This is a genomic window from Longimycelium tulufanense, assembly GCF_014645795.1.
GTDB classification, from domain to species: domain Bacteria; phylum Actinomycetota; class Actinomycetes; order Mycobacteriales; family Pseudonocardiaceae; genus Longimycelium; species Longimycelium tulufanense.
The window spans coordinates 1-115,343 of the sequence record NZ_BMMK01000013.1 but is presented as its reverse complement, the minus strand read 5'-3'; the positions used below and the strand labels follow the sequence as shown (position 1 = coordinate 115,343).

Below are 115,343 nucleotides of genomic sequence, written 5' to 3'. Positions count from 1 at the left end.
CTCCGACTCGTCGCCCGTGGGCTGTCCAACGCCGAGATCGCCGAGACCCTGGTGATCGCCGAGCAGACGGTGAAGACCCACGTGGGTCGCATCCTCGGCAAGCTCAACCTGCGCGACCGTACCCAGGCCGTGGTCCTCGCGTACGAGAGCGGCCTGGTCGTGCCCGGCGAGTGATACCTGGGACCGACGTCCCGTCGCCGCATACCCCCACGGGGGTAGCGAGAAGCGCCGCAGAGTGACGAATTCCACCCAATTGAATACCTAGCGTCACCGCTGCCCGGATGGGACCGGGTTTGAGCAGGGAGGCGCCGGGAATGGGTGGGATCACCAAGCCGGTACGGATGCTTGCCGCCATGGGCGCCGCGATGGCGCTCATGCTGGTGGCCCCGCCGCAGGAGGCGGCGGTCGCGCACGAGCCGGCAGGCATCGCGGCGTGGCGGGCCGACTCGGTGCACGGGCGTCCCCTGCCGGATCCAGCCACTACCTCGCCGTCCCAGGTGGCGACGTTCTTCGCCGGCCTCTCGCCGGACGAGCGCGCCGGGCTCGTCGACCGGCACCCGCGGGTGGTGGGGAACCTTGACGGCGCGCCCCTCGATCTGCGATACGCCGCCAATCTGGGGGTGGCGACGAGCGCGATGAGTGTGGGGCGGCAGGTGCTCGCGTTCGATCCGCGAGGGGACGGCGAGGTGGTGGAGGTCCTCGGCGACCTGGCGACGGCGCGGCGGGTCGCCGTGATCGTGCCGGGCGTGGACAACACGCTGGCTCGTTTCGACAGGGGCCTCGGCGGGGTTCGGGACCGGGCGCCGGCGGTGCAGGCAAGGCACCTGTACCGGGAGATGATCGACGGGGAGAGGGGCTCGCGGGCGGGCGGGCAGCCGGTCGCGGTCATCGCCTGGCTCGGATATGACACGCCCGAAGGGTTCAGCCCGAGCATGGTGCGGAGTGAGCGCGCACTGGACGGTGCGAACCGGTTCGTCCGGTTCATGCGGGGGATCGAGGTCGTGAACCCCGAGGCCCGGGTGACCGTAATCGGTCATAGCTACGGGTCCGTTGTTGCCGGTTACGCGGCGTCGCGCCTGCCGTCGGACGTCACCGACATCGTGGCGATCGGCAGCCCCGGCATGGGTGTCGCCAACCGGGACGGTTTGCACACCTCGGCGCGGGTGTGGGCGGCGCGGGCCGACGGGGACTGGATGCGTTGGGTGCCGGGAGTCCAGGTGCTCGGGGTGGGGTTCGGGATGAAGCCCGACGACCCGTCGTTCGGGGCTCGTTCGTTCAGCACTGTCGGCGCCGACGGACACGACCGATACTTCGCGGAGGGCACCGAGGCCCTGCGGAACCTGGCCCGGGTCGGGCTGGGGGAGCCCGAGCTGGTGAGCGGGGAGTTGGTCTGATGGTTTCCCTCCGGACGCAATGGCGGACCGCCGCGGAGCGGGTGGACGCGGCCACCCCCGCCGACCGGGAACGGGTGGTGGACGGGCTCCGTGCCCTGGCCATCCTGGGCATCGTTGTCGGCCACTGGCTGGTCACGGCGGTGGCCATGGACGGCGGGATCTCCACCCCGCTGGCCGCGCTGCCGGAGGGAGCGCCGATCAGCTGGGTGCTTCAGACGCTCGGCGTGTTCTTCTTCGTCGGGGGCTGGGTCAACTCGCGCGGCGTGCTCTCGGCCGAGGAGCGCGGGACCTGGTACGGCGAGTGGTTGGCGGCACGACTACGGCGGCTGGCCCGGCCGGTGCTGGTGCTGGCCGTGGTGTGGGTGCCGGTGCTGCTCGTGCTCTCGGTGTTGGGAAGTGCGTGGCTGGGCGTCTTGAGCCCGTGGGTCGGCACGATCGTCTGGGTACTGGGCACGCCGCTGTGGTTCCTGGTCGTGTACGCGGTGCTGACGATGCTGACGCCGCTGGCGGTGGGCCTGGACCGGCGGTTTGGCGCCTGGTCGGCGCTGGGGCCGTTGGGCGTGGTGTTGTTTGCCGACCTCGTCCGGTTCGGCGTGGGTTGGGAGGGGCCCCAGCTGTTCGTGTTGAGCGTGCTGGGTGGGTGGTTCGTCGGGTACCAGCTTGGTGTCGCGCGTGGGCGAGGCGGGCTGGCGGGAACGCGGATCGCGCTGTGGCTGATCGGTGCCGGTGTCGTGGGGATGGCGGTGCTGATCCTGCTGTTCAACTACCCGGCGAGTGCGGTCGGCGTGACGGGGCTGGGGCGGTCGAACCTGAACCCGCCGTCGCTGATCGTGCCGGCACTGACGGCCGTGCAGGTGGGCTTGGTGGTGTTGCTGTGGAACCACCTCGCGCGGCTGTTGCGGAGGCCCGGCGCCTGGCTGGCGACTGTGGTGCTCAACCGGAACATCATGACGGTGTTCTTGTGGCACCAGGCGGCGATGATCGTGGTGACCGCGTTGCTGTTGCCGTTCGGACCTGTGCCCGGGCTGCACACCTCGCCCGACGACTGGGGGTGGGTGCTGGCCCGCCTGCCGTGGCTGGTGGTGTTCGCGGTGGTGCTTGCTGCGATGACAGTGGCGGTGGGGCGGTTTGAGCGTCCAGCCGAACAGCCTTCGCAGCGGTGAGGAGAATGGGCCAGCTCGAAGGGTCAACCGGGTGAGCGTCACTCGGGTGTCGTCCACATCGAGCACGAAACCCGAGATTTCCTCGAAGATCGGCCGGTAGCCCGACGCGTGCCCGTCACCCGGTACAGACCACTCGGTCGGTGCGTTGTCTGATCACCACCCCAGCCTTAGCGTCGGGTGATCCAGGTCACCTGGAGGCACCAATGACACTCAACAGGCTGGGCAGGGCGTTGGTCACCACGCTCCTCCTCACCTCGGCCCTGGCCGGCTGCGGGGGCGGCAGCGGCGACGACACCGACCGCATCCGGGTCGTCTACCAGCGCTACGGCACCGGCATCCAGCTCGACCAGCACCTCCAGCAGGTCAAGAAAACCTTCGAGCAGGACAACCCGGGCACCGAGATCGAGCTAGTCCCGGTCGTCGCGCCGGAGAACGAGTACCTCTCCAAAGTCCAGCTCATGCTGCGCTCGCCCCGTACCGCCCCCGACGTCCTCTACGAGGACAGCTACAACGTCAACGCCGACGTCGCCGCCGGGTACCTGCACCCCCTCGACGACCAACTCCACGGCTGGCCAGAGTGGAACCAGTTCGTCGAGACCACCAAGCAGGCCGGCCGGGCCGTCGACGGCCGCATCTATGGCGTCCCCATGGGCACCGACACCCGCGGCCTGTGGTTCAACAAGCGTCTGTTCACCGAGGCCGGCCTGCCCACCGACTGGCAACCGAAGACCTGGGCCGAGGTGCTCGACACCGCCCGCACCATCAAGGAGAAGCATCCCGACGTCATCGCGCTCGACGTGCCAGCCGGCAAGCCGGTAGGCGAGGCCGCGGCCATGCAAACCATGGAAATGCTGCTCTACGGCACGCCGACGGCAGATCTCTACAACGAGCAGTCCGAGCGATGGGTGGCACCCAGCGCCGGGTTCACCGACGCCCTGCGGTTCGTCCGCGAGGTCTTCCGGGAGGGGCTTGGCCCCACGCCGGCCCAGGTCGCGGACCCGCAATACAGCAAGTCCACCAAAGAAGAACTCACCCGCGACGGAAAGATCGCCATCCGCCTGGACGGCAGCTGGCTGCCCGGAAACTGGATCCCGGGTGGCATGGTGGAGTGGCCGGACTGGGTCGAGGTGATGGGCATGGCGCCCATGCCCACCCAGCACGGCCAGCCCCCCGGCAAGGTCAGCCTCTCCGGCGGCTGGGTGCTCTCCATCAGCGCCCACAGCCAGAACAAGCACGGCGCCTTCGCCTTCCTCACCAAGGCTCTCGACCGCGAAGGTTCACTGGCCTACGCCATCGCGGCCAGCCAGCTCCCGGTCCGCAGGGACGTGGCCGGCGACCCGAAACTCGCCGAGCGCAACCCGTCGACGGCCTTCTGGGCCGGGCTCCTCGACATCACCCGCTACCGGCCGACGCTGGTGGAGTACCCCAAGGTCTCCGAGGAGATCCAGGTGGCGATGGACCGGGTGGTCAACGGCGCGGACCCGGAGCAGGCGGGCCGCGAGTGGGCGGTCCGGGTCCGTCAGGTGGTCGGGCCGGACCGGGTCGAGGAGGGCTGAGGCAGAACGACCTGACACATCGACGACCTGGGACATCGAGAGCTGACGCACCGAGCGGGAGCCACGACATTGAGGAGGGCTGGGACAGGTACCGCGGAGAGAAGAAGGAGGTCCTGGGATGCGTCGCCGGCGGCCTGGTGTGTTCGCGTGGTTGCCCCCCATGGTGCCGACGTTCCTGCTCCTCGGCCTGTTCTTCATCGGTCCGATCCTTTGGGCCGCCTACACCGCCTTCACCAACGCCGCATTATCCGGTCCAGCGGCACGTGACCCGGAGTTCGTGGGGTGGGAGAACTTCCGGCGCGCGTTGCACGACCCGAACCTGGCGAACGCGGTCTGGCTCACCGTCCTCTTCACGTTCGGTTCCGCGGTTATCGGCCAGAACTGCCTCGGAATGCTGCTCGCGGTGCTGATGCAGCGCCGCAACCAGGTCATCCGTGCCATCGTGGGCATGCTCGTCGTGGCGGCGTGGGTGCTGCCGGAGATCGTTGCCGCGTTCGCGTTGTACGCGTTCCTCAGCGGCGACGGCACCCTGAACGCAGTCCTCACCACGCTCGGGATGGAGGGCCAGAACTGGCTCTTCACGGCACCGATGCTCGCCATCATCCTGGGCAATGTCTGGCGCGGCACGGCGTTCTCCATGCTCATCTACCAAGCCGCGTTGTCCGATGTGGACGTCGAGTTGCTCGAGGCGGCGCAGGTGGACGGCGCGGGCCCCCTCCGCCGTTTCTGGCACGTGGTCCTGCCGATCGTACGGCGGACCGTCATGACCAACCTGATGCTGATCACCCTGCAGACCATCGGTGTCTTCACCCTGATCTACGTGCTCACGTCCGGCGGCCCGGGCACGGCGAGCCAAACGCTACCGCTGTTGATGTACGACCGTGCCTTCGAGTTCGGCGAGATCGCCTACGGCACGGCGATCGCGTTCGTCCTCCTCGGCGTCGGCGCGTTGTTCTCCGCGATCTACGCCCGAGCACTCCGCGCGGAGGTGTAAGTGATGACCCGCCGTCGAGTCGCAGCGGCCCTGGCGAACCTCGTCCTGGCAGGTATCGCGTTGGTCTTCGCGGCTCCCCTGCTGTGGTTGCTCACGACGTCCGTCGATGCCGCGGCGGGCCTGCGGGTCCAGGTCCCGGACCTGACCGGCCAGCACTTCGCGTCGGTGCTGGCCTGGGAGTCGGGTGGGCGCGCACTGTGGAACGGCGTCCTGCTGTCCGGTGGCGCCGCGCTTGTGACCATGGTTGCCGCCACCTTCTGCGCGTACCCGCTCTCCCGCTACCAGCTCCGGTTCCGTCGCCCGTTCCTCTACACGGTCCTGTTCGCGACCGGGCTTCCGCTCACCGCCGTGATGGTTCCGGTCTACAGCCTGTTCGTGCGGTTCAACCTGATCGACTCGCGGCTGGCGGTGCTCGTCTTCCTGGCGGCCGCCTCGTTGCCCTTCGCCATCTGGATGACGAAGAACTTCATGGACGGCGTGCCGATCGAGCTGGAGGAGGCGGCCTGGGTGGACGGCGCCTCGCCGATGCGTGCCCTGGGCACGGTCGTGCTGCCGCTGATGCTGCCCGGTATGGCCGTGGTCGCGATCTTCACCTTCATCCTGGCCTGGGGCAACTTCTTCGTACCGTTCATCCTGCTGCTGGACCCCGCCAAGCAACCGGCCGCGGTGAACGTCCTGACCTACTTCGGCCAGGCCGGTCTGGTCACCTACGGCCAGCTGGCGGCGTACTCGATCGTCTACACGGTCCCGGTCGTGGGGCTGTACCTGGTGGTCTCGCGCGCCCTCGGCGGCGCGTTCTCGCTGACCGGCGCGGTGAAGGCGTAACCAGCGGCGTTATCACCAGGCGAGACGACACGAGATCGGTTTCGCACCGTCGCGGTCAGGTCCAGCCATGACTCACCGTTCCCGGCTCGGGCGACCCGATGGCGCCCCGACCGGCGAGGGCGTGCGACGGGAACACCGGACGAATAGCCAGGTTATGTAACTATATGTATCCATTCCCCGGCTGTTATGCCTCATTGAAATGACCTGATTACTCGAATATCGGTCATCTCCGGGGAAAACTCCGCCGGACATCACCCATCGTGTCGACGCCCTGCCCCCAGAAGGGGCAATTCTCCTTGCGCTGGGCGTCGACCCCTGCACACCAGGAGGATGCATGTCCGCGCCCAGCAGGCCGAGGGCACGGCGTCTCGGCGCCGCCGCGACCCTGACCGCGGTGTCCACCGCCACCCTGGTCGTGGCCGGTGCACCGGCGATCGCCGACCAGAGCGCGACACCACTGACCGGGGCCCAGCTCGCCGCGGTCGACCAGCTGACCGCAACTGGGTTGGACCGGGTCGAGGCAACGCGCCGCGTCCTGGCACAGGACGACCAGACCGAGGTCGCCGACCGCCTCACCGCCCGGCTCAGCAGCCGTGCGGTGGGCGCCTACATCGACCAGGGCTCCGGCGGCCTCGTCGTGAACTTGACCGACAGGGCCGCCGAATCCGAGGTGCGGCGAGCCGGGGCCAAGGCCCGCACCGTGCAACGCGGCATGGACGAGCTACGGCGGGCCAAGGCCGCGCTGGACCGGGCCGGGGAGCGGGCCACCGCGGCCGCGAGCTGGTACATCGACATCCCGAGCAACCAGGTCGTCCTGCAGGTGCCGGAGAGCCACGGCGGCGTCACCGACCTGCTCCGGACCGCCGAGCGACTGGGCGACGCCGTGCGTGTGGAGAGCAGCGCGGGCACGCCCACCACGCAGTCCGGCGACCTGTACGGCGGCCAGCAGATCGAGTTCACCAGCAACGGGCACTCCTACGTCTGCTCGGTCGGGTTCAACGCCACCGACAGCGCGGGCAACGAGGTCATGGTCACCGCCGGGCACTGCGCGGAGGGCGTCAGCAGGTTCACGCGCAACGGCACCCACCTGGGAGACGTGAAGGACTACAGCTTCCCGGGGAACGACTACGCGTACTCAACGCTCGACACCGACAACTGGAACCCCAAGGCCGCGGTGTGGAGGTACAACGGCACCGCTGTGTCGGTGTCCGGTCACTCGAAGGCCAGCGTCGGCTCCACCGTCTGCAAGTCGGGCCGCACCACGAACTGGACCTGCGGTGAGATCAAGGCACACGACGTCACTGTCAGGTACAAGATGCCCGACAACAGTTTCGTGACGGTCAGCGGGCTGACCCAGCACGACGCCTGTAGCGAGGGTGGTGACAGCGGCGGGTCGGCGATCGCCGGCACCTCCGCTCAGGGCGTCAACAGCGGCGGCCAAGGGTACGAGGTCGACACCAACGGTGACGGCAAGCCGGACAAGGCCGTCTGTGGGGAGAAGGTCGGCGAGCCCAACGTGTCCTACTACCAGCCGATCGGGGAGGTGCTCAGCGCGTACAACCTCACCCTGACAACCTCCTGAGCAACCCAGCACGGGGAGTCTGTCCCGGGGACCGTGACAGGCGGTGCCCGGGACGTTGCTTACCGCCTCGCGGGCGGTTCGCCTTGTATTTGGGGTCACGGAGAGTCATCGTCGATATATGCCGTCGTGTTTTCGTGAGACGTAGCCGGGTCGGCCGTGGAAGTCACCGTCGAGCCGACCGAGCTCTTCACCGGGCCCGAGGACGCGCCGCTCCAGGTGGTGCGGGTGACGGTTGCGGAGGTTGCCGGCCCGGTTCGGGTGCACGTCGAGGGCCGGGGGCTGGACACCCCGGTGCCCGTCGTGGCAACGGTGCACGGGCGGACCACCTTCGAACTGGGAGTGTCCACATCGGCCCACCGGCCGGGTTCGGTGGTGCCCGGGCGGGTCGTGGCGGTCTCCGGCGACGAGGAGGCGACCGTCGACGTCGACCTCGTCGTGGCCGAGCCCGGTTGGACGATGTTCATGGTCAGCCATTTCCACTACGACCCGGTGTGGTGGAACACGCAGGCCGCCTACACCGCCGACTGGGATCGGCTGAACTTCCCCGACTCGCCGCGAGCCGCCTTCCAGCAGGCCGGTTTCGACCTGGTGCGGGCCCACCTGGAACTGGCGTTGCGGGAACCGGAGTACAAGTTCGTGCTCGCCGAGGTCGACTACCTCAAGCCGTACTGGGACACCCATCCCGAGCATCGCGCGGTGTTGCGCCGGCTGATGGCCGACGGCCGGATGGAGATCATGGGGGGCACCTACAACGAGCCGAACACGAACCTGACCGGGCCGGAGACCGCGATCCGCAACTTCGTGCTCGGCCTGGGGTTCCAGCGGCACGTGCTGGGTGCGGACCCGCGGACCGCGTGGCAGCTCGACGTGTTCGGGCACGATCCGGCGTTTCCCGGCATGGCGGCGGACGCCGGGCTGTCGTCCAGTTCGTGGGCACGTGGGCCGTTCCACCAGTGGGGGCCGGTCGAGGGCCGGCCGGGTGGCAGGGGCGATCCGACGCGGATGCAGTTCCCCAGCGAGTTCGAGTGGCTCGCGCCGTCCGGTCGTGGCCTGCTGACCAGCTACATGGCGCAGCACTACTCGGCGGGGTACTGGATGGACTCCGCGCCGTCGCTGGCCGAGGCGGAAGCCGCCACCTACGAGCTGTTCCTGACCCTGAAAAAGGTCGCCACCACGCGGAACGTCCTGCTACCGGTGGGCACCGACTACAGCCCGCCGAACAAGTGGGTGACGAGCATCCAGCGGGACTGGAACGCTTACTACACCTGGCCGCGGTTCGTCTGTGCGTTGCCGCGCGAGTTCTTTGCGGCGGTGCGGGCGGAGTTGGCCGAGCGTGCGGTGGAGCCGGTGCCGGTGACCCGGGACATGAACCCGATCTACACCGGCAAGGACGTCTCCTACATCGACACCAAGCAGGCCCAGCGGGAAGCCGAGATCGCGCTGCTGCAAGCCGAGCGCTTCGCGGTCTTCGCGTCCCTGCTGACGGGGGCGCGCTATCCCGATGCCGCGTTCACGAAGGCTTGGGTGCAGCTCGCGTACAACGCGCATCACGACGGAATAACCGGATCCGAAGGAGATCAGGTCTACCTGGATCTGCTGACGGGATGGCGGGATGCACGGGACATCGCGGTGGGGGTACGGGACACCGTGCTGCGGACGTTGACGTCCATTGTGGATGCGCCGACGGGTGGCGGCCTTCCGGCGACCGTATGGAACTCGTTGCCGCGCAACCGAACGGACCTGGTGACGATCCGTCTTCCGGACCCGATCGGTGTGGGTATCGATGTTGTGGACGATGAGGGACGTTCGTTGCCCACCCTGGTGGAGCACGACGGGACGAGTGTGACGTTCCTTGCCCGCGATGTTCCTTCGCTGGGATGGCGCAGCTTCCTGTTGCATCCCTCTGCCACGCCTTCCGGCTGGACGCCGGCCGAGGGCACCGAGATCGCCAACGAGTACTACCGGGTCACGGTGGATCCCGGGCGGGGTGGCGGGGTGTCGAGCCTGCGGGAGCTGGCCTTGGACCGCGAGCTGATCGCCGCCGGGCGGGTGGGCAACGAGCTGGCCCTCTATCCCGAGCACCCGAGCCATCCCAGCTTCGGCGAGGGCCCCTGGCATCTCCTGCCGCGTGGGCCGGCGACGGTCTCCGGTGACACCGAAGCGGAGTCGGTGCGGGTACTGCGCTGCGCGTTGGGGCAACGCCTCGAGGTGCGGGGGCGCGTGGGTTCGGTCCGCTACCAGCAGGCGATCACGTTGTGGCGTGGGACGCGACGGGTGGAGTGTTCGACCCGGGTCGAGGAGTTCACCGGCTCCGACGAGTTGCTGCGGGTGCGCTGGCCGTGCCCGGTGGCCGGCGGACTGCCGGTGAGCGAGGTCGGGAACCCGGTCATCGGGCGTGGTTTCGGGCTGGTCGACGTGGATGCGGCCGATCATCCATGGACGCTGGACAACCCGGCCCACACCTGGTTCGGGCTGGGTTCGACGGCCCGGGTCCGGGTCAACGACGTGGTGCGTGCGGTCGGGGTGGCCGAGGTGGTCGTACCGACACGCGACGAGGCCGCACCGTTGGCACGCCGGTTGGTCACCGCGCTGGGCCGGGCCGGGGTCACGGCGACCACCGGGGAGGCCCAGGGCGCGCGGTACGGCGATCTCGACGTCGACTCGAACCTGCCGGACTTCCGGATCGCGCTGGGCGGGCCGGCGGAGAACGGATTCACCGCCGAGGTGCTGGGGCGTGCCGGCCTCGCCTGGCACGAGGAGCTGGAGCGGCAGCTCGCGGCGAGCGGGAGGGCCGTGCTGTGGGTGCCCGCCGAACGCGCGTTGGCGGAGGTGTGGGTGCCCGGTGCCGACCTGCGGGACGCGCGGGCGTTGCCGGTGCTGGTGGTGGCCGGACGCGGCCGGGAGGACCTGCATGCCGCCATCGACGCCGTCGTCGCGGACCTCGACGACCAGGAGATCGTCGTCTCGCAGCAGCCTGGAGTACCGGAGAACTCGGCCGAGGAGCGGACCGTCGCGCTGCTCAACCGCGGGATGCCCGGGTTCGCCGTCGGTCCGGACGGCACGCTGCACGTCTCGCTGATGCGCTCGTGCACCGGTTGGCCCTCGGGTGTGTGGATCGACCCACCGAAGCGCACCACCCCGGACGGCTCCGGCTTCCAGCTCCAGCACTGGACGCACGTGTTCGAGTACGCGCTGGTCAGCGGGGCGGGTGACTGGCGGGAGGCGGGCATCCCCGCCCTCGGCGAGACCTACTCCCAGCCGCTGTTCGGCCTGCCCGTGGAGCTGGCGCCGGGAACGCGTCGCCAGCTTCCGGCCCGGGGCTCGCTGCTGCGGGTGGAGCCGGCCGAGCGGGTCGCGCTCGCAACGCTGAAGGCGGCCGGGAACCCGCTCAGCCGCGGCTCGGGCGAGCCGGTGAACCCGGCGGGCGCACTCACGATCCGGCTCGCCGAGCGGCACGGGGAGAACACGTCGGTGGCGGTCAGCTCGCCGATGCTGCGGTTCATCGACGCCGCGCGGGCGGATCTGTTGGAGCAGCGGGAGGACAGCGTCCCGACCGACGGAGACCTGGTGACGGAGCTGGGTGGCTTCGAGACCGCGACCTTCGTGGCGAAGCCGGAACTGGCCGCAACGTCCATAGTGGACAACGGAATGGTGGTGCCGCTCGGTCCGGAGTCCGAGGTGGCCCAACCCCTCTACGCCCGGTACTGGGCGCACAACAGCGGGCCCGCGCCGCTCGGTGGTCTGCCCGCCGCGATCCACGTCGACCCGGTGCAGCCGGTTGTTGAGGCCGGGAAGGGCGTCGTTCTGCGGGTCACGGTCGCCTCCGACCGCACCGACGGGGATCTGCACGGCGTGGTGCGGCTGGTCGCGCCGGAGAACTGGACCGTGGAGCCGGCCGAGTTCGAGGTCTCGCTTCGGCCCGGTGGGCATCACCACTGGGATGTGCGGATCAAGGAGCCGTCGGTGGGGCAGCTCGCCGCACTGCCGACGCCCGGGCGCTACCCGGTGCGGGCCCAGCTGCGGCTGATGGGCGATGACCTGCCGCCGAGCTGGCGCCAGGTGGTCGAGGACGTGGCGCTGCTGGGCGTGCCCGAGGACTCGACCGGGGTGTTCGGCATGGTCGGGCTCGCGGCGGACGGTGGCCTGGACGAGGCCGGGGCGGTGCCCGGTGAGGTGCTGAAGCTGGTGCAGGAGCCGGAGGCGGTCCGGGTGCGCCGGGGTGGACAGGGCCAGCTCCGGGTGGTCGTCGGCACCGATGCGCATGCGCCGCTGGCGCTGACGGCCCAGCTCATCAGCCCGTGGGGGACGTGGGAGGCGCTGCCGGTCGCGGTGCGCGGGGTCGAGCTGCCCGCGCGCGGCCACGCGGAGGTGACCTTCCCGGTGTGGCCGCCGCCGTGGGCGGAACCGGGCCGGTGGTGGGCGCTGGTGAAGCTGTCCGCGGCCGGTGCGCTCCGCTATTCGCCTGCGGTGCCGGTGGAGGTCGTCCCGTGATCGCCGCGTGGGTGGACGGCACACCGCTTCGGGTGTCCGAGGTGGATCGGGTGGAGCACGAGCTGCGCGCTCGGCCGGGCTCGTCGGTGCTGCCCGCGCACGACAGCAGCGAAGGGCGGCAGCTCCGGCGGTGGCTGGTTCAGCTGCTCACGGCCGCGGAGCTGGTGCGCGCGGAGGCGGCACGGCGCCACCTGGCCGAGCACGATGCTCCACCGTTGCGCGCCATCGCGCGGGAGCGGCACCACCTGTTGGAGTTGGGGAGCGTGGTGGCTGCGCTGTTGCGTCGTCATGCCTTGGCGCGGGCTGTGTTCGACGATGTCACGCGTGACGTCGAGGTGGGAGACGAGGAGGTTGCCGCCTACTACGCACGCAATGCGGACGTGGTGGGGGCCGTGCCGTTCACCGAGGCGCGGGGCGGCATCCTGGACCAGCTGCGGGGCGCGGCCCGGCGCCGTGCGTTCGTGTTGTGGCTGGATGGGCAGCGCGCCCACCGGGTGCGGCTCGCGGCCGGGTACGAGCATCCCGGTGACCCGCGCCAGCCGGACAACACGCACCGGCATTAGTGCGGGCAGCTGGCGAAAACCGGCCATGAACTCGCTTGTCGCCGCCGTGCGGCTGGCGACCGGGTATCGGGGTTGCTTGCGGGCGCGGGGGCTGGCCGGGGTCGGAGCCGTCTGTGGTGGCTCGCGGCCGGTGGTCGCGTTCCGGGGTAAGGCGTCGAGACTGGAGTGGGCGTGAGCGATCTGGTGCTTGCGATCGACATCGGTGGTACCAAGATCGCTGCCGGGGTGGTCGACCGTGACGGCCACGTGCTGCGGTCCGCGCTCCGTTCCACGCCGGTCGACGACGCCGAAGCCGCGTGGGAGCAGGTGCGGTCCGCCGTCGAGGAGGTACTGGCCGGGGCGCCGGCGATCGACGGCGTCGGAATCGGCTGCGCCGGGCCGGTCGACACCACGGCGGGCACCGTGAGCCCCATCAACATCGCCGGGTGGCAGAATTTTCCGCTGCGCACGCGGATGGTCGAGCTGGTGCCCGGTGTACCGGTACGGCTGGGTGGCGACGGGGTGTGCATGGCACTCGGCGAGCACTGGCGGGGTGCCGGCCGGTCGAGCCGGTACCTGCTGGGGATGGTGGTCTCGACCGGGGTCGGCGGCGGGCTCGTGCTGGACGGGCGACCGTATGGCGGTCGCACCGGCAATGCCGGGCACATCGGGCACGTGGTGGTCGAGCCGGATGGGTTGCCGTGCACGTGTGGCGGCCGGGGCTGCGTCGAGACGGTGGCCGGCGGGCCGCGGATGGTCGAGTGGGCCCGGGTGCAGGGATGGCGCGCGCCGGCCGGGGCGGACGCCGCCGCGCTCGCCGAGGCGGCGCGGGCCGGGGACGAGATCGCACGGGCCGCGTTCGAGCGGGGTGGGACCGCGGTCGGGATGATGATCGCCGCGGTGGCGGCCGTGTGCGACCTCGACCTGGTGGTGGTCGGGGGCGGGGTGGCCAAGGCCGGGCCGCTGCTGTTCGACCCGATCCGGCGGGCGCTCGACGTGCACGCGGGGTTGTCGTACCTGTCCGCGCTACGGGTCGTTCCCGCGCGGCTCGGGGCCGAGGCCGGCCTGGTCGGCGCCGCCGCCCTCGTCGTCCCGCCGTTCGGCGGCTGACCTCACCCCCTCCTGACCAGGGCGTCCCTGACCGGCCCACCGGCGCCGGCGAGGGAATACTCGGACACATGGATCGCCGGGAGGAGTTGCGAGAGTTCCTCAAGTCGCGGCGGGCGCGGGTCCGACCCGATGATGTCGGCCTCGCCCAGCACGGTGGCCGTCGCCGCGTGCCCGGGCTGCGGCGCGAGGAGGTGGCGCGGCTGGCCGGTGTCAGCGTCGACTACTACGTGCGCCTGGAACAGGGCCGTGGCCAGAACCCCTCGGCCGAGGTCCTGGACTCGATCGCGCGGACGCTGCGGCTCGATGCGTCGGAGCGCACCTATCTTTTCGAGCTCGTGCGGCCGGTACCCGGTATCGAAGGTCCGGCAGCCCCGCAGACCGTACGGCCCGGAGTACGTCGGCTGCTCGACTCGCTGGCGCACTCGCCGGCCTACGTTCTCGGACGGCGCCTGGAGGTGCTGGCGTGGAACACCATGGCACGGGTCCTCATCGCCGACTTCCCGGCGCTGCCCGCGGGCGGCAGGAACCTGGCCCGGCTCGTTTTCCTCGACTCCTCCGCCCGTCAACGTTATGTGAACTGGCAGCGAAAGGCGGACGACACCGTGGCCATCCTTCGGATGGACTTCGGGCGGCACCCGCGGGATCCACGGCTCAACGCGCTCGTGGCGGAGCTGTCGGCCGAAAGCGCCGACTTTCGTCGAATGTGGTCGGACCGGCACGTGCAGGAGAAGACCCACGGTGACAAGTCGCTCTACCACCCGCTCGTGGGCACGCTCCCGCTGTCCTTCGAAACCCTGCGGCTACCCGATGACCCGGACCAGGCTTTGGTCGTCTACGTGGCGGATCCCGGTTCGCGTGCCGAACAGGAGCTCCGCCTACTCGCCAGCAAGGCTGAGTCGGGAAAGCTGTGGGCCGCGCCATAAAGGTGGTTCCGGCGGTCCCAGTCACGGTGAGCCCTCGGTCCGGTGGAACATAGGAAAAGCCGGTCCTGGTTGCTTTGCTCGAACGAACGCAGCATGGGTGTCGCACGGATACGGCCATCTGGAGGAAACCCGTGACGTACCACTTGCTCGTGCAGTTCGACGTCCCTCCGGCCAAGCGGGAGGAGTTCGTCAAGGCCGCCTTGTTCGACGCGAACGACTCCCTCGCCAAGGAGCCGGGAACGCTTCGATTCGAGGTCCTGCGGGACGAGGACAACCGAAACCGGTTCTACCTCGACGAGGTCTACACCGACCGGGAGGCGTTCGAGGCGCACTGCCAGAACGAGACCATCAAGCAGTTCTACGAGATGATCGACAGCTTCGCCTATGGCCCGAACTTCCTCTTCAAGGGGTATCGCGTCGAAGGGTGAGCGATCGCTTACCGAACATGGGCGGGGCGGGGCCGCGAGCCAGTGATGCTCTGATGAGATATCGCAATGGCGGCGGCCAAGGTTGCGGCACTGGCGCGACGGGGTTCACACGAATCCCGTCCCCGCCACCCACGAGCCGGGAGTGGGGCCGGCCGGCGTGTCGACCGGCCCCACTTCCGGTGCCACGCAGGCCGTCACCGTCCATGGTGGTGTGAGGGAGGAACGAGATCGTGATTTTCATCGTCGTGAAGTTCACCGTCCGTCCCGAGCGGAGCGAGGACTGGCTCTCGCTCGTCGAGGACTTCACCAAGGCTACCCGGCAGGAACCGGGGAACGTCTTCTTCGAGTGGAGCAGGAGCGTCGACAACCCCCACCAGTTCGTGCTTCTCGAGGCTTTCGCCTCGCCGGAGGCCGGCCGGGAGCACGTGAACTCCGACCACTTCAAGGAAGCGATGGCGTGGATGCCGCGGGTGATCGCGGGTAAGCCCGACATCATCAACGTCGAGGTTCCCGGAGACGGCTGGTCGGAGATGGCGGAGCTGGCCCCGTCGCAGGACTGACACCGGTCCTGGGTCGTCGTACCCGTACCGGCACCGCCATACACCGGGTATCGGAGAAACCCCTTGCCGACACGGGGCGGGGTCGGCGAGGGGCGGTGCCGATGTCGGTTTGCGTAACAGGGTTCGCCTGATAGGGTCGGGCCATGTCCGTTGGCAGTCTGTTTCTCTGACGCTCCCCACGGGGAGGCACGTAGCTGGGGTGAGTTCTTCCCCGGCTGTCGCATGTGAACGCAAGCCCGCTGTCGTGTAGCGGTGTGTTGCGTGCTTCTGTGCTCCCCGCTCGGTGCCCGCGTGTCCACTACACCGAGAAATGAGCAATCATGACTGCCTACACCTCTTCTGGTTCTGCCGCGCTTGCCGACTACTTCCGCAAACGAGCCGACGTCTTGCGCACTCTCGACCCCGACGCGCCGCTGGACGACCTGGAGCCGCTGCGGGAGATCGTCGGCGATGCCCGCGTTGTGGCCGTGGGTGAGGGAGCCCACTTCGTCCACGAGTTCGGCCTCGCCCACGCGCGAGTGCTGCGTTTCCTGGCGGAGCGCTGCGGATTCACCGTCCTGGCCATGGAGTTCGGTTTCAGCGAAGGCTTCGCGCTCGACTCGTGGCTCAGCGGTGGCGGTGCGGAGAGCGACCTCGCTGAGCTGAGCGGCGCCCTCAGCCTGGGGCTGGCCGGTGAGCTGCTGCGCTGGCTTCGCCGGTACAACCGGACCGGTTCGCGTCCCGTGCGGTTCGTCGGCGTGGACATCCCCACCAGCGTCGCGATCCATCATGACCTGGTGCCGGTCAGCGACTACCTCAGTGTGGTCGATCCCGATGCGTTGCCCACGCTGGAAACCGCGCGCGGGATTGCCGACCGGATCGCGTCCGGTTCGGCCGTCGTGGGCGCCCTGAGTTGGTTCGAACACGAGCCGGCCGAGCAGGACGCGTTGACCGCCTCGCTGGCACGTCTGCTGCTGCGGATGCGCGCCCTGGAACCACTCTACGTCTCGCGTAGCGACCAGAACAGCTACGACCTTGCCCTACGCCAGATGGAGGCGGCCTGTCACACCGACTACATGTACAAGGCCATGCACGGCATCTTCTCCGGGAATCACGTTCCGGGTGACACCTCGGTCCGTGACCGCTACATGGCTGATTCACTGAGCTGGCACCTCGACCGCCTCGAGCCGGGGACCCGTGTCGTGCTGGTCGCGCACACCAACCACATCCAGAAGACCCCGGTCAGTTTCGGTGATATTACTGCCTTGCCGATGGGCCACCACCTGGACCGGATGCTTGGTGAGGACTATTGCGCGCTGGCCCTGACCCACACTTCCGACACGGTCCCGGAGATGCACTTCCCCGACGAAACCTCGGAAGTTGGTTTCACCGTCGCGCCGGTCAACGTGGCGACGCCCGAACCCGGCAGTGTCGAGGCCGGTCTCATCGACGCCGGACTCGGTGGTGACATCACCCTGACCAACCTGCGCGACGCACCGCGCGACGCGACGGCTTCGGTGGCTCTCAACAGCATCCGGACGCAGAGCGCCGCCATGGTCACGCCCGTTCCGGAAGCGTTCGACGCTGTCCTGTCCAGCCCCGTCGCCAACATGGACGAGACCGTCAAGTTCTAGCGAACAACGGCGATCCTTGCTGTGGGGCCAGCCGGTGCGCGCTGGCCCCACAGCACGCGCCTGTTAGGACGCCGTGACCGCCTACACCGAACCGGCGGCGGAAGCACTGTCCACCAACGACACCATCCGCCCCAGAGACGGATACCCGCTGGTCACAGCCCCCTCCCATCCCGGGGTGGCGCCCCGCGACCAGCCTACTGATCGTCAAAACCGCGTCGCAAGACACGGAGTTGCATCTGTGGACAACTTGACGGGCTGTGGATGAGTGCAATCCACAGAGCGCTTTGTCGACACCGACGCGTGTCGACAAAGCCGCTGATTCCGATCGGATTCCGCTTACCCGGCGTCGCGCGGGACCCGGCCGAGAAGGTGGAACTCCGGGTTGGGCCGCAGCGCCATCAGGTGTGCCAGCCGGTTCGACATGGCGAAGAACGCGGTGATCGCGCCAACCTGCCAGATCTCCTCGTCGGTGAGGCCGGCGGCGCGTGCCGCGTCGAGATCGGCCTCGGTGAGCCGCGCCGAGTCCCTGGCCAGCAGCAAGGCCAGGTCGATGATCGCCCGCTGCCGCTGCGGAAGCTCCGTTCCCCACGGGCTCGCCGCCACGTCGTCCGCGAGATACGGGTCCTTGCTCCGGATGCGATGAATCGCACCGTGCGCGACCACGCAGTAGGCGCAGTGGTTCGCGCCGGAGGTGGCGACCACGACCAGCTCCCGCTCGTCCGGCTCAGGCCGCCCTCGGTCTCCATCAGCGCGTCGTGGTGGTCCATGAACGCGCGCAGCTCGTCGGGTCGGTGCCCCAGCGCCCGGAAGATGTTGGGCACGAACCCGGCCTTCTCCGCGATCGCGTTGATGCGTCCCCGCAGGTCGTCCGGTAGACCATCCGGTTCGACGACCCCGAACCTGCTCACCCGCTCCGCTGCCATGTCACCACGCTAGCGGGCCCACCCGGACGCCGTGGGGGACTCCTCGGGGCGGACCGGCACCCAAGCCGCAGACAACGGAGCCCGATCTCCTATCACAGATCGATAACCGTAAGTCGAACCATTCCATTCCACCTGGTGGCAGATCAGCACAATACTTCCTGGCCAGTAACGCACAGTTCATAGTTAACTAATCTCGGATTTACTTACGAACTGTTCTGTCGCGCCGGGTGGGGGTTCGCCACGTCGTCACTGGAGGTTTCATGCTGCCCGCGTTCGCGGCGGACCGTGTCGCCCGGTGGAAGGTCGCCTACAGCGTCCGCCGAGTCGACCTGAACCGTCCGCTCGCCCTGGCGACCCACGTCCCCCCGCGGCACGGCGACCTGGTCCTGGCCCGGGTCACCGCCGTCGGCCAGCACGTCAGGCTGGAGCTGACGGCCGGCCGGCGCGCCGAGCTCTACCCCGGCGACGAGATCGTCGTGGGCTACGGCACGCGGTACTCCCCCGACCAGTTCGAGGCGGAGCTCCCCACCGACCTGTCCCCCTGCCACCTGGTGGCCGCCGGGGGCATTGCGGCCCTCGTCAACGCCAAGCACAGCCGGATGGCCACCCCCACCGCGCTCGAGCCGGTCGGGCTGTTGGCAACCCCGGACGGCAGCGTGCTGAACGTGGCCGAGGGCGCGCTCCCCGACCCACCGCGGCCGCACCACCGGGTGCCCACCGTGCTCGTCGCCGGCACCGCCATGAACGCGGGCAAGAGCACCACGGTGTCCTCGCTCGCCCGCGGGCTGACCCGCGCCGGACTCCGCGTCGGCGCCTGCAAGATCACCGGTACCGGTGCCGGTGGCGACCGCTACAGCTACGTCGATGCGGGCGCGGCCGAGGTGCTCGACTTCACCGACCTCGGTCTGGTCTCCACCTACCGGGTCCCCGTCCCGCGGCTGGCCGACATCGCGGTCGCCATGCACGGCCATCTCGTCGCCGGCCGGGTACAGGTCGCACTCATCGAGATCGCCGACGGGCTGTTGTGCACGGAGACCGCGGAGCTGCTGGGCCACCCGGCGCTCCACGACCTGGTCGATGGCGTGATCCTCGCGGCCGGTGACGCGGCCGGAACGGTCACCGGCGTGCGGCTGCTGCGGCAGTCGGGGCACCGGGTGCTCGGTGCGTCCGGGTTGTTCACCTCCTCACCGTTGGCCACCCGGGAGGCCCGCGCCGCGCTGGACGTGCCGGTCCACCTCACCCATGAGCTGTCCTCTCCCGCGGTGGCCGGCGAGGTGTTGGCGAGCGTGGCTCCGGGCATCGAGACGTCCTCCGGTGGCGATCTCACCGAGGTCGCCGCGCTCGCGTCCTGATGAGTGCCGCAGTCGTTCCGAAGCCGTTGCACGGGCGCCGTGCCCTGCTCTTCGCCGGGCTGGTCGCGCTCGGCCTCGGGCACGCACTGGCCGCGATCGCCTGGTCGCTGCTCGTCCGCGCGATGATTCACCGGCTCGGCGCGCCGCAGCAGGCGACGGGCTGGCTGCCGGGTGCGGGCAGCACCGCACTCGGCCTCGCCCTGGCCACCGCGGCCATGTTGGGCCTGGAGCGGGTGTTGGCCGAGCGCCTGGGCCAGAGCTGGGTCAATGACCTCCGGGTCACGGTGTTCGAGCACATCGCGCGCACCCCGGTGCGCGAGTACCGCAGGTCCACCGGGGCCACCTCGCTGCGGTTCGTCGGCGACATGACCGCGCTGCGCCGGTGGGCCGCGCTCGGTCTGGCCAAGCTGGCCGTCGCGGTGCCGATGCTGGCGGGCTGTCTCGTCGCGCTCACGCTGGCCAGCCCGCTGGTGGCGGCGACGGTCGGCGTGGTCGTGCTCGGTGGGTTCCTCGGCATCCAAGCCCTCACCCCGCGGCTCTACGAGACGAGTGTCGAGGCCAGGCGCCGCCGCGCCCGGGTCGCCGCACACGTGACCGAGCGCGTGCGCAGCCGCCTGGTGATGCAGGCGTACGGCCAGGAGGACAAGGAACGCCGGCTTCTGCACCGGCGAAGCAGCCGGCTGGCCGGGGCGATGGTGCGGCGTGCCCGGATGGTGGGGGCGGTGCGGGCGACCGGCGAGGCAACCATCATGATCGCGACGGGTACCGCCCTCGTTGCCGCGTTCATCGCCGGGGTGGACGCGGCCGCCGCGGCCGGTGCGCTGGCGGTCATCGGCATCCTGACCACACCGCTGCGTGACCTCACCAGGGTCGCCGAGTACCGGGTGGGCGCGACGGTGTCGATGGAACGGCTCGCGGCGACGCTGCGCCGCCCCATCCGGCCGCGACTGGACAGCGGCGAGGTGGTCGAGCCGCCGGAGGGAGCGGGCACGCTGTCGGTGCGGAATGTCTCCGTTACGGGCGTTCTCAGCCGGGTCAGCGTGGAGTTGCCGGGCGGAAGCACGGTGGCACTGGTGGGCCCCAACGGCTCGGGAAAGTCCAGCCTCCTCACGGTCCTGGCGGGGCTGCTGCTGCCGGACTCCGGCCAGGTGCTGCTCGACGGGGTCGACCTCCGGGCCGTCGACGAGCAGGAGCTGCGCCGGATGATCCGGCTCGTCGGGCCGGACCTGCCGTTGCTGCGGGGGACCGTGGCCGACAACATCCGTTACGCCGCGCCGGATGCCGACGAGGAGGCCGTGGCAGAGGCGATCCGGCTCAGCGGGCTGGACGAGGTGCTCGCCGAGCTGCCGGACGGACCCCGCACCCGCGTCGGCGAGGGTGGCACCGGGCTGTCGGCGGGCCAACGGCAACGCGTCGCTCTGGCCCGCGCCGTGCTCGGTCGGCCCCGGGTGCTCCTGCTCGACGAGGCCGACGCGCACCTGGACCCCACCGCAGCCACGGCCGTGGACCGGCTGATTGCCGGCTTCCCCGGAACCGTCGTGGTGGTCACTCACCGGCCCGAGCGGATCAACAGTGTGCAGATGGTCTGGCGGCTTCGTGGCGGGCAGGTCGAGGTTGGCACCGACGGGTGGCGGGAGCAGCTGACGGCGTGGGCCTAGCGACGCGCCCGGGCCTGCGGCTGGTCGGTCCGGGCTAGCGGAAGATCAGGGTGAACGGGCCGGACGAGCCGGTCAGGCCCTTCTTCGTACCACAGGCTTGTTCGTCCTCGTCCTTGCTCAGTGCGAACCCGCCTTCCAAACTCTTGCCCTGGTGCTCGCCGCCGGTCACCTGGCCGCGGAAGACGAGGGCGGTCACCCCGGACTGCTTGTGGGTCTCCGTCTTGCCGGCCTCGAAGGTGCTCTTCGTGCCGTCGGCCCAGTCGATCTGCCCGGTGAAGCTGGTGTTCCCGCCGGAGCAGGACAGCTGGCCAGGGGCGGCCCGGTTGGAGAAGGTGATCGAGCCGGAGCTCATCTCGCCGCCCTTCTCCATACAGGTCAGCGAGCCCTTACCGTCCACCACCACGGGTTTCTTCACCTTGTTCAGGCCGCCCTCGTAGGTAGTCTCGGCGTTGCCGACACACGCGTGGTCCTCCGCGGCGGCGGTTGCGGACGGGAGCGGGAGGACGAGGGAGGATGCGGCGGCGGCTCCGCCGATGGCCAGCCACCAACGGACGGTCTTGAGTGGTCGAGCGGTCACGGGTTTCCTATCGGCGGCTGACCCACTGGACCTTTGTGGGGGCCACCCGATAGTGCTCCGCCGAATCGCCGGACCCGTTGGCGAGCCGGTGGATCGTTGCCGTGCGGACCGACGGGATGTGTCATCCCTTCGGCTCCGTGGTGGTGCCGTTCGCCCTCGACGCCCAGTCCAATGCCCGCGGCGGACGCGAGGAGGAGGGCGCGCCCCGCGCGTCGCACGCCCTCCTCCGTTCGGGCGGACTAGTGCACCCCGACCGGCTTGAGGCGGGCGTCGCCCTCGTCCGCGTGGTAGTCCGACGGGGACGTCCTGTCCAGGCCGTTGGCGGTCCCGGTACGCCGCAGCACGAGCGTGACGAGCACCGCGACGACGAGGTTGGCCAGCAGGGCGACGAACCCGACGTAGATCTGGGTCCGCACGCCCTCGAAGGGCGTCCACCCGAGGAGGGAGAGCTGTTCCAGCTTGATGGCCGAGCCGCCGAAGTGCTCCTTACCCGCGGCCGGGTTCGGGATCTCGTACAGCATCACGAATCCCCACGCCATGCCGGCAACCCAGCCCGCGATCAGGCCCCAGAGGTGGAACCAGCGGGTGTAGAGGGAGATCGCCACCGCCGGCAGCGTCTGCAGGATCATCACACCGCCGATGAGCTGCAGGTCGATGGAGAACTGCGGGTCGACGAACACGATGAACGCGACCGCGCCGAACTTCACCACCAGGGAGGCGAGCTTGGCCTGCTTGGCCTCCTGCGCCGGGGTCGCATCCTTGCGCAGGTATTCCTTGTAGATGTTGCGCGTCCACAGGTTCGCCGCGGCGATCGACATGATCGCGGCCGGGACGAGTGCCCCGATTCCGATGGCCGCGAACGCAAAGCCGGTGAACCAGTCGGGGAACTGCTGCTCGAACAGCACCGTAACCGTGGTGTTCGAGTCAGGCCGTCCGGTTGCCTGGTTGACGATCGGCTTGACCCCGGTGCTGATCGCCATGTACCCGAGCAGGGCCAGCATGCCCAGCAGCAGTGAATATGCGGGCAGCGCAACCATGTTGCGCTTGATGACGTTGCGGCCCTTCGAGGCGAGGATGCCGGTCAGGGCATGCGGGTAGAGGAAGAGCGCCAGCGCGGAGCCGAGGGCGAGGGTCGCGTACTGCAGCTGGTTGTGTTCGCCGAGCAGCATGCCGTCGGCTGGCGACGGGGTTGCGTCGAACTTCGCTCGCGCACCATCGAAAATCGCACCCCAGCCGCCGAGTTTGGCGGGGAGGTAGAAGACCGCGGCCAGGATCACGATGTAGATGAGCGTGTCCTTGACGAACGCGATCAACGCCGGCGCACGCAAACCCGACTGGTAGGTGTAGAGCGCGAGGATCACGAACGCCAGGAAGAGCGGCGCGTGGCCGAGGAGGCCGGAGCCGTTGAACCCCATCGTGCGCAGGACGGCCTCCAGGCCGACGAGCTGCAGCGCGATGTAGGGCATCGTGGCGACGATTCCGGTGATCGCGACCAGGAAGGCGAGCGCGGAGGATCCGTAACGGCCGCGCACGTAGTCCGCCGGCGTGACGTAGCCGTGGACACGGGAGACCGACCACATGCGCAGCAGTGGCAGGAAAACGATCGGGTAGAGGATCACCGTGTAGGGCAGGGCGAAGAAGCCCATGGCGCCCGCGCCGAACATGAGCGCGGGGACGGCAACGAAGGTGTAGGCGGTGTAGAGGTCACCGCCGACCAGGAACCAGGTGATCCAGGAGCCGAACTTCCGGCCGCCCAGGCCCCACTCATCGAGATGGTCGAGGGTTGCGCCGGCCTTCCACCGCGCCGCGGCGAAGCCCATCACCGTGACGAGCAGGAACAGCAGGCTGAAAACGACGATCTCGGTCCACTGCAGGTTCGTCACCGGCCGGGTCCCCCATCCTGCTCACCGGCATCCAGGTCATCGAGGGCAAGGCGGTCCGGCTTGTCCGTGCGCACCGGCTCGGCCCTGGTCTTGAGGTACACCAGCCCGACGCAGATGACGCCGAGCGGCACGAACAGGAACTGGAACCAGTAGAAGAAGGGCACGCCGAACAGCCGGGGCTCGTCCCGGTTGAACAGCGGGGTGACGAGCATCAGCAACGGCACCAGGAGCAGCAGGTTCCACGCGTTCCAGCGCAGGCCGTTGGGACGGTTGGTCGGCGGTGGGCCAGCGGACATCGCTCCCCCTAGGGCGGCCACCAACCGGCGCGGGCCGTCCGCGCCGGCGCGCCCCGGTTCGGGGCGCGCCGGGCATGTTAAGCGTGGGTGTCGCCTTCGTCACCCGTTCAGGCGCACCTCATGACCAAATCGTGACTACTACTTCCCAGTAGGCGAGAAGGAGGCCGGACCAGGTTACGCGCCCCAAGACCACCACAGCGAGTCACCGTCACCGCTGGTCATTTACTGCGAAGGGGGTGCGGAACGCGGCCCGGGCCGGGGGATGGGGTGGCCGGCGATCCCACCATATGACTCATTCGTGGTTGCCCGACCCGACGGTACGGTGCGCGCAGGCCAAACCGGGTGAGGGAATGCGAATGCTGGTGACGCGGCGCGAACCACGCACGAGTGTTCTGGTCCTGCTCGCGGCCATGCTGGTGGTGCTACCCGCCTGCACGACGGCGGTGGCCGGGCAGCCGACGGCGGCGGTGCGGTTCCCGCACTCCCCTCCGGTGGAGCGGGCCAAGGCGCCGCCCGGGGTGGGGACGTGCCTGCGGTCGGAGACGTTCGACGAGGTTCCGTGCGAGAGCCCGCACGAGGGCGAGGTGTCGCTCAACGGGGTGTTGCCCGACGGCCTGCCGTCCGAGCCCGATGACGGCACCATGTTGCGCGCAGTGCTGCCGACCTGCCGGAAGGCCGCTGTGGAGTACCTGTCCAGCACGGACGCCGATGCGACGCGGTTGCAGGCGTGGGCGTTCTGGCCGTCGGCCCGGGGTCTGGCGGATGGCCAGAGCTGGCTGGTGTGCGCGGTGTTCGAGACCGGGCCCGACGAGAAACCGGCGACGCGCACCGGTTCGCTGCGTGGGGCCCTGGCCGGGGAGGGTTTCGACGAGTACCAGCAGTGCACGGCCGGGTCGCCCGGCCGGGACGAGCGCCTGGTGACGGTACCCTGCGACCAGCCGCACCTGGCGGAGGCGGTGCCCGGGGTGCTGAGCCTGGGGGCGCCGCACGACCCGGCACCGGGTGCGGAGGAGATGACGCGGCGGGCGCAGGAGCACTGCACGGCGGCGGTGGAGGGATATCTGGGGGCGTCGCGGGACGATGTGGTGGTCTCCTGGCGCATGCCCAGCCCGGAGAACTGGGCCGAGGGGTACAACAACGTTGTCTGCTACGTGGAGACGACGACGCCGCTGAAGCAGCGACTGCGGGGTATCGGAACGAACCCGCTACCGACGTAGTCGGGCTTCAGACCCATCGCGGAATGTATCCGACGAAGTCGTCGCCGAGCGCGGCGGCGACATGCTGATGGGCCCGGCCGACGATGTAGGGAAGGGCGAGAACCTCCACGGGCGCGCCCAGGATTTCGAGTTCGTGGAGTTGGCCCGCGAGGGTTGCGGCGCGGTGCTGGTAGGAGCCGACGACGGTGGTGATGCCCTCGGCGGCGATGAGTTCGGCTGCGCTGATGTAGACCTCGGCGCGGAGGTGAGCGAGGTTGGCGAGGGCGGGTTCGCCCTGTGCCGTGAGGTTTCGGGCGTCTCGCATGGCGTTGTCGGCCCAGCGCGCGAGCATCGCGGTGGGTGATCCGCCCGGCCGGCGTCCGGGATAGGGCAGACGGTCGAGGGGCGACGAGAAGGGACAGGAGGTCACGCCCGGCTCCGTCGGGCGGCGCGGTCGAGACGTCGGAGGTACCACCACGCGGACAGCCGGATTATGGGTCGGAGGTGACTGATCTCAGGCCAGAACGCCCCGATCCATGCGCCGAGACACATGGCGACCAGGACCCAGAACACGAACATGACTCACCTTCTCTGTCTGGATACGGGTGGGCTGCGGGCTTTTCCCACAGGGCCGGGGCCCTCCGCAGCCCATCCACAGCTCTGAGCCTGGACTTGGGCCAACGCGCCGAGTGACAACTCGGTGACAACACGTAGGCTCGGCGGCATGGGCGCGGCGACGATGGGTGAGCGAGTGGCGCTCGAGCGGAAGCTGGCTGGCCTAACGCAGCAGCAGCTCGCCGCCCGGACGCACTACAGCACCTCGATGGTGCGGGCTGTGGAGCAAGGCCGGACCGAGGCGTCCACGGCCTTCCTGGCGGCTGTCGCCCGGGCGCTGCGGATCGAGCTCGAGCAGCTCACTGGGCAGCCCTACCGCGAGGAGATGGGGGCCGGCACCCTGCCGGACATCGCGGACATCCGAGCCCTGCTCGCGGAAGGCTCCCGGGTGCGGGCCGTCGATCCGGGAGATCCGGCAGAGCTGGCCGCCGACCTGGCAGAGGTCCGGCGACTGCGACGCGAGGACAAGGGCCGCCAAGCTCTGTCAAAGCTTCCTGTGCTGCTCCGCCGCCTGCACGGCGCCGCACACGCCGGCGGCGAGGTGGAGCGGGGGCGGGCCTACGACATGCTTGCCCTCGCGTACACCAGCACCGCGATGCTCACCTATCGCTTCGGGTTCCTCCCGCTGGCTGCCCTTGCCATCGACCGGGCCGAGACAGCCGCCGAGCGTGCCGCCGATCCCCGGATGATCCCTCATGCCTTGGTGCATCGCGGCCTGCTGCTGATGTCCTACGCCTCCTATGACTCCGCGCGCGACATGATCCGCGAGGCTATGCGCACCCTCGAGGATGTCCCGCGCGACGAAGGTGCCCTAGCAGTGCTCGGTTCGGCACACCTGCGCGGAGCAATCATCAATGCGCGCTCCTTCAACCTCGACTCCGCTCGCGAGCACATCGCCGAGGCGGCGCGGATCGGGCGACATGTCGGGCGCGAGACCACCGCGTATGACACGAACTTCGGGCCCGGAAATGTCGAGCTCCATCGGATCGGGGTCGAACTCGATGGGGGTGATCCGGGGAGGGCTGCGCAGGAAGGCGGCACACTGCGCCTCCCAGCGGACATGAAGCCCACGCGTCTCGGGCACCACCACATGGACATGGCTCGGGCATGGATGCTCGCGGGCAAGCCTGACAAGGCGCTCCGCTCCCTCAACACCATGCGGAGGATCGCGCCCCAGCAGTGCCGGCTCCATCCCAATGTCCGGGAGACAGTCCGGCTGATCGCCGTAACCGAGCGCCGCAAGACAGACAGCCTCACCGCCTTCGTAGGTTGGCTCGGCATGAAGCTCTAGGGAGTGGCTTCCGTCACATCTCCTGTCGGGCTTCCGTTCCCGGTGTCCGGCATTGCACGCTATCCGGACCTCGCCCCGGACATCGCCGTTCACCTCGCGCCTGTAGCGTGCGCGGTCACTCGGCATGGGAGGACGCTGTGCACGGGCCCGACACCTCTACCGCCCTAATCGGCGGTCGCTACCGCCTGGACTCCACCCTCGGCCGGGGCGGCATGGGCACAGTCTGGCGCGCCTTCGACGAGCACCTCCGCCGTCCGGTCGCCATCAAGCTCCTCGACGACAGCCCTGACGACCCCTCGGTCCGCACCCGCTTCCTTCGCGAGGCCCAGGCCGCGGCCAGGCTCTCCCACCGCAACGTCGTCTCCGTCCACGACAGCGGCGAGGACAACGGCCGGCCCTTCCTCGTCATGGAGCTCCTCGAGGGCGACAGCCTCTCCAACGAACTCGCCCGGCGCGGCCCGCTTCCCATCGACGAAGTGCGAGATGTCGCTGTTCAAGCCACCGCGGGCCTGTCCGCCGCCTGGGCTCTGGGCATCGTGCATCGCGACGTCAAACCCGGCAATCTTTTCCGCACCGTGGACGGCACCGTCAAAGTGCTCGACTTCGGCATCGCCAGGATCGCCGACGACGCCGCAACCCGCCTCACCCAGGACGGCACCGTGCTGGGCACCGTCAACTACCTGGCGCCCGAGCAGGCCCGCGGCCGCGCCACCGACGCCCGCACCGACCTCTACTCCCTGGGTTGCGTGCTCTACGAACTCCTCTGCGGTCGCCCGCCCTTCACCGGCGGCATCGCCGAAGTGATGTACGCGCACGTCAACACCCCTCCGGACGCACCGTCAACCCTGCGCCCGGATGTGCCGGAAGACCTCGCGCAGCTCGTCCTCGCCCTCCTCGCCAAGAGCCCGGACCAGCGGCCGGACCCCGACGCGTTCCAGGCCGCTCTCAGTGCCGGCGCCGGTGACGGCACGCTGCCCCTCTCCGCACTCCCACAACCACCCGCGGCCACGGTCAGCTACGCGACGACCCCGCCGACCCTCACTGCCCCCGCGCACCCACCCACCGCGGTACTCACGGCCGCAGAGCCCCCACCGCGCTCCCGCAGGGCACTCCTCATCGCGGGTCCCGCCGTGGTGCTCGTCGGTGCCCTCCTCCTGGCTTTCGTTCTCACGAGGGGTGACAACCAGAGCACCGGCCAGCCAAACGCCGTGTCCGGGCCCAGCGCGAGCCAACAAGCACCCATCAACCCGGTCAACACACCTCCGACGACCACACCAGACGCACCTGAGCCAGCGCCTCCCACCGTCGCGGACATCGGCACCTTCGCCTGGATCAGCCAGCTGGAGGCGGCACTGTCCAGCCAGGAGCAGCAGGGTGGGATCAGTGCGAAGGCCGCACAGGAGATCCGGAAGAAGCTCAACGAGGCACGCAAGAAGCTCGGCAAGAACGAGCGGAGCGACGCTGTGGAGGAGTTCCACGAGATCGCCGAGGACATCGCCGAGTCCCGCCAGGAAGGCAAGCTACGGCCCGGTCCACTGATCGACTTCATCGCCCGGTCCGGCCTCGGCGGGTGACCGCGAAGCGCACTCCCCACGCGTCATTGGTTACCTGTTTCGCTTGAGCAGGCGGGTGAGGCCGGCGGCGACCGTGGTCGCGAGGATCCAGCCGAGCGAGATCATCGCGGCCGTGATCCACTTCGAGAGCCCGTCAGCCCGCCAACGGGACTTGTTTCCCAGATCCACGATGGGGATCAGCTGGTCCACCGTGTACAGGAACGGATCCCATACCGGATGGTCCTCCTCGTTCACCGGCACCAACGGCTCGTGCAAGGCAAACCACACCGTTCCGAGCACCGCGCAGACCACCAGCCACGCGAGCGCGCGGGTCGGCCGGTAGCCGTAGCCGACCATCCACCGCTGCAGCCAGCTCACCAGCCGCACCACCGGACCGAGCCGGCTTCCGCGCGCGAGCGCCGCATAACGAAGCCGCTGCTTCTCGATCAGCACGGTTGTCGCGCCGTCCTCGTGGCCGCCAGCCCGAAATGTTGCCGCTAGCTGGTCGTAGGGCCCCGGCGAGTAATCGGGCATGGCCCGTCCCAGCCATCGCAACCGCACGGCCGCCGACAGCTCGGCGCGCGGATGCAACGTGTCGTAGGTGAAGTCCTCCAGTTCGATCGTGTTGGCCCACAATGCCTCGTTGTCCTGGAACGAGGCGCAGCTCGCGTAACTCAGCACCACCGGACCGCCCGGCGGCGCGGCGAGTGGCACACTCAGTTCCTGGCAGCGCAGGCCGTAGCAGTGCAGCGCGGTCGCTCCGGAGACCGCTCCCAGCGTCGCCCCGTGTAGTCGGACGTCCCGCCCGACCTGGGCGTTCGCCAACCGCACTCCCCCGCTCGCGGTGAAGCCTGAGCTACACACGACATCCCGACCCAGATATCCCGCGCGGAAGTCGAGGGACGGCTTGGGCCACCCGCTGTGCTCGTGGCGTCCCGGGCAGTGCAGCACGGCGCCACGGAGGTTGAGGCTGACCCCGATCCGGGCGCCGGCGAAGAGCAACGTGCCGCAAACGCGGAGCTCGCGTCCGTCCAGCTCGCCTCCGACCGCCACCCGGGGCGCCCACACCGCGTCCTCCCAGGGGTGGCAGAGGTAGGCGGCGGTGAGAAGCAGGCTGCCCTGCACCGCGGTGTTGAGCAGCCGGAGCTGGCCGTGCAGCTCCACACGGGTGGCGTCCAAATCGCCGCGTACCTGGGTGGCATCCAGGCGGACGGCGTGCGCCGCGGCGGGCAGGACCCATGCCTCGGCGACGTCTCCCGGCGCCCGTTGGGTCGTCACGCGGGGCCGGGGTTCGGCAGGGTGGTGGCAGTGGCCCGGCTCGTTGCCACAGGAGTCGTGGTCAACGGCGCGAACCACGGCTTCGGCCAGGCGAAGCGTTCCCTCGATGCGCGCACTGGTCACGCGCAGGGTTCCGGTGCACCGGAATCCCTTGTCCAGTTCGAGGTTTCCCGCGACGTGGATGCGGTCGGCAACGAGTGCCGCGTGCCGGTCGGACAGCTCGCTCTCCACCCGCTCGGCGCCGTCGCTGATCAGCGGACCGGCGCTGAGCTGGGCTCCGGAGAAACCCATGTCACCGGTGATTTCCGCGCTGGGCAGGAAGATCCGTCCCACGGCACGGAACGGCTCGCCGGTGGCGGGTCCCCAGGTGGCGTGGTTGGCGACCAGGTGCCCGCCGACGTGGATTCCGTTGCCGTTCAGGGCATCGCGTCCGGGGTTGTGCAGCCGTGCGCCGTTTAGGGTGAGGTATCCCCCGAGGCGCATCCCAGCCAGACGCAGCTCACCGTCGACCCGGATGCCCGTGCCGACCAGGCCACCGCGTGCGCGCATCCGGTCGGCGAGCAGGGCACGGTGGCCGGGATGGCGCAGGTTGCTGTATTCCAGTCGCAGCGAGCCGTTGATGTCGGAGTCGGTGAGGTCGACAGCGTCGTGGACGCCGGTTTCCAACGACGATCCATCCACCGTGGATCTTGTCAGGACGAGGTCGTTCTCGCTGCGGAGATTCTTCGCCCGTAAGCCGGGAAGCCAGCAGTCAACCAGCTCCAAGCCGCCGATATTCGCCTGCCGCAGGTCGATCGGGCGTTCGAACCGGCATTCCACGAACTCCAGCAGGTGCGGGAGTTCAATGGCACGCAGGCTGAGCTGGCCGACGACGTACGCCCGTTCCAGCCGAATGATCGGGGAACGGAACCCGCGCCGCGAGAACGGGGTCCAGCCGTCGGCCAGGCTCTGCGCGATCACGCGGGCCAGGTACTCGGCCCGGACCCGGTGTTCCGGATCGGGGGTGGGGTCGTGCACCGAGAAGTCGGCGGGCGGCGGCGCGGTGACCCCGTCCAGGCGGCGCTCGGCGAGGCTCAGCGGGGCAATGCCCCGGTCGCGGGGGACTCCGGACATCGGGCCACCCCCTTCGGGCACGTCGTCGTGGCCGCCNCCGCCCCGCGACCCCATTGTGGGTTAGCCCGGTCAGGTGGCGGGGACGTTGGGCCCCTGGTGCGTCGGATCGAGAACGCGGGACAGGAAGGCCCTGGTCCGCTCGTGTTGCGGGGCAGCGATCACCCGCTCCGGCGGGCCCTGCTCGACCACGACACCGCCGTCCATGAACAGCACGCGGTCGGCGACCTCGCGGGCGAACTGCATCTCGTGGGTGACCACGAGCATCGTCATCCCGGCCTCGGCGAGCGTGCGCATCACGCCGAGCACGTCCCCGACCAGCTCCGGGTCCAACGCCGAGGTGGGCTCGTCGAAGAGCATCAACTCGGGGTCCATGGCCAGTGAGCGGGCGATCGCCACGCGTTGTTGCTGGCCGCCGGAGAGCTGGGCGGGCATGGCGTCCGCCTTCTCGGCGAGCCCCACCCGGGCCAGGTTCCTCCTGGCGACCTCCTCGGCCTCGGCCTTGCCGCGCCGGAGCACCTTGCGCTGCGCGATGGTGAGATTGTCCAGCACCGTCAGGTGGCTGAACAGGTTGAACTGCTGGAAGACCATGCCGATGCGGCGCCGGGCAGCGTCGATGTCGACGTCCGGGTCGGTCAGCTCCACCCCGCCCACGGCGACCCTGCCGCCGGTCGGCTGCTCCAGCAGGTTCACGCAACGCAGCAGCGTGGACTTGCCGGAGCCGGACGGACCGATCACGCAGACCACCTCACCGCGCCGAACCTCCAGGTCGATTCCGCGCAACACGTGCAACGGTCCGAAAGCCTTCTGCAGCCCGATGATCTCGACGACCGTCTCGCTCATGCTTTGACCTCCAAGCCGGTGGCCTCCGGTGCACTGACCTTCTTCCCACCTGCCGTGCGCCGCTCCAGCCACCGGGAGAGGAACGACAGCGGGATCGTGATGATCAGGTAACACAGGCCGGCGATGAGGATCGGTGTCATCGACTGGTGCTCGTTCAGCGCGGCCCGGCCGAACTTCGCCAGTTCGTACTCGCTCGTGGCCAGCCCCAGCAGGTAGATCAGCGAGGAGTCCTTGGTTAGCAGGATCAGCTCGTTGGTCAGCGGGGGCAGGATGATGCGGAACGCCTGCGGGATCACGACGGTGACCATCGCCCTGGCCTGGGACATGCCCAACGACCGCGCCGCCTCGACCTGGCCCTTCGGCACCGCCTGGATACCGGCCCGAATCGTCTCGGCCATGTAGGCGGCGCCGACCAGGCCGAGTGCCAGCATCACCGTCGAGTAGATGTCGAACCGGACCTGGAACGCGATGGGGACACCGAAGCCGAAGGCGATGAAGACGAGCAGGGCGGGAACGCCGCGGAAGAACTCGATGTAGATGCTGGCCAGCCACCGGTACGGCGGCACCGAAGACATCCGCATCAGCGCCAGGATCAGTCCCAGCACGAGACCGAAGCCGAAGCCGAGAACGGTGTAGGTGACCGTGTTGACCAGTGCGGTCGAGATGATTTCGGGGAATTGGGCGCGGGCGACGTCGAGGTTGAAGAACGCGCGGCCGATGTTCTGCCAGTCCGCTACGACCGCGAGCACGACCGCCACGACGACCAGCAGCGCGTACTGGCCGCCGCGGACCGCCTGCGCCCGCTTGCGCTTCGACATTGCCATGGGTGGGTGGCTCCTGGTTGAAGGGGCTCGGGCGTGGGGCGGGGCCGGCGCACGGTGGCGCCGGCCCCGCACGTCAGCCGCTCACTTCTTGTCCGGCTTCTTGCCGAACCACTTCTCATAGATCCGGTCGTACTCGCCGCTTTCCTTGGCCTTCTTCAGGACATCGTTGATCTTTCCGCGGAGGGCGTCGTTACCGGTCCGCACGGCGATGCCGTACTGCTCCCCGGTGTCGAACTCCACGGAAACCTCGGTCTCCGGATTGTCCTTGACGAAGTCGTAGAGCACGCCGTTGTCGTTGATCGCGGCGTCGACCTGGCCCGTCAGCACGGCGGTCGTCAGCAGGCCGAGGTCCTCGAACTGGATGATCTCGTATCCGTTCGCATCCTGGTTCTGCTTGGCGTACTCCTCACCGGTGGTGCCGAGCTGGGTGCCGAGCTTCTTGCCGCGAAGGTCCGCGAGGCTGCGGTACGGAGACCCCTTCTTCACGAGCAACGCCTGGGTCGCCTCGAAGTAGGGGTCCGAGAAGTCCATGTTCTGCTCGCGGACCGGGAGGATGGTCATACCGGCCGCGGCCACGTCGCACTTGCCGCTGTTGAGCAGTTCACCGGACTGGATGCCCTCGAACGGGGTGTCGGTGATCTCCTGCTTGACACCCAGCTCGTCGGCCACGAGGTCGACCAGGTCGACGTCGAAGCCCACGACCTTGCCGCCCTCGCTCATCTGGAACGGCTTGTACGGCAGGTGCGTGCAGGTGGTCAGCTTTCCCTCGTTGATCAGGGAAATCTCGCCGGTGGCCGAGCCGCCCGTGTTGATGCTCTCCGCACAGGCGGTCGCGCCGAGCGCGAGGGCGAGCGCGGGGAGCAGGACGAGCACCCGGTGCCTGGTTCGACGAGCCACGGTGTCACTCCTCGTAGCTGGGGTCCGGTCGAGTGGAGGGGATACTGCCACCCAGGTGACGTGATGCACAGCACGTCGCGGTCACGAAGGCCGCAAGAAGCATGGTTCTTGCGTGGTTTGCCCGGTTCTACCGCAAGATGTTGACATGGATGGGCTAGTTCACAACGTGATGTTCACTATTCGTGCACGAGCACGCACGGTGCGCCGCCGACCCGAGCTTCATTACCCAAAGTAACTACGCCGCCAGACCCGCAGCCCTCGCCAGACCGATCAGGACGGATCCACCACCGACCGACCACCCCGCGCACGGGATGCACGAATGGACCAAAGGGACGCCACCATTACATCGGACAGGCCAAGAACTGTGGTGCCAACTCAGCAAACGTTACGAGCTACGGTCTCGAATTGATAGCATTGCGGTCACGGGTGATTCGAAGAAATCGAACTGTTGCGCATTAATCGCACACGTCCCATCGTTCGTTACCGCATCGAACAGTGTCCTTACTCACGCGAAACGAAGTACGCATGTGCGGAACAAATGCGGCATGATCAGCACCCGCATGCCCCGACCGGGGGACGATTCGAGCTGGCGTCGCCCATTCCATGCGACGCCCCGACGATGTCTTGGGGATCTACTGTGAGAAAGCCTCTGGGCCTGGCTGCTGGCGTGCTTGCCGCCGGTACACTGCTTGCCGCTGTCGTCGTGCCGAGTGCGGCGGCCGAGGAGACCAACCCGTCCGCTCCGGCCGCCGAGAGCTCGACGAATGCACCGGCCAAGCAGAAGCCGGGGACCGACAAGGACAAGCCGGCCGACCAGGCTGAGCAGAGCAAGCCGGCCGAGCAGAACGACGCTGACAAGTCGAAGGACCCGAAGCCGGCCGACCCAACCGATTCGGACAAGCCCAAGGAACCGAAGCCGAGCAACCCGGGCGGGACTGACAGCTCCTCCGGTCCGTCGCGCCCGGGCGACGAGGGACCCGGTATGGACGGCGTGTTCCTCGTTGCCTCGCCGGACGGTTCGTTCGTATTCGTCGGCGCGACCTGCGCGGCCGGGAAGCCCGAGGTCTCGTCGCCGGTCCTGGACATCCAGCCGCTGCGCCAGAACGACGAGAACAGGCGCATGTGGGAGGCCGTGGCCAAGCCGAGCGGCAACGGTGACATCACTGTCACCGCGAAGTGTGGTGGCAAGAACTACACCACCACGCTGGCCCGCGCGGACATTGCCAAGGCGAAGAAGGCCGGCACGAGCGTCAAGTCCGGCCAGCCGCAGGCCAAGAACCAGGTGAAGTTCGTGCCGAAGGGTGGCGTCGAGACCGGCTTCGGCGGCACCGCCCAGATCTGACATGCGCATGTTCGGAAGGCGGAGTGGCCGCGGCCTCGTGGCCACGCTGCTCCTCGCGGGTGTGATGGCGCTTGCCGGTTGCGGCTCCTCCGATGCGCCGGCCGCCAGCAACGAAAAGGGCAGTACGGCACCAGCAGCCGCCGCGGAGTCCGATGGCAAGCCCAGGCCGGTGCAGGTTCGAGTACCGAAGATCGGTGCGGAGTCCTCACTCATCCGGGTTTCGATGAACGAGGACGGAACCATGCAGGTGCCCAGCGCCAAGAAGCCGATGCAGGCGGCGTGGTACCGGTTCAGCCCGGTGCCCGGGGAGAAGGGGCCGGCGATCGTCCTGGGCCACGTCGACGGTGAGGGGCAGCCCGGCATCTTCTTCAAGCTGCACGAGTTGAAGGCCGGGGACGAGGTCTTCGTCAAGCGCAGCGACGACAAGGATCTCAAGTTCGTGGTCAAGCGAGTGGAGCAGGTGCCGAAGGACAAGTTCCCGGAGGACGCCGTGTACGGCGACACCGACAAGGCCGAGCTCCGCCTGATCACCTGCGGTGGCGCCTTCGACAAGGCGGCACACAGCTACAAGGACAACGTGATCGTCTACGCCGACTTGGCGGCGTGAGCGCTGTCCGTCCAACGGAACCATCCGCCCCAGTAAGGCGGAAAGCCGCTGGTCACAGCCCCCGCCCATCCCGGGGGCTCACGCCCCGCGTCGAGCTTACTGATCGTCAAGATTTCGTCGCAAGACACGGGACCGCGCCTGTGGACAACTTGACGGGCTGTGGACAAGTGCGGCCCACGACCAGCCTCGTCGGTTGGCCGAAGTGACCAGCGGTCGGCACGGAAGGGGCTGCCGGGATCCCGGCAGCCCCTTCCGTCCTCCTTGCTTCCTTTCGTTCGCTTACCATGGTCAGGTTTTCCGGGGTCGGGTCATCGCCATCAATACCCCTGCCATGATCACGGCGCCGCCCAGCAACTCGATCGCGCCCGGGCGCTCGCCGAGCCAGACGTAGGCGACCGCAATTGCAATGGCCGGCACCAGATAGAGCGCCATCGAGGCTAGCGACGCATCCAGCTTGGCCACCGCGTAGCCCCAGGTCATGTACGCGATGGCGGAGGCGCCGACGCCGAGAAGTAGCACGGCTGTGGTTGCTGACCAGGAGGCATCGCGCATGGCCGTAAATGCGTTGGGCGACAACGGAATCAGCATCAACGTGGCACCCCAGATCGTGTAGCAGGCAACCTCTGGTCCGCGGTACCGCGCGGTGAGCGGCTTGGACACCGCCATGTACGCGCCTTGTGCGATCGCCGCGCCGAGCAACACGAGCGCCGTGAGGTCGATGGTGGCACCACCCTGGGCCCACGCGATCACAGCGGTACCAAGGAAAGCAATCGCCATGCCGGCAGCGCGACGCCGAGTTACCCGCTCTCGCAAGAGGAACGCGGCGAGGATCGCGGTGTAGATTGGCGCGGTGGCGACCATCAGGCTGGCGGTTCCCGATGACGCGTGCACCTCACCCCAGTTGAGGAGGAACTGGTATCCGGCGGTGGCCACGGCTCCGGCACCGATCAGCGGGAGGTCACGCACCCCTGGCCTGCGAATCCCCAGAACTGGGGCCGCCAACAGCAACGCGATTGACGCAACCACCAGCCGAGCGACCGCCAGGTTGGACGGACCGTATTCTGGCAAGGCCACACGAATCGCGGGGAAGGCGCTCGCCCAGAGTGTTGCGGTCGACAGCAACGCGAAATAGGCCCAGCCTCGGCTCTCGCCCACACGCATGCCAGACCCGCTGACGGCTTGCTGTTGATCCAGCACGACGTTTCTCGTTTCATCTGCCGTGGTTATTGTCACTGTCACAGCACATCCCGATCCGTGCCAACAAGATCCTTTTCGGGAGAGCTGGCTGATAGGCCCTGGCCTCGCCCCACAAGAACACTAGTTTCAAAGGCGTGACATGTGTGACCTTCTTCTGCCACGTCAGTGCGCTCAATTAGCATCTTGTGTCGTGGATGCGATTGATCGCGCAATCATCACCCAGCTCCAGTCCGACGGGCGCCTGACCAACGTGGAACTGGCGGCCCGCGTGGGACTCAGCCCGTCGCCCTGCCTGCGCCGGATCCGCCAGCTCGAGGCGTCCGGGGTGATCACCGGTTACCACGCCACGATCGACCCGGACACGATCGGCCGCGGGTTCCAGGTCCTGGTGCACATCACCATGGCGCACCAGGAGCAGGCCACGATCAGCGCGTTCGAGGAGCAGGTGTCCGCGCTGGAGGAGGTCGTCGAGTGTCGCCGCATGTTCGGCAACCCCGACTTCCTGGTGTGGGTCGCCGTGCCCGACCTCGCCGCGTACGAGTCGCTCTACATCAACAAGCTGGTCAGCCTGCCCGGCGTCGCCCGCGTCACCTCGCAGTTCACCATGAAGGTCGTGAAGGAACACCAGGCGCCACCACTGGCCAAGAACACCCGCACGGACAAGTAGCTCTCGCGTACCGAAACCCTACGAAAGTAGGGTGATCGCCCGACGAAAGTCGTAGGCCGAACGAGTTGCGCCCGATATCCGGCTAGGTTGCGCCGAACGGATAGTACCTCGTCCGCTTTCAAGCGGTTGGTCCACATGTGAAGTCTGCGTTAGGGTTCGGCCCCGGGGCCCGCCGGAACCGGACGGCGTGCACTTTCATGTCGTTGTTCCGGAGGGGGAGGAACAGTTGCGCACCCGTGCGTCTGTCAGAGCACTTCTTTTGATCATCTCGACGAGTTGCGCTCTCATCGGGCCAGCCACTGGTGCTGCACTCGCCGTCGAGTCCACGTCGGCCTTCGACAGTCGCCACGCGGCTGCTGAGGAGTCGGCGAACCGAAGGCTCGTCTGGTGGATCGCTCGCCGAGACCCACGCTCAACGGTTCGTGCTGCCGCAATGCGTGCTCTGATCTCCCCGAATGGGGAAGCCGCGCTGGTGAGGTTTCTCAACACCGAGTTCCCCTACGCGAAGAAGCTTGCGGAGCAGCAGAAAGCACGCAACGCGGACTTCGCCCGCAGGGTGTCGGAGACGCATACCGCCGAGTTCGCCCCAGAGGTGCACGCGGCAGCGCAACGTGCTGTCAACGGCACGGACGCGGACCGCGAACGGTTCGCACGCACCGGCTATGCGGAGGCCAAGGAGCGCGACAGGTGGGCCCGAGAAGCATCCGGGGAGCAGACGCGAGCGCTCACCGAGGACGACCGGAACTACGTGCGCAAGCTCGCCGAGCACGCCCCCGGCGTGCAGGTCCGTGCCGCGGCCACATGGGCGGTTCGGCCAGCGGCCGTAGAAAACGATCTGGTCGAGTTCTTCGCCTACGACTGGGCTAGCGCCGCACGGCTTGACCTCGAGGGTCACCGCATGCGGATGGCTGACAACGAAGTTGGCTGGCGCGCAACGGTTGAGAGGCTGATCGGCGAGGCCAAGGCGGCGGAGAAGGCCGCATCAGAGACGGCCGGCGAGGCTGCCGAGTAGGCTCGCGCTGCTGCTGTCCGCGCGTGGCGCAAGGTTGCTGACCACACCAAGGCACCGCGGAGCGCATGGGCCGACGCGGAAAGGGTTGCGCGGGAGCAGGCTGCGAACTGGCGGGCGGTTGCGGCCGCGGCGCAGGACGCCACCGGACCAAACTGGGCGGCGGTCGTCGGTTTCTCGGCAGAGACCGAGAAGCAGTGGACCGCTGAGCGAGAGACCATCACCGAGCAGTCCCGATTCTGGAATTCGCTGTTGGAGCAGGCGCTCGCGGGTGAACAGCGCATGCTCCGGTCGAAGAGCTGACCGGACACCAGTCCGGTCGTATCAGAGAAGGCACCTCGCGTTACCGCGTGGTGGTGTTGTTTTCCCTTGATATGAATGGGGGTTGTTGGTGCGCACTGTCCGATGCGCCCGAAGATTCCTGGTATCACTGCTCGCATTACTGTTGTTGGCCGGGCTGATCGACCCGGCGGTTCGGCCGTCCAGCCCGTTCGTTGCTACGGCTGCCGCCGAGGAGTCCGAGCCTTCCACCGGCTCGGCACGGCCGATGCCGAAGTCGGAGTACCAGGAGTGGAACGGTAAGAGCGGCCTGCCGGACTCCGACCCGCGGCTGCGCCAACTCGTTGCCGACATCGCCGAGCTCGACGAGGACGTCGAGGTCCGGGTCGCGGCCCAGGCCGCATTGGATGCCCAGACCGACGAAGCGGTCATGGAGTTCCTCACCACCGGTGAGCCGGAGGCGAGGGCCCGCGCCAAGGCACGTAAGCAGGAGACGGCCCGGCACAACCGGGCGGCCATCGAGAAGATGGCGGGCACCGGTGGGCCGATCTTCAACGCCGAGGTGGATCGGGTTCTCGCCGGGTCCGATTACGACCGGGCCGCTTTCCTCGACTACGGCGCCGATATCGCCAAGTCGCGCGACGAGGCCAACGCCAAGGCCGAGCGCGAGCGGATGGACCTGCTTTGCTCGCGGGTCCAGATGCTCGCCGGCTCCGGCGGGCCCGAGGTGAAGAAGGCCGCACAGGCCGCGCTCGACGCCGGTACCGATGAAGCCATCGTCGACTTCCTCAAGAACGGCTACCTGCCGGCCGCCGAACGGGACGCCAAGGCGTTCGAGGGAACTCTCAAGCAGCAACGCGAACGCGACAAGGCGGCCGAGGAACTGAGTGAGCTGGCCAAGAAGGCCGCTCGTGCTTCCGAGGCACGCAAGAACCTGCTTTCCGCGCACGGCAAGGGCGTGCGTGCGTTGCAGCGTGCGGCGAATGCGATGGTCTCGGCGGCCAACGAGGCGCGCAAGGCCGCCCAGATCCTCGCGGCGAACTCCGCTGGTGGCCACCACAACGGGTCATTCTCCGAGGTCAAGCGCGAGGTCGCGCGTCAGCTGGAGTACGTCCGCCAGGCGGCCGATGACGCGCACAAGGCCGCCGTCACTGCGGATGGCGAGGCAAAGGTCCTGGTCGAGACCGGTCTGACCTACGGGGCGGACTGGGCCCGGATCGCCAGGGGGATGGCGGATGCGGCCAAGGCGGCCGTTGGCGCGGCCGAGACCGCGCAGCACGCCATCGAAGCCACTGAGGCCACGGACAAGGCCCAGGAAGGGCAGCAGAAGGCCGAGGCCCACGCGGAGCAGGCGCGGCGTTGGCGGGAGCAGGCCGAGCAGCACGCCCGCTCGGCCGAGGCGATCGCCAAGGCCGCTCAGGAGCAGGCGACTGCCGCCCGGAACGCGGCCAACCACGCCAAGCAGGCGCGGCAGGAGGCCGAGGCCGCCGAACGCCGGGCATGGGACGCGGCCGAGCGCACCCGCCAAGCCCGGCTGACCGCCGAGGCCGAACAACGCAAGGCCGCCGAGGCTCGCCAGCGGGCCGAGCGGGAGCGCGCGAACGCCGCTGCGGCAAGGCAACGCGCCCAGCAGCAGGCAGCCATCGCCGCACGCGCCCGCGCGAACGCCGAATACCAGGGCCGCATCGCCGCGAATGCTCGGACCGGCGCCGAGGAACGCGAACGGATCGCCAAGGACGCCCTCGGTAAGGCCCGCGACGAGGAATCCAACGCTGCAACCGCACGGCAACGCGCCTGGGATGCCGAACAGCGCCGGCAGGCGGCTGTGGCGCGAGCGGAAGCGATGGCGGCCACGGCGGCACAAGCGCGGGGCACCGCGCACGAAGCGCAAGCTTGGGACGCTGCCCGGCAGGCACGCGCTGACGCCAATACCGCCACCAACGCGGCGCAGCAGGCCGGGCATGCCGCGCAGGTAGCAAGTGGTGCCGCTGCAAATGCTCGGGCCGCGGCCACCGAGGCGACCCGAGCCGCGGCGCGGGCACGCGCTGCGGCCCGTGAAGCAGAGGCAGCGGCGGCGCGGGCCAACGCCGCCGCCAACAAGGCCGAGGCAGAAGCGGCAACAACCCACGCCGAGGCGGTGCAGGCAAACGCCAAGGCGGCGGAAGCCACCGCTGCCGAGGCCAAGGCAGCCGAGCACGCACGTAACGCCGCAAATCTCGCACGGCAGGCAGCCGACGAGGCGATGCGCGCGCTGTGGTCGGCTCGGCGGACCAAGGCGGAAGCAGAGGCTGCCGCGAACGAGGCAGTATCCGCGGCGACCCAAGCCGGGATCGCGGTTCGTGCATCGCTAGCCGCACGTACCTCATCGCACGGCATTGCCGAACCGGCAAACACCGCAATCAACGTGGTGGCCCCATTCGAGGGCAAGGACCTCGACGCGGACTTCGCCGCTGAAGTCGCGGAGCAGGCCAAGTCGGTAGGGGACGAGCAGGCCAAGGCCGCCCAGCAACGGGCGGATGAGGCGATCGAGGCCGCGCAGAAGGCGCAGGAGGCCGCGGATAGGGCGGCTGCCGAGGTCAAGCCAGCATTTGATGCGGCTGCGAAGGCATCGCAGTCGGCCGCGGCCGCAGCAAAGGCGGCGGCCGAGGCTCAGCGGGCCGCCGCGGACGCGGCGATCGAAGGGGCAAAGGCACGCGAGGCGGCGGCTCGGGCGAATCAAGCTGATGCTCAGGCCCAGGAGGACGCGCGAAAGGCACGGGAAGCCGCAAACGCTGCCGCACGGGATGCGGCCATCGCGGGCAAGTCGGCGGATGCTGCGGAACGGGAAGCGGCTACTGCGCGGTCTGCTGCTAGCGCTGCCGAGCGCGACGCCGCTGCGGCTCGTGCTGCAGCAGCCAAGGCGGAGCAGGACGCAGCCGCAGCACGGGCCGCTGCGGACAAGGCGCAGAAGCACGCCGAGGAAGCGTCCCAGGCTGCCGAGAATGCCCGCCAGCACGCTGCGGAAGCAATCAAGTCCGCCGAACGAGCCGAGGCTGCCGCTCGTGAAGAGGAGCGCAAGCGCCGCGAGGAGGCCGCGAAGCAGATATCTACTGGAGGTACCCCAGGACTCACGCCTGACGAGGAAAGGGTTCTACTCGCCGCAGGTGGGCAGGAGCTCCTGGACCGTTATCGACAGGGACTCGGCGCAGCAAACAAGTCGGTTGTCGACTTTTTGAAGGACGTCGGCGCAGAAATATTTCTGGAAATCACCGGCATTAATGATCTGGGCCGCTGCTTCGGTGAAGGTAACGTCGAAAGCTGCCTGTGGACCATCGTTAATGCCGCATCCCTCGTAGCCATCATCGCCAAGGCTCCCGCCATCGCAGGCGCGATAGGCAAGGTGGCTGGCAACATTGGAAAATTCCTGGAAGGGACCACCGCCGGCAGGAAGACTCTGGAGGCGATTCACGGACTCAAGGGGTGCAAATGCTTCCCGGCAGGTACCGCCGTGGAGACCGCGGACGGAACCAAGCCAATCGAACAAATCAAGGTCGGAGATACTGTTTGGGCACGCGATATCACGAGTGGTGTGTCGCGGCTCCGCCATGTCACCGCCCTGTTCAGCAGAGAGGCGACAAAACTCGTAACCATCACCGTTGGGGACCTGACTGTTGACACCACCCCGGAGCATCCATTCTGGGTTGTAGGATATGGTTGGGTCGAAGCCGGCGAGCTGAAGGTGGGCGACAGACTCCAGTCTCGGGACGGCGCACAGCCGGTAATTTCCAGCTTGTCGACGCGAGACGAGCGGACCAGCGTTTACAACTTCGAGGTCGAAGGAGACCACAACTACTACGTATCCGACTTCGAGCTACTGGTTCACAACTGCGACGCCATCATTGTCGCACTCAGGAAAGCCGTTGACTCTGTCAAGCCCCTCGGTGAAGCATATCGCGGCACAATCATCCCAAAAACTTTCGAGCTGACCACAAAGAACGGCAAGAAGATATACTTTCCGGAGAGCGGGACCAAGCACATGGAGGAGTGGGTAACCGCGATCAAGCCCAGGAACAGGAAAGACTTCCACGACATGATCGACCGGATCCCATTGCACACCGCGCGCGAGGTGGTATCAGAAGCAGTCGAGAAAGGAATCGAGTACGAGAAGAAGGTATTTGTTCAGAACTGTGAGATAATGTTCGGCAAGCCCAGCAATTCCGCACACTCTCCTTACGTTTACCATTTCCTCTGCAAGTGGTGATGCTGGATGGGACTACATGCAACTACTATCGGGAGGCCACTACCCTCCTTGGACAAAAGTGACGAGTACGTCCCGACCTCGATCGAATGGAACACGGGAGAAACCCTAATCGAACCCGCGTACTATTTCATCGAGGACCGACAGGGTGGATCCGAAGCGGGTTATGTTGAAATCGCTGTCGACCTGTCGTCGGGGCTGCTACGTCGAGTTGTGGTCCTGAAGAAACCGACGCCCGGCAAATTCCTACGGGTGGCCGAGCTGCGACAGGTCCCCGTCCTTCGCGGCTCACTCCATGTGCATACGTCGCCATGGACGGAAGACGGACGCTACACCAAGGCCCGAAACTCCCTAAAATTTACAATGATGACCTACGAAGACCAGGGTGATCTTTCGGTATATGACATCGAGACCGGCAGGTATATATCATTTTTCAACCAGCTACCCGAAAAATTCGTCATGTCCGGATCCGCAGGATTCGGGATAAGTTCGGATCAGAAGATCGTGGGTATTCGGATCGAAAAGGTGGAAGAACGTAGACCATGAGTCATACCGCTACGAGATCGAGGCTCAGTCGAACGTTCCTTTTGGCAACGCTGACCCTCGCTACCGCAGGGACGACCGTGCCGACGCTTGGGCCGGCAGCGTCAGCTGTTGCTGGTCCGGCGGTGAGGGCGGTGGCGGGGCAGGCTGAGGCCGTGGTGCCGGAGGCGTCGTTGGAGGACAAGGTCAGGGCTGCGTCCCGGTTGGGGATCGTGGCCGGCGATGATCTCTTGGTCCTCGACGACCGCGACTTCGTGTTCGCGTTGTGGCGGCAGGCCACGGGCGAGGAGGTGCGGGCATCCGCGGAGCTGGCGTTGGCCGGCTCGCCCGCGGACTGCACCATGTGGATCAAGGTGGGGATCCACGAGGCGGTCAAGCGCGATCAGGCCACGGAGCAGCGCGACGCCGAAACCGCACGCCTGGCACGCGAACTCAAGCGCAATGCGGCCATGGTCATCGGCATCGAGCCCACGCCGGAGATGCTCGTCCTCAGCTATAAGGACTTCGTCTACCAGCTGTGGAAGCAGGCCACCGGCCCGAAGGTCAAGGCCGCCGCGCTGGAGGCGTTCGGCCAGGACGAGACCGCCCAGAAGAAGTTCCTGGCCGAGGGGATCCGCAAGGCCCATGAGCAGGACCAGCTCGACGCCATCGAGCAGGACAAGCAGGCCTCCGAGGCCGAGAAGGAACACCAGAAGGCCCGCGCCGCCAAGCAGCGCGCCATGCGCCAGGTACTCGGTGTCGAGCCCACCGAGGGCATGCTCGAACTCTCGGACGACAACTTCATCCGCGAGGTCTGGAACCGCGCCACACCCGACACCGAGGTGCACGCCGCGGCCGTCACTGCCTTGCGTAGCTCCGACCCGGCGGTGTGGAAGCACTTCATCGAGGCCGGCATCTACCAGGCCAGCGACCGCGACCGCGCCAACGCCCTCAAGACGCAGGAAGAAGCCGACCGACGCCGGGTTCTGGAGATCAAGGCAAGGGCAGAAAAGAGCCTGGTACACCCTGCCCTCGTAGAGGCAGCGGAGGCTGCGCTGGCAGCGGGTCCGGATGCCGTGTCCCGCTTCCTGCGCGCCGGGCAGTACGAGGCCCTGCTGCAGTCCGTGGAGGTCACCACGCCCGGCATTCGAGGCTGGTACGTACGGAATGGAGCCGACGGTCCCGCACACGTCAGTCGTGGAAAGGATGTGCCGGAAGACGGTGCCGGTGCGGACGCAACGTGGCGTATCGTGCCGGGTCTGGCGGACTCGAACTGCCACTCACTTGAGGTCGCGGACCGGCCGAACGTCTACCTCCGGCAGGAGAACCTGCGCGTCGTGGTTGCGCCGAGCGACGGCTCGGACCAGTTCCGGCGCGACGCCACCTGGTGCTCCCGCCCTGGCCTGAATGGCGAGGGCGTCTCCCTGGAGTCCCTCAGCACCAACGGTCGGTTCCTGCGCCACATCAATGCCCAGCTCTGGGCAGCCAATGACAGCGGCCAGAACTGGTTCGACAACCCACACCTGTTCAAGGAAGACGCGACCTGGCAGATTCGGGGCGCCAATCCGGTGGTGACCGCCATCGAGTACCGGTGGAGAAACGAGGAAGCCATCCGTGTCCGCTTGGGTAACCCCACCGGAGCCGAACAGGTCGACGGTGATGTGCGCTGGCGGGACTTTGAACGTGGCCGGATGTACTGGACTCGCGAGACCGGTGCGCACCAGATGGGTGGCACGGTCTTCGAGAAGTATTCCAAGTTCGGTGGGCACAAGTCATTTCTCGGTCTTCCCACTACCGACGAGATGACGACGCCGGACGGCATCGGCCGCTACAACCACTTCAGCCGCAAGGATGGCGCGTCCATCTACTGGTCGCCGAGCACGGGGGCGCATGCGGTCTGGGGTGGCATCCGCGCGAAGTGGGCCGAACTTGGATCGGAGAAGGGCCTCGGCTACCCCACCACCGACGAGACAGGCACCGCCGATGGAGTCGGCCGCTACAACCACTTCAACGGTCGCGGTGGCGCTTCGATCTACTATTCACCGAGCACCGGCATACATGCGGTCTGGGGCGATATTCGGGCCAAGTGGGCCGAACTTGGATCGGAGAAGGGCCTCGGCTACCCCACCACCGACGAGACAGGCACCGCCGATGGAGTCGGCCGCTACAACGACTTCAGCAAAGACGCATCCATCTACTGGTCGCCGAGCACGGGAGCACACGTGATTCGCGGGGCTATTCGTTCCGAGTGGGAGAAGAACGCTGGGGAGATAAGGCTGGGCTATCCCACGACGGACGAAACTGCTACGCCTGATGGGATCGGGCGCTACAATCACTTCAGCAAGAATGCCTCAGTCTACTGGTCGCCGAGCACGGGAGCACACGCGGTTTCTGGAGGAATCCGCGACAAGTGGGCGTCCATGGGGTGGGAGCGCTCCAGCCTCGGCTACCCTGTGTCCAGAGTCACGGTAAAGGGGATTCTCCCCGGCAAGGGGACTATTACCTACCAGGAGTTTCAGAACGGATCGATCGAACATAACTCTGCTACGGGTGAAACGATCGTGAAACTGAAGTAGATCCTACTTTGTGAAACAAGGGGGTGGGCCAAGTACGGGCTTGGTCCACCCCCTCCGCAATACGTCCTGATCAAGGCGCTGCCAGACGCCTGGTGCGAGTGAACGTCATCTCAGCTCCGTGAGTGGGCGTCGAGGATCAGGGCGACGCCGGCGGTCACCTTCTTGACGTAGTCCAGGTGCAGCGACTCGTTCGGAACGTGGGCGTTCGAGCCCGGGCCGAGCGCGCCGGTGACCACGAACTGGGCATCGGGGTACGCCTCCGACAGCAGGCCCATGAAGGGGATCGATCCGCCTTCCCCAAGGGTCCGCCACGGCTCACCAAACACGTCCTCACTCGCCGCGTCGAGCGCATCCCGAAGCCAGGGCGCCAAAGTAGGCGCGTTCCAGCCGTTGGCCGCCTCCCTCCGGGAAAGCTCGATCCGCGCGTTGTAGGGCGCATCCGACGTCAGCGTCCGCTCGATCGCGGCCAGCGCCTTCTGCGAGTCAGCGGTGGGCGGCAACCGGAAACTCAAACACAGCCCCGTCGAAGGACGAAGCACGTTGCCCGCGTCTGCCGGCGCTGGTAGTCCCTCCGCGCCCGTCACCGACAATGTGGCACGCCAGGTGCGGTTGAGGGTCAGCTCGAGCTCATCGTCGCTGACCATGCGTACCCCGTCGGTCATCGGGAAAGCTGCGTCGAGCGTGCCTCGCATCACCTCAACCGTGGCCTCGATCTCCGCCATGCGATCCGCGGGAACCTCGACCGCCAGCTCGGGCAGCGTGATCTCGCCGGTGGCCGCGTCCTCGATCCGGTCCAGCAAGATTCGCAGCACCCGGAAGGAGCTGGGCACCACGCCGCTGGCCGAACCCGAGTGCTGGCCAACATCAAGCACCCGCGCGGTGACCTGGATCTGCACCAGACCCCGTAGCGAAGTGGTGAGCCACATCCGCTCGTAGTCACCGGCACCGGAGTCCAGGCACACCACCAGTGACACGCGACCGAGCCGCTCGCTGAGGAGCTCCAGGTACGCGGGCAGGTCCGGGCTACCGGACTCCTCACCGGTCTCCAGTAGCAACACGCAGCGGGAGTACGCGCCTCCATTCACGCGCAACGCCTCCAATGCGGCGACCGCGGCGAACCCGGCGTACCCGTCGTCGACCGACCCGCGGCCGTACAGCCGGTCGTCCCGGATCACCGGCGTCCAGGGGCCCAGGCCCTCGTCCCAGCCGTCCATCGGCGGCTGCTTGTCGAGGTGCCCGTACAGGAGCACGGTGCCGGCGTCCGCACCGTCCGTCCCTGGGATGTCCACCATCAGGAGCGGGCTCCGGTCGGCCAGCTGGATCACCTCGAGGGTGGCCCCCGGCAGGCCACGCGAGGCGATCCAGCGCCGCATCAGGTCGACGGCGGCGTCGAGCTGGCCGTTCTCCCGCCACTGCGGGTCGAAACCGGGCGACACCGCCGGCACGGCGACCAGCTCGGACAGGCTCGGCAGGACGGCGTCGTCCCACAGCCCCTCAACGGTTCGGGTCAGCGCTGCTCGGTCCACGACCCCGATCCTTCCATCCGGTGAACGCCGGCGACGGAACCTGTCCGCCGGTTGCTCCGTCTGATCAAGCGAGTGCCGGACGTGGCGGGCCTGGTGCTGGGGGTCCGGGCCCGCCACGCCGTCGGGGCGGTGCCGGTTCCGCGAGGCCGCCAGCGGGTTGTTCCCCGGCGACACCGCGGAGCGGCCCCGACCGATCTGCTCCGGCGTACCTGCGGTGCCTGACCCGCGGATTACCTCCGTTCGGCCGGAGACAGCGGATCAACCTGTCGCTTAGCGTCCCCGATCGATCACCAGCTGTCACTCTTCTCGGGGGTGCTCATGCGCCGATCCAGTCGCTTCATCGCCTCCCTCACCGCCCTGGCCACGGTCCTCCTCACCCCGCCCGCGCACGCCGAAGGCCCACCCGGTACCGGCCAGCCCGGCGAATACCGCCCCGTCAAAGGCCCCTCCGCCCCGGCGGAGCACAGATACCTGCAGAAGGCTGTCCGCGGCGAAACCCTGCCTCGCCACGCCTACGCCGACGCGGCCAGACAGGCACGCCAACTCCCCCGTCTCGGCGGGCAGTGGCAGTCGATCGGCCCGACCAACATCGGTGGCCGCATCGTCGACCTCGCGCTGGACCCGCATCGTGAGGACGTTCTCTACGCTGCCGCGGCCAGCGGCGGGCTCTGGCGCTCCACCGACGCCGGCCGGACCTTCCATTCGGTGTGGCCGGACGATGCGACGCAGGCGATGGGCGCCGTGGCCACCGGCAGCGACGGCACGTTATGGGTGGGCACCGGCGAACCCAATCCGGGTGGTGGCAGCGTGACCTACGAGGGCACCGGCGTGTACCGGTCGCGGGACGGTGGCGCGACCTGGCAGCCCGTCGGCCTCCGGGACTCGGGCGCGATCGGCGCCGTTCGGGTCGACCCACGGGACCCACAGCGCGTGCTCGTGGCGGCCACCGGTTCCCTCTACAACGGCGGCGGCGACCGCGGCGTCTACCTGACAACCGACGCGGGTGAGACCTGGCGGCGGGTTCTCGCGGTGCCGAACGAGTTCACCGGCGCCGCGGACGTGCAACTCGACCCGACGGACCCCGACCGGATCTACGCCGTGCTCTGGGATCACCGGCGCACCCCGACCGCCCGCACCTACGGTGGTGTCGGTTCCAGCGTGCACCGCTCCACCGACGGCGGTCAGACCTGGCAGCGGCTGTCAGGGGGTCTGCCGTCGGGTGCCAACGTCGGTCGCATCGGCCTGGGCATTGCCGCCTCCGAGCCGGGTCGACTCTATGCGATCGTCGTCGACGCCACCGGCTACTTCGACCGCTTCCTGACCTCAACCGATGCCGGAATCACGTGGACCGCGCTGCCGGCCAGTGCCCGGCTGAAGGACTCCCAATCCAGCTATGGCTGGTGGTTCGGCAAGGTGTGGGTGAACCCGGACAACGCCAGGCACGTGCACGTCGCCGGCGTTCCCCTTGTCACGAGCAAGGATGGCGGCAGGAGCTGGCGGTCCGACGGCTCCGGTATCCACGTCGACCACCACGCGATGGTCTGGGACCCACGGTATCCGTCGCGCGTCTACCTCGGCAACGACGGCGGGGTGTACCGCTCCGATCGCGATGGTGATGGTGGCTGGGTGAAGGCGGTGCACGAGCCCTATACGCAGCTTTACAGCGCCGCGATCACCCCGCAGGACGCGTCCCGGGTCTCTGGCGGCTCACAGGACAACGGCTCACTGCGGTCCTGGGGCGGCGCACGGTTCAACGAGTACCTCGGCGGTGACGGCGAGGAAAACCTGATCAACCCGAAGGACAGGAACAACGTCTTCGCCTGTTACCAGTACGGCAACTGCTTCCGCTCGACCAACGGCGGGAACTCGCTCACTTTCTTCACCCCGCAGACGATCTCCGACCGCCGGAACTGGTTCACGCCGATGGCCTTCGACCCGGTGAACCCGCGGATCCTCTACTACGCCGGCAATAGGCTCAACCGCTCGACCAACGGCGGCGTCAGCTGGACCGCGATCAGCCCGGATCTCACCGGAGGCCCCGGCCAGGACGACTACCCCTACGGCACGATCACCACGATCGCTCCGGCCAGCGACGGCCGGACGATCTGGGTCGGCACCGACGACGGCCGGGTCTGGGTGACCCGCGACCTCGGCCGGACGTGGTCGAAGGTGTTGGAGAACCAGCCATGGGTGACCCGTGTAGTCGTCGACGAGCGTTCGCCGGAGCGTGCATGGGTGACGCTGTCCGGCTACCGGTCCGGCTCCAAGCAGCCGCACCTGCTCGCCACCGCGGACGGTGGCCGAACGTGGCGCGACATCTCGGGCAACCTCCCCAACGCCCCGGTCAACGATGTCGTGGTCGGCAAGAACAACACCCTGTACGTCGCGACCGACCAGGGTGTCTTCACCACCCCGGTGGGCTTCGGTCTCTGGCTCCAGCTCGGTTCGGGCCTGCCCGCGTCCCCGGTGGACGACATCGAGTACGACCCGACCAACCACCGCCTGGTTGCCGCCACCTTCGGCCGCGGCTTCTACGAGCTCCGGGTCAGTTGACCAGGACCGGTTGGGGCGGGCGGATCCTGATCTGTCCGCCCCACCGCGGGCATGGCCGGGTCCCGGCCGGCGGTGGGTTTTTCCGTTCTGCCGAAGTTGACCAGATGTGGGTGCTTTTCCCGAAGCGCGCCATCGGGCAGCATTCGTCGCGCCAGCGGACGGGTGCAGTGCAGGAAGGACCCGCACTATGCACAGGCTCGGACGCCCAGCCGTCGTTCTGGCGCTGGCGGCGTTGTTCGCCACCGTCACGGCGACGGGCGCCTCGGCAACGGACGATCGTTCCTTCGACGTGACCTGTTCGTTCAGTCACGAAGGCCCCGACGACCCCATCGTCTACCACGGCCAACCGGGCGCCTCGCACCACCACATGTTCTTCGGGAACACGTCCACCAACGCCTACTCCACGGGCGAGAGCCTCTACGTCAACGGCGACACCACCTGCGACACGCCCTACGACCTTTCCGGCTACTGGACGCCCGACCTGCGCGTGGACGGGCGGTCCGTCAGGCCGAGCTACATGGTCGCCACCTACGAGGCGCGGGGGAAGAACGACATCGAGCCCTTCCCCTTCGGGCTCAAGATGATCGCCGGCGACGCACACGCGCACCAGCCCTCCGACCCCGCGATCGTCAAGTGGAACTGCGACGGTAACGAAACCGGCGGTTCTTCGTACCAGGTCCCCAGCTGCGGCTGGTGGCAGTACACCACGCTTCGCTACAACTTCCCCGACTGCTGGGACGGCAAGAACCTGGACAGTCCGGACCACCAGTCGCACATGGCCCACAGCCGGAACGGGCGGTGCCCGTCCAGCCACCCGCGAGAGGTTCCCGGAGTGCGGATGGAGTACGGCTACAGCGGAATCAGTAACCCCGGCGGGGTCACGCTGTCCAGCGGCGACCCCAAGACCGCGCACGCGGACATCTTCAACGCCTGGGATCCGCTCGCGTTTGCCGGCTACGTCGGCCTTTTCCTCAGCTAGGCCGCGCGATCAGGAGACGCACTTCGGGTTGCGGCGCTGGGTGTTCTCACCCAGCCCCGCTTCCTTGATGATCAGGCACGCGGAGCCTCTCGGTGTTGCCCCAGTGGTCCCATGGTCGATGTCCATGGGACCACTGAAGGAGTCGCCGCGGCGAAGCCGTACCGGTCAGAGGCCGAAGCGCGACCAGGTGGCCCGGTGGTTGAGGGCCTCCAGGGTCGCCAGGGTGGCGTCCGCGGGTGTACTGGCCAGCCGGGCCGCGGCGCCGCCCAGGCCCAACCGGGCCAACAGCGGCCTGCGTGGCTCGACCACGGTGACGGCGGCGTCCGGCCACCGCTCCTCCACGACCTGCCGGAACGTGCCGATCCCGTCCACCAGGCCCAGCTCGGCGGCCTTCCCGCCGGTCCACACCTCGCCGGAGAACAGCTCCTCGTCACTGCCGCGCAGCCGGTCGCCCCGACGCTGCCGCACCCAGTCGGCGAACTGCTTGTGCAGGTCCTCCTGCAGGCCCGAGAGCCAGGCCACGTCCTCGGGCTTCTCCGGGCGGAACGGGTCGAGCCGCACCTTGTGCTCCCCGGCGGCGTACACGCGTCGCTCCACGCCGAACCGCTCCAGCAGGCCGGCCAGCCCGAAGCTGGCGGTCACGACGCCGATCGAGCCGACCAGCGAGGTGCGGTGGGCGTAGATCTCGTCCGCGGCGCAGGCCAGCCAGTAGCCGCCCGAGGCCGCGACGTCCTCGCAGAAGGCGAGCACCCGCACCTTCTTCTTGTCCGCCAGGCGGCGCACCCGGTCGGCGATCAGCGCGGACTGGGTGGGTGCGCCACCGGGAGAGTTGATCTCCAGCGCGACGGCGGCCAGCCGGTCGTGCCCGAAGGCTCGGGTAAGTGCGGTCTCGGCGGCGTGCAGGTTCACGGTGGCCCTGGCCACCGGCGTCGGCGTAGGAGTGATCACGCCGTGCAGCCGCACGACCGCGACAACGGGGCGCTCCACCCGCTCGCCAAGGCGACCGGGGAGCCGGGAAGCAAGACGCTCCGCGACGCTCATACCCCCACCTTAGAGTGAGCTCAGGAGTCGTCGCGCGGGACGCCGTTCACCGCCCGCAGCACGTTCCCGCTGATCCGCTCGCCGGTCGGCACGCTGCGCAGGACGGGCTGCCGTGCCGGGACAGTGACCCGCTCCCCGATCGGCCGCACCGGCCGCTGCTCGGCAATGTCTTCGAACATCGTCGGCCAGGCGGGTGGCGGGGCGTGCACGCCGGCCCGGAACTTGGGGACCCGCAGGCTGACCTTGGTGCCCGCGCCCAGGTTGGTTTCCACGACCAGGCCGTAGTCGTCGCCGAACGCCGACCGCAGTCGGGCGTCGATGTTGCCCAGGCCGACGTGGGCGCCGGTGAGGTGGGCGTTCACCAGGTCCTCGCGCAACCGCTCGGGGTCCATACCCACGCCGTCGTCCTCGACGCTGATCAACGCCTCGGCGCCGGCGTCCGCGGCGACCACGGTGATCGTGCCGCCCTCCTTCTGGTTCGCCAGGCCGTGCCGCACCGCGTTCTCGACCAGCGGCTGCAGCGCGAGGAACGGCACCGAGACCGGGAGTACCTCGGGCGAGACCTGCAGCTTGACCTTGAGCCGGTCCTCGCCGAACCGAGCCTGCTCGAGCGTCAGGTAGCGCTCGATGTTGTGCAGCTCGTCGGCCAGGGTCGTGAACTCACCGGCGGTACGGAAGGAGTAGCGGGTGAAGTCGGCGAAGTCGAGCAACAGGTCACGTGCCTGCTGCGGGTCCGTTCGCACCAGCGAGGAGATCGTGGTGAGTGCGTTGTAGAGGAAGTGCGGTGAGATCTGCGCCCGCAGCGCCTTGACCTCGGCCATCGCCAGCTGTGCCCGGGACTCCTGCAGCTCGGCCAGCTCGAGCTGGATCGACACGTAGCGGCCGGCTTCGTCCGCGGCGCGCCACAACCGCTTGCCGGTCGTGGCCGCCACGATGGTGAGCGTGCCGGCAACGGAGCCGTCGACGTGCAGCGGGACGACCACGGCGTGCCGCATTGGGCACTTGGGGAAGTCGCACTCCAGGTCCGAGTGGTCGATCATCTCCCGCTTGCGGTTGGTGAGCACCTTGCAAACCGCGTCGGCAAGGTCCGCGTAGTGGTGGTTGGCCTCGCCGTCCCAGGCCAGGAGCTGGCCGTCGCGGTCGGACAACGCGATCGCCACGCAGGCCAGCAGCTCGCGCAGGTGCGGTGCGGCGGCCTCGGCCGTCCGCACGGAGAGCCCGTCCTGCAACGCCGGTGCGGCCTGGGAGACCCGGTGCAACGCGTCCAGCGTGGCGTTCTCCACCGAGGTGCTCACCCGGCGGGCCCGGCACAGCATGAGGAACATGCCGAGCACCGCGACGGCCGCGAGCATCGTGAGCGTCGTCCGCTCGGTCAGCAGCTCGCGCACGCGACCATGCTGCGGTGCGGGCGGTATCCGGGGCAACCGCTGGGAGCACGAGGGACTCGCCCGTTCGAGTGGTGGTGTTGGTCGGATCTCAAGCTGGCCCGCGGGAACACCGAATCCTCGTGGTGGTGGATGATCCCTGTGGCCGCAGTGGGAGCAGGGACAACACGATCGCGTTGTGCGCATCGCGTTCGGGCGGCGTTTCGCGCCCACCGCAACTGTGGTGATCGAGGAGTGACCCACTGTTCGGCTGGTAGCGGACACTTTCTCGGTGACGCTGGCCGGTTGCGGCCAGGAATGGTTGCCCACCATGGCGTCCGATGTGCTGCTTCGAATGCCCGGGCACGCTGCGACAGAAGAGGACGACCGCGGCCGTCCAAAGGGGGAACCGGGAAGTTCGCCTGCCCAGCGGTGTCGTTCCCGTGGCCGGCAACCACAGTCGCTCGGCAACCGCGGGTCTCGCGGGCTCCGATGCTCGCCAGGTTCACCCGACCTCGATGATCCGGTGAGTCAGCGCCGGGTCGTTGACCCAGGAGATGAGGACGTACCGGCCCGGTTCGAGGTCGAGGCCGGCCACGACCCGCCGGCCACCCGCGACGGGAACGACACCTTCCGGCTCGCCGACGAACGGCAGGTACTCCTCGTCCCGGATGGCCTTCGCCAGCTCTTCCGGGCTCGTGTCGGGCCGAATCCGGTTGAGGATCGCCTCCTCGTGCTTCCCTGTCATGTTGTTGACGAGCAACCTGGTGCGAGCCGCAAGGCGGCTTGGCGCCGAGATACGGGTCCCGCCGTCGGGACCGGTGTAGTAGGTGATGGTCTGGTCGCTCCGAGGCACCGTGACGTCCCAGTCGCCCCGGACCGCGATCTCCTGGGACGCACCGGACCGGTCGGGCCCGCCCAGCGTCCGAAGATCCACCAGGTAGTAAGTGCCCGGCTTCAGGAACTGCGTGAACGACTGCGAGCGGCGGTTGAAGACCGAGACGCCACCGAGCATGTCCGCTTCCCGATTCCACTCCGCAACGGCGCGTGTTCTCTCTTCTCCTCTCGTGGTGAGCACGGTCGTCATGTCATCGAGAAACTTCTGGAGTGAGGTGCCCGGATGCAGACGAACCAGTGACACCCAGCGGGCGGTGCTGTCCGGTGTGGTCACCCGGAATGTTGTCGTGCCCGGGTGCAGCGTCCGTGTACTGGCGGTGATCTGGCGCCCGGCGGCAGCGACGACGGACACCGTTTCCGAAGCCGGTGAGTTGTCCGCGCGTGCTTCGGCGGGAACCCATCCGACCAAGGTCGTGACCATACCGGTAACCAACAGCAAGGACGTGCGCCGGCCGCGCGCTCGAAGCGCTGTGCTGATCATGGCGTAAGCCTCGAACCTCGATCATGGTCGAGGTCAAGAATTTTCGTGCACGTCACACTTCGGCTGGCGACGGAAGACCTTCTGTGCCAGGCGTCGTGCCCGCACGTCACATCGTCCGAACAGGACGGCGGCGACACCGGTGAGCACGAGAACACCCGCAGCGATCAACGGAACGACACCGAACTTCTCGATCAACCGCATCGCGAGTCGGCGGCTTTGCGACTCGGGATTGGCGAGAACGGTCACGACGAACACGGCGGCAAGTACCGTAGCCCCACCGAGCACCCAGCGTCCCCAGCGAGCGCCGAGCCCGGCCTTGCGGCGAATGATGTGGCCCGCGCGCAAGATCCGCCTCGCCTGCAGCACGCGCAGCGTGCCCAGAGCCAGCATGAGTCGCAGCACCTGCACCGGGCCAACGGCGAACAGCACGGCCGGCACCGTGGCCCCGGCGACGAGCAACTTCCAACGGTGCTTCCGCACCCAGGCCGCGAGATCACCGCTGAGCAGGAGCAGCAGGAGCGACTCCCCGATCAGGACGGCCAGGGAGGCCCAGTTGAGCACGGTGCCGATCAACGCGGCAATGCCTTCGAGGGCGGTGAGGAAGACCGCGGGTACCGAGGCCGCCGCCGCAACGAGGACCGGGCTGGCCAGCCGCTCCTCCACCTGCTGGGCACGGGCGTTTCGCGCCGCCGCGTCGGGTGCGCTCATCTTGGCCGATACTACGGTGCGTCAACGGCTGGCCGTGGTCACTTCAGCAGTCGCGACATGCGGCGATCGGCGAGGGGTTTGCCGCCGGTCTGGCAGGTCGGGCAGTACTGGAAGGAGCGATCCGCGAAGGAGACCTCGCGGACCGTGTCGCCACACACCGGGCAGGGCAGCCCAGTCCGGCCGTGTACCCGGAGCCCGGACCGCTTCTCCCCCTTCAGCCGCGCGGCATCCTGACCCACGGAGCGCTGTACCGCGTCGGTGAGGATTTCCAGCAGGGCGGCATGGAGGCGGTCCAGGGCGTCGTCATCGAGGCGACCGGCGATTGCGTAGGGCGAGAGGCGCGCCGCGTGCAGCACCTCGTCCGAGTAGGCGTTGCCGACACCAGCCAGCACGCTCTGGTCGGTGAGCGCGGTTTTCAGCCGCTCGGTACGGCCGGCCAGCAACTCGGCGAGCTCGTCGCGCGAGACGGCCAGCGCGTCCGGCCCGAGCCGGGCGATCCCCGGCACCTCGGCGGGATCGCGGACCACCCACACCGCCAGCCGCTTCTGCGTTCCGGCCTCGGTCAGGTCGAAGCCCGGGCCCTCGCCGGGTGGACCCAGGTGCACGCGCAGGGCCAGTGGGCCCTTGCCGGGGCGCGGCGGTGGGGCGGAGGTCGTGTCCAGCCAGCGCAGCCAGCCGGCGCGGGCGAGGTGGGTGACCAGGTGTGGCCCGTCGCAGTCCAGGTCGAGGTACTTGCCGTGCCGGGTGGCGGCCGTGACCGGCCGGCCCACCAGCTCCGACAGCGGCGGGTCGAAGGTCTTCAGCACGGTCACCGAGGCCACGTCCACCCGCGCGACGGTGCGGCCGACCGCGTTCTCGCGCAGGTGGTGCGCCAGTGCCTCCACCTCAGGGAGTTCGGGCACCTGTTCAGTGTGGCAACCGGGTGCCGTGCCCGCCCATCATCGGCTGGGCGGTCCGGCTCACTCCACGGGCTGCAGCGGGCCCACGCCGTCCCGGTCGGGGATGGCGTAGACCTCGATGTTGCGGGCGATGCGGGCCGCCTCCTGCCGGACCCGCCACACCCCACGGACCTGCCCGACCCACCGCTCCGGCGGGTGTTCGTCGAGGTCACCCGGGGTCTCGGCGACCACGGTCCAGGGCCGGCGCAGCGCCCAGCGCACGGGGAAGAACATCACCACGATGAACAACGCCAGCACGAGCCAGGCCGGGACCACGACCACCGAGGGAGTCCACCAGATCAGCGCGACCAGCAACAGGCCGCAGATGCCGGCCATCACCACGCCGGGGGCACTGCCGCCGAGGACGTCGTGTTCGAAATCGTCGGCGGTCGCCGGGTTGGTCCACTCCATCCGGGCGCGGACGGTCCACTGCCGGCCGTCGCCGCCACGCACCAGCCGAGTCATCCCCGCCTCCCCGACCACGAGCGACCTGACCTGTGGTTACGCATGCGTCATGACCGCTCACCTAGCGTGAATCCACGGTACCTCGCCGCCCCCGGGGCCGCGCGGGTGAATCTCGGCTCCGCCGAACCGCCGTCATGACAGCAGACGGTGATCCGGATTGTGCCGGTTCGCGATCCTCAACCGACGAGCGGGTGATTCACAAGTCCTATCCCGGAGCCCTGGCGGATCAAAACTACTTACGAGTAGCTTCACGCCATGGGCTCCCCGCTGAACCTCATCCCGCCGCGCGTGCAGGCGCTGGCCATGCGTGCCCTGATCGGACTGCCCGAACCCGTGCTCCGGGTACTCGCCGGCCGGCCCATCGTGGTCGACGGGCAACGCCTCGCACCCGGTGCCCAACTGATCCTTCGCGTGCAACGCTTGGTCGAGACCGGTTTCTCGGCCGGGCGGGCGCCGGGGCGGGCTCGGGCGGCGTTCGAGCAGCTCAACCGGATACTCAACGCGGCTTGGCAGGGCCGGGTCGACACCAGGGAGTTCTCTCTGCCCGGCCCCGCCGGGCCGCTGCGGGCCCGGCTGTACGAGCCGCCCGGCCGAGCCGCGCAGACGCCGCTGCTGGTGTTCTTCCACGGCGGGGGCTGGGCGATCGGCAGCCTGGACAGCCACGACATGCTCGGCCACTTCTTCGCCGAGTACGCCGGGGTGCGCGTGCTGTCGGTCGAATACCGGCTGGCGCCCGAGCACCCGTTCCCTGCCGCGGTCGAGGACGCCCAGGCCGCCTATCGGTACGCCGTCGCGCACGCGGAGGAGTTGGGGGCGGATCCGGGGGCGATCGCCGTTGGCGGGGACAGCGCCGGTGGGAACCTGGCCGGGGTGGTCGCGGCCACCGTCGAGCCGCGGCCGGCGTTCGCGCTGATGCTCTACCCGGCAACGGACGCAACGACCGTGCGCCCCTCCCGACGCCTCTTCGCCAAGGGGTTCTTCCTCGGCGAAGAGCAGATCATCTGGTTCCGCGGACAGTACGTACCGGACGCGAGCACCTACGCCGATCCACGTTTCTCGGTGTTGAGGACCGAGGACCTGAGCGGGTTCCCGCCCACCTACATCGCCACGGCGGGCTTCGACCCGCTTCGGGACGAGGGTGAGGCGTTCGCGGAGCGGTTGCGGGAGGTCGGTGCTCCGGTGGCGCTGCAGAGGCAGCGGGAGCTTTTCCACGGATTCGCGAATCTTGTGGGTATCGACCGGCGATGCCGATGCGCCATGATGCAGGCGGCGGGCGCTCTACGTGCGGGTTTGGCCTTCGGGAGGGGGCAGTTCGAGACCGTCCCTCAACGTCCGCTAGAGTAGTTGCCGCTCCGGCCGGTGAAGCCGAGCCGGGCGCAAGCGGACGTAGCGCAGTTGGTAGCGCATCACCTTGCCAAGGTGAGGGTCGCGGGTTCGAGTCCCGTCGTCCGCTCCACCCGAGGGCCTGCCGCTCGATCGAGCGGCAGGCCCTTTGTTCGTCCACCCCGTGTTGCCGGCCGAGCCAGGATGGTGGGGTGGATCTGGATGAGGCCAAGGCTGTCGTACGTGAACATCATCGGGCCGTGCTGACGACGATGCGGCAGGACGGCACGCCGCAGATGTCGCCGGTGCTGGTTGCCGTCGACGACGAGGGGCGGCTGCTGGTGAGCACCAGGGAGACGGCTTACAAGACACGGAACGTCCGCCGCGACCCGCGGGTGTGGTTCTGCGTGCTGCCGGACCAGTTCTTCGGGCGGTGGCTGCAGGTGGAGGGCACCGCCGAGGTCCTCTCCCTGCCGGAGGCCATGCCCGGGTTGGAGGACTACTACCGGCGCGTCTCCGGTGAGCACCCGGACTGGGACGATTACCGGGCGGCGATGCGGACGGAGCGGCGGGTGTTGTTGCGGGTGGAGCTGACCAGGGCGGGTCCGGACCGCAGCGGTTGATCAGCCGCAGCAGAACGGGTTCCGGCAGGGGCGCCCGAGCTCACTGCCGTAGGCAACGAAGGACCGCACCGGGGCCAGCGCCTCGGCCGAGACCTCGGTAGACAGCTTCTTGTGGTCGCGGCCGGCGGGGTTGGCCCAGTTCGGGGGCGCGTCGTTGAGATCGAAGCGGCGGCGCCCGTCGACGAACAACGTCCACAGCGGGTGGTCGGGGAAGCTGTTGATGCGCAGCACCCACCACACGCCCTCGACTCTGGCGGCGACCGGGAAGTAGACGTTCCCGGTCTGCCCCCACTCCGGGCGGACTGTCAGTTCGGGCCATTCCACGGCGGAACATCGTGCCTGGCCACCGAAGTGCGACGTGCACCGACCCCACCCCGGCGTCGGAACCGTCACATGCGTTACGCACGCCAGTGCCGGCTGTGCCCCGCCCGGTCGCTTCCGGGCGGCGGGGCAGGTTGGGCTCACCTGCCGTCGCGGCGGAGGACGGTGCCCAAGATTTCGACGGTGTATCGCTCGAACGCATCCACCAGCGGCTCGCCGAACACGCACAGGGTCTTCTCCCAGGGGTGGCCGAGCGCGCCGCATTCGAAGCTTTGCGTCAGGAAGACGCAGTACTCGCCGTCCGGGAACACCGGCAGTGCCCAGAGGTCCCCGGAACTCATCCGATGCGGCCAGAAACGGTACGACTGGGACGGCCAGCTGAGGGCGTAAACCCATTCGTCGGGCTCCACGCACTCGCGCAGGGCGACGAGGCCGAGGAGATTGACATCGAGATCGCGTGCAGCGCCGCCGCTGGGCTGGGGCTCTGCGAGGTCCCAGGTCACCGAGGGTTTCGGCTCCGCGAACCCGGGCCAGTCACGTTCGTCCATGCTGGGCCGGAAAGCGAGCTGCGCGTCGACCCAGTCCCAGGCCACGTCGTGCGCGTCCTGGGGCAGCAGTGCCCACCCGTCGCCGAACAGCAGGCCGCTGCCCGCTGTCGGCTGGGTCACGCTTCGCCGCTGGTCAGTCCGACTGGACAGGAGACTCCCGTTCCGCCGATGCCGCAGTAGCCGTGGGGGTTCTTGGCGTCCGAGAGGTACTGCTGGTGGTAGTCCTCGGCGTAGTAGAAGTCGCGCAGCGGCGCGATCTCCGTCGTGATCGTTCCGTGGCCGGCGGCGGTCAGGGCCTGCTGGTAGCTGGCCCGGCTGGCTTCGGCGGCCGCGCGCTGCTCGTCGTCCGCGGAGTAGATCGCCGAGCGGTACTGGGTGCCGACGTCGTTGCCCTGCCGCATGCCCTGCGTCGGATCATGGCCCTCCCAGAAGATCTTCAGCAGCTCGCCGTATGACGCCTGGGCCGGGTCGAAGACGACCAAGACCACTTCGGCGTGCCCGGTCTGGCCGGAGCACACCTCCTCATAGGTGGGGTTCGGGGTGTATCCGCCGGCGTAGCCGACCGCCGTCGACCACACCCCCGGCGTCTGCCAGAAGCGCCGCTCGGCGCCCCAGAAGCAGCCCATGCCGAACACCGCGGTCCGCAGCCCCTCCGGGAACGGTGGCGTGATCCGCCGGTCGGGGAACACGGCGTGCCGCTCCCCCACCTTCATCGGTTCCGCGCGCCCGGCCAGGGCCGTGTCCGCGGTCGCCATCGCCGTCTTCGCACGACCGAACCAGACCATGCCGCCACGATACGACCGAATCCCAGCAGCATCGGTTCTGTCAGTTCGAATTCATCGGGACGCCCCCACCTGGTCGATCGCGTCTGCACAATGTTGTGGTTCCCGCCTCCCTAGCCGTGGGGACGCGAGCGACGAGGGAAAGGGGTCCGGGTGACCTGGCACGACGAGCTACGGCGTCTGGACGAGGAGCTGGCCGCCGGCCGGCTCTCCGCCGAGGACTACCGCCAGCGCCGCGACCAGCTCATGAAGTCCGCGGACGCCGACACCCCCGGAACTCCACCCGGGGGCCAGCCCGCCGCAGGGGCTGGACAGCCGTCGCAGGGATCTGGGCCCTTCCCACCCCCGTTCCGCTGGGAGAGCAGCAACCCCGACACCACCCAGGTCGTGGGCCAGGGCTCGAGCGAGCCACCGGCGGACGACTCAACTCAGGTGGTCCGGTCGGCGCACGCCAGTGGCGCCGACATCGAACACACCCAGGTCGTACCCAACGCCGGCACCGGCGTTCCCGTCGCACCACCCGCTGGCAGCCCTGGGCGAACGGGCCTTTCCCCGCAGGTCGGTGGGCAACAACCCGCCCAGATGAACCCGCCCGGTGCCTGGCAGTCGCAGCAGCCGTCGTCAGCTCCGCCATGGGCTGGTGCGGACCTTCCGCCGTCCGGCCAGGACTGGTACCGGCAGGGACCCGAGGTGTTCGAGGACAACGGGGGCTCGGGGACGAGGAAGAAAATCGGCATTGTCGCCGGTGTCGTCCTATTCATCGCCGCCGTCTCCTTCGGCGCCTACTGGGTGTGGGGCCGCGACACTGGTGGCGGCACAAGTCGGCCGACCGCGACCGGTTCCACTGGCATCACCCAGGAGCCGAAGGAGCCCCTCGCCATCGCCCCGCTAGACGGCAAGGTGGATCCGCACAGCCGGGTCCAGCAGTTCACCGATGTGAAGAAGATCGACTATCTGACGCCGGAAGAGATCAAGGTCTATGAGGCGGCCGAACCGGACGAGGCGCGGATGGCCGTGGCCCGGTTCGACGACGACCGGCAGATTGTGGTGCTCAACGTCGCGGTCGGCGGCCAGCAGAAGGCGGACGAAGCCGTCAACGAACTCACCAGCCTCCAGCGGCGGTACAACCTGGAGCCGGTGCCGGACATGCCGGTACCGGTCAAGGTGACCCAGGTCGCTCCTCGGGGCAACGCACCGGCCACTATCCGGGGCCACTACGCGGCAAAAGACGTGGTGGTACGGATCCAGGTGAGCGGCAAGGACATGAGCTCGGCGATGGAGGCCTTCCGTCAGACCCTGGACCGGCAGCTGAAGGTTGTTCCCGCCGAACGTTGAGTTCACCACCGGTTCCGGCCGTCTGGCTTCGGCTGCCGGACTCGGATAGGTTCACCGGGCACTGTCACGGCTCGGCCACTTCTTGGTGAAGTGTTCGCGTCCAGCCCGGCCGCTCCTGCGCTGTCAGTAGCGACCTTGGTGCAGGTCACGAGCCGGGTGGTGGATGAGTGACACTTTCGGTGGGCGTACACAATGGGCCGCGTAACCGCGCAGGAGGGAAGGGGGAGCCGGGGTTGGCTTGGCAGGACGAGCTCCGGCAGCTCGACCAGGCGTTCGGTAGCGGCCAGATCACGGCCGACGAGTACAACCGGCGCCGGGACGACATCCTGAGCACGGCGGCACGGTCCGAGACCTCGACACCACCGACGGCCGACAGCCGGCCCGGTGGTGAGGGAGCGAACGAGACCACCGCTGTGATCTCACCGGTACCCGCAGCGACACCTACAAGTCCGCCGCAGGCCGAGGGCTCTGCCGACGCCACCCAGGTGGTTCCTGGTGCGTCGTCAGAGCGGACACAGGTCGTCAGCGGACAGTGGATGACCCAGCAGCCCACCCCCACACCGCCGCCAGGCTTCACCACGCCAACACCACCGCCACCTGCCCCGGGCCAGGCGAATCCCGGCTGGCAACGGGCCCAGGACGTGTCCCCGCCGTGGGCCGAGCAGGAATGGCCACCGCAACAGGGTGCCGGTTGGGTTCGCCAGGGGCCGGAGGTGTTCGAGGTGAGCGGGAGCGGCGGTAAAGGCAAGAAGATCGGCGCTGTCGTCGGCATCGTAGCCGTGCTCGCCGGGTTGAGCGCCGGTGCCTGGTGGCTCTGGGGAAGCGGTCGCGAGGCGAGTTCCACCCCGGCTGCCCAACAGACGACCGCGGCGCAGAACAAGCCGAGTCAGGACCGGAAGCCCGGTGACATCCTGCGAATTGCCGACCTGGGTGGAGAGCAGGAAAACCACGACAGAATCAAGACGTTCGACGACGTCAAGGCTGCCAAGTTCCTCACGCAGGAAGAGGTGAAGCTGTATAACGAGGGTGGTGCGGGTCGGTCCCGTGTCGGTGTCACCACGATGGATGGCACACGCATCACGATCTTCGTTGCACAGCTGGACGGCAGTGACAGTGCCGACCTTGCAGTGACCGAGTTAGGCAAGCTACAGCTCAAGTACGCGTTCAGCGAGTACAAGGCGGTGCCCGCGGGTGTCGTCGCCGACGAGCTCGCGCCGAAGGACAAGACGCGCGCCGCGATTCGCGCCCACTACCGGCACGACAACGTGGTGGTTCGCGTGGAGGTGCGCAGCCAGTCCGCGAATACCGACCCCAACGCGGTTCGGAACTCGTTCGACAAGGTCATCAAGAAGCAACTGGAAGTTCTCTCGGCCAATGCCTGACCCGTTCCGCGAGGCCGTGCTGGGCCCGAACGTCGCGTGCACCGTCGTCGCCAAGAATTACCTGCCGGCGGCCCATGTTCTTGCCTGTTCCTATCTGGAACAGCACCCCAACCACCGTTTCGTGATCGCAGTTGTCGACGGTGACGAGGGCATCGCCGAGGACGGCGGCTACCTCGTGGTCGGTCCGGACTGGTTCGGTATCGAGCGCGACGAATATCTGCGGATGGCGACCTCCTACACGGTGACTGAACTGGCGACCGCGGTGAAGCCGTTCCTGTTGCGCCGTCTGCGACAAGATGCGCACACGGTGACGTATCTGGATCCCGACATCCAGGTTTTCGCACCGTTTCCCGAGATCGCCGAGTTGGCCAGCGAGCACTCGATCGTCCTCACCCCGCACCTCCTCGAACCTCTTCCGCGCGACGGAAAGGATCCGGACGAGGCCGCGATCATGGCTTCGGGCATCTTCAACCTCGGCTTCGTTGCGGTGGGGCCGGGCTCCGAGGGCTTCCTGGACTTCTGGGCCGAACGGCTGCGTCATGACGCGATCGTGGCACCCGAGCAGCAGCTCTTCACCGACCAGCGCTGGGTGGACAATGTCCCGGCGCTTTTCCCGCACTACGTGATGCGGGACCCCGGTCTCAACGTTGCCTACTGGAACGTGTATCAGCGACCGATCAGCATCGACGCCGATGGCGTGGTGCGTGCCGGCTCGGCAATACTGAAGTTCTTCCACTTCAGTGGATACCGACCGGAGAAGCCGTGGTTGCTCACTCATCACTGGGCACGAAGGCCTCGAACGGTGCTGTCGGAAAACCCGGACCTGCGTCGGTTGTGTGATGAGTACCGAGCTGCGCTACTGACTGCCGGCTACGGCGAGTCCCTGGAGTCTGTACCGTACCGGTTCAACAAGCTCCCGGACGGCACCCGGCTCACACAGATGATGCGCCGCGTGTTCCGATCCGGTTGGATCAGTGCGGAGCGCCGGCTGGCCGCGGGCAAACCGGCCGAGATCCCGGCTCACCCGTTCGGTGCGGATGGTGGCCGCGCGTTCTGCGAATGGCTCACCTCACCAGCGGACGAGCAGCAGGCCGCAGTGGGAACGCACCGGTGGGCAATGGCGGTGTGGGCCAGCCGCTCTGACCTTCAGGGAGCCTTCCCCCGCCCGTTGGGCCCGGAGGCCAAGGGATTCCGTGCCTGGTGCCGTAGTTCTGGAGTGGCCGAAGGGGCTATGGCCCGATGGGCTCTTCCGAAGGAACCGGAACCACCCCGCGCGCCGACGGGCGAGTTCGGTGTCAACGTTCTCGGTTATCTCACCGCAGAGTTGGGGGTCGGTGAGATGGGACGGATAGTGCACGATGCGGTCGCGCTGGCAGGAGTACCGGTGACCTCGGTGGTCGAGGAAAGATCGGTGCCCAACCGTACCGCGTTGCCGACGCCGGAGACGATCGGTCGTCCGAAATATCCAATCAGCCTGCTGTGCGTGAACGCGGACCAAACCGTCCACATGGTGAGCACGCACCCGGAGGTCGCGCACGACCGGTACCGGATCGGCCTGTGGGCTTGGGAACTGGAAGACTTTCCGTCCTGGCAACAGGAGGCGTTTGATTTCCTGGACGAGATCTGGACCATCAGCGACTTCTGTCGGGATGCGTTCGCTCGGCACACCGACAAGCCGGTGAAGACGATTCCTGTCCCGGTAAGGGATCCGGGAGGACGCGCCTGCTCTTTGTGGGAACAGGACCGACCGTTCCAGTTCCTGTTCGCGTTCGACTTCAACAGCGTTGCCGAGCGTAAGAACCCTTGGGGTGTGGTGGAGGCGTTCCGGCAGGCGTTTCCGGATCGGGAGGATGTCCGTCTCGTTATCAAGGCCATCAACGGGGACCGGAACCCGGAGAATCGGGAACGGCTACGGGTGACGGTGGCGGAAGACAGTCGGATCGAGCTGATTGAACGCTACCTGTCCGTGGCTGAGTTGAACGAGTTGTACTCGAACAGCCACTGCTATGTGTCACTGCATCGGAGTGAGGGCTTCGGACTGACGGTGGCCGAGGCGATGGCCCGCGGACTCGCGGTCATTGCCACCGATTACTCCAGTACGACCGAGTTCCTTGACTTCAATACCGGTTGGCCGGTTCCCTACCGGCTCGTGCCGGTTGGTGACGGCTGCCACCCCTACCCCCCGACTGCCGTGTGGGCGGAACCCGATCTTGTGCTTGCGGCGCAGGCCATGCGCGAGGTTGCGGATAACCCGGCGGAGGCGGAACGGCGAGGGCGTGCAGCCCGAGAGCACATCCTTCGGGCACGGAGTATGGACGTCGCAGCCAAGTGGGTGCGACGTGAACTCGAACAGGCCCATCGGACATGGCAGGCACGCCGACGCCCGGCAGCGGTTCCCCCACCTCCGCCCGACCCGTTGAGCCCGTTGCGATCGGCGCGGGAGGCACTGCGTTGGCGCGCTGATACGAGCAGTCCGTCACGCGTTCCGCTGGCGCCGGCTCTGCGCAAGGCCGTCCTTCGGGTGCTGGACCACTATGACGTACACCAGCGCAAGGTGCTCGGTCGACTGACGGACGGCGTGGAGAGCACCGTGCGACAGCTCGTCGACCGGTTCGCCGTGGCGGATGCGGAGCGAATCGCGGCAACCGAGGCTGAGCGAACCGTACGTGAGTCCCTCGAGCAACGTTTGGCCAACCTGGAACGTCTCGTGACGCACCTGCGGCGCCAAGCCCCTGACTACGAGCGCACGCTGCGGCGGTTGGAGAGGGACACCTCGGAAGTGCGCCGGGAACTTTCCGTCCGCGATGACGTGCTCAGGCGGGTCGCGGCGTTGCAGGACCAAGTCGACGCCGAGGCGAAGCGGACGTTCGAGATGTTCGTCGACCGGGATCAGCGCGCCGATCAGGAGAAGCTGGAGTTGGCCCGGTTGGGACAGGACCTCGCCGTGCTGCACCAGAACGCGGCGTTGCGCCACACGCCGATGCCCAGCGGCTCAGCGGTAGTCGTCACCGATGCAGGCGCCTTGCTGCTGCCGGCCGATGACGAGGTCATCTTGCCCTGGCTGGAGTACCACCGTTCGTGGGAGACCGACGAGGCAGAACTGATGGCTGGGCTAATCGAGGACGGTGGAACGTTCCTCGACGTCGGCGCGCACGTCGGGTACCACACGCTACGGCTGTTCCGTGACCGCGATCTGTCCCGGGTAGTCACGGTGGAGGCCAACCCGGATACCGCGGAGCTACTACGCCGCAACCTCGACGTGAACCTGCCGTCGCATTTGCGGGACAGGGTGACGCTTGTTCGGGCGGCCGCCTGGGACAGTGAGGGGGTGGTTCGTCTCACCCATCCGGAAGAGCAGAACAGTGGAGATTTCCGGGTGGTTCCAAACGGAGATGGTGTCGAGGTACCAGCGATCCGACTCGATGACGTACCTGAACTGCAGGACACGAGGGTCAGCCTGGTGAAGGTCGATCTACAAGGACGAGACCATCGGGCCTTGACGGGCCTGGCAACAGTGTTGCGCCGTGACCGTCCCCACATCGTCTGCGAGTTCTGCCCGGGTGCCATCGAGGAACTGGGGGACGATCCAGTGGATGTCCTGACCGATTACCGGCATCTTGGCTATGTGGTCCGTGGCGTGGACGGCAGTGAGCTTGCCGAGGTCGAGGCGACCATCGCTGCTGCCCGCGCCGCTACAAGCGGCTTCCTCACGCTTTGGTTGTCCCCTAAGACAACATGAGGCGCACGATGTCCTCGCGGGCTACGCTGCCGCTTGACGCGGCACGCGGGGTCGGCGTTCTCCTCGTGCTCTACAGCTATGTCGTCGCGCTACGACCGGATGAACTCGACGAAGAGTTTCGGCTCGTGTCGTTCGTCCGGAAGTGGGTCAACCAGCCTCTGGGTATCGGCGAGGACTTCGGCTTTCTCGGCCTGGCACTGTTGTTGGTCACCAGTGGCTACCAAGTCTCGGAAGCGGCCATACACGGCACCCGGCTTGTGATCGGTCGATTATTCGTCGTATATCCGCCATTCCTTCTTGCGGTAACGGTTGCTGCGGTGTTGACGCAGGTTGAATCCTCACTTCTGTCTCAGCCGCGGGATATCGACGTCGGGGTTTCCGACTGGCTGGCCAACATAGGTTTTCTGGCACATCTCCATATTTCTCCCGTGCTCTTGCTCGAGCTGACCTGGATCGCATTGGTCGAGATGCTGTTCGTGCTTTGCACGGCAGCGATCTCTCATCTCCTACGGAGCCTCACCTGGCTAGCCATTCTGGTTCAGCTTGCGCTAGTTGCGGCGGTAGTCGCCACTGCAAGGGAAGCGAGTGGGCTGTACCGGGAGGTGGGCCTACTGGTCGTTTTCCTGGTGATACCACTCATCGGGCAGCTCATCTGGTCAGTGCACTACACACGTGTCCCCAGATGGGCAGGGGCGCTGTTGTGCGGCGCGTCTTGGGCAACCCTGGCGTGGGCCGAACGTGAGTATCAGGAACTGAATGGCTGGTGGTATGCGCTGGCCACGCTCTATGCGGTTGTCGGTTTCGCGTTAGCGATCCGCTGGTCGGCCGGACGGATCTCGCCCCGCCCAATGATCTGGCTTGCCGATCGCGCATATGGGTTGGTGTTCCTGCAGGGAGCGGTCGGTTGGCTCGCGTTCGATTTTCTGCACCCGCATCTCCCGTTAAGCGTCGTGGCCGTGCTTGCGCTGGCGGCAACGTTCTCCGCAGCCGAGATCAGCTATCGCTTTGTCGAGCGTCCCGCACCTTTCCTCGCACGTCGACTCGCCAAGCAGTATCGAGGTACCCAGAACGCCCGGGGTGACAACCCGCTGAACGAGGGCATGGTGCGGTCATGATGGCAGGGGCTACGGGCCGGGAGAGGTCGTATGTGCCTGGTGTCCCGCTGCTGCGGATGATCGGCGCCGTGGCGGTCGTGTACACGCATCTGGCCTACTGGTATCAGGCACGTGGGTACGAGTGGTCACTCGCGATGGTCCTGAATACCTCAATCGTCGAGTCATTGCATCTGATCGATCACTTCGAGGCTTTCGGGCTCTCCCTTTTCCTCGTCATCAGTGGCCTGGTCATCACACAGGCCGCCAGCAAGGAGGCACCGGGACAGTTCGGGACACGACGCGCCGTGCGTCTGCTACCGGCGTTGTGGGTCGCGCTCCTGCTCGCCTTGCTGCTGGTCAACACCGGACTGCTCAACCCGGGATCGGGGCGCGGACCGGCCAGCTTCGGCGACCTGCTCGGAAACATGACGTTGATCGAGTTCTTCCTGTCGCCGCACGTGATCCTGATCGGGCCCACCTGGACGCTGGTTGTCCAGATCAGCTTCTACACTTTCGTTGCGCTGATGATCCCCGTCCTTCGAAGGTGGCCCTGGATCGTGCCCGCAGTCGGCGCAACGTTGTCCTCGGTTGTGCTGTCCCTGGTCTGGGACCTCGAGGGCTCGACCCATCTGTGGATCGGGGTCATAGCCGCGTACATGCCGATGTTGTTCATCGGACAGGTCATCATGCTGGCATGGACCGGACGGGTCCCAGGTTGGGCCGCCGCCCTGCTGGGCTCCATCCATTTCCTCCTGTTCGTCCGCGCCGACATGATCGGCCGCTACGTTGCTATCGGTGACGCACGTCCCCGCACCCTGTTCATAGCCGTGCTTCTCGTCTTGGTGTTGCTGAACGCGAGTGGCCGTATCGCACGTCATCGCGCGACCTCGATCTTCGCCGCCCGCACCTACTGCCTCTATCTGCTTCACCAGATGGCGCTGTACCCGGTCCTGGACTGGGCATTTCCGACGCTTGGCGAGATCCCCGCACTGCTCCTCGCGTTCGCCACGACCGCCGTCGTCACGGAGGCGATGTATCGCTTCATAGAGGCCCCGGTCAGCAGGCACTACCGACGGTGGGAGAAGAACAGGAGAAAGCCGGCAACTCCACGGCCGACGGCAGCGCCTGTGCCGAGCTGACGGGCGCCGAGCACCCGTGATCGAAGGTGCCCCAGCCAGGCGTTGTTGGTTGCTCAACGTGACGGCGCGGGTGGCTGGGGCGATGATGAAGACGCTCTCATGTTCGTTTCACGTCGGGTTGGGGCGGCGGGGTGAGCATGTTCGGTATGAGCTCGAGGCGGCGTGCCGCGGTCGTCCTGGCCGCGCTGGTGCTCCCGCTTGCCGTGGCCCTGGTCAGCCAGGCGGTCGTCGAGCGCGTCGACCCGCCCCGCGTGCCCCAGGAGGTCCGGGTGGGGGTCTCGTACACACCCGTCTCCCCGACGCCGACCACCCCGACGGTCAACCTGCCGCCGCCACCGCCGGTGGGCGACGATGACGATGACGATGACGACTGAGCGTCGCCGGAGTCGCGTGACCGCCCGCACCCGCATCATGCTCTGGCTCCTGGCCGTGATGTGCGTGGTCTTCGCGGGCGTGGTGCTGCTGGTCCGGGGCTTCCTGCTCGCCGACGTCGACCGCAGGATCAACGCGGGCCTCGAGCAGGAGGTCGGCGAGTTCCGCGACTTCGCCGCCGAGGCCACGGACCCCCGCACCGGCCGACGGCTGGTGGACCCCTACGAGGTCGTCCAAACCCACCTGCGCAGCCAGTACCCGGAGCAGTTCGAGATCCACCTCGGCCTGGTGCGGCGGCAGGACCGCCTGCACAGCGTCCGGCAGGGCGACCCGCCCTACGACGTGCGGCAGGACACCGCGCTCCTGCGCCGCATCGCCGACGACCCCGCCCCGACCGGGCAGTTCGTCACCCCGGCCGGCCCCCTACGGTGGGCCAAGGTACGCGCGCTCCCGCCGGCCGACCAGCCCGGCCTCACCCCGGCCTGGTTCGTGACCGGCTTCTTCGTCGACGGCGTCCGCGCCCCGGCCGAGAGCGCGGTGCGGCTGCTGCTGATCGTCAGCCTGTTCGGCCTGGTGCTGGCCGCGGCCGTGGCCTGGGTGGTGGCCGGCGAGATCCTGGCGCCGGTACGCGCGGTGCGGCAGGCCGCCGCCGAGATCAGCGAGCAGGACCTGACCAGGCGTATCCCGGTCCGCGGCCGGGACGACATCGCGGCGCTGGCCGAGCAGTTCAACGCGATGCTGGACCGGCTGGAGGAGGCGTTCAACGCACAACGCCGGTTCGTCGACGATGCCGGCCACGAGCTGCGCACCCCGATCACGATCGTGCGCGGCCACCTCGAGGTGATGGGTGACGACCCGCAGGAACGCGCGGAGGTCGTCCGGCTGTGCACGGACGAGCTGGACCGGATGCACCGCATCGTCGAGGACCTGCTGCTGCTGGCCAAGGCCGAGCGGCCCGACTTCGTGCGCCGCGGCCCGGTGTACCTCCCCGAGCTGACCAGCGATATCGACGCCAAGGTGCGGGCGCTCGGCGACCGGCGCTGGGTGCTGGAGGCGATCGGCGAGGGCGAGGTGTGGCTGGACGAGCAGCGGGTCACCCAGGCCGTGATCCAGCTCGCGCAGAACGCCGTGCAGCACACCGGGCCGGGCGACGAGATCCGGCTCGGCTCGGCCCGCCGGGAGGGGCGGGTCTCGTTCTGGGTGACCGACACCGGCCCCGGCGTCCAGCCGGACGAGGTGGAAAAGATCTTCGCGCGGTTCGCCCGGGGCTCGGCGGCCCGGGGCGACCGTGGCGGGGCCGGGCTCGGGCTGGCCATCGTCCGGGCCATCGCCGACGCGCACCGCGGCTCGGTCCGGGTGGTGTCCACGCCCGGGCAGGGCGCCACGTTCGGTCTCGACCTGCCCGAGGGAGAGGACGTGAGCCGCACCATTCCCATGACTACGTGGCCACCTGTCGGGTCCGAGGGTTCCGCACCGACCGAGGAGACACCGTGACGCGCATCCTCATCGTGGAGGACGAGGACCGGATCGCCTCGTTCGTGGAGAAGGGTCTGCGGGCCAACGGGTTTGGCACCACCGTGGTCCGCGATGGCGCGAGCGCGTTGTCGTACGTGGTCACCGGCGATTTCGACCTGATGGTGCTCGACCTCGGGTTGCCCGACCGGGATGGGTTCTCGGTACTGCGGGACATGCGCTCGTCGGGGGTGCAGGTGCCGGTGATCATCCTGACCGCCCGGGATTCGGTGCACGACACGGTGGCCGGGTTGGAGGGCGGCGCGGACGACTACATGACCAAGCCGTTCCGATTCGAGGAACTGCTGGCGCGGGTGCGGCTCCGGCTGCGGTCCGCCGAACGTGCGCCCGAGCTGACGGTGCTCCGGCACGGCTCGCTCTCCCTGGACCTCCGCACCCGCCGCGCACGGGTGGACGACCGCACGGTCGATCTGACGGCACGCGAGTTCGCGCTGCTGGAACTCTTTCTCCGGCATCCCGGCCAGGTGCTGAGCCGGGAGCAGATTCTTTCCCACGTCTGGGGTTACGACTTCGACCCCGGCTCCAACATCGTCGATGTCTATGTGCGGGCACTTCGCCGCAAGCTCGGCGCCGACCGGATCGAGACCCTGCGCAACATGGGATATCGCCTCAAGGACTAAGGATTCCAACGGTAGGAAGGCCGGACGCTTCCCTCTACTGCCTTGACAACCACCTCCCCCTATGCGCCATCTTCGTTGTGTGATCAGAAGATCCGATGCCGGACGTAGTGTTCGGATACCGGTAGCTGTTCCGGGGACTCCGGCCCAAGGCGATTTGCCCGAGCACCAAACCCGCGTGACCAAGGCGCAGCAGTCGCGCCGTGGACGTAGATGCTGAGCAGAACGGTTACGCTCGCGATCAGCATGATTTCCGACGACCTGGCGATCCCAGCCTGTTCCACCACGAGCAACGCGAACAGGATCGAGGCCAGGCCCCGAGGCCCGAACCAACCGAGGAACAGCGTGGTCTCGGCGCGAACCCCGGACCCGATCAGGGACACGGCAACCGCCAGGACCCGAACCACGGCGAGGCTGAGAACCGCGTACACCACGATCGACCAGTCCAGGTCCGCCAGCCGACTTCCCGCGATGACCGCGCCGAACAGGGTGAACGTCAGCATCGCCAGCAGTTCGCCTTCCCGCTCGGCGAACTCGTGGACGTGCGGACAGTGGTCACGCGCCACAGTGCCGAAGCTCAGGCCGGCAACAAAGGCTGCAACGAAACCGTTTCCGCTGGCGAGTTCGCTACCGACATAGACGAGTGCGGCGAGGGCGAACACAGCAAGCCGGCGGTAGGTTGGAGTGACCCATCCCTTCGCATCGAACCAACGCAGCAACCATCCCCCACTGGCTCCCAGCACGACACCAGCGACAGCACCGACACCGATCTGTCGGACAGCGAACCACACCCATTCCTGCGGGGTGCTCATATCGCCTTCCGTGGTTGCGGCCAGCGCGACGAACAACAGCACGAGAGGTAGCGCGATGCCGTCGTTGAGGCCACTTTCCACGTTCAGGCTCTGCCTGATGCGCACCGGCAGCCTGCGGTCGGAGACGACGGCCGCGCTGAGCGCCGCGTCTGTCGGCACAAGCACCGTCGCGAGGAGAGCAGCTTCCCACACGCCGAAGTCGTCGAAGAGCAGCCAGGCAGCCACCGCACCGAGCACGATGCCCAGGGGCATTCCGATTGCCAACAGCCGCAGGGGAAAGTGGTATTCGCGCCGCAGCGTTGGCAGCTCGATCCGGACAGCATCGGTGAAGAGCACCAGAACCAGCGTGGCCTCGGCCAGGATCCGGATCGCGTCCTCGTCCGGTGTGCCACGAAGCCACTCGAGCCCGCCTTCGCCCAGCACCAGGCCGGCGGTCACGAAGAACATGGGTGCGGTCAGCGACGAGCCGCGTAGGCGGCCGGAGACCATCCCGTAACCGAGTACCAGGAACGCCAGGATCAGGAGGTCGACCATCAGCGGTGCTCGGGGTTGTCACTACCGAACCGGCAGCCGGCGTCCCACATCGAGCGCTGGTTGCCGTATGCGGGGATTCCCCCGGCATCTTTGACCATCTTGGCCAGGTGCATGAGGTTGTGGGTCATGAACGTGGTGTTGCGGTTGGTGAAGTCGTTCTCCGGGCCACCCGATCCCTCGTCGAGGTAGGAGGGTCCGGGCCCGGCCTGTCCGACCCAACCCGCGTCGGCCTGGGGTGGGATCGTGTACCCGATGTGCTGGAGGCTGTAGAGCACGTTCATCGCACAGTGCTTGATGCCGTCCTCGTTCCCGGTGATCAGGCAGCCCGCAACGCGCCCGTAGTACGCATACTGGCCGGCCTCGTTGAGCACGCTGGAGCACGAGTAGAGCCGCTCGATCACCCGCTTCATCACCGAGCTGTTGTCCCCCAGCCAGATCGGCCCGGCGAGGACCAGGATGTCGGCGGCCATCACGCGACGATGGATGCGGGGCCACTCGTCCTTCTCCCAACCGTGCTCGGTCATGTCGGGCCACACACCGGTCGCGATGTCGTGATCGATCGCCCTCAGCTGGCCAACATCCACATTTCGTCCACGCATGATCTGGACGCTGCGGTCGATCAGCCCCTGGGTATGGCTCCGTTCCGGGGAACGTTTGAGGGTGCAGTTGATGTAGAGAGCGCGCAGCCCGTCGAACCGGGGTGCCTCGTCATTGCCGCCCTGCGCCACCATCGCTCACCCGCTCCCTTCCGACCCGTGGAAACAGCCTCCTCATCGAGGCGTGCCGAGCCATGGACCAACACGAGGAAGTCACCCGCGCGGCGGCGTGAACCACGTGAGAGACGCACCCGCCGGAGCGGCGCCGTGGGGAGATGAAAGCCCTTTCATGCGACGCTCATGGATGGTTCAGGATCACCACGGAGCCTCGAGGGCATGGAGGGGGAAGCCCGGACCAGGCCCGTCGTCGACTACGCGACCACGCCACCGCACCGCCGGTGGTCACCGACCCGTCCGCTGCCGACGCAGCCACTGCCGAGCGCCAGCCGGCACCGGCGCCGGATCGTACGGAGCGTGGCTGTCGCGGTGTTCCTGCTGCTCGCGGTGCTGTTGGCCGCCCACTCCCCGGGCCTGAGCCCGGCGGGCTACCGGACCCTCCTGGTGTTCGCAGCTGCGGTAGGCGCGTGGACCCTCACCCGGCTCGACGACACGTTCATCGCGCTCGCCGCCGCGGTTGCCCTGGTGCTGGCGGGTGCGCTCACCCCGGACCGCCTTTTCGCCGCCCTCGGTGAGCAGACGATCTGGTTGCTCGTCGCCGCCTTCGTCCTCGCCGCCGGTGTGACGGCCACCGGGTTGCCGGCCCGGGTCGCGGTCCGTCTCGTCGTCCGTGCACGCACCACGCGTCAGCTCGCGCATCTGGTCACGGCCGGTCTGGTGGCATCAGCCCTCGTCATCCCGGCGACGTCGGGCCGTGCGGCACTCGCGTTGCCGGTGTTCTTGGCGCTCGCCAAGGTCCTCCGGGAACGTCGAGCCATCGTGCACGCCCTCGCGGTGCTGTTCCCGACGGTGATCCTGCTGTCGGCCATCGCGACGTTGATCGGTGCCGGAGCGCACCTCATCACCACGCAGGTACTGATCGCGACCACCGGGGAAGGCATCTCCTTCGGCCGCTGGCTCCTGCTCGGCCTGCCCTTCGCCCTGGTCAGCTCCCACCTCGCGGCAGAAGTGGTGCTCGGGCTGTTCACCTCGAAGGACGACCGGCGGCTCCGGTTCCACGTGGAACCCACCGAAATCGCCGAGCAGGCGGGCATCCCTCGTGGCCCGCTCCAGCAGCCGGAGCGGCGGGTGTGTTGGCTGCTCGCGGCCGTTGTGCTGCTGTGGTGCACCGAGTCGCTGCACGGACTGCCACCCGCTCTCGTCGCGCTCGCCGGTGCTTTGGTCGTGGCGTCACCGCGTGTCGGCACGGTAAATCTCGGCAAGGCTCTGGCTGGCGTGCCCTGGTCGCTGTTGCTGTTCATGGCGTCCACCGCGGCGCTGGCGAGCGCCCTCACCTCCTCCGGCGCCGCCGGTTGGCTGGCTGACCGCATGCTCGCGCCGGCGACGGGTACCAAGACGCTTGTGCTGGCCGGGGTGGTCCTGGTCAGTGCTGCCGCACACCTTGTCATCCAGTCGCGGTCCGCGCGTTCGCCGGTCCTGGTGCCGCTGGTGATCCCGTTGGCCGTTGGTGCCGGCCTGAACCCGGTCGCACTGGCCTTCGCCTCGACCGCGGCCGCCGGTTTCTGCCACACCCTGCCGGCATCGGCCAAGCCGGTGGCGATGTTCGCCCGACTCGAAGACGCACCCACGTACGGGCGCGCCGATCTGCTGCGGTTGTCCGCGGTGCTCGGTCCGCTGGTCGCCCTGCTGGTCCTGCTCTTCGCTGTCACGGTCTGGCCGCTGCTCGGCCTGCCGTTGGCCTGATTGACAACTTGGAGGAACTGATGCGTGTCGTAGTCGCCCCGAGCGGTTTCAAGGAGTGTCTGGAGGCACCGGATGTGGCCGCCGCGATCGCTGCCGGGGTGCGACGCGCGGACACGAACGCCACCGTCGACCAGGTTCCTTTGGTGGACGGCGGGGAGGGATCGGCGCGAGCGATGGCTGCGGCGACCGGAGGAGATCTCATACCCGTGACAGTGGCCGGTCCGGTGGGTCAGCCCGTCCCGTCGCACTTCGCCATTCTCGGCGATTCCGAACCGAGAACGGCGGTGGTGGAGATGGCAGCCGCTGCGGGTTTGCGTCTGGTGCCACGAGACGCACGCAACCCCGGGGGAACGACGACGTTCGGGGTGGGAGAGCTGATCCGGGCCGCGCTGGACCACGGAGCACGCCGAATCGTGGTGGGTTGCGGGGATTCGGGCACCTGTGATGGCGGTGTGGGTGCGCTCCAAGCTCTGGGCGCGCGCGTCCTCGATGTTGGTGGCAACGATGTCGGGCGCGGGGGTGACGCGCTACTGGACGTGGCGGAGGTCGACCGAAGCGGGCTGGATCCGCGACTCGACGACGTGGAGATCCTGCTGGCCTGCAATACGCATAACGTGCTGACCGGCGACCAGGGGGTCGCGCGGGTGTTCGGACCGCAGAAGGGCGCCACACCCGCACAGGTCGAACGGCTGGCGCGGGCGATGGACCGCTGGGCTGAGGTGCTGCGTCGCCAGTGCGGCGTCGACACGCGCGAGGTGCCGGGCGGTGGGGCCTCCGGTGGCCTCGGCGCAGGGTTGGCGGGGGTGCTCGGCGCGCGGCTCGTGCCGCGGTTCCAGGTGATGTTGGCGCACGTCGACCTCGACTCGCGGCTGGCCGCGGCGGACCTCGTCATCACCGCGGAAGGGGCGATCGACTTCCAGACCACGCGGGGGAAGGTCCCGGCCGAGGTTGCCCGGCGTGCGAAGCGGTTCGGCAAGCCCGTCATCGCGCTCGCCGGAACCATTGGTGACGGCGCGCAGAGCACCTACGCGGCGGGGATCGACGCCTACACAGGGATCCTCAACGCCCCGGTGCCGCTGGCCGAGGCCATGCACCGTGCGCCCGACCTGATCGCCGACGCCGCGGAGCGGGCCTTGCGCCTGATCCTGGTGGGTGCCTCGCTCACCGCTGCGGCGCCTACCATTCGGCTGCAACCTTTTGCAGCCTAGATACCAGTTGGATGCTGGTGCATTCACGCTATTGACAACGATGGTTGCAATCTTTTTCCTGATCGGACATCCCTGCGCAACACGGAGGTCCGAGGATGCGCCGACGTGTCGTCGCCGCGGCGACCCTGCTCGCCGCGGCGTTTCCAGCCCCGCCCCAGGCAACCGCCGCCCCACCGCCCGGGTCGGACGTGATCGTGCAGCTCTTCCAATGGAACTGGGCCTCGGTGGCGCGCGAGTGCCGGGACTTTCTCGGTCCGCGCGGCTACGGGGCGGTTCAGGTGTCTCCACCGCAGGAGCACGTGGTGATGCCGGGCTTCCCGTGGTGGCAGGACTATCAGCCGGTCAGCTACCGGCTCGACACCAGACGCGGCGATCGCGACGCGTTCGCGTCGATGGTGCGGGCCTGTCACGGGGCCGGCGTGAAGGTCTACGTGGACGCGGTCCTCAATCACATGACCGGCCAGGAGGATCCTGGCGTTGGCAGCGCGGGGTCGTCCTACTCCCACTACGAGTATCCGGGGTTGTACGGGTACGAGGACTTCCACCATTGCGGCCGGAACGGTGACGACAACATCGTCGACTTCCGTGACCGTTACGAAGTGCAGAACTGCGAGCTGGTGAACCTCGCCGACCTCGACACCGGCTCGGAGTACGTCCGGAGCATGCTCGCGGGCTACCTCAGCGACCTTCTTCTCCTTGGTGTCGACGGGTTCCGGGTGGACGCGGCGAAACACGTGCCGGCCGGGGACATCGCGGCGATCCAGCAGAAGCTCGTTCATCCTGCGTACCTGTACCAAGAGGTCATCCACGGTGCTGGCGAGCCGATCACGCCCGACGAGTACTTGGGCAATGGAGACGTATTGGAGTTCCGCTACGGAAACGACCTGGTGAGGATCTTCAACCGGGACAGGCTGGCGAGGCTCCGCACGTTCGGGCCGCCGCTGCCGTCGGCCAAGGCCGTGGTTTTCACCGACAACCATGACAGCCAGCGCGATGGCGATGTGTTGACGTTCCGGGATGAGGCGCGGTACGCGCTGGCGAATGCGTTCATGCTTGCGTGGCCCTATGGCACGCCGCGGGTGATGAGTAGCTACGAGTTCGGCAGCCGGGATCAGGGACCGCCGTCGCCGGCGGACGGACGCACGTCGGATACCGAGTGCTTCAGCGCTGGTTGGCGCTGTGAGCACCGGTGGCGGGTCATCGCGAACATGGTCGGGTTCCACAACGTGGTTCGTGGTGCGGACCTGCGGAACTGGTGGGACAACGGGAACGACTTCGTGGTCTTCGGCCGCGGGGACAAGGGATTCCTGATCCTGAACGATGAGGGACACGCCGTCACGGGGCGTTGGTTCGAAACGTCACTGCCCGCCGGCACCTACTGCGACGTGTTCCACGGCGACTTCGTCGAGGGTCGGTGCACTGGACCGGCGTACACGGTGAACGGTGAGGGCTGGTTCCGCGCTGACATCGCCGCCCAGGACGGACTCGCCCTCCACATCGGCGCCAAGCTTCCCTGACCGAGTTGCCGTGACTGTCTCAGCCCTTACCAGGAGACAGCCCCCGCCCGCCCTGGGCCTGCGCAGCCCACGGCGAGCCTATCGGGTGGCGAAGGTGCGAGAAAAGAGCAAGTTTTGGGGTTGTGGATAACTCGGCGGAGCTGTGGACAACTTGAGGTCGCGAAGGCGGAGCAGGTGCCCAGGTCGGTCAACGGCCGACGGCGTAGCCCTGCATGCCGCGGGCGTTGGCACCGGCGCGTAGCAGTCCGGAATCCGGGTCACGCGAGACTGCCGAGAGGCGTCCGAGCGACCAGGGCCCGGCATCGTGCACCTCGTGCCCGCGCTTCCGAAGCTCCGCAATGGTCGCCTCCCCCAACCGCGACTCCACCCACATCTGGGCGGGATACCAGGAACGTGGGTAGAACGACGCCGGGAACGCCGTCGAATGCCATGCAGGCGCGTCGATGGACGCCTGCAGATCGAGCCCGCCGACCACGTGCGCCAACCAGAAACACAGCTGCCACTGGTCCTGCTGGTCCCCACCCGGAGTACCGAACGCCAGTGTCGGAACGCCGTCCCGCAGGGCCAGCGAGGGCGTCAGCGTGGTTCGTGGCCGTTTCCCCGGTGCCAGCGCGTTCGGGGAGTCCGCGTCCAGCCAGAACATCTGGGCCCGACTTCCCAGGCAGAAGCCCAGCGCGGGGATGGTCGGCGACGATTGGAGCCAACCGCCCGAGGGCGTTGCGGAGACAAGGTTCCCCCACCGGTCAACGATGTCGAGGTGCACTGTGTCACCGCGGGTGGCTCCTGTGCTCTTGACGGTCGGCTCGCCGATGCCCATCGCCGTTCCCATCGGAAGTTCGCCACCGCCGACACCATGTCCCTGGGTGAGGAGACTCGGCAGCCGCGGCGTACGCCCACCGGGAGCACCGGGGCGCAGCTCCGTCGAGGCGACATCATCCACCAGATTCTGCCGCTCGGCGGCGTACTCGCGGGAGAGCAGGTCGGCCAGCGGCACATCCGGGCTGTCGCCGTACCATGCCTCACGGTCAGCGAACGCCAGCTTGGCGCATTCGACGGCCAGGTGGACGGTCTCCGCGGTCGGCAAGCCATCCACATAGGACAGTTGGTCCGCGAAACCCTCAAGCAACAGGAGTTGCTGTACGAGCACGGGCCCTTGTGTCCACGCCCCGCACTTCGCCAGGGTCCAGCCGTCGGCGAGATCGACGGTCAATGCGTCCTCGTAGTGCGCCCGCCAGCCCGCCATGTCCTGACCGGTCAACACACCGGAGTGTTCGCGCCCGGAGTCGTCACGCACCGGAACCCGGCAGAACCGGTCGATCTCCTCGGCGACAAAGCCTTCCGCCCATGCCCGCCGCGCCGCATCGATCTGTGCCTCGCGTGAGGAACCGGAGGATTCCGCCTCCGTCAGCAGACGCTCCCAGGTATCGGCAAGCACGGGATTGCGAAATCGTTCCCCCGCTGCGAGAACGCGACCAGCGGGCAGCCACAGGGTCGCCGACGTACCCCAGTGCTCGCGAAACAGCCGCTCCACGAGCGCGATCATGTTCGTCATCCCGAGTGTCACCGGGAATCCGTCGCGCGCGTAGCCAATCGCGTAGCGAAGGACCTCGCGCAGCGTCCTGGTTCCGTGGTCGCGCAGGAGCAGAAGCCACGCATCCCAGGCGCCGGGGATCGTGGTGGCGAGCAGCCCGGTGCCCGGCACCAGGTCGAGGCCGAGTTCGTCCCGATAGTGGGCGATGGTGGCCCCGGCCGGGGCCGTGCCCTGCCCGCAGAGCACGCGCGGCCGGGGATCGTCCGCCGTGGTGAAGACCGCGGGCACCTCACCGCCGGGACCGTTCAGGTGCGGCTCGACGACCTGGAGCACGAAGCCGGCCGCCACGGCCGCGTCGAACGCGTTGCCACCGTCCTCCAGCACGGCCATCCCGCTGGCCGAGGCCAGCCAGTGGGTGCTGGCGACCATGCCGTGGGTGCCGATCAGCTCCGGGCGGGTGGTGAACACCTGAGCCACCATAAGCAACGCACTCCAGTTGGTTAAGACCGCTAACGACCAACGCCCGAGGTGACGCAGGTACGGGCCCCGACCTGAGACCAGTGTCACCCCTGTTGCAGTCTGTTCCCGCCGCGTCGAAGCGTGGACGTGACCGGCGCTCGTGTGCCGCGGCCGGGCGGCCGCCACACCCCGACGGACCGGTGTCTCAGGAGATCACCGTGCTCAGCAAGCCACGGAGGGACGCCCGACCCCGTGCCATGTCAGCCCAGCCCGGGAGAGGACGTCCGGGTCGAGATGGTTGCGCGTGTCGATGACGACCTTGCCGTTGAGCAGCTCGGCGACCATCGTCCAGTCCAGGGCCCGGAACTCCGGCCACTCGGTCAGCAACACCAGCGCGTCCGCGTCCTTGGCCACGGCGTACGGGTCGTCCACCACGGTCAGCGGACCGGACACCACCCGGACGGCCGGGTCGTGGCCGGTCAGCTCCGCGCCCTCGGCGGCCAGCGCCCCGGCGACCGCCAGCGCGGGTGAGTCCCGCAGGTCGTCGGTGCCGGCCTTGAAGGTGAGGCCGAGTAACCCGATGCGGGCGCCCGCCAGTGACCCGCCTACCGCCATCCGCACCTTGGCGACTGTCCGCGACCGCTGGTGGTGGTTGGTGTCGATGGTCGCCTGCAGCAGTGGAAAGTCCAGCCCGACGGCCGCCGCGACCCGCGCCAGGGCCGCGGTGTCCTTGGGCAGGCAGGAGCCGCCCCACCCCGGTCCGGGCTGGAGGAACGCCTGGCCGATCCGACGGTCGTAGCCGATTCCCTCGGTCACGTCGGTGACGTTCGCCCCGAGCCGCTCGCACAGCTCCGCCACGGCGTTCACATAGGACAGTTTCATGGCCAGGAAGCAGTTCGCGGCGTACTTCACCATCTCCGCACTGGCCGCGTCGGTCAGCACCGTCGGCGCACCCAGCCGCGCGTACAGGGCAGCCACCCGCTCGGCTGCGTCCTGCGCGTCCGAGCCCACCACGACGCGGTCCGGGTTGAGGAAGTCCGTGACCGCCGAACCCTCGCGCAGGAACTCGGGATTGGACACCACCGCGACGTCGTGACGCCCGAGCAGTTCCGCCAGCCGGTGTGCGGTACCGACCGGGACGGTCGACTTGGTGACCACGACGCAGCCGGTGGGCAGCAGTTCCCGCGTCTCGGCGATGACCGACTCCACGGCGGCCAGGTCGGCGGAACCGTCCTCGCCCATGGGTGTCGGGAGGCAGAGGAACACCACCTCGGCGTCGCCGACCGCGCGCCGGGCGCCCACGACGAAGGACAGCCGGCCCGCGGCCAGCCCCTCCGTCACCAGATCGGGCAGCTCCGGCTCGAGGATGCCCACCTCGCCGCGGCGCAGCCGCTCGACCTTGGCCACCTCCACGTCGGCGCAGCACACCCGGTGGCCAAGCGAGGCGAGGCAGGCCGCCGTCGTCAGGCCCACGTACCCCGCACCCACCACCGCGATCCGCCGTGCGAACACCGGCACCACCCCTGACGGTCGACGGCCATCACCCGGGAGGCTGACAGGGCGAGGTGGCCGGACCGCGACCGCGCGGTGAACCATGGCTCACAAGGTGTTGTCCCGTGGTCACCACGGGCAGTTGGCTGGTGACTCGGGGCTGATCATCGACGTAGGGTCTGGTGCTCGTGGAGCTGCGACGCCTGGGTGCTTCGGGTCTGGTGGTCAGCGCGGTCGGCCTCGGCTGCAACAACCTCGGTCGGCCGGGGACCGCGACCGAGTCGCTGGCCGGGACGCGCGCGGTGGTCGACGCCGCGCTGGAGTCCGGGGTGACGTTCTTCGACGTCGCCGACGTCTACGGCGCCCCGCGCGGGCGCAGCGAGGAACTGCTGGGCCAGGCGCTGTCCGGCCGGCGGGAGTACGCGGTCATCGCCACGAAGTTCGGCATGGACATGCAGGGCGCCAACGGCCCGGACTTCGGCGCGCGGGCTTCCCGCCGGTACATCAGGCGCGCGGTGGAGTCGTCGTTGCGCCGGCTGGGCACCGACTGGATCGATCTGTACCAGCTACACCGGCCGGACCCGCACACGCCGCTGCAGGAGACGTTCGCGGTGCTCGACGACCTGGTCACCGAGGGCAAGATCCGCTACGTCGGGCACTGCAACCTGGCGGGCTGGCAGATCGCGGATGCGGCGTGGAGCGCGGAGACGAGCGAGGTCACGGCGCCGATTTCGGCGCAGAACCACTACTCGCTGCTGGAGCGGGAGGCCGAACGGGAGGTGATTCCGGCGTGCCTGCGGTTCGGCCTCGGGCTGGTGCCCTACTTCCCGTTGGCCAACGGGTTGCTCACCGGGAAGTACCACCGGGACGCCGCGCCGCCGCCGGGATCCCGGCTCGCCGGGCGGGAGCGACTGCTCGCCGACGCGCCGTGGGACCGCATCGAGCAGCTCCGGATGTTCGCGGCTGAGCGCGGGCTGACCATGTTGGATGTGGCGATCGCGTGGCTGGCGAGACAGCCGGCCGTGGGCACGGTGATCGCGGGTGCGACAACACCGGAGCAGGTCCGCGCGAACGCTGCCGCAAGCCACTGGAGCCCGACGGAAGACGATCTCGCCGACATCGACGAGATCTGCCCGCCCGGACGCCGCTGACTCCCCACGTGTGCCGGTCACGCGGTACACGGGCGAACACCACACTCCGCACTGCGGACAATCACGCCACGCCTCGAGGACGTCGTCATCCTCGTCCGGGGCGCATAGTCCTCGTCCCTGCCGCCGATGGCCCGGTTGGGGGCGCCCTGCCGCCGGTGCGGCGCCATGCAGCAGCCGATTCGTGAGTACTGGGCTTCGCTGCGACGCAAATCAGAGCGTCAGGAACAGGACACCTGGCTCCGCAGCGGGGAACAGTTGGCTTCGCTCCCGCGACACCCGCACTCTCGGTCCAACTCACCTTTGAGCCCGCTCGCAACGGCCGAGATCCACCTCAACGCTCCCGAGCGCCACTCCCCTGCGGGTGATCTACCCGGTCGGTCCGCTCGTGGGTGGGTTACCGGGTGCCCACGCTCCTCCCGGAGGACGACCCGCGTCCGGCCCAGGTGCCACGACCGAACGGTTCCCGCGGCCGACGCGCGCGGCGGGTGCCGACGACGAACCTGGTGCACATGGAGCTGATGGGAATCGCGCTGCTGTTCGTCGTGCTGGTCCTGGCCGGAACGCTGCCGCTGGTTGTTCTCCTTCACACCACGGGGCGGCGGGCACGCCCCACGCATTAGCCTCGGCCCCCGAGCCGGCGGCGTGACCTCGGGTGGGCGCGCCACGCACCGGCTTCCTCGACGGAGAGGGGAGCAGATGCAGATCACGGACACCGCGGCGATCGTCACCGGTGGTGCGTCCGGGCTGGGTGGAGCCACCGCCCGGGCACTGGCCGCCAGGGGCGGCCGGGTCTTCGCCCTCGACCTGGCACCGGCCATCGAGAAGGCCGAGCAGGTGGAGGGCGTCACCTACGTGGCCGCCGACGTCACCGACCCCGAGCAGGTCCAGGCCGCGGTCGACCAGGCGGCCGGCTCGGGCGTGCCGCTGCGGATCGTGGTCAACTGCGCCGGGGTCGGCTGGGCCGGCCGGGTGCTCGGCAAGCAGGGCCCGCACGACCTGGAGCTGTTCCGCAAGGTCGTCGAGATCAACCTAATCGGCACGTTCAACGTGCTGCGGCTGGCCGCCGAGGCCGTCGCCAAGACCGAGCCGCTGGTCGACGACCAGCGCGGCGTGGTCATCAACACCGCCTCGGTGGCGGCCTTCGAGGGCCAGATCGGGCAGATCGCCTACTCGGCGTCCAAGGGCGGGGTGGCCGCGCTGACCGTGCCGGCCGCCCGCGACCTGTCCTCGGTGGGCATCCGGGTGATGACCATCGCGCCGGGCATCGTCGACACCCCGATGCTCGCCACCGTCAGCGACGAGTTCCGTGCCGGCCTGGCCGCCGGGGTTCCGTTCCCGAAGCGGCTCGCCCGCCCGGACGAGTACGCCCAGCTCGCCGTCTCGATCGTGGAGCACGACTACCTCAACGGCGAAGTCATCCGCATGGACGGCGCCCTGCGCATGGCGCCCCGCTAGCCGGAACCGCCGAGGGTCCGCGAAGGCCGCCCACCACCGGGTGGGCGGCCTTCGCCATAGTTCAGCAGCCTTGCCGAACAGCGTCAGAGGTCGCCGACGTAGGGAATGCGCTCCGCGCCGCCGTCCGTGATCCAGTTGCGCAGCGTGTAGGTGGCTCGGACGTCGTCCTCGTTGTACCGCAGGAGCCGGGCACGCTGGCTCTCGTCCGGTGGCTCGCCGTCCATCCCGGCCGCGGCCCGGTACCAGCGCATGGAGTTCTCGCCGCCGGCCTCCGGGTCGCGGTAGGTGAATCCCGCCGCCGGGGCGATCGTCTTCAGGCCCCTGCCGTGCGCGCACAGGAACTGCTCCCGCACGACGCCGAACAGGTCGAACCACTGCGTCGAGCTGATGAACTCCTGCACGGTCGTCACGTCGGGGATGCCCGGCTTACCGGCGAAGCGCTCCGCGGAGGCCAGCAGCCAACGGTTCTCGGCCAGCTCGTTGTAGCAGTAGGCGCGGAAGGTCAGGCCGCGGGCGCGCGCCCGCAACCGCACCGAGGTCAACCAGGTCCAGAACTCGCCGAAGGAACGCGCCTCGTCGTCGGTGGGCAGCGGGTCCCAGGTGACGAAGGCCCGGTAGCCGGCGGGCTCACCGATGTCGGCGCCGGACAGCCAGCAGCCCCACATGTAGGCGCCGGAGTCGCCGAAGCTCTCCATGTCGACGTCGACCTCAACGTCCGCCCGCGGCACCTCGACGGAGCGGCTGCGGCGGACCAGCGAGCGGTCGTGCAGCCACGCCCGGGCGAGCAGCACCGCGTCCGGGTAGGGCATGCCGACCATGGGCACGGGTGGCTCGGTGGTCGGGTCCAGCTCCGCGAGCTTGTCGACGGTGTCGATGCCCGCCGCGCGCAGCGCGACGGCGTCCTCGCCCCGCAGCACCAGGCTGACGTCGCGGGCCCCGCGCAGTGCCGTCTCACAGATCGGCCACCACGGGCAGGTGCGGCACTCGACGATGCGGGACGGGCGGGCCAGCGGCTCGGCCCCGGCGGCGGCGGCCGCGGCCACGGCGAGCCGGTCGGCGAACCGGGAGTCGTACTCCTGCAGCGCGGTGCGGCCGCCGGGCCAGGTCGGGGCCTCCAGGTCGTGCCAGAAGACGACGTCGGCGTCCAGCCCGACCACGCCGCCGGTGGCGCGGCCGAGCGCCATCAGGCCGGCGGCCTGCAGCATGCGCACGGCGTGCGCGAGCCGGAGCTGGTCGCGGGGCTGGGCCCGGCCCTTGCGCAGCGGGTCGGTGCGCGCACCGTCGGGGAAGGGCTCGGACAGCGGGCTGGTGCGGGCGCCGCTGCCCGGGTCGGTGACCTTGTGCCGGACGACCAGTATCGGGACGTAGCCCTCGCCGACCCGGACCAGCAGGTCGACCGAGCCGCGGCGGCCTCCCGTGGGGTCGGTGGGCAGCTGCGGCGCCCAGACGAAGCGAGCGCCAGCCCGCACCACGGCGAGCGTGGCGCGCTCCCGGTCGGCCGCGGGGGCGTTTCGCGGGATCTCGGTCCAGTCCGGCCCGACGAGCCGGGCCATCCGGTCCGCGATGGCGCGGCGGTGGGCGGCGGCGTCGGCCTTGCGTTGCTCGGCGGTGGGGTCCGGGGGCGCCTTGGGGACGTCGGCCATGGTGGGGTCGTGCTCGAGGTGCACGCGACGCCGGCAGCGGGAGACCACGCCGGCATCGAGCAGCACCGTAGAGCTCATGCGTACGAGCCTAAGTGCTGCCTACGACGTTCGGGGTAGGCCGGTCTGGTGGATCTCGAGGCGGCGTGCCGGTGCTGGTCGGGGCGGTCGGGGTCCTAGTCTGGGCGCGGAGGTGGGGCATGGCGCGTGGCAGGCGGTTGCCGAAGCTCACTCCCGGTCGGGTGAAGCACCTGCTCGGGCTGGCCAAGGTGCTGGGGCCGGCGTTGGCGCCCTTCGCGCTCCGCGCGGCCGCGGTGGCCCGGGAGGGCTACGACCGTGCGCGGGCACGGCGGCTGGGCGTCCCGGTGGATTCGTTGCCGGCCTTCTCCGGGAAGGGTGGCGCGCTGCACGCGCGGATCGCCGGCGTGGCGAACACCCTGGCCGAGCTGCGCGCCCGGCACGACGACGCGGAGAAGCAGCGCTTCGCCGACGACGCCGAGCGGCGGCTGGCGGACCTGGCCGCCGCGGTCCGGGCCGCGGAACGCATGCCGACCGCGCGCCGTCGTGCGGTCCAGCGCTCGGTGGACGCGGAGCTGACGCGGGTCGAGCAGAGCCTTCTCCGTCACCTCGGTGTTGAGTAGCCGATCGGACGCGGCCAAGAAGTCCGCGGCCACTCTCGGTGCGAGGTCGGAGCTCCACAAACCGTGCTGGGCGCAGTCCCCGAATTTACCCTCCCTGGGGGCCGACGCCTCGCGTCAGGGCTACTGAGCTGGGAAAACGCGAGTCACAACGCACTGGCAGGGTCGGCTGTCCACGGCGAACCGGTGGGCACGTGACCAGGCCCGTGGTGGGCCGCGCTCCGGCGAATCTCAGTCTTGGTTCCGCCGCGCGACCAAGGCCACCGAGCGGCCCCTTTCGGCCCGGGCGCGCCAGTGGCGGACGTCGACGAACCCATGCCTGGCGAAGGTCTCCGTGGTGTGGGCGGCCCACTTTTCGACGTCCATTCCGGTGCGGCGCCGGATCGCCCAGTCGTGGGTGACCGAGACCAGCCGGGCACCGGGCCGCAGAACCCGGGCGACCTCGGCGACGCTGCGGTCGAAAGGCTGCCAAAGCTGGATGGTGTTGACCGTGAGCGCGGCGTCGAATGCCTGGTCGGGGTATGGCAGGGCCGCTGTCGAGCCCGATCGCAGCTCGACCCGGCCGTGCCGGATGGCCGGCCGGTTGCGGCGGGTGGCCTCGCGCAGCATCACGGTGGACGGGTCCACACCGGACACGTGCCCGCGGGGCAGTCGCTCGGCCAGCAGCGCCACGCCCAGGCCGGGGCCGAACCCGATCACCAGGACGTCGGCGGCGGGGTCGGGGGCCAGCTCGAGGACCGCTTCGGTCTCGGCCGCCGCGTTCATCCTGACCATGACCTTGGCGGCCACCCAGCCCAGCGGCCCCTCGTACGTTGGCACGTTCCGCAGGGTGCCACCGCTCCCGGCACCCCACCAGCCGGTGCGAGTGGGCGAGACGGAAGGCCCCGTCGGGGAAGAAGCGGGTGGGCGCTCGCCATAGGGAGAGACACGACGAACGCCCACCCGCTGAGCGGTGGCTCACTAGGGCTTACGAACGAAGCCCTCCCGGACGAGCCAGTCGCGAGCGACGTCGGCCGGGTCGGCACCGTCGACGTCCACCCGGGCGTTGAGCCGCATCATCGTCTCGCTGGTGATCCGCTTCGACACCGGTTCCAGCACCTTGGCGATGTCCGGATACTTCCGTGCCAGCTCCGACCGCATCGTCAGCGCGGCGTTGTAGCGGGGGAAGAAGCGCTTGTCGTCGTCCAGCACCCGCAGGTTCAACGCCAGGATTCGACCGTCGGTGGTGAACACCTCGCCGAAGTTGCAGGTGCCGGCGTCCTTGGTGGCCTGGTAGACGGCACCGATCGCGAGCACCTTGATGTTCTGCGGCGGGACGTCGAACCCGTACGCCTTCTGCACCCCGGGAAAACCGTCGTCACGGTTGGCGAACTCGGTGTCGACGCAGAAGGTCGCCGCCGCAGGATCCGTCTTGGCCAGACGTGCCACATCGGACATCGTCCGGACCCCGTACCGTTCGGCCACCTGCTGGTTGACGGCAAGCGCATAGGTGTTGTCGAGCTGGGTCAGGTTGGTCCAGGTGACGCCGTTGCGTTCGGCATCCTCCTGACGCACCGCCTCGAACTGCCGCCGCTCGTCGGGAATCGGCTTGGTGTGGCCCAGGTAGTTGATCCACCCGGTGCCGGTGTACTCCCACATCACGTCGACCTGGCCCGCCAGCAACGCATCCCGCCCGCTGTTGGAACCGGTGATGTTGGTGAGGTCGCGGACCTTGGCGCCAGCCGCCTTCAACGCGAACTCCGCGATGTAGCCGAGGATGATCTGCTCGCTGAAGTCCTTCGAACCGACCGTCAGCTCGACGCCCCGCAGGGATGGGACCGGCTGGATACTCGCGGGCTCGACGTCCAGCGGCACCGACGAACCGGCGCTGAGCCCACAGGCCGACAGTGCCGACAGCAACGCCCCAACAACCCCCAGGGTGGCGCCCCGCACCATCCACCATGGCCGCCTCATCGCAGCCCCCTCGGCCCGAGCAACTGTTCCGCCATCGCACCGAGCCAGTCCACGAGCAGGGCGAGCGCTACCGACAGTACGGCGCCGACGACGAGGACCGGGGTACGGCGCAGCTTGTACCCGGTGTCGATGAGCACGCCCAGACCACCGCCGTTGACCAGCACAGCAAGGGTGGCGACACCGACCGCGAGGACGAGAGCGGTGCGCAGCCCAGCGAGGATGTACGGCACCGCCAACGGAAGTTCGATGCGCCGCAGCACCGACGAAGCGGACATACCGATGCCCCTGCCCGCCTCGACGAGCGAGCGGTCAACCTGCCCCAGGCCGACCATCGTGTTGCGCAGCACGGGAAGCAGCGCATAGAACGCGGTCGGCAACACCGCGGTCCAGAAGCCCGTCTGCTTGGTGAACAAGAAAAACAGCACCAGCAGGCCGACCGACGGCGCCGCCTGCCCAATATTGGCCACCGCCAACACAGCCGGTGCGGCGGGCTTGGCCCACCGTCGCGTCAGCACGACACCCAACGGAACAGCGACCACGACCACGATCGCGGTCACGACGAAGGTGATCTGTACGTGTTCCCACGTCAGCAGGGCGATCGTGCGCGCGTTGATGCTGCGCTGCTCGATGTCATCCAGGTCGAGGCTGAACACCCACGCGAGCACACCGACGACGAGCACCAGCACCGCCGCGGGCTGGATCAGCAACCGCAGCCGCTCGACGCGGAGCGAGCCCGACTCGGTGGTGAACGCGGTGCTCACGAGGGTGTCTCCTCGTCGGCGCTGCCCTCGTGTTCCGCACGCAGTGCGCGGATCGTGGCCATCACCGTGTCGATGCCGACCACACCCGCGTACTCACCGCGGCTCTTGGCCACCACCGCAACGCCCTCGTCGTCGGTGAGGATCGCTTCCAGCGCGTCGTGCAGTGTGGAGGCCGGCGACACGGTGTCCACCACGGGGCGGCCAGCATTGCGCAGCGAGGTCACGCCGCGCAGCTCCACGGCCGAGACCAGCCGCACAGGGCGCCTCCTGGCGTCCAGCACCAGGCCGAACTGGCTGCGCCCGTCGGTGAGTCGGCGTCGGAAGTCCTCCGGCGCCTCGTCGACGCGCGCGGTGGGGACCTCACCGAGCTCCACGTCACGCACCCGCAGCAACGCGAGCTGCTTCAGCTTCGCGCCGGCACCGACGAAGCCGGCAACGGTGTCATCGGCAGGGTTGGCGAGGATCGCCTCCGGCGTGTCGTACTGCAGGATCGTGGAGCGGGGACCGAGCACGGCGATCCGGTCGCCGAGCTTGACCGCCTCGTCGAAGTCGTGCGTGACGAACACGATCGTCTTGCCCAGCTCGGCCTGCAGCCGCAGCAGCTCGTCCTGCAGGTTGCCCCGGGTGATCGGGTCGACCGCGCCGAACGGCTCGTCCATGAGCAGCACCGGTGGGTCGGCGGCCAGCGCCCTGGCCACGCCGACCCGCTGCTGCTGCCCGCCGGAGAGCTGCCGCGGGAAGCGGTCGCGGTACTCCGCCGGATCCAACCCGACCAGGTCGAGCATCTCGTCCACCCGGTCGGCGACGCGGCCCGACCTCCAGCCGATCAGGCCCGGCACCACGCCGACGTTCTCGCCGACGGTCATGTGCGGGAACAACCCGACCTGCTGGATCGCGTAGCCGATCCGGCGCCGTAGCTGGTCCGGGTGCAGGCTGTGGGCGTCCTCGCCACCGATGGTGATCCGGCCGGAGCTGGGCTCGATCAGCCGGTTGATCATCTTCATGGTGGTGGTCTTGCCGCAGCCCGACGGACCGACCAGGGCGACCGTGTTGCCGGCCGGGATGGTCATCGTCACCGACTCGACCGCCGGCAGCGCCTGGCCGGGGTAGCGCTTGCTGACCTCCTCCAGGCGGATCTCGACGCCGCTGACGGCGCTGCCGCCCGACGCGACGTCGCGATCGTCGGGCCGACCCTCCCGCCGCCCGACCCCGGTTCCACTGTGGACCTCGTTCTGGCTCAACGGATCCCCCTGGGCATGGTGAGGCGGCCGAGGAGCACATAGGCCGCGTCGAGGAGCAGGGCGAGCAGGACAACCCCGAGCGTGCCGGCGACCGCCGCGTTGATGGCGTTGGCGCCGCCGACCCGCTGCAGCCCGGAGAAGATGAGGTTGCCGAGCCCGGGTCCCTTGGCATAGGCGGCGATGGCCGCGATGCCCATCAGCATCTGGGTGCTGACGCGCATCCCGGCGAGGACCGCCGGCCAGGCCAGGCGCAACTCGACCCTGGTCAGCACGCCGAGCCTGCTCATCCCGATGCCGCGGGCCGCGTCCCGCACCGACGGATCCACGGTGGACAGTCCGACGATGGTGTTGCGCACGATGGGAAGCAGTGCGTAGAGCACCAGCGCGGTGACGGTGGGGCGGACCCCCAGGCCGAGCACCGGGATGAGCAGGCCCAGCAGGGCGAAGGAGGGAATGGTGAGGATCGCGCTGGTGAGCGCCGTGGCCACCGTCGAGCCGATCGGGCTGCGGTAGACCGCGACCCCGACCAGCACCCCGATCACCGTGGCGACCAGCGTGGTCTGCACGACCGCACTGGTGTGCAGGTAGGAGTCGACCAGCAGCTGCTCCCAGCGCGATCCCACGTACTCCCAGAAGCTCATTCCTTCGCGCCCTGCCTCTGGGCCTTCTTCGCGTTCTGGATCCGCTTCTTGGCACCGGGCCTGGGCGCCACCCCGGCCCGTGCCGCCGACGCCTTGTCCAGTTCCTCGACCAGGCGGACGAGGTAGGACGCCAGGTGGCCGGCCACCCGCTCGTGCTTGCCGCCGGCCTTCTCCACCTCGGTGGCCACGTGTTCGACCACGGCCGCGACCTGCTCGCGGCGCACCACCATCGGGTCGCTACGGAGATCCCTGGCCAGCGACACGCAGAGCAACACCATCACCACCGCGAACGGCGCGGCCGCGATGATCGTTATTCGTTGGATACCGGACAGCGCGTCCTCACCGCCGAGGGTGAGCATCACGGCGGCGACGGCACCCGTGAGAACGCCCCAGAAGATCACCACGGACCGGCTCGGCGCGATGGAGCCGCGCTGCGACAACATGCCCATGACCACGGACGCGGAGTCGGCCCCGGTGACGAAGAAGATCCCCACCAGGAGCATGACGAGCAGGCCGCTGACGGTGGCCCACGGGAAGTGGTCCAGCACGGAGAACAACCTGGCCTCCGGGCTGCCTTCCCCGGCCACGTCCAGGCCGCTGCGCTGCAGGTCGATCGCGGTACCCCCGAGCACGGAGAACCAGATCAGGCTCACCACGCTGGGCACCATGATCACGCCCACCACGAACTGCCGGATGGTGCGGCCGCGGCTGATGCGGGCGATGAACATGCCCACGAACGGCGTCCAGGAGATCCACCACGCCCAGTAGAAGACGGTCCAGCCGGCCAGCCACTTCGCGGTGGCGTCGCCGCCGGTCGCCGCGGTACGGGCGGCCATCCCCGCCAGGTCGCGGAAGTAGTCACCGATCGCGGTCGGGACCATGTTGAGGATCAACACCGTGGGGCCGACCACGAACACGAACAGCGCCAGCATGATCGCCAGCACCATGTTGATGTTCGACAGCCACTGGATGCCCTTGGCGACGCCGGACACCGCCGACGCGACGAAGGCCATGGTGAGCACCGCGATAATGACGACCAGCAGCCCGGTACCCACGTCGCTGGTGATCCAGCCGGCCGACTTCAGCCCGCTACCGATCTGCAACGCGCCCAGGCCGAGCGAGGTGGCCGAGCCGAACACGGTGGCGAAGATCGCCATCACGTCGATGGCCTTACCGGCCGGACCCTCGGAACGGCGGGTGCCGAACAGCGGCGCGAACGCCGAGGAGATGAGCTGGCTGCGGCCCCGGCGGAAGGTGCCGTAGGCGATCGCCAGGCCGACCACCGCGTAGATCGACCACGGGTGCAGGGTCCAGTGGAACAGCGTGGTGGACATCGCCGTCTGCACCGCCGCCGGCGACTGGGCATCCACCGTGCCCGGCGGCGGCGACATGTAGTGCGACAGCGGTTCGCTCACGCCGTAGAACATCAGCCCGATGCCCATCCCGGCCGCGAACATCATCGCGATCCACGAGATGGTGCGGAACTCCGGCTGCTCGTCGTCCTGGCCCAGCGGGATCCGGCCGTAACGGCTGAACGCCAGCCAGAACGCGAAGATCACGAAGCCGGTGGCGGCGAGCACGAAAGCCCAGCCGGCGTTGGTGATGATCCAGTCGAGCGCGGTCTTGGACACCCCGGCCAGCGACTCGGTGCCGAGCACGCCCCAGACGATGAAGGCGAGCACGATCAGGCCGGTGACCCCGAAAACGACCCAGTCGGTCCTGCCCGGTTGCTCGGCGGTGCGGGCTCCGGGGGTGGGTTCGGGTTCCTGCGGTTCCCCGGGGAGCTCGGTGGGTGGTGCGGTCTCCTGGTTGTCGCCGTGGTGGTTCGTCGGTTTTGTGTGTGGGGACTCCGTCACACGACTACCGGCGCCCGTGCCAGGCGCCGCCTCCTTTCCGAAAGGGAACACCTATGGTTCCCGGCGGCCGAGCAAGATGGCGGGCCCCAAACGGCGCGAGCCACCGCGCGGAACACGTTCGTCGACGTCCCGCTGCCGCGGGCCCCGACCGCCGACAACCCTCCAACCGTGACCCATTCGGGCGAACAGGGTCAACCTCGAACCACGACCCGTGGCCGAAGAGAGACCGTTTGACGGGATAATCGTCACACAAACAGCAGACCAACGCCTCCGCTAGGGGGAGCTATCCGCCGCACCCACCCAAATGGTTGAGTTGGCATCTACGCTCCCGACTCGTGGTGGTGACGCAGGCCCCGACGCGTGGCACCCCGCGCGTCCTGCGGGGCGCGACACTCGCGTTCACCTCCGCAATCCTCGCCGGGACCGGACACGCGGCAGCCGGCGGCGGCCTGCCCGACGCCGAGCTCACGGCGGTCCTCACCGTGGCGCTCGCCGGCATCAGCATCGCGTTGGCCGACCGCAGGCGCGGGTTCGGCGTCATCTTGCTCACCCTCGGTGGGTCGCAGGTCGTGCTGCACACCCTGCTGCAGGTGTTCTCCGGACACGTGCACCACACCGCGCCCCGGTTCGACTCACTGCAGATGGCCGCCGGCCACGCGGTGGCCGCACTGATCACCGCCGTTCTGCTGACCGGCGCGGAATCGGCGATCTTCGCGGTGGTCGCGGCGCTGTCACGACTGCTTCCGGTGTGGCGTACGCCACCGCCGGCCACCGCACCCCCGCGCTGGTGCTCCATCCCCGGCCGGCCGGCGAGGACCTTCCTCGGCGTCCTACTGCGCCGGGTGTGTGGCCGACGCGGCCCACCCACTTCCTCCTGATCCCTCGTACTCCCCCATGACGGCCACGTTTCGGGTGGCCGCACCCCCTCGTGTTTGGAGATCAGGAACATGTCGAGAACCTCGCTGGCGCGCGCGGCCGTCCTCACCGCGACCGGCCTGACCGCCCTGCTCACCGTGGTCGGCACCGCATCGGCCCACGTGACCGCACAGCCCGGTGAGGCGGCCAAGGGCGGCTTCGCCAAGGTGGCCTTCAAGGTGCCCAACGAACGGCCGAACGCGGGGACGGTCAAGGTCGAGGTCGACCTGCCCAAGGACAAGCCGCTGCGCTCGGTCAGCACCAAGCCGGTACCCGGGTGGAAGGCCGAGGTCACCAAGACCAAACTCGACAAGCCGCTGGAGTCGCACGGCAAGAAGATCGAGGAGGTCGTCTCCGCGATCACCTGGACCGCGGAGCCGGGCCACCGGATCAACCCCGGTGAGTTCCAGGAGTTCGAGGTGTCCCTCGGCAAGCTGCCCGAGGACACCGACCAGTTCGTGATGCCCACGGCCCAGACCTACGACAGCGGCGAGGTCGTGAAGTGGGACGCACCGCCGCCGGCCGAGGGCGCCGACGAGCCCGAGCACCCGGCGCCGGCGCTGAAGCTGGTCGCCAAGAAGGACGGCCACGGTGGCGGGTCCACCGCGGCCGCCGGTAGTGACGCCGCCGCCATGGATTCCACCGACAACACGGCCCGCCTGCTCGGCGGTGCCGGGCTGGTCGTCGGCGCGCTGGGCCTCGGCCTGGGCGTCGGCGCGACCCTGCGGGCCAGGAGGAAGGCGTAGATGCGCAGGAGCCTGACGGCCCTGGCGCTCGCCGGGCTGGCGCTGATCCTCGGCGCCGGCCCGGCGCTCGCGCACAACGCGCTGGTCAGCAGCGACCCCGCGGACGGGAGCACGCTGCGGGGCGGGCCGAGCAAGGTCTCGCTCGTGTTCGACCAGGACGTGTTGGAGGGCGGAAACACCTCGTTCAACACGGTCACGATCACCGGACCGGACGGGAAGCACTACCCGACGAGTGACGTCAAGGTCGAGGGCACCACGGTCACCGCGAACGTCGGTGCCCTCGGCCCCGCCGGGCAGTACACCCTCGGCTACCGGATCCTCTCCGCCGACGGCCACCCGACGCCGGGCGCGGTGAAGTTCACGGTGAGCAATGCGGGTACCGGCACGCCGGTGGAGCCCAGCGCGACCTCCCAACCGGCGACCACGGCCGCCGACCAGGGTGACTCCGGCGGGATGCCGGTGTGGCCATGGATCGTGGGCGCCGTGGTGTTGCTGGGCGCCGGTGTGTTCGCCGCACTCCGGTTGGGTCGCGGCGGCAGGTGAGACCCCGTTGGCGAACTTGGGGTGGCGGCCGGGTGGCGCTGGGCCACCGCCCGCGAGGTACCTGCTCCGCAGCCGCGATCGAGGTCTCGCCAACGGGATCGGCAGGTGAGGGCCGGCCACGGTCCCGGGTGCAACAGCGAACCCGGGACCGTGGCACCTGCCTGCTCGCGAGGAACGCCGCCAACCCCGCGACACGCCACACTCGGACGGGATGGGGCGGCCGGCGGTCAGTCCTGCTCGGTGAGCTGCTCCGGTGGCGATGCGGCCGGCCGGGACCGGCGGAGCTGGTCGAGCCGGGCAACCGTGGCCCGCGCCCGCTCGTCGAGCGTCCTGCGGTCGATCCACCCGGCCGCGTAATGCCGGTACGCCTGCGCCAACATCACCAGCTCGGCCAGGTAGTCGGCCGAGTGCCACCGGGTCGTCTCGGGCAGGGCGGCAACCACCGGAAGCTGGCTGTCCACCACCCGGTCCAATAACTGGGCGGCGCGCAACGCACGTCGCGCGCGCCACGGCGTCCTGCGTCGTCTGCCGGTTCCGAACACGTACCGCCCACCTCGAAAGTGCACCCCTGCCGGCGCGCGGGCCGTGCCCCGAACCCGGTTCGCGCCGGTGTCGTCGTTGCTGACGTCGTTCCCCGGCCGGTCCGCGTTACCCAGCGCGTCAAACGAGTTCGGCCGGACCGGGGATACGGCGCGCCTCCGGACGAGTTCCGCCCCGCGGAGCAACCACCGCCCGGTGTCATCGGTACGGGGTCCACCGCACGGAAGTGTCCCCGGAGCGGAACGACCGGAGGCGTAACTGCAGCTCGGCACGAACCTCCGGGTTGCTCCGCGACACCGGCAACACACTCGTCACCAGCTTCAGCTCGCGCACGGCCCGGAACACCGAAAAACCACTCCAGCGAGTGATGTCGAAGCCGTACCCGGTCGCCAGTTCCCGGTGGGCCGGCGTGCGACGGAACCGCAGCTGCCCCACGGCAACCGGCGTCAGGTCCCACTCCCGCGGACCCACACAGGTGGAGTCGAAGTCGCACAACAACGGCCCGTCCGGAGTGGGAACCAGATTGCCCAGATGGGCGTCGCCGTGCACCGCACCCGGCGGCAGTGCGCACTCCAGCTCGGCCAGCTCCTCCTCCACCTCGGCGCACCGCCGTTCCAGGAACGCACGGTCGTCGCGGGACAACTCCTCGGCGTCAGCCACCCGCCGCCGCACGTCGTCCAGCGGAGTCCAGGCGGGCAGCGGGAACGACGGCGGCGGCAGCGCGTGCAACCGTTTGAGCAGCGCCGCCAGGTCGGCACCCGTGGGAGGGCGTCCACCTGGCGGCGCGGCCTGCCACAACGTGGCCACGTGCGGGCCGACCCGCACCGGCTGCGGCAACCCGGGCAACAGGCGTACGGCCGGAACGTCGTGCTCGGCCAGCCATTCGGCCACCCGCACCACCTTGACCGCGCGGAACCGCATCGATCGGGACGCCACGATCCGCACCACCACGGGATCGCGCCGCAGCGTGAACACCGCGTTGTTCGTGACCTGCAGAAGGTTTGCCCCGGCCGGGTCCAGCCCCACGACCGAACAGATCTCCGCGAGTACGGCGGTCAGCTCGGCCCGGCTGAACCGGCCGCTTCCCGGATGTCGGACCGGCGGCCCGCCGCAGCCCCGCCCGGTCCGGCGCTCGCTGCCGAGGTGCCGTCGTGCCCAGGCACCCTCGTTCATCGAGCGAATCGGCTTACGCCGCCCGGAACCGGGCGATCCGTTCGGCGAGCTCACGCGCATTCGGGTTGGCCGACCGCACCACCGCCTCCTGGTACAGCGGTTTCATCCGGTCGGCGATGCGCGCCGACTTCACCCCGTCGCTGGACTCCAACGCCTTCTGCCCGACCTCCAACGCCTTGTCGGCGTCGCCCTGCAACACGTGGTTGAGCGACAGCGAGGTCAGGTTGAACGCCCGGCTGCGCGCCATGTCGTGCCCGTAGCCGCCGATCGCGCTGGTCAGCTCCGGAATGGCGATCTTGGTGTACTTCCTGGCGTCCACCCGGTGCGCGAGAACCGTGTGCACGGTTCCCACCATCGCGTGAAAATCGTTCTGGTCGAAGAACTTCAGCCAGATGGGGACCGGCTCGTCCTGAGCCTTGTCGAACCGGTCCCGCGCCATCCCCACCAGCTTCATCGCCTGCTCCTCGCGCCCCATCAGGGCATAGGCCCAGGCCTCGTTCATGCACAGCAGGGAAATCGTGCGGTCCGACGCGGTCTCCTGCGCCGCGATCTGGCCGAGCTGGAACATCTTCAACGCGTCGTCCGGGGACTTGTAGTGCAGGTACACCCGGCCCATCCGGTACAGCAGGTTGGCCACCAGCGTGTTGTCACCACCCTGCTTCGCGAACTCCAGCGCCCGCCCGTAATGGTCGCGCGCGGAGTCCAGCAGACCGGTGTCGAACGCCGTCCACCCGGCGAGCCCGTGCATATCGGCCAATGCCACGAACAGGCGATCCTTGACCTTGCCCTGGGCGCTGGCGTGCAGCAGCTGCTGCGCCCAGGACAGCTGGGCCACCACGGCGTCCCGGCAGAACCCGCCGCCGTACTGGTAGTCGAGCGCACGCAGCGCCCGGGTGGCGGCCTCCACCTGTCGGACATCCGTGAAGCCGATACGCGCGGGTGCCGGAGTGTGGGCCGGGCTGGGCACCCACGACCCGCTGTCCGCGCCCAGCACAGCCGCCCCCATCGTTACGGATGCCGCGTGCGCGAGGAACCTCCGACGCTTCACCGACTCTTCCTCCTCGGCCTGGGAGTCGCCGATCCGTTCGGCGACCCTCACCCGTGTGGCCTCGTCGTAGGCGAGGCCCATGTACCCCCTCGGGATGCACAGCCCGTCGGCGATCCGGGCGAGCACGTCGTAGGCCATGACCTGACGGCCCTTGAGGATCTCCGAGACCTCGGACTGCGACTGGCCCGTCAGCGCGGCGATCTGCCGCTGGGACACGCCGACGCGGCGCAACAGCCGGTACACCGTGCTGACGTCGCGTTGCGCCAAGGCGTCCCGCATCTCCCGCTGCTCCCAGACCTTCGGGTCTGGTGTAACGGAAGACGCCTGGGAACCGATGACATTCATTTGCGGCTCCTCCCGAACTGACGGGCTCAACGGCAGAGTAAGGGGACTGCTCCAGGTGGTGAAGTGTTGATCGGTAGGTCTGATCGGCCGGACCGAACTCCGTCGACCGTTCGTCGTGGCCCTTGCGCCGATCGGCGCGTTGAACTCCCCACGCCCCGTTCCTCGGCGCAACCTTGGCAACCGTAAGCGCTCGGCATCACCAAGTGATCGAGCACGGATTGCACCATAGAGGGCACGGCACGAGAGGAGTCCACAGCGTGGAGCTGGCCAAGCCACCCGCACCGGGGCCCCGCGTGGCCGGGACGTACTCCCGGCCGGGTGCGGGTGGTCCGGGAGCAGCGGGCCGGCCCGGCCGCGCCACGCGGCGCCGGAACCGGTGGCGCATCCGCTGCCGGGACGTCGCCAACCGGCGGTGCCACCTCACCGTGCTCGTCGACCGGAACAGGGTTGTGCTCGTCGGTCCTCCCGGCGAGACCGCGGTGCTGTCCAGCGGCCAGCTCGGCCAGCTGCGCACGGCGCTGCGCGAAGCCGCCGAACAGGCGGGAAGGTGACGGTGACGTTCAGGTGGACGAGATATTGGGTCAGGTGTTGCGGAACGCGGTGTGGGAGCGACTCGATCTGCTGACCGAGCTGGCCAACCGCGCCGACGCCCCGTCCCTGCTCTCGGTTGCGCGTTCCGAGCTGCCCCGGCTCACCCAGGGCTGGCGCGCGGTGCTGGCCGCGCACGAGCCCGACGAACGGGGCCATTGCCCGGAATGCTCCACCCGGTGGCGGCAGCAGAAGGCACCGTGTGCGGTGTGGCAGGCGGCCTACGAGCACCTGGTGGCGGGCGGGCTCGCGCCCCGAACCGAGCCCGCCGAGCCGTCCGGACCCACCGGCAGGCACCGCTGGGCGGCCCCCGGACCGCGCGCCACGGGTGGTGCGCGGGGCCGGTCTTCGGCCCACGCCGCGGTGCCGCGCTGAACCGGCGGCCTCGACCCCGGGGCGCACCCCGCCCGGACGACAGGTCGAGCAACCGCCACGTGGTCGGCGGTCCGGGCCGGGCGAACCCCCGACCGCTCCGGAACGGACCGCCGGCCACCCCGGCCCCCGCCGGGTCGCACAACTGAACAGGTGAAGCTTCCGCGGGCCGGTGCTGCCGCACTCCCCTCCCCCCCGACCAGCGTCGGTCCGCGGAGTCCACGTCGCGGTGGTGCCCGTGGCCCCGAGCGGGCACCACCGCGGTACCACGCTCCCCCATCCCCCGTGGTCGGCGCCCCGACCACATACCCCGAAGGCGCGGCCGACCCGTCCCGGCCCCACGCCCCGGCGCCCCACCGCCAGGGCCGGTGACGGGGCCGCGTCACCTCCCGGTGAAAGGGAAGAGAGAACCGCCGGCCGCCCGCCTCCCCACCCGCGGCCGGCGGTTCTTCCCTTCCCCGGCCGGCCGACGGCCTCTGGTGGACCCGGCTCGGCGCCTGGCGGCGCTTCGCCAGGTCGACAGTCATGACGATGGGGGGCCGAGCCCCCCATACCCCCGACGGTGCCAGCTTCTCCCGCCCCAGCGTGGTCCGGCTTGTTGTTGACCAGCGTCCGAGCGTGGTTCGGATGCCGAGTCGTCGGGTTCCCTGCCAGCGGCGGAAACCGTTGAACCGTCCACGACATAGGTCAGGGGCTACACCCGATCCGGCCCGCGCGCCAGCAACTTTCACTCTGCGGTGGGACTCCAGGCCCCCGTACCGGAGGATCTCTCCGCCATCTTTGCGATGGTGTGGAATACCAACCGCCAGTGGGATTGCCGTCGCGAGGTGTTTCCGGCCCGGGGCACGTCCACGATGGACGATCGGCACCAGATCCGATGGGCGGGTGGCCACGCCCGTCAGGCTCGGGTTCGCGTCGGGTGGGTCCACTGGTCCGCGCCTGGTCGTGTTCAGCGGCGTAGCGCCCTCAGGGCGTCGCCGCGTCCAGGATCGGGATCAGCTGCTCCTCCTCGTAGGTCAGATGGCCTTCGACTTCCGTCGTGAGCCGCTCGACTTCGGACAGCACCAGTTGGGTGTCCGCACCTTCCGTGGAAATGACCTGCTGCAGCTCGTCGAGGAGGGCGGCGAGCCCGCGGTGGCCGCCGGAGCCCGCTGCGAGGCAACCCGAACCTGGCGCCGGATGCAGCGTGTTCCACTCGGGATGCCGGCGATGCAACCTCGGCATCACACCCAAACGATCAGTGGCGTGACCGGAGGGCGTGTTCCCGCCGACCGCCTGCTACGCGCCTACCGTCACGCCGTCCCGGCAAGCTGCCTACGCAACCAGTGGTACGACGCCTTCGGCGTTCGTCGCTGGGTCTCGAAATCGACGTGCACCAAGCCGAAACGCTGGCCGTAACCCTCGGCCCACTCGAAGTTGTCCAGCAGCGACCAGATGAAGTAGCCGCGCACGTCGACGCCTTCGTCCATCGCCCCGCACAGGGCTGCGACGTGAGCGTGCAGGAAGTCGATGCGGTCCTGGTCGTCGATCGTTCCCTCGGCGGTTGCCGGATCCGCCGTGCTGCAACCGTTCTCCGTGATCAGGATCGGCGGCAGCGCATCCCGGTAGCGCTCGGTGAGACCGACGAGCGTCTCGCGCAGCCCGGCCGGTACGACCGGCCATTTGGAGGCGGTGCGTGGGTAACCGGTGATCTCGACGAGTTCGAACGGCAGTTCGCTTCCCGGCGCGGCGGCCCGGATGCGCGCGGGGCTGTAGTAGTTCAGGCCGTAGAAGTCGAGTGGCTGGGCAATCGTCGGTAGGTCGACGGCGGCCTGCTCGGGCAGTCCCCGGTCCAGCCACCGCAGGTCCGGGTAGGCGCCGGTGAGCAGTGGATCGGCGAACAGCCAGTTGTAGAGGTCGGCGAAGGCGGCCGCCGCCGCAACGTCCTCGGAGTGCTGGGAGTCCGCCCATACCGGCATGTGGTTGTTGGCGATGCCGACATGTTCGGCACCGGCGGCACGCAGGGCCTGGGTTGCCAGGCCGTGGCCGAGAAGCTGGTGGTGCGCGGTGGGTAGCGCGCCGAGCATCAGGTTCCGTCCGGGGGCGTGTGTCCCCAGGCCGTAGCCGAGGAGTGTGACGATCACCGGTTCGTTGAGCGTGATCCACCAACGAATCCGGTCGCTGAGGGCCTCGGCCGCCAGGGTGGCGTAGTCGGCGAAGCGGTGTGCGGTGTCCCGGCTCATCCAGCCGCCGGCGTCTTCCACGGCCTGTGGGGTGTCCCAGTGGTAGAGCGTGGCGACGGGGGTGATGCCCGCGTTGAGCAACGCGTCCACCAGGCGGTCGTAGAAGTCCAGCCCCGCGGGGTTGGCCGGGCCGGCTCCGACGGGCTGGATCCGCGGCCAGGCCAAGGAGAACCGGTAGTCGCTCACGCCGAGATCGGCCATGAGCGCGATGTCCTCGTGGTAGCGGCGGTAGTGGTCGCAGGCGATCTCGCCGGTCTCGCCCCGGGCGGTTTTCCCCGGTGTGGCGGCGAAGGTGTCCCAGACGGAGCGTCCGCGGCCACCCTCGGTGACCGCACCCTCGATCTGGTAGGCGGACGTGGCGGTGCCCCAGCGGAAGTGGGCGGAAAAGCGCGGGAACCGGGGCTGCAGGCCGTCGCGTCCGGCACCTGCGGCAAGATCAGCCACCCGATCCCCCTTCCGCGAGCGGGCCGAACGCGAATACATTTCACAACCTACGCCGGTTGGGGCTCACACGAAAGTGGCTCGCGGTCGTGACGTGGATGATTAGGAGTAACGCACGAACGAGGAGCCGCCCGTGTCCACCGCAGCACCGCTCCGACGACGCCCGGTCCAGCAGCGCAGCGCGCAGCGGGTCGAGCGGATGCTCGACGCCTGTGCCGAACTGATCGACGAGCTGGGCCACGACGGGGTGACCACGACGCTGATCGCCGAACGAGCCGGCGTCGCCGTGGGCTCGCTGTACCAGTTCTTCCCGGACAAGCGGGCCGTGGTGCAGGCGCTGACCCTGCGCAACCTGGACCGCTTCCTGGCAGCGGTCGTGGAGAAGTTCGAGGCCGGTGGCTTCGAGCACTGGTGGGACGCGGTCGACGCGGTCATCGACACCTACATCACCATGCACCGCGAGGTGCCCGGTTTCGGCCGGTTGCACTTCGGCGACGTGGTCGACCCGCGCCTGCTGGACGAGCGCAAGGACAACAACGCGGTCATCGCCGAGCGGATCGGCGGCCTGCTCACCGAGCACTTCGGCCTGCCGCCGCGGGCGCTGGAGCTGCCCCTCGCGGTGGCGGTGGAGGCCGCCGACGCCGTGCTCAACCTGGCCTTCCGTCGCGACCCCAGGGGTGCGCCGGAGATCGTGGCCGAGGCCAAGGCGCTGGTGCGTGACTACCTGTCAACCAGGATCGGCGAACCCGGCGGCACGCCGAACGGCCAGTCACACCGCGGGGAGGAGCTGCCCGAGGACTGAGCCGACGGCTCGACCCGGCAAACAAGTCTCGCGACTGACGGCTCGACCGCTGTCCCGCTGGTTCAGCCGAACGCCTGGCCGGCGCCGCGGTATGTCGGCACGGAGTCCACGATCCGGTCGCCTTCGACCAGGTGGTAGGTCGGGAAGTGCTCGGCGAGCTCGCCCGCCTTGGCGTGGCGGAACCAGACCCGGTCACCGACCCGCAGCGCGGCGGCGGCCCGGCCGCTCACCGGGGTCTGCACCTCGCCGGCGCCCTCGGACCAGGTCAGCCGGAGCCCGCCGGGTAGCACGGGGACCGGGAGCCGGTCCTCGCCGGGCACGCCGGAGGCCACGTACCCGCCGGCGAACACCGTCGCCACCCGCCGGCCGGGCCGGCGTACCACCGGCAGCGCGAACACCGCCGCGGGCCGGGGCCGAAACGCCCGGTAGTGGTCGAACAGCGTGGGCCCGAGCAGCCCGGACCCGGCGGTGAGTTCGGTGACGGCCCGGTCGGCGGCGGTGAGCTCGAGGCTGCCGGTGCCGCCCCCGTTGACGAACTCCAGGTCTGCCACCTGCCGCAGCGCCTCGACCGTGGCCGCGCGCCGCCCGGCCAGCTCACGCATCGACCGCTCTCGCATCAGGCGGAGGGCGGCCCGGTGCAGCGGCTGGCCCGGGGGTGCGTCCCCGACCCCGGCCACCTGCGCCTCGTAGGACATCAGGCCGACCAGCCGGAACCGGCGGGCGTGCACCTCGCGGGCGAGCGCTCGCGCCTGCCGGGCGGTGCGCACCGGCGAGCGCAGCACGCCCACGTGCATCCCGGGAAGCGGCCGCCAGGACCCGTCCAGCTCCAGGCAGACACGGAGCCGGGGGTGACGTCTGCCCAGGGTCGCCTCGATCAGGTCGAGCTGGGCGACGTCGTCGATCAGCAGCGTGATGGCGGAACGGGCGGCCTCGTCGGCCGCGAGGTCGCGGAGGGCGGCTCGGTCGGCGGTCGGGTAGCCGACCAACGCATCCCCGGTAACCTCCCCCTTGACCAGCCATAAGGCTTCCCGCAGCGAGTAGCACAGGGTGCCGGCGAAGCCCGGGTGGCCAAAGGTGCGGCGCAGCAGCTCGGGGCAGCGGACCGACTTTGTGGCCACCCGGATCGGGCGGCCGCCGGCGCGGTGACACAGTTCCGCGGCGTTGGCGGCGAAGGCGTCCAGGTCGACGACGGCCAGCGGCGGGTCCAGCTCCGCGGTGGCCGTGTCGTAGCGGACGCGGGGTGCGGTCACGGTTCTGACGGTAGCCCGAATCCCGGGGTAATGTGAATCAACTTCACATCTGGCCCGGTCGGCCCGCCCGGAGGTGATACGTGTCCCAACTGGTGACAACGTGGCGGAACTGGGCTGGGACGGTGACGGCGACCCCGGCGGGATTCGCACGTCCGCGTGATCTCGAGGGCATCGTCGACGCGGTGCGCGCGGCCGGGCGGACCGGTGCCACGGTGCGCCCGCTGGGCAGCGGGCACTCGTTCTCCCCGGCCGCCGTGGCCGACGGGATCGCCCTGGACCTGCGGTCCTACACCGGCGTCGTGCACGCCACCGGCGAGGAGGTCACGGTTCGGGCCGGGACCCGGCTACGGGAGCTGAACGCGGAACTGGACCGGCTGGGCCTGGCCATGCCCAATCTCGGCGACATCGACGCCCAGACCGTGGCCGGTGCCATCTCGACCGGCACGCACGGGACGGGTGCGCGGCTGGGCGGCCTGGCCACCCAGGTCACCGCCCTGGAACTGGTGCTCGCCGACGGCTCGGTGGTGCGGTGCTCGGCCGACGAGCTGCCGGACCTGTTGCGTGCCGCCAGCGTGGGGCTGGGTGCGCTGGGGGTGATCAGCACGGTGACGTTGCGGTGCGTCCCCGCGTTCACCCTGCAGGCCGACGAACATCCGATGCCGTTCGCCGAGGTGGTCGACCGGCTCGACGAGTTCGCCGACGACAACGACCACTTCGAGTTCTACTTCTTCCCGCACGCCGACACCACGCTGGTGAAGCGGAACAACCGGTTGCCCGCGACCGAGGCGACGCAACCGCTGCATCCGGTACGCCGTTTCGTGGAGTACCAGCTCGTCGAGAACACCGTGCTCGGGCTGATGTGCCGGCTGGGCCGGGCGGTGCCCGGGCTGGTGAAGCCGTTGAACCGGGTGGCCGGCGGGATGCTCTCCACGCGCCGCTACAGCGACCGCTCACACCAGGTGTTCGTCAGCAGCCGGCAGGTGCGGTTCGTGGAGACCGAGTGGGCGGTGCCGCGGGAAGCGATCCGCGACGTGCTGACCGAGCTGCGGGCCGCCGTCCCGCATCTGGAGCACCCGGTGATCTTCCCGGTGGAGGTGCGGTTCTCAGCCGGCGATGACCTGTGGTTGTCACCGGCGCACGGGCGGGACACGGCGTACGTTGCGGTGCACCAGTACGTGGGGATGCCCTACCGCCACTGGTTCGACACGGTCAGGCGAATCTGCGGTGGGATCGGCGGACGTCCGCACTGGGGCAAGATGCACGACCTCGGTGCGAACGAACTGCGCGAGCGCTACCCGCGTTTCGAGGACTTTGTCTCCCTGCGCGAAAAACTCGACCCCGAGGAACGCTTCCGTTCCCCCTACACCGATCAGGTGCTGGGCACGGGCACCAGCACCGACTGACGTCCGCCCCGCCGTTGTTGCCGCTACGGCTCGACTTCCACCATCCGATTTCGACGCAGTCACGGCCGTTCCCATTGTGGCTGGACTTCCGCCAGATCAAGTTGGTCATGAGGATGTCACCTCCTTCCGGATGCGAGTGATGATCGCAGAAGCCTCATCGGGTCGTGCCGCGCTCATACGAAGCTGGTTCATGATCTCCGTGCACCGCTCGATCGTCATCCGGAAGGTCACGAGAGCACCGCGTGGAAGCTGTGGCCCACCGGCATCACCTGCGACGAACGCATCCGCCTGTTGCTCAACATTCCGCTACTCGGCTGTCACGACAGCACTGCGGTTCCGGTCGTCGTTGCCGCCGCGTGAGCGCACACGAAGCGCATTCTCGTTCCGAACAAGAGAAACGGCTGCCGCGGGTTTCCGGGGAACCCGCGGCAGCCGGGAAATCGTCAGCTGACGGCCGTGGCGACCGCGTCCACGATGGGCACGTCGCCCGAGACCAGCTCCAGCGTGTGACGAATGCTGGCCGGCTCGTCGAGCAGTTGGAGCAGCACCGCCGCGACGTCGTCCCGCGGAACCTCGCCGTACTGCGCGGACGCCCCGAGGCGCACCAGGCCGGTACCCGGTTCGTCGGTGAGCCGGCCGGGGCGCAACACGGTCCAGTCGAGATCGCGGGAGCGCAGGTCGTCCTCCGCGGCCCTCTTCGCTTGCAGGTAGGCGGCGAACACCTCGTCCATGCCGGGCTGCTCGGCCCGGTCCAAACCCATCGAGCTGATCAACAGGTAACGCCGTACGCCGGCGACCAGGCAGGCGTCCGCGAGCAACGCCGCTGCCGCGCGGTCGACGGTGTCCTTGCGGGCCGCACCACTGCCCGGCCCGGCGCCCGCGGCAAACACCACCGCGTCCGCGCCGGTGATGTGCGCGGCCACCTCGTGTACACCGGCCCGCTCCAGGTCGCAGACGATCGCATCCGCGCGAACCGCATGGAGGTCCGGGGCATGGGCCGGGTTACGCACCAACCCGATCGCGGCGTCGCCCCGCCCGGCCAGTAGCCGCTCCAAGCGGAGCGCGATCTTCCCGTGCCCTCCGGCGATCACCACGCGCATACCGTCACCGTAAGCCCAAGATCGACCGCGCGCAGCGCAAGGAGAGGCTCAACACCCGGCCGGTGCGGGCGTCTCGGCGAGCAACCGCTCGTAGAGCACCTCGTGCATCCACCGCACCGCGGCCGACGACGCGAGCTCGGCGGCGCCGCTCGCCTCGTCCGTCGCGCTACCCGGCAGCTCCAACTCCACCGCGCCGTCGCACGCGGCGGTGAGGACCGCGACGCCGTAGAGCCGGGTCCGCAGCAAGCAGTTGTTCTGGTAGTCCTCGCTTCCGGTCACCGTGGCGGGCAACACCACCGCGGCCGGACACAGCTTGGCGAACGGGCCCGCACACGCCAGCGCGGTGCGCCAGTGCCGGGCCGGGGCGATCACCCCGACGAGCCGCACGGCCGGCGACGGCACCCGGTCGGCCAGCTCGGGCCAGACCCAGGTGGACACCGCGGTGCGGTCCGTCACCGGGCCACAGTCCCAGGACAGGCGCTCGGCGTGCCGGTCCGTCAGCAGCTCCACGACCGGAACCACGCGGCGGCCCAGTAACGACATCGGCGGCAACACCGCACCCCGCCAACCGAGCAGTTCGGCGGCGCGGGCCGCGAGCAGCTCCGCCGGCGCCGGCAACTCGGGCGGGAGGGCAGTACTCACGGGCACGGTACGGACGTTCTGGACGGCCGTGCGCCCTGGTACGCGGGTCACGAACCTTCCACCTCCCCTCCGACGTTCCGCGGCGACGATCGCCGCGGCGCATCACTGGCGTACCAGTCCCCCGCGGGAAGTGCCCCGGTTGCCGGGTTGGGAAGCGGTCGGCGGCGCGGCATGGTCGGTGACCGGTCGACGACCGGTTATCGGACTTCGGTCCGACGGTGCGGCCATTCGTGTGAGCGACGGGGCGGGCGGTACCGGACCGCTCGGAAGGTTCGTACGTTTCTCCTTCTCCGCACCGGAGTTGTCCACTTCGGAACGGACGCACCATGCAATTGCCGTCGGCAGTGATCGCCGCGAACCTCGCTTCAACGTCGTAGGCGGACAGGTTGAGCGTGTCCTACTCGTTACTTTTCCCGGGTTCGAGTAGGCGCGCTGAGGGAACCGTCCGTTCGGGTGGCACGCGCCACGTTGTGGCGACTGGACCATGCGGGGAGACGTTGCGGCAGCGGATGGTCAAGAGGCGCGTGTCCAGCAGGCGGCGGGATCATCTCCGCCGTATCGCTCGGCAGATCCCGCGCGGCCGCTGATCGTTCGTGCCCGACCTCCGGCCGACGACGCATTGGCCCACGCCGAGTGTCACGATTAAGAAACAGCTTGTGCCCAAGAGAACTAGTGCCCCACCTGGCACACTGGAACAATTCTGGCCCGCCAACCGCGACCCGGAGACCGATCTCATGAGCCACGACCCGCCGCTCACGCCGACCGAGCAGGACCTCTACAACAACATCGAGTCGCTGGGGCGCCAGGTCGGGGCCATCCGGATCGACCTCACGGACGTCAAGCGCGTCCAGGAGCAGCACGGCAAGAAGCTCGATGAACTCAGCGGCGACGTCCGAGAGCTGCAAAAGGACGTCCGGGGACTGCAAAAGGACGTCACGGGGCTCAAGACCACCGTGAGGCGGTTGGACAACAAGGTGGACCAGCTGGGCACCGAGATGTCCGAGATGAAGGGGATGCTGCGGGAGCTCCTCGCGCGCTGACCACCTCCGCGATCACCACAATCCAGACAGAGGGGGCAGCCCGTGGGGCTGCTCCCTCTTCGTGGCACCAGCCGGCTTCCCGGAACTCCCCTCCGGCTCCCGGCTCGTCAGCTGAGCACGTCGGTAATCAGTTCGTAGGAGCGGACCCGGTCGGCGTGGTCGTGCACGATCGTCGTCACCATCAGCTCGTCGGCCTCGGTGCGCTCGACCAGGTCGAGCGCCCCCTTACGGACCGTCTCCGGCGAGCCGATCACCTGGCTGCCCCAACGTTGCCGGATCAGCTCGCGGTCGAGCTCGGTGTACGGGTAGGCGGCCGCTTCCTCCGGTGTGGGCAGCACCTCCGGCCGTGACATGCGCAGCTTGAGCATGGACAGCGCGGCCGGCCCGGCCAGCCATTCGGCGCGCTCGTCGGTTTCCGCGCAGATCACGGCCGCGGCGACCATCGCGTAGGGACGCTCCAGGCCCGACGATGGCCGGAAGCTTGAGCGGTAGATCTCCAGTGCCGGCAGGGTGTTCTCGGCGGCGAAGTGGTGGGCGAAGGCGAAGGGCAGCCCGAGCAGCCCGGCGACCCGGGCGCTGTAGCCGCTGGAGCCGAGCAGCCAGATCGGCGGTCGGTTGCCCAGCGCGGGTGCCGCGGCGATCGCGTTCTTCCCGTCGAAGTACCGCATCAGCTCGGTGAGCTGCTGCGGGAAGTCGTCGGCGGACAGTGGTCCGGTGCTGCGGCGCAGCGCCTGCGCGGTCCGGGTGTCGGTACCGGGGGCACGTCCGATGCCGAGGTCGATCCGTCCGGGGTGGACGGCCTCGAGGGTGCCGAACTGCTCGGCGACCACGAGGGGCGGGTGGTTGGGCAGCATGACCCCGCCGGATCCGATCCGCATGCGTCGCGTCACGGCGGCGAGCTGCGCGATCAGGACGGCGGGAGCCGCGCTCGCGATACCCGGCATGTTGTGGTGCTCGGCGACCCAGTACCGGTGGAAGCCGAGTTCCTCAATCCGGCGCGCCAGCTCGAGGGAGTTGCGCAGGGCCCGCCCGGAGGTCGAGCCGCTGCCCACCGGCGCGAGGTCGAGCACGGACAGCCGAAACGTGTCAGTCAGTGCCACTTTGTTGCCAACCCACCGGGAACTCCGGGTCTTCCCGCGAGTAACGGCGGTCACACCCGCCTTCGGGCGAGGCCGGTCTCGGGTGATCGGCCGGCCCGGCGGAGGTGGCCCACGATCTCCTCGCCGGGTGAAAACGGCAGCCGCGGTGGCAGCAGCAGCCAGCGGGCCGGACGGAACTAGGTGAGAGCGACCAGATCCGCCACGAAGGTGTCCAGTGGTGGCAGCGCCACGATGCTGCGCTGCAGTGCCCGCGCGGCCATGAGGTAGCGGGGCTCGCCGAGGACCTCGGCACAGGCGTCATGGATGGCCGTGGCCGTGGCTTCGGACGGCTGGGTCACCTGTGCTACCCCGAGTTCCTGGCAACGGGCGGCATTTTGTGGCTGTTCCGCCGAGCGTGGGACGGCCACCAGGGGCACCCCGGCACGCAGGGACTCGCGCACGCTGTTGAACCCGGCGTGGGTAAGGAAGAGATCGGCGATCTCCAGCATCAGTGGCTGGGCGATCCACTCCACCACGCGTACCCGGGAGCCGGGCACGTCCTCGCCGGTGAGGTGTTTCCCCGCCACCAGCACGGCGTTCACGTCCAATTGGTCCAGTGCCCGACCGATGCGGCGCAGCAGAGCCGGTGTCTCGGACATGTTGTCCCCCGTGGTGCCGAGCGCCGCCAGCACCACGGGGCGTGCCGGGTCCAGGTCCGCGACCCACTCCGGCAGTCGCTCGCCCAACCGCCGGGGCGAGGTCTGCTGGTAGAAGCAGGCGTTGGGGATCGTGGCCTCGCTGGGGTCGAAGGCCGGCGGCATGAGAACACCGTGCAAATACCGGTAGAGCACCGCCACGCTGGGCTCGACCAGGACACCGAGGGCTTCGTGGTGTTCGCCGAGCCTTACCAACAACGCTTCGTTGACGATCCCGGGCGTGCCACCGTTGGCCGCGAGCGTGACGTGGGGCAGCCCGAGCAACTCCGCGGCCAGGTAGCCGCCGAACTCGGTGGGCTCCCGCACGATCACCTCGGGCTTGAACTCGGAAGCCAGCCGCACCAGGTCGGCCGCCATCGCCGGGGCCGGACGGCCGGCGAACCCGTGGTGGTGGACGGCGTGGACTCGTTCCTCATGGGGCAGATCCGCAACGGGCCCAACGTCCTCCAGCACCGCCTGCCGCATGTCGAGCCCGGCCGGTAGGTGCGCCACCCCGTGCGCGGCGACCTCGGCCGCGGCCGCCTCCGGCGCCGCGAGTGCCACCGTATGGCCGTGTTCCGCCGCGATGCGCGCGGCGGGGACCAGCGCCCGCACGTGCCCGACGGAACTGTGTGCCGTGAACAGGATCCGGGCCATCGCCTGCCTCTCCCCTCCGCCTCTCACCCGGCAGGGACGGGGTCCGCCGGCGCGGGTATCCGCGCCCCCCAGCGGCCTGGACCTGCCGTTCTCGTGACCACGCGAGTCGATATGAGTACCCTACGGGTTTGCCCACGAAGAACGTCCGTTCACTCCGTTTGTGGGCGGCGTTAATCCCGTCACTCCGCGCCGACGCGAATCTCGGGTCCACAGGTCAGATGGCCTGCCGCGGCTGCCACCCAGCCGCCACCACCTCTTCGCGCCGAACCCGCGCACCGACTTCGACGGATTGCGGCGGACTTTTGGCCACGCGGCAACAACCCTTGCTCGCACCGGGACAGTCCGCTCTGGCCGGTGTCTCCGTGCTCGGGCACATGGGCCACCGGCCGTCATCGAGTCTCGCCGTGTCAGCGATGCCTCAGCGATAACGAGGAGCGGCTGGCGGGAACGTTTTCTCCCGCAGTCCCTCGTGGATCTTCTTCATCGCCTCGAACCAGGTCGGTGCCGCGAGATCACCGCCGAACGCACCGTTGACCGTGCTGGTACCGCAGGTCCGACCGTTCTTGCAGACCGTCTCCGGCCGGTCGCTGTCGGAGAAGACAAGGACGGCACCCGCGTACTGCGGCGTCGCCGCGAGGAAGCCGGAGGACTTGTACTCCTCGGTGGTACCGGTCTTGCCCAGGATCTCCCGGGTCCAGCCGGCCGCGCCCGCAGCCGTGGCCGAGGTGCCGCCGGGCTTGTCGTCCTTGCTCAGTCCCTGCGCGAGGGAGTTGGCCAGGTCCTCGTCGACCGCCCGCTCGCAGGACGCCTCCTTGACCGGAACGGGCTTTCCGTCGCGGTCGGTGACCTGCTCGATGGGCGTGGGCGGGCACCACATGCCGCCGCTGGCGATGGTGGCGGCGACGTTCGACAGTTCCAGCGGGCTCACCGGTGTCACGCCGAGGGTGAACGTCCCCAGGTTGCCGCGGACCACGGCGTCGAGGACCGAGGGGCCGTTGGAACCGTCGGGCTTGAGCGGCTTCCCCTGCATGTTGATGCCGCGCATGCTTTCCCGGAGGCCCAGCTTGTAGGCCATCTCCGCCGCTTTCTCCAGCCCCACCTTCTCCTGCATCCGCACGAAGGCAGTGTTCGGCGACTGCGCCAGCGCGTCCTGCACGGTCATCTGCGCCGGATACGTGCCGGCGTTCTTCACGGTGTACGGGGCGTTACCGTTGCCCTTGTACACCCGTGACGTGTAGGTCTCCCCTACCGGGATGCGGTCGCTGATGCGCCCGCCCTGCTGCAGGTAGGCGGCTGCGACGAAGACCTTGAAGATCGAGCCCGCGCCGAAGCCGACGTACTGGGTGGGCAGGTCGAACGCCCGCTCACCCTTCTGCTTGTCCAGCCCGTAGTCGCGGTTGGCCACCAGGGCGCGGACCGGGTGCCGCCCGGTGCCGGGCTCGATGACGGACATGACGTTGGCAACGCCCGGCCTGGTCTGCGGAATCTTGTTCGTGGCCGCTTCTTTCGCGGCTTCCATGGCCTTGCGGTCCATGGTGGTGCGGATGGTGAGCCCGCCGCGGTTGAGCTGTTCGTCGGTGAAACCTGCCTTCTTCAGGTAGTCCACCACGTACTCACAGAAGAACCCATAGGTGTGGTCCGGTTTTCCCTCGGCGTCGACCGCGTTGAGGCAACCGCGGGGCCGGGCCGCGGGCCGAGCCTTGTACGCGAGCTCGATCTCGGTGTTCCTGTACTCCTCGGCCAGGCGCTTGTTCTCCTCCGGACCATTCGGGGAGAGCATTCCCTGCTCCGCCATCTGGTTGATCACAATGTTGCGGCGGCGCTTGGCCTTCTCATAGTTGGCGTAGGGATTGTAGAGCTGCGGGTTGTTGACCATTGCCGCGAACAGGGCGGCCTGCGGGACCGTCAGCTTGTCGGCCGTGGTGTCGAAGTAGGCACGCGCGGCCTCGCCGACGCCGTAGATGTCGTACAGGAACGGGACGATGTTGAGGTACCGGGTGAGGATCTCCTCCTTGACCTGCTTGTGCGACATGCCGGACTCGGCGAGCCGCCGTTCCAGGTCGAGCGCGAGCCGTACCTCCTTGATCTTGCGGGACGCCGACTGCTCGGTGGCCTTCCGGTAACCCTCCTTGACGTCCTTGGACACCACGAAGGCGAGGAAGTTCTTGACGTACTGCTGGGTCAGGGTGGAGCCACCGCCGGCGATGCTGCCCTTGATCAGGCCCTTCAGCCCGGCGCCGACCGTGCCCTGAAAGTCGACCCCGTTGTGGTCGTAGAAGCGCCGGTCCTCGATCGCGAGGATGGCGGCCTTCATGGCGTCACTGATCTGGTCCGGGCGCAGGTTCACCCGGTCCTGCTCCCACAGGTACGCCAGCGGCTTGCCGTCCTTGTCCTGGATGGTGGTGACCGCCGGCGGATCGACATTGGCCAGCTCGACCGAGGTCTGGCCGACCGCGGCGACGACCTGGTTCGACAGCAGGCCGAGGCCCCCGGCCACCGGGAAGAACAATGCGGCGCTCAGAACTCCCGCCACCATGCTCAGCGTCAGCAACTTCCCCAGCGCAGCACGCAATGCCCGCACTCCCCTTTCCCCTCCGGGCCCCGCGGGAGCACGCCCCCGCGCACAGTCCGCCTCCCCGCGGACAATGCGACCCCACCACCAGACGCCCCGAACAAGTGGTGAGTTGTCCGCGGTGGGCGACGAGTTCTGTCACAACGCCCGCCCGGACAGACCCCGCACGCCGGGCGGGCAGTCGCCGCGAAACCCCTCCCATCCACGTCTACCTGCCAGACGTGGCGCACTCACCACTATTGCCAACGAATTTCGTGATGCTCATCACGCAAGATCGGGGCGAACGCACGAGAACACCCGAGACGGTTACGAAGCCGCATCGGATCAATTCGGAGTGAAACGGACGCGCACGCGGCCGGCGATCACCCTTGCGCGGCCGAACATGCTCCACTCACTGATCCGGACAGTGGAGCGAACGCGTCATTGGACAGAATCCGCGGTGCCCGCACGGCCGCCGCCGTGACCGCGGCCCTGCTCGCCGCACCCCTGGGCGTCGCCCACCCTGGGAGAACCCTGTCCCGGTGTCGCGATTCCTGGCCCGGACTGGATAGCTACACCCCGGGGTTGTTCCTGCCGTTTGTCCGGCGGGCGACGTGAACACACGGTCAGCGGGCTGGCCGCCGGAAGGGCGTCATGTGAGGGGGAGGGCTGCTGCCAGCTCGAGCCATTGTGAGGGGGCAGGGCGGTGCTGTCGGTGGTCACTACCTCCAGGCAGACGTGGTCGACGCCGGCGTCGCGGCGGGCGGTGACCTTGCGTCGTGCCGCGTCGGCGTCGCCGAGCGCGAAGGTGTTGTCAACGAGGCGGTCGCTGCCGCCGTCGCGGAAGTCGTCCTCGGTGTAACCCAGGCGCAGCAGATTGTTGGTGTAGTTACCGCGAGACCTACACCACCCGGGTCAGTTCCCGCCGGCCCTACGAGCTGCGCCGCAAGGCTGGTTGAGCGCGGGGTTGCGCATGCATCGCGTGGTGGATGCGGTCGGCGACGGTGTGCAGGTGGTTGAGGACGTCGGGGTCGGCGTCGAGGGTGTAGTCGGCGTCGAGGCTGGTGAGGAGGACGTCGATGCGGGGTAGCGAGTCGCCGGACAGGTCGACGGCGCAGGTGTGCTCGTCGATGGGGGGTGGCGCGGCCGAAGACGTCTCCGCCGATGCGGGACCGCACGGTGGCAGCAGCGGCATGGACCGTGGCGATCGCCCGGTAGCGGGTGGGTGCCGCCGCGATCCTGGCGATCACGTAGGTGGCGGCGTCCAGCGCGGGCAGCTCCCGTGGGGGAACACGACGCCCGGTGGGGGTGGGATGGGTCAGCCGGTCCAACCGGAAGATGCGCCAGTCGTCGCTCTCGGTGTCGTAGGCCACGAGGTACCACAGGCCGGCGCCGGAGACCAGGCTGTGCGGTTCGGTGCGGCGGCGACCGGTGCCGCCGCGGCGGGCGGTGTAGTCGAAGGTCAGGATCTCGTGGTCGCGGCAGGCGGCTGCCACCACCGCCAGCGTCGCCGGGTCGGCTTGGGGGCCGGCAGGCAGGTGGCGCGGAGGGCTGATGGCCTGTTGCAGGGCGGCGACCCGGCCGCGCAGCCGGGCTGGGAGGAGTTGCTCCAGTTTGGCCAGCGCCTGCGGCGCGGTGTCCTCCATCCCGCTCAGACCACCGGTAGTGGTGCGCAGTGCGACAGCGATCGCGACCGCCTCCTCATCGGTGAGCACCAGCGGCGGTAGAGCGGTGCCCGAGACGAGGGAAATCTTCGGCGCGATCGAGCGGGTGTGTTTGGATCACCACGGCAAAATCATCCACGCCGAACTGCAGATCGCCGACTCCGTCGTGCTGTTCTGCGACGAACTCCCCGAGGCCGGCATGCGCAGCCCCGCCAGCGTGGGTGGTTCCCCCATGGCGGTCTCCGTGCAGGTACCCGACGCGGACGCCACCTACCAGCGGGCCGTGCAGGCCGGCGCCACGCCCATCCATCCGGTGGAGACGTTGTTCCACGGCGCCCGCGTCGGCGGCTTCACCGACCCCTACGGCCACAACTGGCAGGTCCTGACCCACATCGAGGACGTCCCGCCCGAGGAGATGCAACGCCGCATGGCCTCAGCCCTGGGCGGCTAGACGAGTAAGTCCTAACTGGTCAGTGATCGAACGAGATCAGTGACCTGGTGACAGGCTGG

The 115,343-nt window shown here is 68.9% G+C and carries 96 protein-coding genes, 1 tRNA gene and 2 pseudogenes (1 of these 99 running past the window's edge); 55 read left to right on the top strand and 44 right to left on the bottom strand.

The features are described 5' to 3' along the window. The 14 genes from IEY55_RS15295 to IEY55_RS15230 all read left to right on the top strand — a co-directional run. Positions 1-174, top strand: partial view of a response regulator gene (locus tag IEY55_RS15295; protein ID WP_189058340.1) — the 3' portion only. 489 nt of this gene lie to the left of the window's left edge; 174 of the gene's 663 nt are visible here — the last part of the coding sequence; the start codon falls outside the window, past its left edge; it ends in the stop codon at positions 172-174. Between the two features lie 140 nt (positions 175-314). Continuing rightward, on the top strand, positions 315-1,394 hold the full coding sequence (locus IEY55_RS15290; RefSeq protein ID WP_189058338.1) for an alpha/beta hydrolase: 1,080 nt from the start codon (positions 315-317) through the stop codon (positions 1,392-1,394). Further along, complete coding sequence (locus tag IEY55_RS15285; protein ID WP_189058336.1) at positions 1,394-2,557, top strand: acyltransferase family protein; 1,164 nt, start codon at positions 1,394-1,396, stop codon at positions 2,555-2,557. The genes IEY55_RS15290 and IEY55_RS15285 overlap by 1 nt, the downstream gene beginning before the upstream one ends. 203 nt (positions 2,558-2,760) lie before the next feature. Then, on the top strand, positions 2,761-4,113 hold the full coding sequence (locus IEY55_RS15280) for an extracellular solute-binding protein (RefSeq protein ID WP_189058334.1): 1,353 nt from the start codon (positions 2,761-2,763) through the stop codon (positions 4,111-4,113). 118 nt (positions 4,114-4,231) lie between these two features. Further along, a complete protein-coding gene (locus IEY55_RS15275) occupies positions 4,232-5,107 on the top strand; it encodes a carbohydrate ABC transporter permease (RefSeq protein ID WP_189058332.1) in 876 nt (291 codons plus the stop codon). Between the two features lie 3 nt (positions 5,108-5,110). Further along, a complete protein-coding gene (locus IEY55_RS15270; protein WP_189058330.1) occupies positions 5,111-5,932 on the top strand; it encodes a carbohydrate ABC transporter permease in 822 nt (273 codons plus the stop codon). 334 nt (positions 5,933-6,266) lie between these two features. Then, entirely contained in the window at positions 6,267-7,514 is a 1,248-nt protein-coding gene (locus IEY55_RS15265) for a S1 family peptidase (RefSeq protein WP_189058328.1), read from the top strand. A gap of 156 nt (positions 7,515-7,670) precedes the next feature. Next, complete coding sequence (locus tag IEY55_RS15260; RefSeq protein ID WP_189058326.1) at positions 7,671-12,005, top strand: glycoside hydrolase family 38 N-terminal domain-containing protein; 4,335 nt, start codon at positions 7,671-7,673, stop codon at positions 12,003-12,005. Beyond that, on the top strand, positions 12,002-12,568 hold the full coding sequence (locus IEY55_RS15255) for a DUF7158 domain-containing protein (RefSeq protein ID WP_189058324.1): 567 nt from the start codon (positions 12,002-12,004) through the stop codon (positions 12,566-12,568). The genes IEY55_RS15260 and IEY55_RS15255 overlap by 4 nt, the downstream gene beginning before the upstream one ends. A gap of 171 nt (positions 12,569-12,739) precedes the next feature. Continuing rightward, on the top strand, positions 12,740-13,657 hold the full coding sequence (locus IEY55_RS15250; protein ID WP_189058322.1) for an ROK family protein: 918 nt from the start codon (positions 12,740-12,742) through the stop codon (positions 13,655-13,657). A 68-nt stretch (positions 13,658-13,725) separates the two neighbouring features. Then, positions 13,726-14,580, top strand: coding sequence for a helix-turn-helix domain-containing protein (locus IEY55_RS15245; protein ID WP_189058320.1), 855 nt, complete (start codon positions 13,726-13,728; stop codon positions 14,578-14,580). A gap of 131 nt (positions 14,581-14,711) precedes the next feature. Next, on the top strand, positions 14,712-15,008 hold the full coding sequence (locus IEY55_RS15240) for a heme-binding protein (protein WP_189058318.1): 297 nt from the start codon (positions 14,712-14,714) through the stop codon (positions 15,006-15,008). Between the two features lie 230 nt (positions 15,009-15,238). Beyond that, complete coding sequence (locus tag IEY55_RS15235; protein ID WP_189058316.1) at positions 15,239-15,568, top strand: putative quinol monooxygenase; 330 nt, start codon at positions 15,239-15,241, stop codon at positions 15,566-15,568. A gap of 320 nt (positions 15,569-15,888) precedes the next feature. After that, positions 15,889-17,181 carry an erythromycin esterase family protein gene (locus IEY55_RS15230; protein WP_189058314.1) on the top strand — a complete coding sequence of 431 codons (1,293 nt, stop codon included), beginning with the start codon at positions 15,889-15,891 and terminating at the stop codon, positions 17,179-17,181. A 336-nt stretch (positions 17,182-17,517) separates the two neighbouring features. On the opposite strand, the pseudogene IEY55_RS15225 reads toward IEY55_RS15230, so the two are convergent. Next, a pseudogene (locus IEY55_RS15225) lies at positions 17,518-18,104 on the bottom strand (peroxidase-related enzyme). 260 nt (positions 18,105-18,364) lie between these two features. On the opposite strand from IEY55_RS15225, the gene IEY55_RS15220 reads away from it, so the two are divergent. Continuing rightward, positions 18,365-19,456, top strand: a complete 1,092-nt coding sequence (locus IEY55_RS15220; RefSeq protein ID WP_189058312.1) for a P-loop NTPase family protein — start codon at positions 18,365-18,367, stop codon at positions 19,454-19,456. Continuing rightward, a complete protein-coding gene (locus IEY55_RS15215; protein WP_189058310.1) occupies positions 19,456-21,114 on the top strand; it encodes an ATP-binding cassette domain-containing protein in 1,659 nt (552 codons plus the stop codon). The genes IEY55_RS15220 and IEY55_RS15215 overlap by 1 nt, the downstream gene beginning before the upstream one ends. A 34-nt stretch (positions 21,115-21,148) precedes the next feature. Here IEY55_RS15215 and IEY55_RS15210 read toward each other — a convergent pair whose 3' ends face one another. From IEY55_RS15210 to IEY55_RS15200, 3 genes are all read right to left on the bottom strand, one after another. Further along, positions 21,149-21,691: a hypothetical protein gene (locus tag IEY55_RS15210; protein ID WP_189058309.1), complete on the bottom strand. Its 543-nt coding sequence runs from the start codon at positions 21,689-21,691 to the stop codon at positions 21,149-21,151. A gap of 239 nt (positions 21,692-21,930) precedes the next feature. Continuing rightward, entirely contained in the window at positions 21,931-23,574 is a 1,644-nt protein-coding gene (gene mctP, locus IEY55_RS15205; protein WP_189058307.1) for a monocarboxylate uptake permease MctP, read from the bottom strand. Further along, positions 23,571-23,870: a DUF3311 domain-containing protein gene (locus IEY55_RS15200; RefSeq protein ID WP_189058305.1), complete on the bottom strand. Its 300-nt coding sequence runs from the start codon at positions 23,868-23,870 to the stop codon at positions 23,571-23,573. The genes mctP and IEY55_RS15200 overlap by 4 nt, the downstream gene beginning before the upstream one ends. Positions 23,871-24,220: 350 nt before the next feature. On the opposite strand from IEY55_RS15200, the gene IEY55_RS15195 reads away from it, so the two are divergent. After that, positions 24,221-25,087 carry a septum formation family protein gene (locus IEY55_RS15195; protein WP_229686414.1) on the top strand — a complete coding sequence of 289 codons (867 nt, stop codon included), beginning with the start codon at positions 24,221-24,223 and terminating at the stop codon, positions 25,085-25,087. A gap of 7 nt (positions 25,088-25,094) precedes the next feature. Here IEY55_RS15195 and IEY55_RS15190 read toward each other — a convergent pair whose 3' ends face one another. Then, positions 25,095-25,496: a hypothetical protein gene (locus IEY55_RS15190; protein WP_189058301.1), complete on the bottom strand. Its 402-nt coding sequence runs from the start codon at positions 25,494-25,496 to the stop codon at positions 25,095-25,097. Between the two features lie 294 nt (positions 25,497-25,790). Here IEY55_RS15190 and IEY55_RS15185 point away from each other — a divergent pair, with 294 nt between their 5' ends. Both IEY55_RS15185 and IEY55_RS15180 read left to right on the top strand, forming a co-directional pair. Then, complete coding sequence (locus IEY55_RS15185; protein WP_189058299.1) at positions 25,791-26,972, top strand: helix-turn-helix domain-containing protein; 1,182 nt, start codon at positions 25,791-25,793, stop codon at positions 26,970-26,972. Between the two features lie 137 nt (positions 26,973-27,109). Continuing rightward, positions 27,110-28,546: a serine/threonine-protein kinase gene (locus IEY55_RS15180; protein WP_189058297.1), complete on the top strand. Its 1,437-nt coding sequence runs from the start codon at positions 27,110-27,112 to the stop codon at positions 28,544-28,546. Positions 28,547-28,576: 30 nt separating this feature from the next. On the opposite strand, the gene IEY55_RS15175 is transcribed toward IEY55_RS15180, so the two are convergent. From IEY55_RS15175 to IEY55_RS15160, 4 genes are all read right to left on the bottom strand, one after another. Continuing rightward, positions 28,577-30,916: an oxidoreductase gene (locus IEY55_RS15175; protein ID WP_189058295.1), complete on the bottom strand. Its 2,340-nt coding sequence runs from the start codon at positions 30,914-30,916 to the stop codon at positions 28,577-28,579. 69 nt (positions 30,917-30,985) lie between these two features. Further along, positions 30,986-31,756, bottom strand: a complete 771-nt coding sequence (locus IEY55_RS15170; RefSeq protein WP_189058293.1) for an amino acid ABC transporter ATP-binding protein — start codon at positions 31,754-31,756, stop codon at positions 30,986-30,988. Next, entirely contained in the window at positions 31,753-32,580 is an 828-nt protein-coding gene (locus IEY55_RS15165; RefSeq protein WP_189058291.1) for an amino acid ABC transporter permease, read from the bottom strand. Before IEY55_RS15165 ends, IEY55_RS15170 begins: the two co-directional genes overlap by 4 nt. A gap of 81 nt (positions 32,581-32,661) precedes the next feature. After that, positions 32,662-33,477 (bottom strand): basic amino acid ABC transporter substrate-binding protein, encoded by an 816-nt coding sequence (locus IEY55_RS15160; protein WP_189058289.1) that lies wholly within the window; start codon positions 33,475-33,477, stop codon positions 32,662-32,664. A gap of 637 nt (positions 33,478-34,114) precedes the next feature. Between IEY55_RS15160 and IEY55_RS15155 the strand changes: the two genes are divergently transcribed. Both IEY55_RS15155 and IEY55_RS15150 read left to right on the top strand, forming a co-directional pair. Next, positions 34,115-34,819 (top strand): hypothetical protein, encoded by a 705-nt coding sequence (locus IEY55_RS15155; RefSeq protein ID WP_189058287.1) that lies wholly within the window; start codon positions 34,115-34,117, stop codon positions 34,817-34,819. A gap of 1 nt (position 34,820) precedes the next feature. Beyond that, positions 34,821-35,426, top strand: coding sequence for a class F sortase (locus IEY55_RS15150; RefSeq protein ID WP_189058285.1), 606 nt, complete (start codon positions 34,821-34,823; stop codon positions 35,424-35,426). Positions 35,427-35,714: 288 nt separating this feature from the next. On the opposite strand, the gene IEY55_RS15145 is transcribed toward IEY55_RS15150, so the two are convergent. After that, a complete protein-coding gene (locus IEY55_RS15145) occupies positions 35,715-36,623 on the bottom strand; it encodes a DMT family transporter (protein WP_189058283.1) in 909 nt (302 codons plus the stop codon). 190 nt (positions 36,624-36,813) lie between these two features. Here IEY55_RS15145 and IEY55_RS15140 point away from each other — a divergent pair, with 190 nt between their 5' ends. From IEY55_RS15140 to IEY55_RS15120, 5 genes are all read left to right on the top strand, one after another. Further along, positions 36,814-37,290 (top strand): Lrp/AsnC family transcriptional regulator, encoded by a 477-nt coding sequence (locus tag IEY55_RS15140; protein ID WP_189058281.1) that lies wholly within the window; start codon positions 36,814-36,816, stop codon positions 37,288-37,290. 433 nt (positions 37,291-37,723) lie between these two features. Next, positions 37,724-38,302 (top strand): hypothetical protein, encoded by a 579-nt coding sequence (locus tag IEY55_RS32085; RefSeq protein ID WP_229686413.1) that lies wholly within the window; start codon positions 37,724-37,726, stop codon positions 38,300-38,302. A gap of 445 nt (positions 38,303-38,747) precedes the next feature. Further along, on the top strand, positions 38,748-42,818 hold the full coding sequence (locus IEY55_RS15130) for a polymorphic toxin-type HINT domain-containing protein (protein ID WP_229686412.1): 4,071 nt from the start codon (positions 38,748-38,750) through the stop codon (positions 42,816-42,818). A gap of 6 nt (positions 42,819-42,824) precedes the next feature. Further along, on the top strand, positions 42,825-43,361 hold the full coding sequence (locus IEY55_RS15125) for a hypothetical protein (protein WP_189058279.1): 537 nt from the start codon (positions 42,825-42,827) through the stop codon (positions 43,359-43,361). Positions 43,362-43,492: 131 nt separating this feature from the next. After that, positions 43,493-45,913 carry an AbfB domain-containing protein gene (locus tag IEY55_RS15120; RefSeq protein WP_229686411.1) on the top strand — a complete coding sequence of 807 codons (2,421 nt, stop codon included), beginning with the start codon at positions 43,493-43,495 and terminating at the stop codon, positions 45,911-45,913. A gap of 110 nt (positions 45,914-46,023) precedes the next feature. On the opposite strand, the gene IEY55_RS15115 is transcribed toward IEY55_RS15120, so the two are convergent. Continuing rightward, positions 46,024-47,448: a M20/M25/M40 family metallo-hydrolase gene (locus tag IEY55_RS15115; RefSeq protein ID WP_189058414.1), complete on the bottom strand. Its 1,425-nt coding sequence runs from the start codon at positions 47,446-47,448 to the stop codon at positions 46,024-46,026. 309 nt (positions 47,449-47,757) lie between these two features. Here IEY55_RS15115 and IEY55_RS15110 point away from each other — a divergent pair, with 309 nt between their 5' ends. Both IEY55_RS15110 and IEY55_RS15105 read left to right on the top strand, forming a co-directional pair. Next, complete coding sequence (locus IEY55_RS15110) at positions 47,758-49,992, top strand: WD40/YVTN/BNR-like repeat-containing protein (protein WP_189058275.1); 2,235 nt, start codon at positions 47,758-47,760, stop codon at positions 49,990-49,992. Positions 49,993-50,179: 187 nt separating this feature from the next. After that, positions 50,180-50,971 carry a DUF1996 domain-containing protein gene (locus IEY55_RS15105; protein ID WP_189058273.1) on the top strand — a complete coding sequence of 264 codons (792 nt, stop codon included), beginning with the start codon at positions 50,180-50,182 and terminating at the stop codon, positions 50,969-50,971. Between the two features lie 165 nt (positions 50,972-51,136). Here the strand turns inward: IEY55_RS15105 and IEY55_RS15100 are convergent, their stop codons facing one another. The 6 genes from IEY55_RS15100 to IEY55_RS15075 all read right to left on the bottom strand — a co-directional run bounded on the left by IEY55_RS15100 (position 51,137) and on the right by IEY55_RS15075 (position 56,865). Continuing rightward, positions 51,137-52,012 carry a S49 family peptidase gene (locus IEY55_RS15100; protein WP_189058271.1) on the bottom strand — a complete coding sequence of 292 codons (876 nt, stop codon included), beginning with the start codon at positions 52,010-52,012 and terminating at the stop codon, positions 51,137-51,139. Between the two features lie 20 nt (positions 52,013-52,032). Beyond that, positions 52,033-53,400, bottom strand: coding sequence for a histidine kinase (locus IEY55_RS15095; protein WP_189058269.1), 1,368 nt, complete (start codon positions 53,398-53,400; stop codon positions 52,033-52,035). A gap of 481 nt (positions 53,401-53,881) precedes the next feature. Further along, positions 53,882-54,694 (bottom strand): hypothetical protein, encoded by an 813-nt coding sequence (locus IEY55_RS15090; protein WP_189058267.1) that lies wholly within the window; start codon positions 54,692-54,694, stop codon positions 53,882-53,884. A gap of 93 nt (positions 54,695-54,787) precedes the next feature. Next, positions 54,788-55,462 (bottom strand): hypothetical protein, encoded by a 675-nt coding sequence (locus tag IEY55_RS15085; protein ID WP_189058265.1) that lies wholly within the window; start codon positions 55,460-55,462, stop codon positions 54,788-54,790. Between the two features lie 38 nt (positions 55,463-55,500). Further along, positions 55,501-56,364, bottom strand: a complete 864-nt coding sequence (locus tag IEY55_RS15080; protein WP_189058263.1) for an Fpg/Nei family DNA glycosylase — start codon at positions 56,362-56,364, stop codon at positions 55,501-55,503. A 57-nt stretch (positions 56,365-56,421) separates the two neighbouring features. Continuing rightward, on the bottom strand, positions 56,422-56,865 hold the full coding sequence (locus tag IEY55_RS15075) for a DUF983 domain-containing protein (protein ID WP_189058261.1): 444 nt from the start codon (positions 56,863-56,865) through the stop codon (positions 56,422-56,424). Positions 56,866-57,120: 255 nt separating this feature from the next. Here IEY55_RS15075 and IEY55_RS15070 point away from each other — a divergent pair, with 255 nt between their 5' ends. The 3 genes from IEY55_RS15070 to IEY55_RS15060 all read left to right on the top strand — a co-directional run bounded on the left by IEY55_RS15070 (position 57,121) and on the right by IEY55_RS15060 (position 58,811). Next, complete coding sequence (locus IEY55_RS15070; RefSeq protein WP_189058259.1) at positions 57,121-58,209, top strand: alpha/beta hydrolase; 1,089 nt, start codon at positions 57,121-57,123, stop codon at positions 58,207-58,209. A gap of 36 nt (positions 58,210-58,245) precedes the next feature. Beyond that, positions 58,246-58,321 (top strand) — tRNA-Gly (locus IEY55_RS15065). Between the two features lie 79 nt (positions 58,322-58,400). Continuing rightward, a complete protein-coding gene (locus IEY55_RS15060; protein WP_189058257.1) occupies positions 58,401-58,811 on the top strand; it encodes a PPOX class F420-dependent oxidoreductase in 411 nt (136 codons plus the stop codon). On the opposite strand, the gene IEY55_RS15055 is transcribed toward IEY55_RS15060, so the two are convergent. From IEY55_RS15055 to msrA, 3 genes are all read right to left on the bottom strand, one after another. After that, complete coding sequence (locus IEY55_RS15055) at positions 58,812-59,135, bottom strand: hypothetical protein (protein ID WP_189058256.1); 324 nt, start codon at positions 59,133-59,135, stop codon at positions 58,812-58,814. 137 nt (positions 59,136-59,272) lie between these two features. After that, positions 59,273-59,800 (bottom strand): DUF2716 domain-containing protein, encoded by a 528-nt coding sequence (locus IEY55_RS15050; RefSeq protein WP_229686410.1) that lies wholly within the window; start codon positions 59,798-59,800, stop codon positions 59,273-59,275. Beyond that, a complete protein-coding gene (gene msrA / locus IEY55_RS15045) occupies positions 59,797-60,465 on the bottom strand; it encodes a peptide-methionine (S)-S-oxide reductase MsrA (protein WP_189058254.1) in 669 nt (222 codons plus the stop codon). Before msrA ends, IEY55_RS15050 begins: the two co-directional genes overlap by 4 nt. Before the next feature lie 150 nt (positions 60,466-60,615). On the opposite strand from msrA, the gene IEY55_RS15040 reads away from it, so the two are divergent. From IEY55_RS15040 to IEY55_RS15005, 8 genes are all read left to right on the top strand, one after another. Further along, the gene (locus IEY55_RS15040; RefSeq protein ID WP_189058252.1) at positions 60,616-61,797 is read left to right on the top strand and encodes a hypothetical protein; all 1,182 of its coding nucleotides are present in this window, start codon (positions 60,616-60,618) and stop codon (positions 61,795-61,797) included. 233 nt (positions 61,798-62,030) lie between these two features. Beyond that, a complete protein-coding gene (locus tag IEY55_RS15035; RefSeq protein ID WP_189058250.1) occupies positions 62,031-63,179 on the top strand; it encodes an SHOCT domain-containing protein in 1,149 nt (382 codons plus the stop codon). After that, positions 63,172-66,918 carry an FkbM family methyltransferase gene (locus IEY55_RS15030; protein ID WP_189058248.1) on the top strand — a complete coding sequence of 1,249 codons (3,747 nt, stop codon included), beginning with the start codon at positions 63,172-63,174 and terminating at the stop codon, positions 66,916-66,918. Before IEY55_RS15035 ends, IEY55_RS15030 begins: the two co-directional genes overlap by 8 nt. Next, positions 66,915-68,033, top strand: a complete 1,119-nt coding sequence (locus tag IEY55_RS15025; RefSeq protein WP_189058246.1) for an acyltransferase family protein — start codon at positions 66,915-66,917, stop codon at positions 68,031-68,033. Before IEY55_RS15030 ends, IEY55_RS15025 begins: the two co-directional genes overlap by 4 nt. Next, complete coding sequence (locus IEY55_RS15020; protein ID WP_229686409.1) at positions 68,030-69,151, top strand: acyltransferase family protein; 1,122 nt, start codon at positions 68,030-68,032, stop codon at positions 69,149-69,151. Before IEY55_RS15025 ends, IEY55_RS15020 begins: the two co-directional genes overlap by 4 nt. A gap of 146 nt (positions 69,152-69,297) precedes the next feature. Then, positions 69,298-69,525, top strand: coding sequence for a hypothetical protein (locus tag IEY55_RS15015; RefSeq protein WP_189058242.1), 228 nt, complete (start codon positions 69,298-69,300; stop codon positions 69,523-69,525). Next, positions 69,515-71,017, top strand: a complete 1,503-nt coding sequence (locus IEY55_RS15010) for a sensor histidine kinase (RefSeq protein WP_229686408.1) — start codon at positions 69,515-69,517, stop codon at positions 71,015-71,017. Before IEY55_RS15015 ends, IEY55_RS15010 begins: the two co-directional genes overlap by 11 nt. Continuing rightward, a complete protein-coding gene (locus tag IEY55_RS15005; protein ID WP_189058238.1) occupies positions 71,014-71,676 on the top strand; it encodes a response regulator transcription factor in 663 nt (220 codons plus the stop codon). Before IEY55_RS15010 ends, IEY55_RS15005 begins: the two co-directional genes overlap by 4 nt. Positions 71,677-71,759: 83 nt before the next feature. On the opposite strand, the gene IEY55_RS15000 is transcribed toward IEY55_RS15005, so the two are convergent. Together IEY55_RS15000 and IEY55_RS14995 are read right to left on the bottom strand one after the other, a co-directional pair. Then, entirely contained in the window at positions 71,760-73,019 is a 1,260-nt protein-coding gene (locus IEY55_RS15000; RefSeq protein WP_189058236.1) for a cation:proton antiporter, read from the bottom strand. Continuing rightward, positions 73,019-73,750, bottom strand: a complete 732-nt coding sequence (locus IEY55_RS14995) for a flavodoxin family protein (protein ID WP_189058234.1) — start codon at positions 73,748-73,750, stop codon at positions 73,019-73,021. The genes IEY55_RS15000 and IEY55_RS14995 overlap by 1 nt, the downstream gene beginning before the upstream one ends. A 201-nt stretch (positions 73,751-73,951) precedes the next feature. On the opposite strand from IEY55_RS14995, the gene IEY55_RS14990 reads away from it, so the two are divergent. The 3 genes from IEY55_RS14990 to IEY55_RS14980 all read left to right on the top strand — a co-directional run bounded on the left by IEY55_RS14990 (position 73,952) and on the right by IEY55_RS14980 (position 78,200). Beyond that, on the top strand, positions 73,952-75,475 hold the full coding sequence (locus IEY55_RS14990; protein ID WP_189058232.1) for an SLC13 family permease: 1,524 nt from the start codon (positions 73,952-73,954) through the stop codon (positions 75,473-75,475). A gap of 20 nt (positions 75,476-75,495) precedes the next feature. Beyond that, on the top strand, positions 75,496-76,683 hold the full coding sequence (locus IEY55_RS14985; protein WP_189058230.1) for a glycerate kinase family protein: 1,188 nt from the start codon (positions 75,496-75,498) through the stop codon (positions 76,681-76,683). A 95-nt stretch (positions 76,684-76,778) separates the two neighbouring features. Then, positions 76,779-78,200 (top strand): alpha-amylase, encoded by a 1,422-nt coding sequence (locus IEY55_RS14980; protein ID WP_189058228.1) that lies wholly within the window; start codon positions 76,779-76,781, stop codon positions 78,198-78,200. Positions 78,201-78,387: 187 nt separating this feature from the next. On the opposite strand, the gene IEY55_RS14975 is transcribed toward IEY55_RS14980, so the two are convergent. After that, positions 78,388-80,211, bottom strand: coding sequence for a gamma-glutamyltransferase family protein (locus IEY55_RS14975; protein WP_189058226.1), 1,824 nt, complete (start codon positions 80,209-80,211; stop codon positions 78,388-78,390). Positions 80,212-80,412: 201 nt separating this feature from the next. Further along, on the bottom strand, positions 80,413-81,702 hold the full coding sequence (locus IEY55_RS14970) for a UDP-glucose dehydrogenase family protein (protein WP_189058224.1): 1,290 nt from the start codon (positions 81,700-81,702) through the stop codon (positions 80,413-80,415). Between the two features lie 167 nt (positions 81,703-81,869). On the opposite strand from IEY55_RS14970, the gene IEY55_RS14965 reads away from it, so the two are divergent. The 3 genes from IEY55_RS14965 to IEY55_RS14955 all read left to right on the top strand — a co-directional run bounded on the left by IEY55_RS14965 (position 81,870) and on the right by IEY55_RS14955 (position 84,287). Further along, positions 81,870-82,832 (top strand): aldo/keto reductase, encoded by a 963-nt coding sequence (locus IEY55_RS14965; RefSeq protein ID WP_189058222.1) that lies wholly within the window; start codon positions 81,870-81,872, stop codon positions 82,830-82,832. A gap of 401 nt (positions 82,833-83,233) precedes the next feature. Continuing rightward, positions 83,234-83,452 carry a hypothetical protein gene (locus tag IEY55_RS14960; protein WP_189058220.1) on the top strand — a complete coding sequence of 73 codons (219 nt, stop codon included), beginning with the start codon at positions 83,234-83,236 and terminating at the stop codon, positions 83,450-83,452. Positions 83,453-83,528: 76 nt separating this feature from the next. After that, the gene (locus tag IEY55_RS14955; RefSeq protein ID WP_189058218.1) at positions 83,529-84,287 is read left to right on the top strand and encodes an SDR family NAD(P)-dependent oxidoreductase; all 759 of its coding nucleotides are present in this window, start codon (positions 83,529-83,531) and stop codon (positions 84,285-84,287) included. Between the two features lie 83 nt (positions 84,288-84,370). Here the strand turns inward: IEY55_RS14955 and IEY55_RS14950 are convergent, their stop codons facing one another. After that, the gene (locus IEY55_RS14950) at positions 84,371-86,008 is read right to left on the bottom strand and encodes a TM0106 family RecB-like putative nuclease (RefSeq protein ID WP_189058216.1); all 1,638 of its coding nucleotides are present in this window, start codon (positions 86,006-86,008) and stop codon (positions 84,371-84,373) included. 119 nt (positions 86,009-86,127) lie between these two features. Here IEY55_RS14950 and IEY55_RS14945 point away from each other — a divergent pair, with 119 nt between their 5' ends. Further along, complete coding sequence (locus IEY55_RS14945) at positions 86,128-86,568, top strand: DUF6474 family protein (protein WP_189058214.1); 441 nt, start codon at positions 86,128-86,130, stop codon at positions 86,566-86,568. Between the two features lie 228 nt (positions 86,569-86,796). On the opposite strand, the gene IEY55_RS14940 is transcribed toward IEY55_RS14945, so the two are convergent. From IEY55_RS14940 to IEY55_RS14915, 6 genes are all read right to left on the bottom strand, one after another. After that, positions 86,797-87,384, bottom strand: coding sequence for a class I SAM-dependent methyltransferase (locus IEY55_RS14940; protein ID WP_189058213.1), 588 nt, complete (start codon positions 87,382-87,384; stop codon positions 86,797-86,799). Positions 87,385-87,525: 141 nt separating this feature from the next. Then, a complete protein-coding gene (locus IEY55_RS14935) occupies positions 87,526-88,518 on the bottom strand; it encodes a glycine betaine ABC transporter substrate-binding protein (RefSeq protein WP_229686407.1) in 993 nt (330 codons plus the stop codon). Further along, positions 88,515-89,279, bottom strand: a complete 765-nt coding sequence (locus IEY55_RS14930) for an ABC transporter permease (protein ID WP_189058211.1) — start codon at positions 89,277-89,279, stop codon at positions 88,515-88,517. Before IEY55_RS14930 ends, IEY55_RS14935 begins: the two co-directional genes overlap by 4 nt. Continuing rightward, positions 89,276-90,415: an ABC transporter ATP-binding protein gene (locus tag IEY55_RS14925; RefSeq protein ID WP_308424762.1), complete on the bottom strand. Its 1,140-nt coding sequence runs from the start codon at positions 90,413-90,415 to the stop codon at positions 89,276-89,278. Before IEY55_RS14925 ends, IEY55_RS14930 begins: the two co-directional genes overlap by 4 nt. A 101-nt stretch (positions 90,416-90,516) precedes the next feature. After that, a complete protein-coding gene (locus IEY55_RS14920) occupies positions 90,517-91,161 on the bottom strand; it encodes an ABC transporter permease (RefSeq protein ID WP_189058209.1) in 645 nt (214 codons plus the stop codon). Beyond that, positions 91,158-93,017, bottom strand: coding sequence for a BCCT family transporter (locus IEY55_RS14915; protein ID WP_189058207.1), 1,860 nt, complete (start codon positions 93,015-93,017; stop codon positions 91,158-91,160). Before IEY55_RS14915 ends, IEY55_RS14920 begins: the two co-directional genes overlap by 4 nt. A 335-nt stretch (positions 93,018-93,352) precedes the next feature. On the opposite strand from IEY55_RS14915, the gene IEY55_RS14910 reads away from it, so the two are divergent. The 3 genes from IEY55_RS14910 to IEY55_RS14900 all read left to right on the top strand — a co-directional run bounded on the left by IEY55_RS14910 (position 93,353) and on the right by IEY55_RS14900 (position 95,221). Then, positions 93,353-93,895, top strand: coding sequence for a hypothetical protein (locus IEY55_RS14910; protein ID WP_189058205.1), 543 nt, complete (start codon positions 93,353-93,355; stop codon positions 93,893-93,895). Between the two features lie 69 nt (positions 93,896-93,964). Further along, positions 93,965-94,678, top strand: coding sequence for a YcnI family copper-binding membrane protein (locus IEY55_RS14905; protein ID WP_189058204.1), 714 nt, complete (start codon positions 93,965-93,967; stop codon positions 94,676-94,678). Further along, a complete protein-coding gene (locus tag IEY55_RS14900) occupies positions 94,679-95,221 on the top strand; it encodes a copper resistance CopC family protein (protein WP_189058202.1) in 543 nt (180 codons plus the stop codon). 227 nt (positions 95,222-95,448) lie between these two features. On the opposite strand, the gene IEY55_RS14895 is transcribed toward IEY55_RS14900, so the two are convergent. From IEY55_RS14895 to IEY55_RS14885, 3 genes are all read right to left on the bottom strand, one after another. Then, positions 95,449-95,763, bottom strand: coding sequence for a hypothetical protein (locus IEY55_RS14895; protein WP_189058200.1), 315 nt, complete (start codon positions 95,761-95,763; stop codon positions 95,449-95,451). A gap of 196 nt (positions 95,764-95,959) precedes the next feature. After that, positions 95,960-96,934 carry an aminoglycoside phosphotransferase family protein gene (locus IEY55_RS14890; RefSeq protein ID WP_189058198.1) on the bottom strand — a complete coding sequence of 325 codons (975 nt, stop codon included), beginning with the start codon at positions 96,932-96,934 and terminating at the stop codon, positions 95,960-95,962. Between the two features lie 13 nt (positions 96,935-96,947). Beyond that, positions 96,948-98,327 carry a helix-turn-helix transcriptional regulator gene (locus tag IEY55_RS14885; protein WP_189058194.1) on the bottom strand — a complete coding sequence of 460 codons (1,380 nt, stop codon included), beginning with the start codon at positions 98,325-98,327 and terminating at the stop codon, positions 96,948-96,950. A 257-nt stretch (positions 98,328-98,584) separates the two neighbouring features. Here IEY55_RS14885 and IEY55_RS14880 point away from each other — a divergent pair, with 257 nt between their 5' ends. Together IEY55_RS14880 and IEY55_RS14875 are read left to right on the top strand one after the other, a co-directional pair. Then, positions 98,585-98,878 (top strand): hypothetical protein, encoded by a 294-nt coding sequence (locus tag IEY55_RS14880; protein ID WP_189058435.1) that lies wholly within the window; start codon positions 98,585-98,587, stop codon positions 98,876-98,878. 13 nt (positions 98,879-98,891) lie between these two features. Then, positions 98,892-99,290, top strand: a complete 399-nt coding sequence (locus IEY55_RS14875; protein WP_229686406.1) for a hypothetical protein — start codon at positions 98,892-98,894, stop codon at positions 99,288-99,290. A 963-nt stretch (positions 99,291-100,253) separates the two neighbouring features. On the opposite strand, the gene IEY55_RS32080 is transcribed toward IEY55_RS14875, so the two are convergent. Together IEY55_RS32080 and IEY55_RS14865 are read right to left on the bottom strand one after the other, a co-directional pair. Next, positions 100,254-100,514: a hypothetical protein gene (locus IEY55_RS32080; RefSeq protein ID WP_229686405.1), complete on the bottom strand. Its 261-nt coding sequence runs from the start codon at positions 100,512-100,514 to the stop codon at positions 100,254-100,256. A 65-nt stretch (positions 100,515-100,579) separates the two neighbouring features. After that, positions 100,580-101,953 (bottom strand): GH1 family beta-glucosidase, encoded by a 1,374-nt coding sequence (locus IEY55_RS14865; protein WP_373290012.1) that lies wholly within the window; start codon positions 101,951-101,953, stop codon positions 100,580-100,582. A 130-nt stretch (positions 101,954-102,083) separates the two neighbouring features. Between IEY55_RS14865 and IEY55_RS14860 the strand changes: the two genes are divergently transcribed. Next, a complete protein-coding gene (locus IEY55_RS14860) occupies positions 102,084-102,752 on the top strand; it encodes a TetR/AcrR family transcriptional regulator (protein ID WP_229686404.1) in 669 nt (222 codons plus the stop codon). Positions 102,753-102,814: 62 nt separating this feature from the next. Here IEY55_RS14860 and IEY55_RS14855 read toward each other — a convergent pair whose 3' ends face one another. Continuing rightward, on the bottom strand, positions 102,815-104,002 hold the full coding sequence (locus tag IEY55_RS14855) for an amino acid deaminase/aldolase (RefSeq protein WP_229686403.1): 1,188 nt from the start codon (positions 104,000-104,002) through the stop codon (positions 102,815-102,817). Between the two features lie 92 nt (positions 104,003-104,094). Here IEY55_RS14855 and IEY55_RS14850 point away from each other — a divergent pair, with 92 nt between their 5' ends. Beyond that, positions 104,095-105,405 (top strand): D-arabinono-1,4-lactone oxidase, encoded by a 1,311-nt coding sequence (locus IEY55_RS14850; protein WP_189058402.1) that lies wholly within the window; start codon positions 104,095-104,097, stop codon positions 105,403-105,405. A gap of 443 nt (positions 105,406-105,848) precedes the next feature. On the opposite strand, the gene IEY55_RS14845 is transcribed toward IEY55_RS14850, so the two are convergent. Further along, complete coding sequence (locus IEY55_RS14845) at positions 105,849-106,505, bottom strand: SDR family oxidoreductase (protein ID WP_189058190.1); 657 nt, start codon at positions 106,503-106,505, stop codon at positions 105,849-105,851. Positions 106,506-106,553: 48 nt separating this feature from the next. Next, complete coding sequence (locus IEY55_RS14840; RefSeq protein WP_229686402.1) at positions 106,554-107,147, bottom strand: hypothetical protein; 594 nt, start codon at positions 107,145-107,147, stop codon at positions 106,554-106,556. Positions 107,148-107,881: 734 nt separating this feature from the next. Between IEY55_RS14840 and IEY55_RS14835 the strand changes: the two genes are divergently transcribed. After that, complete coding sequence (locus tag IEY55_RS14835; protein ID WP_189058189.1) at positions 107,882-108,187, top strand: hypothetical protein; 306 nt, start codon at positions 107,882-107,884, stop codon at positions 108,185-108,187. A 107-nt stretch (positions 108,188-108,294) separates the two neighbouring features. Here IEY55_RS14835 and IEY55_RS14830 read toward each other — a convergent pair whose 3' ends face one another. From IEY55_RS14830 to IEY55_RS33010, 5 genes and pseudogenes are all read right to left on the bottom strand, one after another. Continuing rightward, positions 108,295-109,287, bottom strand: a complete 993-nt coding sequence (locus IEY55_RS14830) for an LLM class flavin-dependent oxidoreductase (protein ID WP_189058187.1) — start codon at positions 109,285-109,287, stop codon at positions 108,295-108,297. Between the two features lie 176 nt (positions 109,288-109,463). Next, a complete protein-coding gene (locus tag IEY55_RS14825) occupies positions 109,464-110,618 on the bottom strand; it encodes a glycosyltransferase (protein WP_189058185.1) in 1,155 nt (384 codons plus the stop codon). Between the two features lie 418 nt (positions 110,619-111,036). Next, positions 111,037-113,190 carry a transglycosylase domain-containing protein gene (locus tag IEY55_RS14820; RefSeq protein ID WP_229686401.1) on the bottom strand — a complete coding sequence of 718 codons (2,154 nt, stop codon included), beginning with the start codon at positions 113,188-113,190 and terminating at the stop codon, positions 111,037-111,039. A gap of 910 nt (positions 113,191-114,100) precedes the next feature. After that, positions 114,101-114,364: a hypothetical protein gene (locus IEY55_RS32075; RefSeq protein ID WP_229686400.1), complete on the bottom strand. Its 264-nt coding sequence runs from the start codon at positions 114,362-114,364 to the stop codon at positions 114,101-114,103. A gap of 172 nt (positions 114,365-114,536) precedes the next feature. Then, positions 114,537-114,815, bottom strand: a pseudogene (locus tag IEY55_RS33010) (helix-turn-helix transcriptional regulator); the annotation flags it as partial. An 85-nt stretch (positions 114,816-114,900) separates the two neighbouring features. Here IEY55_RS33010 and IEY55_RS14810 point away from each other — a divergent pair. Continuing rightward, positions 114,901-115,284: a VOC family protein gene (locus IEY55_RS14810; RefSeq protein ID WP_189058183.1), complete on the top strand. Its 384-nt coding sequence runs from the start codon at positions 114,901-114,903 to the stop codon at positions 115,282-115,284. The last annotated feature ends 59 nt before the right edge of the window (positions 115,285-115,343 follow it).

What these genes read in the sequence shown, in the direction of transcription:
- msrA (WP_189058254.1), bottom strand. Translation starts at nt 60,465, where the DNA reads ATGGTCTGGTTCGGTCGTGCGAAGACGGCGATGGCGACCGCGGACACG.
- IEY55_RS15075 (WP_189058261.1), bottom strand. Translation starts at nt 56,865, where the DNA reads ATGACTCGGCTGGTGCGTGGCGGCGACGGCCGGCAGTGGACCGTCCGC.
- IEY55_RS15270 (WP_189058330.1), top strand. Translation starts at nt 5,111, where the DNA reads ATGACCCGCCGTCGAGTCGCAGCGGCCCTGGCGAACCTCGTCCTGGCA.
- IEY55_RS14955 (WP_189058218.1), top strand. Translation starts at nt 83,529, where the DNA reads ATGCAGATCACGGACACCGCGGCGATCGTCACCGGTGGTGCGTCCGGG.
- IEY55_RS15150 (WP_189058285.1), top strand. Translation starts at nt 34,821, where the DNA reads ATGCGCATGTTCGGAAGGCGGAGTGGCCGCGGCCTCGTGGCCACGCTG.
- IEY55_RS14920 (WP_189058209.1), bottom strand. Translation starts at nt 91,161, where the DNA reads ATGAGCTTCTGGGAGTACGTGGGATCGCGCTGGGAGCAGCTGCTGGTC.
- IEY55_RS15220 (WP_189058312.1), top strand. Translation starts at nt 18,365, where the DNA reads ATGCTGCCCGCGTTCGCGGCGGACCGTGTCGCCCGGTGGAAGGTCGCC.
- IEY55_RS14885 (WP_189058194.1), bottom strand. Translation starts at nt 98,327, where the DNA reads ATGAATGTCATCGGTTCCCAGGCGTCTTCCGTTACACCAGACCCGAAG.
- IEY55_RS15290 (WP_189058338.1), top strand. Translation starts at nt 315, where the DNA reads ATGGGTGGGATCACCAAGCCGGTACGGATGCTTGCCGCCATGGGCGCC.
- IEY55_RS15105 (WP_189058273.1), top strand. Translation starts at nt 50,180, where the DNA reads ATGCACAGGCTCGGACGCCCAGCCGTCGTTCTGGCGCTGGCGGCGTTG.
- IEY55_RS14905 (WP_189058204.1), top strand. Translation starts at nt 93,965, where the DNA reads ATGTCGAGAACCTCGCTGGCGCGCGCGGCCGTCCTCACCGCGACCGGC.
- IEY55_RS14985 (WP_189058230.1), top strand. Translation starts at nt 75,496, where the DNA reads ATGCGTGTCGTAGTCGCCCCGAGCGGTTTCAAGGAGTGTCTGGAGGCA.
- IEY55_RS14980 (WP_189058228.1), top strand. Translation starts at nt 76,779, where the DNA reads ATGCGCCGACGTGTCGTCGCCGCGGCGACCCTGCTCGCCGCGGCGTTT.
- IEY55_RS32075 (WP_229686400.1), bottom strand. Translation starts at nt 114,364, where the DNA reads ATGCCGCTGCTGCCACCGTGCGGTCCCGCATCGGCGGAGACGTCTTCG.
- IEY55_RS15110 (WP_189058275.1), top strand. Translation starts at nt 47,758, where the DNA reads ATGCGCCGATCCAGTCGCTTCATCGCCTCCCTCACCGCCCTGGCCACG.
- IEY55_RS14890 (WP_189058198.1), bottom strand. Translation starts at nt 96,934, where the DNA reads ATGAACGAGGGTGCCTGGGCACGACGGCACCTCGGCAGCGAGCGCCGG.
- IEY55_RS15200 (WP_189058305.1), bottom strand. Translation starts at nt 23,870, where the DNA reads ATGTCCGCTGGCCCACCGCCGACCAACCGTCCCAACGGCCTGCGCTGG.
- IEY55_RS14995 (WP_189058234.1), bottom strand. Translation starts at nt 73,750, where the DNA reads ATGGTGGCGCAGGGCGGCAATGACGAGGCACCCCGGTTCGACGGGCTG.
- IEY55_RS15275 (WP_189058332.1), top strand. Translation starts at nt 4,232, where the DNA reads ATGCGTCGCCGGCGGCCTGGTGTGTTCGCGTGGTTGCCCCCCATGGTG.
- IEY55_RS32085 (WP_229686413.1), top strand. Translation starts at nt 37,724, where the DNA reads ATGCGTGCTCTGATCTCCCCGAATGGGGAAGCCGCGCTGGTGAGGTTT.
- IEY55_RS15100 (WP_189058271.1), bottom strand. Translation starts at nt 52,012, where the DNA reads ATGAGCGTCGCGGAGCGTCTTGCTTCCCGGCTCCCCGGTCGCCTTGGC.
- IEY55_RS15195 (WP_229686414.1), top strand. Translation starts at nt 24,221, where the DNA reads ATGCGAATGCTGGTGACGCGGCGCGAACCACGCACGAGTGTTCTGGTC.
- IEY55_RS15185 (WP_189058299.1), top strand. Translation starts at nt 25,791, where the DNA reads ATGGGCGCGGCGACGATGGGTGAGCGAGTGGCGCTCGAGCGGAAGCTG.
- IEY55_RS15285 (WP_189058336.1), top strand. Translation starts at nt 1,394, where the DNA reads ATGGTTTCCCTCCGGACGCAATGGCGGACCGCCGCGGAGCGGGTGGAC.
- IEY55_RS14900 (WP_189058202.1), top strand. Translation starts at nt 94,679, where the DNA reads ATGCGCAGGAGCCTGACGGCCCTGGCGCTCGCCGGGCTGGCGCTGATC.
- IEY55_RS15170 (WP_189058293.1), bottom strand. Translation starts at nt 31,756, where the DNA reads ATGAGCGAGACGGTCGTCGAGATCATCGGGCTGCAGAAGGCTTTCGGA.
- IEY55_RS15000 (WP_189058236.1), bottom strand. Translation starts at nt 73,019, where the DNA reads ATGGTCGACCTCCTGATCCTGGCGTTCCTGGTACTCGGTTACGGGATG.
- IEY55_RS15230 (WP_189058314.1), top strand. Translation starts at nt 15,889, where the DNA reads ATGACTGCCTACACCTCTTCTGGTTCTGCCGCGCTTGCCGACTACTTC.
- IEY55_RS15025 (WP_189058246.1), top strand. Translation starts at nt 66,915, where the DNA reads ATGAGGCGCACGATGTCCTCGCGGGCTACGCTGCCGCTTGACGCGGCA.
- IEY55_RS15280 (WP_189058334.1), top strand. Translation starts at nt 2,761, where the DNA reads ATGACACTCAACAGGCTGGGCAGGGCGTTGGTCACCACGCTCCTCCTC.
- IEY55_RS14835 (WP_189058189.1), top strand. Translation starts at nt 107,882, where the DNA reads ATGAGCCACGACCCGCCGCTCACGCCGACCGAGCAGGACCTCTACAAC.
- IEY55_RS14990 (WP_189058232.1), top strand. Translation starts at nt 73,952, where the DNA reads ATGGAGGGGGAAGCCCGGACCAGGCCCGTCGTCGACTACGCGACCACG.
- IEY55_RS15165 (WP_189058291.1), bottom strand. Translation starts at nt 32,580, where the DNA reads ATGGCAATGTCGAAGCGCAAGCGGGCGCAGGCGGTCCGCGGCGGCCAG.
- IEY55_RS15015 (WP_189058242.1), top strand. Translation starts at nt 69,298, where the DNA reads ATGAGCTCGAGGCGGCGTGCCGCGGTCGTCCTGGCCGCGCTGGTGCTC.
- IEY55_RS15265 (WP_189058328.1), top strand. Translation starts at nt 6,267, where the DNA reads ATGTCCGCGCCCAGCAGGCCGAGGGCACGGCGTCTCGGCGCCGCCGCG.
- IEY55_RS14825 (WP_189058185.1), bottom strand. Translation starts at nt 110,618, where the DNA reads ATGGCCCGGATCCTGTTCACGGCACACAGTTCCGTCGGGCACGTGCGG.
- IEY55_RS14935 (WP_229686407.1), bottom strand. Translation starts at nt 88,518, where the DNA reads ATGAGGCGGCCATGGTGGATGGTGCGGGGCGCCACCCTGGGGGTTGTT.
- IEY55_RS15085 (WP_189058265.1), bottom strand. Translation starts at nt 55,462, where the DNA reads ATGAGCGCACCCGACGCGGCGGCGCGAAACGCCCGTGCCCAGCAGGTG.
- IEY55_RS15010 (WP_229686408.1), top strand. Translation starts at nt 69,515, where the DNA reads ATGACGACTGAGCGTCGCCGGAGTCGCGTGACCGCCCGCACCCGCATC.
- IEY55_RS15215 (WP_189058310.1), top strand. Translation starts at nt 19,456, where the DNA reads ATGAGTGCCGCAGTCGTTCCGAAGCCGTTGCACGGGCGCCGTGCCCTG.
- IEY55_RS15070 (WP_189058259.1), top strand. Translation starts at nt 57,121, where the DNA reads ATGGGCTCCCCGCTGAACCTCATCCCGCCGCGCGTGCAGGCGCTGGCC.
- IEY55_RS15030 (WP_189058248.1), top strand. Translation starts at nt 63,172, where the DNA reads ATGCCTGACCCGTTCCGCGAGGCCGTGCTGGGCCCGAACGTCGCGTGC.
- IEY55_RS15175 (WP_189058295.1), bottom strand. Translation starts at nt 30,916, where the DNA reads ATGTCCGGAGTCCCCCGCGACCGGGGCATTGCCCCGCTGAGCCTCGCC.
- IEY55_RS15245 (WP_189058320.1), top strand. Translation starts at nt 13,726, where the DNA reads ATGGATCGCCGGGAGGAGTTGCGAGAGTTCCTCAAGTCGCGGCGGGCG.
- IEY55_RS15020 (WP_229686409.1), top strand. Translation starts at nt 68,030, where the DNA reads ATGATGGCAGGGGCTACGGGCCGGGAGAGGTCGTATGTGCCTGGTGTC.
- IEY55_RS14945 (WP_189058214.1), top strand. Translation starts at nt 86,128, where the DNA reads ATGGCGCGTGGCAGGCGGTTGCCGAAGCTCACTCCCGGTCGGGTGAAG.
- IEY55_RS14845 (WP_189058190.1), bottom strand. Translation starts at nt 106,505, where the DNA reads ATGCGCGTGGTGATCGCCGGAGGGCACGGGAAGATCGCGCTCCGCTTG.
- IEY55_RS15090 (WP_189058267.1), bottom strand. Translation starts at nt 54,694, where the DNA reads ATGGTCACGACCTTGGTCGGATGGGTTCCCGCCGAAGCACGCGCGGAC.
- IEY55_RS15125 (WP_189058279.1), top strand. Translation starts at nt 42,825, where the DNA reads ATGGGACTACATGCAACTACTATCGGGAGGCCACTACCCTCCTTGGAC.
- IEY55_RS14950 (WP_189058216.1), bottom strand. Translation starts at nt 86,008, where the DNA reads ATGAGCTCTACGGTGCTGCTCGATGCCGGCGTGGTCTCCCGCTGCCGG.
- IEY55_RS14975 (WP_189058226.1), bottom strand. Translation starts at nt 80,211, where the DNA reads ATGGTGGCTCAGGTGTTCACCACCCGCCCGGAGCTGATCGGCACCCAC.